This window comes from Achromobacter sp. E1 (assembly GCF_037039475.1).
GTDB classification, from domain to species: Bacteria; Pseudomonadota; Gammaproteobacteria; order Burkholderiales; family Burkholderiaceae_B; genus Achromobacter; species Achromobacter mucicolens.
The window spans coordinates 4,359,406-4,472,880 of the sequence record NZ_CP146253.1; the positions used below are offsets into that span (position 1 = coordinate 4,359,406).

Genomic DNA, 113,475 nt, shown 5'->3' on the forward strand with positions numbered 1-113,475 from the left:
ACAATCGCCCGGCCAAACTCGAACGGCGTGCCGTCTTCATAGACCTGCGGATCGCGTCCGCGTCCGATACGGAAGTAGATGGGCTCGGGCCAGTCCGCGGACGCCTTGATGGCGGACGCAAGTTGCGGCCCGTCGGCAGGCGACACCACCGTCAGTCCCGCGAGCGCGCGCATGGTGGAGATGTCTTCGGTGGCATGGTGGGACGTGCCATAGAAGCCCAGGCTGATTCCGGTGTGATGGCCTATCAGGCGCACCGGCAGCCGCGTGTAGGCGACATCCATCCGGATCTGCTCGCAGCACAACAGGCCGAGGAACGAGGCAAAGGTGGCGACGAACGGCATCATGCCGGTCGTCGCAAGCCCGGCCGCCGCCGACACCATGTTCTGCTCGGAGATGCCGAACTGCACATAGCGATCGGGGTAGGCCTGGGCGAAACGGTTCAAGCCGTTCGAGTACTGCAGGTCGGCCGACCCGGCCACGACCGGATGCCCCGCCTTCGCCAGATCGATCAGCGCATCAGAGAGATAAGACAGCCCGGGGTTCACCGCATTGAGGGCGCGGTACTGCCAGGAATCGGGAGAGAGGACTTGTGCCTGTGCCATTCAGATCTCGCGGGAGAGGATTTCTTCGACAGCGCTTTGCGCATCTTGAGGAGCCAGGTAGCCCAGGTGCCAGCCCGGTTCGGTTTCCATGTAGGACACGCCCTTGCCCTTGACGGTGCGGGCGATCACGCAGGCCGGCCGGGCGCGCGAGTCGTCGTCGCGCAGACGGCGCAGCAACGCCGTCAGTTCGGCAAGATTGTGGCCGTCGACCTCGTGGACCTCCCAGCCGAATGCCTGCCATTTCTCCTTTAGCGATTCCACGCCCATGACGTCGTCGACCTTGCCGTCGAGCTGGTAGCCGTTGCGATCGACGATGGCGATCAGGCGGGACAAGCGATTGTGCGCCGCGAAGAGCGCGGCTTCCCAGACCTGCCCTTCCTGCATTTCGCCATCCCCGAGCATCACGAACACGTTGAAGTCGCGTGCGTTCATGCGCCCGCCCACCGCCATGCCCACGCCGTTGGACAGGGCGTGGCCGATGGAACCGGAGCTGAAGTCCACGCCGGGCACCTTGCTCATGTCGGGGTGATCGCCCAGGGGACTGCCCAGCCGCGTGTAGCCGTCGAGCAGCTCACGGTCGATGAAGCCCAGATCGGCCAGTACCGGGAACAAGCCCACCGCGGCGTGGCCCTTGCCCATGAGGAAACGATCACGATCCGGCCATTGCGGCTCGCCATGCCGCAGGCGCATCACATCGTAGTAAAGCGCCGCGAATATCTCGGCGCACGAGAACACGGAGCTGTAATGACCGACCTTGGCAATTTCAATGAGGCGGATCGTCTCAAGCCTGATATGGCGGGCCTTTTCCCGCAGCATCGCGATTTCCCCCGCGGTAGGGGTCCCCTGCTCCTTGCGCATCGCGCCTCCTCGTGTTGTACGGATATATGATATATAATATACTCATTGCGCTCGAATTGGCTACGCCGGGCTAGAATCGCTCCTGGGTTCGTCCCGCATCCCCTATACAGCAAGCCAGAAACGCCATGCCCAGCCTCAAACCGGTAAAAAAAGAGAACCTTTCCGTCAGGGTCTACAACGAAATCCGCAATGCCCTGATCAATGGGCAGTACGAACCTGGCGAGCGCCTGATCATTGGCGAACTGGCGCAGGAAATGGGCGTGTCCATCACGCCGGTTCGCGAAGCCATCTTCCGGCTCATCAGCGAGCAAGGCCTGGAGATGCAGGCGGCCACCGCGGTGTATGTTCCGTACGTCAACTCGGAAAAGCTGCGCGAGATCCAGCAGATCCGCTTTCACCTGGAAGGCATGGGCGCCGCCGAAGCCGCGCAGCACATCACGCGCAAGCAGCTCGACAACCTGATCGCGCTGCAGCGCGATTTCATCTCGTGCACCTCCACCGATCCCAAACGCGCCAGCTACCTGAACCGCAAGTTCCACTTCGCCATCCTGGAAGCCAGCAACAAGCCCATCCTGCGCAACACGGTCGAGTCGTTCTGGGTCATCACCGGCCCCATCCTCAAGGTGTTTCACGTCAAGACGGCGGGGCTGGATTACTCGCAGAACGAACACCGCCACGAGGCCGTGATCGAGGCCCTTGAGGCGCGCGATTCGGAAGCGGCGCGGGAAGCGATTCAGGCCGACCTGGTATGGGGCGGAAAGATCATGATCGACTGGCTGGTCGAACGGGAAAAAGAACTCGACTACCGCCCCCCCGGGGCCCGCAAATAGGAAGACGCCATGCTGAAGATTTTTGGAGCGCCCAGCCGCTACATCCAGGGATCGGGCGCCCTGGAAACGTTGGGACAATATGCGGCGCTGTTCGGAAGACGCGCCGCGCTCGTCATCGACAGCTATGTCCATGGCGTGCTGGGTCCAAGAATCGAGGCGTTGTGCGCCGGGCACGGCGTGACGCTTGTGCCGCTGATCGTGGAAGGCGACCTGACGCCCGAGGTCATTGACGGCTTGCGCGCCCAGGCCGCGCCCGCGGGCATCGACATGGTCATTGCGGTGGGCGGCGGCAAGTCGCTGGATGCGGGCAAGGCCGTTGCGAAGTCGTCCCACTGTCACCTGATCACCGTTCCCACGGTGGCGTCCAACGACGCGCCCACCAGCAAGAACTACGTGCTTTACGACGCGCATCACAATCTCCTTGCCGTCGAGCACATGCTGTTCAATCCCACCATCGTGCTGGTCGACACCGCGATCATCGCGACCGCGCCGGTGCATTTCTTTCGCGCCGGATTGGGCGATGCGATTTCCAAGAAGTTCGAAGCCGAGCAATGCCAGCGCAATGGCGGCAAGAACATGTATGACGCGGCGCCGCTGCTCACGGCCCAGCTCATTGCGGATGGCTGCCTGCGCACGCTGATGGCGGACGGCGCTGACGCCGTGGCCGTGGCGGGAACCGGCCAGCCCACGCCCGCGTTCGAGCGCGTGGTGGAAGCGATGATCCTCATGAGCGGTCTCGGTTTTGAAAGCGGCGGCCTGTCCATTGCCCACGCCCTGACGCGCGGACTGCCTAAGATCAACGGCATCGCGACGGCGCTGCATGGCCTGCAGGTCGCGGTGGGCCTGCTGGTGCAGCTGGACCTGGAAAACCGCGGCGATGGCATGCTGGCCGATCTGCAACAGTGGTACGCCCAGGTCGGCCTGCCGACCACGCTGCGCGAACTCGGCGCGCCCGGCCAGCCGACCGACGCGGAATTGACGTTGGCCGCGGACCTCAGCCTGAAAGCCAGGCATGCCGCCAACTTCGATCGCACGCTGGATGTGAGCACGCTGGCTGAGGCCTTGCGGCGCCACGCCTGATCGGGCTTAGCGCAAAAAGCGGGCGGCGCCGACCGCCGACCCGCGCCGCTTGCCCGGTCAGAACGCGACGTTGTCCTTTCCTTTCAATCCCAGCTTGGCCCGCGCCTCGTCCGGCGTGGCGACATCGAGGTTCAAGGCTTCGAGAATGCCGCGGATGCGTTCGACCTGAACGCGGTTGGATTCGGCCAGCTGACCCGGCCCGATCCACAGCGAATCCTCCAGCCCCACCCGCACGTTCGAGCCCATGGCCGCGCCGATGGTCGCCAGCGGCATCTGGTTGCGTCCGGCGCCCAGGATCGACCACTCGTAGTCGTTGCCAAACAGGCGGTCCGCCGTGCGCTTCATGTGCATCAGGTCTTCCGGATGCGGACCGATCCCGCCCAGAATGCCGAACACGGACTGGATGAAGGGCGGCGACTTGACCAGACCTCGGTCCACGAAATGGGCCAGGTTGTAGAGATGGCTGATGTCATAGCACTCGAATTCGAACCGCGTGCCGTTGGCATTGCCCAGCGTCAGAATGGATTCGATGTCCTGGTACGTGTTGCGAAAGATCAGCGAGCGGCTGTTTTCCAGATGCTCGCGCTCCCAGTCGTGTTTGAACTCCGAGAAGCGGTCCAGCATGGGAAAGAGACCGAAGTTCATGGAACCCATGTTCAACGACGCCAGTTCCGGCTGGAACGTGGTGGCGGGCCGCATGCGCTCTTCTACCGTCATGTGCGGGCTGCCGCCCGTGGTGATGTTGATGATGGCGTCGGTCTCGCGCTTGATGCGTTCCAGGAAGGGCTTGAACAGCGCCGGGTCCTGCGAAGGCTTGCCGGTCTGGGGATCGCGCGCATGCAGGTGCAGCACTGCAGCGCCGGCCTTGGCGGCGCCAATGGCGGCCTCGGCGATCTCGTCGGCCGTGACCGGCAGGTGCGGCGACATGCTGGGCGTGTGGATGGCGCCCGTCACAGCGCAGGTGATGACGACTTTCGATTTGGGCTTAGCCATTGTTGTCTCCGTTGCATTGTTTGTGACGCATGAGGCGCATCAGCTTTTCGTCACGCCAGAAGCGGCGTGCGGCAAGATCCTTTTCGGGCAGCAAGGCGCGCCGCTCGTCGGACAGTGAGTCGACCAGCGCGCCTTCCCAGGCCACGCAATCGCCTTGCGTGGCGCCGATGGACTGGTACAGGCCGCCGTAACGCCGGCAGTAATCCGCGATGCCGCCCGGCGCATTCAGATCGATGGTTTCAAAGGGGCCCATGAAGGACCAGCGCAGGCCAAGTCCGTCCTTGACCGTGGTGTCGATGTCTTGCGCGCTGGCGATGCCCTGGCTTGCAAGACGGAAGGCCTCTTGCAGCAACGCGCCTTGCAGGCGGTTCAGAATGAAACCTTCGATTTCGCGCCGCACAAGCACGGGCTTCTGGCCGATGCCCGTCATGATTTCGCGCGCACCCGCCAGCGCTTCAGGACTGGTCCAGGGCGCCGGACACAGTTCGACGACAGGGATCAGGTAAGGCGGATTGACCGGATGCGCCACGAGACACCGGCGCCTGCCCGCAAGATGCTCGGTGAACTGGCTTGCCGGGATGCTGGACGTGGAACTGCCGATGATGGCGTGCGGTTCGGCCAAGGCATCCAGTTCGGAAAAGAGCGCACGCTTGATCTCCACTTTTTCCGGTGAGTTCTCCTGGACGTAGCTGGCGCCGGCCAGGGCTTCCTGCAGGCTGGAAGACACCTGCACACGATCGACGATGGCGTCGGCGTCGTCCAGCAAGCCCTGCGCTTGCAGCACGCGCAGCTGCTGCAGGATCAGGGTGCGCGCCTCGGCGAGCATGGCGGCATTGACGTCGTGAAGCCGCACTTCCCAACCCATGCGCGCAAAGACAATGGCCCACCCCTGCCCGATCAATCCCGTTCCAATGATGGCGGCGCGCCGCACTGCGTTTTCCGTGCCCATCAGTAGAGCTTCTGCGTGAAGCCGTCCACCACGATGGCCTGCCCGGTGACGCTGCGGGCGGCTTCGCTGGCGTTGAACAGGACCATGTTGGCGATATCGCGCGCGGTGACCATGCGGCCAAGCACGGCCTGGTTTTCGTATTGGGCCGCGATCTCTTCGACGGGCCGGCCCAGTGTGCCGGCCTTGGCGGCGATCACCGCGCGAATGCGGGGGCCTTCGACCGCGCCGGGCAGAATGGCGTTGACGCGGATGTTATGGGGACCCAGTTCGATGGCGAGCGACTTGGTGAAACCGATCACCGCCCACTTGGACGCCGAATACACCGACCGGCCGGCGAACCCAAGATGCCCCGCCGCCGACGACAGATTGATCATCACGCCCGCCTTCGATTCCTTGAGCAGCGCAATGGCCTGGCGCGCGCACAGGAACTGGCCCGTGATGTTGACGGCAAGTGTGCGATCCCAGTCCGCCTTGGAAAGCGTTTCCACAAAGCCGGTGGGACCTGCGACGCCGGCGTTGTTGATCAGGATGTCCAGGCCGCCCAGCGTCTGGCGGACCGCCGCGAAGAGCTTTTCGACGCTGGCCTCGTCCGACACATCGGCATGGGCCACATGCACGCCAGGCAATTCGGCCGGCAAGGCTGCCAGCCGCGCTTCATTGACGTCGCACACGAACACGGTGGCGCCGGCATGATGAAAGACCTTGGCCATTTCCAGACCCAGTCCATCGGCGCCGGCCGTGATAAGCACTTTCTTGCCGTTGAAATCGACTTCCTCGAACATGCTCTTGTCTCCTCGGATCGTTCTTATGAGCGCGAATCATCATATACGATATATGATAAAACCGGCTATGCTGTGATCCGCCAAGCGACCCTCACCTCGTGCAAAAGGCGTGGTCCGCCAGGCGGAATCAAGTGTGGTTTTTTCTTGTATATCGGCCGCTGAGGCTTTATTCATGCGGTTTCAGGGAATTCCCTGATTCGGCATGCAGCGACCGCCACTAGAATCCAAGGCGAGGGTTTCACGCCCCGCCGGCACATATATCATATATAGCAAAAGACGGACGGACCTCAGGATCCAGTCCGCATCCCATACCGACAAAGGAGCGTAGACAGTGTTCAAGTTCAACAAAATTGTTTTGGCGCTGGGTGTGTGCGGCGCGCTGGCAAGCGGCACCGCAGCAGCCGACATGAAGGTAGGTGCCCTGTTCCCGTTCAGCGGCGCGCTTGCGCTGCTTGGACAGGAAAGCTATCGCGGACTGGAACTGGCCGTGAACGAGATCAACGCCGCGGGGGGAGTGAACGGCGAAAAGATCGAAATCATCAAGGCCGACGCCGTGGATCCCACGCAGGCCGTGTCGGAAACCAAGCGTCTGATCTCGGCCAACGTGGTCGGCGTCTTCGGCAGCTACGCGTCGGGCATTTCGTACGCCGCCTCGCCGGTGACCGAGCTGGCCGGCGTGCCTTACTTCGAGTTGGGTGCCACCGCGCACAAGATCACCACGCGCGGCTACAAGTACCTGTTCCGGAGCAATCCCAACACCGCGCTGTACGGCGTGTCGGTCGTGAATGCGCTGCACGAGACCATCGCGCCCGGCATGGGCCTGAACCCCAAGGACATCAAGATCGGCATCATCCACGAAGACGGCCCGTACGGGACCGACGTGGCGGCCACCGAAAAGAAGCGCGCGCAGGAACTTGGCTACAACGTCGTCGAAGTTCTGCCCTACTCGGCCAAAACCGTTGACCTGTCTTCGTTGATCTTGCGCCTGAAGGGCGCCAAGGCCGACGTGGTGCTGCAGACGGCCTACCAGAACGACGCCATCCTGTTCTTCAGCCAGGCGCGCGCGGCGGGCTTCAAGCCCAAAGTCGTGATCGGCGCGGGCGGCGGCTATTCGCTTGCCGACACCGCCAAGGCCGTGGGCGCCGACATGAACGGCGTGTTCGACCTGGACTTCCCGCAAGCGTCCATCAACCCGGCCGGCGCGCCGGGGCTGGACAAGTTCCTGAAGGCCTACAAGGACACGTACAAGAGCGATCCGCAATCCGGCCACAGCCTGACCAACTACGTCGGCGCCAAGGCCTTCTTTGAAGCGATCGGCAACGCCAAGTCCACGGACAAGGACAAGATCCGCGCCGCGGTGCTGGCCTACAAGAAGCCCGCGGGCCAGACGGCCAATGGCTGGGGGTTCGACTTCGGAGAAGACGGACAGAACAACGCGTCCACCTTCTACGTGATGCAGTGGCAGGACGGCAAGCTCGTCACCATCGGTCCTGACAACCTCGCTCTCGGCAAGCCCATCTTCAAGAAATAAAGCGCGATGCCAGCGGCCGGACGCCGGGGGCTTGCAGCCCCGGCGCGCGTCCGGCATTACCCGGGGTTCAAGCGCCCCGTCCCTGGACGCTGCGGGACGGGGACGGGGCGCCTCCCGCACTTAGAGGTTGCACAATGGAATTATTCATTCAACTGGTCATCAATGGCCTGTTGCTGGGCGGCGCATACACGATCATCAGCCTGGGGCTGACACTCATCTTCGGCGTCGTGCGCGTCGTGAACTTCGCGCACGGCGAGTTCCTGATGATCGGCATGTACATGGTCTATCTGATCGCGGCGCAGTTCGGCATTCACCCTTACGCCGGCCTGATTCCTGTCGCCGTGATCCTGTTCGCGCTGGGCGCGCTGACGCAGAAGGGCATCATCCAGCCGCTGCTGCACGCGGACCAGCACATCCAGATCTTCGCCACGGTGGGGGTATCCACCATCCTGCTGAACCTGGCGCTCGTGATTTTCGGGGCCAACGTCTACCGCGCGCCGGTGGAGCTGGGCACCAACGCGATCGAAGTCGGGCCGTTCTCGATGGTCACCGGCCAACTCGTCACCTTCGTCATCGGCCTGACCCTGGCCGTGCTGCTGCACCTGTTCATGCACCGAACCTATCTTGGCCGCGCGCTGCGCGCCGTGGCGCAGCACCGCTATGCCGCCACGCTGATGGGCGTGAACGTCAACAACGTGTACGCCATCGCCTTTGGCCTGGGCACCGCATTCGTAGGCATTGCTGCGGGCCTGCTGGCGCCGCAATATCCTGTGTTCCCGACGGTGGGCACGTACTTCGTTTTGACCGCGTTCGTCATCGTGGTGCTGGGCGGCCTGGGCAGCCTGTACGGCGCGGTCGCCGGCTCCATGATCATCGGCATCGTCGACACGCTGGCGGGCTTCTACATCGCGCCCGACCTGAAGGAAGTCGTCTATTTCGGGATCTTCCTCTTGATCCTTGTCCTGAAGCCGAACGGTCTGTTCGGTATCGGCACAGAGTGACCAGAACAACAAGGAGCAAGACGTGTTTCCCGACTTTCGACATCCCAAAGCCTACGTCAGCCTCATTCTGCTGATCACGATGTTCCTCGTGCCCGTCGTCATGGGCACACCCTTCTGGACCAACCTCTTTGTCCTGCTGTTCGTGTTTTCCGCGTTGTCGGTCGCCTGGAACATCGTGGGCGGCTATGCCGGCCAGTTGTCCCTTGGCCACGCGGTGTTCTATGGCATCGGCGGCTACACGGCCACCCTGCTGACGCAGAACTTCGGCATATCGCCGTGGATCGGCATGTTTGCGGGCGCGGCCATTTCCGCCGCCGTCGCCATCCTGATCAGCTATCCCACGCTGCGCCTGCGGGGTCCCTTCTTTGCGCTGGCGACCATCGCCATCCTGGAAGTGGTGCGCCTCCTGGTCATCCACGAGGAAAGCTGGACGGGCGGTTCCAGCGGCATCAGCCTGCCCTTGAACATCGGCTGGGCCTGGATCGTGTTCCGCGAGAAGATCAACTACGTCATCATCGCGTTCGGCCTGTTCGTGCTGGTGACCTGGGTCTCGTGGTACATCCGCAAGTCACGCATCGGGCATTACCTGATCGCAATCCGCGAACGCGAGGATGCGGCGCTGGCGGTTGGCATCCACACCGTGCGCGTCAAGATCATCGCCGCCGTCGTGTCGGCCGTGCTGACCAGCATCATCGGCACTTTCCACATCACCTATCTGACCTTCGTCGACCCCAGCTCCGCGTTCTCGCTTGAGCTGTCCATCCAGGTCGCGATGTTTGCGCTGATCGGCGGACTGGGAACCGTGTCCGGCCCCATTGCGGGCACCTTCCTGGTGCTGCCCATCGCGGAACTGGCGCGCGGCTGGCTCAGCAGCGTGGGCAACGGCATGCACGGGTTGATCTACGGCCTGATCCTGGTGGCGGTGGTGCTGACGATACCGCGCGGTCTGGCCGGCGCGTTCGGGCCCTTCATCGAGCGCATACTGGCGCGCCTGCCGTACCTGGGCACGCCCCCGGCCAAGCGCAAGCTCGCCGACGAGATCCGCATCCGCAACGCCACGCGCAGCGAGCAGCCCGTGCTGAAAGCGGAGGGCCTGTTCAAGAGCTTTGGCGGCCTGCGCGCCACCAACGACGTGTCGCTGACGCTCAACCAGCACGAGATCCTGGGCATGATCGGCCCCAACGGCGCCGGCAAGACCACGGTGTTCAACCTGCTGTCGGGCTTTCTGTCGCCGGACAAGGGCGACATCACGATGCGCGACGAGCAAGGCAACTGGGTCAGCTGCAAGACGCCCGACGCCTTTGCGCACAAGGGCTTGGGCCGCACGTTCCAGATCGCCAAACCGTTCACGGGTTTGACGGTGCTGGAGAACATCATGCTGGGCGCCTTCATTCACACGTCCGACCGCGACGAAGCCGAACAGATCGCGCTGAAGGTGGCCGAGCAGACCGACCTGGTGAAGTACTTGAACACCGAGGCGCGCAGCCTCACGGTGGGCGGCATGAAGCGGCTGGAGGTGGCGCGCGCGCTGGCGATCAAGCCGCGCATCCTGCTGCTGGATGAAGTGATGGCGGGCCTGAATCCCACGGACATCGAGAAATCGATCCAGATGATCCGGCGCATCCGCGATTCCGGCGTCTCCGTGCTGCTGATCGAGCACATGATGCAGGCGACGATGGCGCTGTCCGACCGCATCATCGTCCTGAACGAAGGCGGCGTCCTGGTCAGCGGCGCCCCGAAGGACGTGGTCGAGAATCCAGCCGTCATCGAAGCCTATCTGGGCAAGGAGTATCAGGATGCTTAAGGTGTCGAATCTGACGTCGGGCTATGGCAAGAGCCAGGTGCTCAACGGCCTGAATTTCGAGGTGCACGCGGGCGAGATCGTCACGCTGATTGGCGCCAATGGCGCGGGCAAGACCACCACGCTCAAAACGCTGTGCGGGGTAATCGCCGCCACGCAGGGCAAGGTGGAATTCGAAGGCCGGGATCTGACCAACCTCCAGCCCTACGACATCGTGGATGCCGGGATAACGATGATTCCCGAAGGGCGCCAGCTCTTTCCGCACTTTACGGTGCGCGACAACCTGCTGATGGGCTCGTACAAGCGGGCGGCCCGCCCGATCGTCGAGCGCAAGCTGGAGGAAGTGCTGCGCATCTTCCCGCGCGTGAAGGAACGGCTGAGCCAGTACGCCGGATCGCTGTCGGGCGGCGAACAGCAGATGGTCGCCATCGCGCGCGGCATGATGGCCGATCCGAAACTGCTGGTGTTCGACGAGCCGTCGCTGGGCCTGTCGCCGCTGCTGGTGCAGCAGATGTTCGACATCATCCGCGATGTCACCTCGCATGGCGTCACGGTGCTGCTGGTGGAGCAGAACGTGTTTCGCACGCTGCGCCTGGCCGATCGCGGCTACGTGCTTGAGAACGGCGCGATCGTGCGCACGGGCTCCGGCGCCGAGCTGCTCAGCGATCCCCACGTCAAGAAGGCCTATCTGGGCCACTGAAATCCAAGGACCATCGTCTCATGTCACAACGCTGCACATTCATCGACCATGGCAAGGGCGGCGCGCCCGATTGCATGCGCGTCGCCGAACGCGACATGGAAGCGCCCACGGGACGCCAGGTGCTGATCGAAGTCGCCTACGCGGGCGTGAACCGCCCCGACGTGTTGCAACGCTCCGGATCCTATCCCCCGCCTCCGGGCGCTTCTCCGTATCTTGGCCTGGAAGTGTCCGGCACCATCGTCGCGACCGGGCCCCAGGCGCGTGACTGGAAGGTGGGCGACCAGGTCTGCGCACTGACGCCGGGCGGCGGCTATGCGCAGTTCTGCCTGGCCGACGAGCGGCACTGCCTGCCGGTGCCGCGCGGCATGGACCTGCTGACAGCCGCGGCCATTCCGGAGAACTATTTCACCGTCTGGACCAACGTGTTCGACCGAGCGCGCCTGGCGCAGGGCGAGAAATTCCTGGTTCACGGCGGCTCCAGCGGCATCGGCCTGACCGCCATCCAGCTCGCGCGTGCGTTCGGCGCCGAAGTCTGGACCACCGTGGGCAACGCGCAAAAGGCGCAGGCGTGCGTCAAGGCCGGGGCGCATCATGCCGTGCTGTACCGCGACGCGGACTTCGAGTCCGCCGTGCGCGAGGGCACCAGCAACGCCGGCGTCGATGTGATCCTGGACATGGTGGGCGGCGCCTACATCAACAAGAATCTGCGGCTGCTGGCGCTGAACGGCCGGCTGGTGCAGATCGCCTTCCTGGAAGGCAGCAAGGCCGAGATCGACGCGCTGCCCATCATGACCAAGCGCCTGCAGTTCACAGGGTCCACGCTGCGCCCGCGCTCGGACGAGGACAAGGCCGCCATCGCGCAATCGCTGATACAGAAGGTGCTGCCGCTCATGGAGGCCGGACAGTGCCTGCCGCTCATCCACGAAGTCTTCCAGCTGGCGGAGGCCGCGCGCGCGCACGAACTGATGGAAAGCAGCAAGCACATTGGCAAGATCATGCTGCAGGTGAAGCCATGAGCGCACGCTTTGCGGACCAGACCGTCATCGTCACGGGTGCCGTGGGAGGCATCGGCTCGGCCATCGTCGAGGCGTTCCTGGCCGAAGGCGGTCGCGTCGGTCTTGTCGACTTCAACGCGCAGGCGGGCCGGGCTTACGAGCAGGAACTCAAGTCGCGCGGCCACGACGTGTGCTTCGTGCCGGCCGATGTCGCGCATTTCGATCAGTGCCAGGCGGCCTATGATCGCATCACGCGCGATCTGGGCCCCGCGACCATCCTGGTCAACAACGTCGGCATCTCGCCCAAAACCAACGGCCGCGCGCTGAAGGTCTGGGAAATGCCGCCGGCAGAGTGGAACAACGTCGTCTCCGTGAACCTGAACAGCGTGTTCTACATGACGCATCTGGCCACGCCGCACATGGTGCAGGCGCAGCAGGGGCGCGTCATCAACATGTCGTCGGTGGCCGGCAAGGCGTATTGCGATATCGTGGCGGCGCATTATGCGGCCACCAAGGCCGGTCTGATCGGGCTGACGCGCCACTGGGCGGCGGAGCTTGGCGAGCACCAGGTGACGGTGAATGCGCTGGCGCCGGGACGCATCAGCACGCCCTTGCTGAAAAGCGTGCCGCAGGAAATCAACGACGCCGTGGCGTCCGTGACCGCGCTGCGGCGGCTGGGCACGCCCGAGGAAGTGGCGGACGCGTGCCTGTTCTTCGCGTCAGATCAGGCCCGTTTCGTGACCGGTCAGGTGCTGGACGTGGCAGGCGGCTGGCTCATGACCTAGCAAAAGGCCCGTTCGAATCGAACGGGCCTTTTGCCGGGGCGCACTGGCTCAGGCCTGCACGCCCAGCCGGTAGACCACGGTGTCCAGGCGGCTTACGCCCGCCGACTGGAACTTGGGTTCCTTGTCGAGGATGTCGCGGCGGTCGATGATGACCGCGGGCGAAACGCCGGAGAAGATCGCCTGCACCTCGCTGTCCACCACGGAAAACGGGGGGCCGGCCATCTCTTCTTGCGGATAGTCCAGCGTGATGAGCAGGCCCCGGTAAGACGGCGACAGCTGACCGTAGACGTGCCGCACGTAGTCGGCACGCATCGCGACGGGCAGCGCAACGAGCGCCGCGCGGTCATAGACGCCCACGCAATGCGACAGCACCTGGGCATCCAGCTTGAAAATGTCGCCGCAGACGATCTCGATGTTGCCGGCCACGTAATGGGTCCCGTACACCGAATCGTGAATCACCGGCCGCAGCTCGTTCTCGTCAAAGAATTGCTCGACGGCAAGCTTGGACAATTCGGCGCCCAGCACCTGATGGCCTTGGGCAGCCAGCCACACCATGTCCAGCGACTTGCCGCAAAGCGGCACGAGCACCTTGCCGCCCTTGGGCACGTCCAGCGACGGCCAATATTTCTGCAATAACGGCGTGACCCGCGTCTGATGAAAATGCGTGCGCCCTTCGCGCCACCGTTCCAGCCAGAATTCCGCGTCCATGACTTGTCTGCTCCTCCAAAGGATCCGTGTCGCACACGTTGTGCGCAGGACGATCGCTGGATTGTATTCCCGGGCCGCCACCAGCGCGCTTTTCCCCGCGCGCCGCGCTTTTCGGTATCTTATGTCCCCTCGCGTTCACTTCTCTGAGCCTCATGCAACGCCGCCCCCTGCTCCTGACCTTGGCCAGCCTGATCGCCACACCGTTGCGCGCCCTGGCATCGCCCAGCCGAGACGCCATCATCCGCGGCGTGTTTTCGGCGCCGGCAGACGGTTTGCCCTACACCGCGCAGCACGCCGCGCTGATGCGCCTGTTGCGGGTGCAGTGGATGCCGGTCGAGTCCGGGGCGCCCGCCATCGATTTCGAGCAGCCCCTGCTGGGCGGCGACGATACGCTGGCCATCGTCCGCCGCACGCTCGATACCGCCGACGATGCCCTGGCGGTGCGCAGGATGGCCGAAGTCTGCAGGCTGGTGCCGCGCTATGTGCGCGCGATCGGCAAGCTGTCGCCGGGCCGTTATGACGTGCCGGCCGAAATGCGCGAGGCCTTCGACTTTCCGGAAAGCGGCGTGGGCGCGGACGGCACGTTTGCGCTGCGCGATGCGCACCTGATCCTGTTGCGCGCCGCCGACTGGCGCGAAGCCGAGGGGCCGGCGTTACGGGCCGTGCTGCGCGAAGGCGATCGCTTCTGGCCCATGCCCTACATCGATGGCAAGCGGCCGTACGGCGGCGCGAGCTTCTATCAGATCGACATGGCGCGGTTGCTCAAAGAGTCTTATCCGCTGGATGCCAGGGGCTATGCGGTCACCGAACCCGCCAAGGACGCCCGCCTGGCACGGCTGCATACCGAAACGCTTGCCGCGCTGCAGGTGTTCCTGCGCCATTCCACTGCCGCCAAGCCGAAGCGGCAGCGTTAGGCGCCCTTTGCGCGGTGCATGAAGCTGCGGATGTCGTCCAGGATCGGCACCGCGGCCAGCAGCATCAGCAACAGCGCCAGCGGCCAGGTCGATCCAAAACCGAAGTTGTAGAACGAATACGCGCCGGTCACGCCGCCCACGAAGAACAGGGTCACCATCAGGCTCAGGACGGTGAGTTTGCCGCGGTCGGCCAGCACCCGCGGCATCGTCTGCGGATCGCCTTTGGCGACGTTCCAGTAGAACAGCTTGCCAAGCTCGATGCCGATGTCGGTCACCATGCCCGTGACATGCGTCGTGCGGATCTCGGACCGCGACACCTTGGTGATCATCGCGTTTTGCAGGCCCATGATGTAGCACAGCAGCATCACCGTGCCGGGCACGTAGAACCAGCGCAGCGTTTCGAGATTGGCGCCCAACAGGCCGAAGACGAGCAGCAGCACGGCCTCGAGCAGCAGCGGCAACGCATATTCGCTGGCCAGCCGGGACCTGCGGCCAAAGTTGATCAGAAAGGCCGAGCTGGCGGCGCCGGCCATGAACGACAAGAGCGCCGCCAAGCCTTGCAGCACCACGATCACTCCGCCGAGCGCCATGTGATCCGCCATCATGGACACGATGCCGGACATGTGCGAGGTGTATTGCTGGACCGCCAGGAAACCGCCCGCGTTGACGGCGCCGGCGGTGAAGGTCAGCAGATAGGCGAGATGGCGGTTGGCTTGCGGGCTTCGGCTGACGGCGGTCAGCCGGCGCAGATACGGGATGGTCACGCCGGTCCTTTCAACAGAAGAGCGTATTCACTGCGATGCGGAAAACATTCTAGACGCGCCGGGGTGGGGTCGATCAAGGCCTGGATACGGGATAGTAAACGCCGCCCAGCGCGCCGTTCAGACCGCAGTACGGCCGGCCCGCGGCATCGGCCGCCCCCGCCGGCGGGTTTTCCGACACTACAAGGCCGTACCCCTTGCGCGACAACGTCAGCGTCCAGCCCTCGGCATCGACGGTCTCGACGACCAGCACCTTGTTCTTGATGGCGCCCGTGCCCCGGACATCGCACACCCAACGGCCGTTTTCCGGATGCGCCGCGGAGCCGTCGAACGACAGGCTGCCATCGGGCTGCCGCTTGATCGAGACGCCGCCCGCGAGGTTCTCCCAGTCTCCCTCGAAGCCCTGCCGCCGCTTGAGCACCAGCGACGCAAGAAAGGCATCGCGGTACTTCAGGCGGTCGGCAAGTTCCTTTTGCGGCGGATCGTTGCCGGGCGGCGACGCAAACGCCTCGTCGCGCACCTGAACGAACCAGCGCTGATCTTGCGTCAGCGCCTTGCCCGTCGCGGCATCGAAGGTCATCCTGGCCTTGCCGAAGTGTTTGGCAATGCTGGCATCCTGCCCGGCCAGCGCGCCGTCGGCGCAGATCGCCTTTTCGACCTCGGTGCGCGCCTTGGCGCAATCGAAGGAGGCCGTGCCGGCCGCCCACGCCGCCGCCCACGCCGCCGCATTGCCCAGCGAGAGGCACAGCGCCAGCGCGGCCAGGCGGCGGTTCATAGCGAAAATTCCCGCAGGTTGGCGACCCGCTCGGCCAGGCCTTCCGCGCCCAGGTAGTGCCCCAGCGTGCCCGCGCGCACGCGCTTGAGGTCTTCCTGGTAGCGGCTGGCCATCGAATCGCGGACCTGGGCATAGGCGTCGGCAAGCCCATCCCCGCACGCCTGCGCGATCAGACGCGCGGCCTCCGGGGATCCGCAGGCGGCGCAACGCGCGAGCCCCAGCGCATCGGCCACGGCGCCGTGGGCCAGCAGCGCGGCGACCAGCGCGACGGGCGGCTGCCGGTCGAACCGGTGCAGGGCCGTCGGGCTGACCGGCGCGCCCGCGTCCAGCAGCGCCTGGGCCGCGGCGTACGCATGCTGCATCAGGGCCACGTCCAGCGGTTGGGCGCTGCCGCGCAGCGGCGCATCGAAGCGCATGCCCTGCGCCGCCAGGCGACGCACGAGCCCGGCGTCGTCGTGCGACAACGCGTGCTGCAAGGCCAGCGTGGCGAGACTGGGGGTGCCGGCCAGCGTGCCGGCCTCAAGCGGGCCGCGCCAGTCCACCAGCGCCCGCCGGTGGAAGGCGGCCACGCGGTCGGCAAGCGCCTGCGGCATCCCATGGTCCGACACGCGTTCATCCAGATACTCCAGCACGCGCAGGCCGGTGCTGTTCTCGTCTTCGCCGGGGTCGGTTTCCAGGCGGAGCGCGGCAAAGGCCGCGTACAGGTCCGGGGCGATCGTGGCGATGCCGTCCTGCTGCAACGCGTGCGTCCAGCCCGGCAGGCCCTGCTTCCACGCGACCACACTGCCGGCTTGCGGGCCTGGCTCCACGGTGACGTAGATGCGGTCGCAGTATTCGAAACCGCCAATAGGCAGATAGCGCAACTTCCCGTTCCAGGTAGCGCCGTCCTCGGCGGCGGCGTCCTGGGCGCACTCCTGTTCGTGCTCGATCCAGCCTTGCAGGTCGCGATAGTGATCGCTGCCGTCATAGAAGAGTTCGGACCAGCTCAGGGCCTCTTCATTGCCATCCATCTGGGCGCGCAGGTCGTACGCCAGTTCGCCCCCGGCGGTGAGCCGCCACAGGTCGAGCAGCGCGGGCGGGAGCGGCCCTTCGCACAGCGCCTGGATCTCGGCGATACGGGCGTCGGGCAATGGCGGCTGCACATCGATCAGCAGGCGGTCCGCGAACACCGCGATGCCGTGCTCGCGCAAGGCCTGCAGTTCGGCCGACGTGAAAAACTCGCTCATGGTGATGCTTCAAGGAAAAAGGGACTGGTCCGATTCTACTAGCGAGCGGTGAATCGTTGCCGGGCCAAGATGGCCGACCGCCGTTGATTTACGGCGTTTGTCCTGGGCCTTCTCCATGAGGCTGCACGGCATCCCTCCGGCGCGGACCGGCGGCCGGACGCCGGTCCGCGAGGATTGCCTTAGCGCGGCGCGGGTCAGGCCTCGCCCGATTCGCGCAACTGCTGGCGCCGGTATTCGCCCTGCCGCACATGCATCCAGCCCGGGTATTCCGGCGGCAGCGCGCTGACCTTGTCCAGCGCGGCCAGTTCCTCCCCGGTCAGCCGGATGTCCGTGGCCGCCAGGTTGTCCTCGAGCTGATCCACGCGCTTGGCGCCGATGATGACGCTGGTGACCACCGGCTGGTGCAGCAGCCAGGCCAGCGCAACCTGCGCCACCGACACGCCGCGCGCATCCGCAATCAGCCGCAGCGCGTCGATGCTGTCGTAGGCGCGTTCGCGGTTCACGGGCGGGAAATCGAACGCCACGCGGCGGCTGCCCGCCTCGGCTTCGCCGTCCCGGCCGTACTTGCCGCTGAGCAGGCCCCCGGCCAGCGGGCTCCACACCATCAGCCCGACGCCCTCGCTTTGCAGCATGGGGACGAGCTCGCGTTCCAGATCACGCCCGGCAACCGTGTAATAGGCCTGCAGCGACTCGAAGCGCGCCAGCCCCAGGCGTTCGGAAATGCCAAGCGCCTTCATGATCTGCCAGGCGGCCCAGTTCGACACGCCGATATAGCGCACATGGCCATGCTGCACCAGCGTGTCCAGCGCGCGCAGGGTTTCCTCGATGGGCGTGGCCGGGTCAAAGCCGTGGATCTGATAGAGGTCGATATGGTCGAGCTGCAAGCGCGACAGGCTTTTCTTCACGCCGTCCAGGATGTGCACGCGCGAATTGCCCCGCGCGTTCACGCCCGCGCCGGTCGGTCCGAAGACCTTGGTGGCAATCACGACATCTTCGCGCGGGATGTTCAGATCGCGCAGGGCCTGGCCCGTGATGATCTCCGAACGTCCTTCGGAGTAGACGTCCGCCGTGTCGATGAAATTGATGCCTGCGTCGAGCGCGCGTCCCACCAGGCGGTTGGCGTCCTCCTGCTGCAGGCTGCCGATCTTGCTCCAGAGCTCGCCTTCGCCGCCAAAGGTCATGGTGCCCAGGCACAGCTCCGAGACGAACAGGCCCGTGCTGCCGAATTTCTTGTATCGCATGTTTGCTCCTTCAGGGGCTGGCGGGCGCGCCGGGTTCCGGGACGGAACGCCGCTGCGACAGCCTGCCGGGGTGCGGACAGTATGCGACGGGCGGGCCCGGCACGCGCTGCTTGATCCTGCCCTTTTTTTGCCTGATTCTCCGGCACGGCAGCCAGGCCGGACCGACCCGTCGTTTTCTCCGGAATTCCTGCCTGATTCTCCATTCCCCCACGTGGACCCGGCGCCTGAGGCCCGAGTTGGCAATACACTGGCGGACACCCAATCCTCCGCCGCCGTCGCCTCTCAAGGTGACGAACGGTGCGCCTGCGAGAGCCCGTCAATGTCCCTGAATCCTGCCCGATCCCTCGCCCCCACCGGCGCCGGTCACGACGCCGCCTGCGAACTGGCGCGGTCCGAGCTGCTGTGCATGCTGGAACGCATGACCGGCAACCTGGAAGGGGCGCTGGATACGCCGATCGAAGGCTTGTACCTGCACCGGCTGTCGCAGCCGTCCGGGGCGAAGCCGGTCCTGCAGAAGGCGGCGCTGGCGGTCATTGCCCAGGGGTCGAAACGCCTGCTCATCGGCGAGGAGACCTATGAATACGATCCCTTCCATTTCCTGATCTCGTCGGTGGACCTGCCCGTGGTGGCCAAGGTGTCCGTCGCCAGTCCCACCCTGCCCTATCTGGGCTTGCGGGTGGACCTGAACCCCGAGGAGATCACCGCGCTCATCAGCGATGAAAACCTGCCGCCGCTGGTTTCTTTGGAAGCCTCGCGCGCGCTGTGCGTCAACCCGCTGGGCAGCACCCTGCTGGACGTCGTGCTGCGTCTGCTGCGGCTGCTGGACACCCCCCGCGACATTCCGATCCTGGCGCCGATGATCAAGCGCGAACTGCTGTACCGCCTGCTCATGAACGGCCAGGGTGTCGTGCTGCGCCAGACGGTGCTGCAAGACAGCCAGCTCAACCGCGTGGCAAAGGCGATCCGCATCCTGCGCGACAATTTCGCGCAACCGTTGCGGGTGGAAGAGATTGCGCGCGACGTGCACATGAGCGTGTCGTCGCTGCATCATCATTTCAAGCAGGCCACCGCCATGAGCCCGTTGCAATATCAGAAGCACCTGCGGCTGCAGGAAGCGCGGCGGCTGATGCTGACGGACGATGCCGGGGTGGCGCTGGCCGCGCATGCCGTGGGCTACGAGAGTTCCTCGCAGTTCAGCCGCGAGTACAGCCGCCTTTTCGGCGCGCCGCCGCTGCGCGACAAGCAGCGCTGGAAGGACGAGACCGCGCTGGCCGCCTGAGCGCTGCCCCGACCCGCGGGTCCCAAGCCGATCTCCCCCCAAGCCTCGAAGACGACCCGGATTTGTCCGCGTAATGCCGCATTTCTAGGGAATCGGCGCCGCGCGCCTTAATATGCTCGGCGGCCCACCGACGACCTGAGAGGATTTTGCATGCACGACCTGAATGACCTTTATTTCTTCGTGGAGGTCGTCAAGCATGGCGGATTCGCGCCGGCCGGCCGGGCGCTGAACATCCCGAAATCGCGCCTGAGCCGGCGCATTGCCCAACTGGAAGAGCGCCTTGGCGTGCGCCTGATCCAGCGGTCCACGCGGACGTTCGCCGTGACCGAACTTGGACAGGAATACTACGACCAGTGCCTGGCAATGCTGGCGGGCGCCGAAGCGGCGCAGGATGTCATCGACCGCACCCACGCTGAACCGCAAGGCACCATCCGCATCGCCGCGCCGCCCGCGCTCATCTACTACTTCCTGGGCAACGTGGTGGCGCGTTACATGGAAAAGTGCCCGAAGGTGAACGTCTACCTGAAGAGCTTCAGCCGGCCCGTGGATGTGCTGCGTGAAGGCTTTGACCTAGCCGTGCGGGTGCGCTTTGGCGCCATCGAAAGCAGCGACCTCGTGATGAAGAACCTGGGCATGAGCTGCCAGAGCCTGGTCGCCAGCCCCGCGCTGGCCCGCTCGTTGCCCGACCCCGCCGACTTGCAGACGATCAGCCGGCAACCCACCCTGGCGCTTGGGACCGAGCAGCGCGAATGCCAATGGCGCCTGCTGGGCCCCGGCAACGCGCGCCTTGCCGTTCCCTTCATGCCCAGGCTGGTCACGGACGACATGCTGGCGCTCAAGCAGGCCGCGCTGCGCGGTGTGGGCGTCGTGGCCCTGCCCCTTCTGATGATCCGCGAGGAACTTGACGCGGGCACGCTCGTGACCGTGGGCGCCCCCTGGCAACCCGAGCCGGGCAGCGTGCATGCCGTTTTTCCGTCGCGCCGCGGCCTGCTGCCGGCCGTGCGCGAACTGTTGGATTTCATGGGCGCGGAGTATCGTGAAAACGCGCGCCGAGAGGCTGAAACCCAGGCGCGCCACGGCATTCCCACGCTGAACGCGCTATCGCCGGCGTTCAATTTATAGAACGCTGAGGTGCAAATTACCGGACTACCGGCTGTATCGTCCCGAAATTAGTATTCCTTCTACGCACTCAGCGTTGTTCTCAACACCGCGCACCACTGCGCAAAACTGAATCGACCAAAGGAATCAGCCATGACCAAGCCCTACGTTAAGCTCGACAAGTCCCAAGCCGCCGTTCTGCTGGTGGATCACCAGGCGGGCCTGCTGTCCCTGGTGCGCGATTTCCAACCCGATCAATTCAAGAACAACGTGCTGGCCTTGGCCGACCTGGCCGAATACTTCAAGCTCCCCACCATCCTGACGACCAGTTTCGAAGACGGCCCCAACGGCCCGCTGGTCCAGGAGCTGAAGGACAAATTTCCCGACGCGCCGTACATCGCCCGCCCCGGCAACATCAATGCCTGGGACAACGAAGACTTCGTCAAGGCGGTCAAGGCAACCGGCAAGAAGCAACTGATCATCGCCGGCGTCGTGACCGAAGTCTGCGTTGCCTTCCCCGTGCTGTCGGCCATCGAAGAGGGTTTTGACGTGTTTGTCGTGACCGATGCGTCGGGCACCTTCAACGAAGTCACCCGCGACGCGGCGTGGCGACGCATGGAACAGGCCGGCGCACAGCTGATGTCCTGGTTCGGCGTGGCGTGCGAACTGCATCGCGACTGGCGCAACGACGTGGAAGGCCTGGGCACCCTGTTCGCCAACCACATCCCCGACTACCGCAACCTGATGGCTTCGTATTCGGCCTTCAAGTCGGCCAAGTAAGGCGCGCGGCCGGACTGCCGGCCGTAACCCGCTGAGACGGCAATGAAAAAGGCCCAGGCGATATGCCTGGGCCTTCGTCATTTGGCCTTGCGGGCAAAGGGATATGCCTGTTGCGCCAGGAAGGTTCCTGGCATGTCGTTGTCCAGAATGCCGTAGTGCTGCGGCAACCGGTTGCCCACCCCGCGCACCGCGGTACCAAACAGGTAGTCGATGAAGGAAAAGTGCGCCGCGTAGTTCTTGTCGATCGCCTCGGTATCGGACGAATGGTGCCAGTGGTGAAAGTCCGGCGTGACGATGATGTAGCGCAGCCAACCCCATGGCAGCTTCACGTTGGAATGGATCAGCACCGCCTGGAAACCCACGATGATGATGTAGGCGTCGAGCACCGCCTTGGAAAACCCCAGCACGAACAACACGCCCAGCACGGCCACGCGCGTGATCAGCAGTTCCACGATGTGCAGCCGCGAGCCGGCCAGCCAATCCAGCGTGCGCGTGCTGTGGTGCACCGCATGGAAGCGCCACATGAACGGCACTTCGTGATAGATACGGTGCGCCGCGTACTGCGCCAGGTCCGCCACCAGCACCGCCACGAAAAGCTCGAGCAGATACGGCATGGACTGGATGGCCTGCTGCAGCGGTTCATAAGCCGCCCAGGAGAACAGGCGGTGAATGAAGAAGTTGATGCACAGCAGCACGGCCCCCACCGACAGGTGATTGAAGAGGAAGTGCTTCATGTCCACCTGCCACTCGCCCCGGAATACGGGCTGGCCAGGATAGAGCGGTGTCAGCTTTTCGAAAATGATGAAGACGGTGCTGGAGGCCAAGAGGTCCAGGATGAACCAATCGAGTCCCAGATAGGGGTGGCCGCCTGCGTTCGATGCCGTGACGGCAACCTGGCTGCCGCCCGCGGCCACCGCGCAGCAGACCAGAACGAAGGCCGAGATATTCAGCCAGCGCTGGCGGCCAAGCACGGTATTGGCCAGCGCGATCGAGCCCGACACCAGCAGTGCGCTGAACAGCAGCGTGCGCATTGCCTCCACCGAATAGAAGCTGCGCAGCTCCGGCGTTGTGAGGTAGGCGGGAAAGTGGAACGCCAGCACGCCCAGCACCGAAAGGATCGCCAGGAAAAGCGCGATCACGCCGCTCATCATGCCGGTGCCGGGGTGGATCCGGCCATCCTGTTTGAAAAGGTCCATCACTCTGCGGTAGACCGGGGCACGCTCTTTCATGGGTGTTCTGGGACAGTCCAAAGGGAAGCGAGTGTATCGCCGGGGACAGGGCGTTCTGTAATGAAAGGTGAACGTACGCGACAGAATGACTCATTTCAAGGGAGCCCTTGCGCCCCATCAACGGGCGGGACGCACGCCGCGGTCCCTGAGGTTGACAAGCCGTTGGCGTTGGCGTGTCATGGACTTGACGCTGATGAAGGCGTCGAGCCAGGCGCATCGTCGGTCCCGTCAACCGGTTCCTCAAGAGGCCTTTATGTTCCCTGAATACCGCGAGCTCATTACCCAACTGAAATCCGAAAACGCTCACTTTTCGGCGCTGTTCCAGCGGCACAACGATCTGGACCAGGAAATCCAGAACATGGAGGACGGCATCACGCCGTCCTCCGGCACCGCGATCGAGGTGCTAAAAAAAGAAAAACTGCACCTCAAGGACAAGCTCTACGGACTGCTCCGCGCAGCCGATCAGAACGGTCACGACAAGCGAAACGGCAGCTGACCTGCCGCCCCATGCGGGCTACATCAATTCCAGGCCCGCGCCCTTGACGACGGCGGCGTACTTCGCCATTTCGGACCGAAAGTACGCCACCGTCTGTTCAGGCGGCATCAGGACGATACGGTTGTTCTGAGTCGCCATCGACTGCTTGACCTCCGGCGAGTTGAAAGCGCGCGCGAGCGCATCAAATCCCTCATCCTTCTGGCGGACGGCGAAGGCGGCGGTGCGCTGCTACGCTGCCCTACCCTCGTCCATCAAGGAACGTCCGCCATGAGAACCGCAGTTGGCGTCGCGTGCGCATCGGCCATGCTGCTGTGCGGCGGTCCGGCCTTTGCCCAGTATGTGGTGCGCACCCAGGACATGAGCGGCAAGTGGAGCGTGCCCAACCCGCAATACGAAGGCGTGCCCGAGCTCTTTCGCGCCAGTTCCGGCGCGAAGCGGGCGTGCCTGGATCGCGGCCCGCCCAGCAACCTTTACCGAGCGACCAAGGTCATCGACCTGCGCACAGGCGAAGAGGTGCTGGTCGTCGATTGCATCCCGATTCGCGCCGAGCAGCGCCAGCGGTCGGAACAGATTCGGGCGAACGCCTCGAAGCCGGCGCCGGCGCAATGAGGCATTGCCCTGCGGCGCGACGCCTGGTGAAACTACGTGCTATTGCGTCCGGGCGCCGTCCTTCTCGCCAGCGGACGAATTCACGTATTCCTTGACCGTGCCGTCCTTGTTGTAAGTCACGGTCAGCGTGCGCTGATCCTGCATGGCGCCGAACTCGCTGTTGTTGAAGTAGAACCACGACGCCGTGCGCAGCCCCTGCTTGTTGACGCTCTGCGTGCGGGGCGGGCCAAAATCGCGAACCATCTCATCGAACGTCGTGACGTTGATCTTGATGGCTTGCACCTTCGATTGCGTGACAAGGTCTCCCGGCGCGGGCGAGGCGCAACCCGCCACGAGCGCGGCCACGAAAAGCACGGACGATCTCATTGAATTTCCCCAATCCTGGCGGCCGGCATGTGCGGCCGTTGTGGTTATGACGTTGTGGTTATGAATTTGGAACGAGCATAAGAATACCCCGGCCAGCGCCCTTGACGCGGTTCGGCGTCGGCCCGCTTGCCCGGTCTGCGCCTGTCATGTTGCGGTCATCTACAATGCCGCCAGTTGCCGAGCGCGAAGTGGCGCCGGCCCGCAACAAACAGGCAGCATGACCCGCGCGAAGAAATCAGCACCCAGAAAGAAAGCCCCAGCCAGCAGAAGCAAGGCCGCAAGCGGCGGCCGCATCTTCCGGTTCCTGCGCACATTCGCGCTGACCTCGGTGGCCGCCTTCGGCGCAGCCACGTATGCGCTGAATCCGCAGTGGCGCCCTCAGTTTTCGCTTGACGACATTCTTGCGCGCGTCGGCTGGCCGACCCACGAAAAATTCGCGCCCGCGGCGGTGCCGGCAGGCGGCATGGCGCACACGCGCTTTGCCGAATGTCCGCAGTTCTTCCCGCAGCAACGCCCGCCGGTCGTCCCGGCCAGCCAAGCCCTGCGCGAGCTGTGCTTTTCCAACTTCGCCATCTTGCACAACGGCCAGACCAAGACGCCGGTATTCGTGGCCGAGCGCCTGAACCGAAAGATATTGACGCAGGCGCAGGACATGCAGCGGTCCGACAAGTTCTATGCCGAAGCGCGCGTGCCCCGCGCCGAACGTGCCGAACTGACGGATTACCGCGGCTCGGGCTATTCCCGCGGCCACATGGCTCCGGCTGGCGACATGTCCACGCCCGAAGCGATGGCGCAGAGCTTTTCGCTGGCCAACATGGTGCCTCAAGACCAGCGTCACAACGGCGGCCCATGGAGCCAGATCGAACAGGACACGCGCAAGTACGTCATGCGCGCCTCGGGCGACGTGTATGTCTTCACCGGCCCGTACTACGGCGACAAGCCCAAACAGATCGGCTCGGGCGTAGCCGTGCCAAGCCATCTGTTCAAGGTCGTCTACGACGCGTCCACCGGACGCTCGTGGGCGCATTGGCAGGCCAACAGCCCCAGCACCACGGCAGGCGCGCCCATCAGCTACGAGGAATTCGCACGGCGCACGGGTATGCAGCTGCTGCCAACGTCGAAGCCTTGACGATAGAGCAGGACAGCCACCGTCAGGTTATTGACTGGACGGTCCCGTTTCGACCTCGCATGGCAATTGCGATTGGCGGCTACTTCGGCCGAGGAGATGACAGCCCCTGATCGACGGCTGGCCACTCTCCTGCCCGCAGGCGCGGCAGGCACAGGATCATCGCCTTGGCCACATTGCGAACCTCTTCCTGAACCGCCGTGTCCGCATCCAGATCCGCATGGCTGGTGGCATACGGCTCGTAGTAGCCGATGTAGCGATCGAGCCGCGACGACGCGCCCGCATCCACCATTCCCATCCAGTCCAGCCAATCGCACAACGCCCGCCGTTGCCCCTCGATGCCGGCCACGTCGCCATGGACCACCACACCATAGGCCCGACCGGCAAGATGCTTGGGATACGGCCAGCCGTCCATTTCGATCTGCTTGGCCTTCATTGCGTCCTTGCCCGACGTTGTCGTCGGATCGGGGTTGCCGCCGTCTGCACAGACCAGCCGGTCGATCATCAGCTTCAACACGCTGGGCGACTGATACCAATAGGTGGGCGCCAGCAGGATCACGCCATGCGCCGCCACCCACTGCTCGTAGATATCGTTCATCGCATCGTTGTCCTGCCCGAGCGAATGATTGGGATAGCAGCTACAGGGCCAGTGGCAGAGCGGCATCGCCGTGGACACGCAGCCTTTGCAGGGATGGATGAGGTATTGATATTCCGACGTGAGCCGGCTGAGATCGAGCATGTCGGCGTGTACGCCCGCAAACTCCAGTTCTTCACGCACGATCCGAGACAGCCGCCACGTCTTGGAAACCTCGCCCGGACAGGTACCGTCATTGCGCGCCGCGCCGACGACCACCAGGACGCGCGACCGTGTGGCCGGATCGCGCTGCACCTGGGCAGAACGCGCAAGCCGGTCGTGCGCATCCTTCCACTCCACCGACAAGTCGTAATCGGGATCGGCGTAGCCTTGCCCGGCTTTGACGGTGACGGGCGCCTTCCGTCCATTTTCGTATGCGTCCCATGCAATGGCTTCCAGCCGCTTCAAGGCTTGCGCTTCCACCTTGAACGCGGGATCGTAGAAGCGGCGCATGAAACGCAAGCGGAAGGTGTCTCGCGGCAGCTTGCCCGCGTATTGACCCGTTCGGACTTCAAGCTTCGGTTTGGACATGGCGTTGAGTCTGCGAGGATGAGCCATTGCGCGCAGCAACTCCCATGCCCGCGGGAAACGCCATCGTTTGCACCGGCCGGGTGGCACCGCGCAGGACGTCAGTGCTTTCAACGGCGCAACGAGTGCAGTAGGATGCACCGACCGACTGGAGGAAATTATGCAGACCGCAAAATGGGACTTTCAGATCGCGCAGCCGGAGCAGGACGGCGATGATTGGCGCATTGGCTATACGCTGATCTCTCCCATCGCCGGCGTGCCGTCCGAGCGCATCGCCATCGATGAACGGTTTCATTCCGCCCACGGCGCAATTGCCGAGGCCACCCGCCTCGCGCAGATTCACGTCGCGGATCTGAATGGCGAAGCGCCGACGTTCGAAGCGCCTAGCGATTCCGAGGTGCCGTTCGACAAGGATCAGCGGTTTTAGGCAGCGTCGCCCATTGGACAAACGCTGCTGCCACGCAAGCATGTGCCGCATGACAGCGAAACACCGCGTTTCATACGTGCGAAAACGACCCGTTCAACGCGCGGGAGCCGGTGCACTGCCGGCCGGCGTGGCGGGATTGGCCGGGGTGGCCGGGGTAGCGGGCACCTGGATCTCTTTCTTGCGCAGAACTCCGCCCCCCTGCACGCTGCCTTGCACACTGGTGGGCGAGTTCATCTTCGCCACGCAGGTCTGCCGCTGGGATTCCGGCAGACGGTTGCAGCGCGCCAGCTCGTTCTGGCGGAGCTGTTCCGGGCTCTGCGCATTCAGGTTCTGACGATCACGCTCTTGCCGTGCCGCAGCCGCTTCGCGCAGGCACGTCTCCAGCGGTTGGTCAGAGGCGCCACTCTTGCAGGTCGCGACATCCTGCTGATGCTGCGCTTGCGAGGTAGGGCTGGTGTCGGCGGCATGGGCCGCGCCGGCCGTCCACGCCAGACCCGCCAGGCAAAGGATCGCGGAGACGCTTTTCAGCGACACTTGAACAGCATTCATCTTGTGAGCAGCATTCATGGTCGGCTCCTTGGACAAGGGGGATGCGCCCGGCGACGCGCCGCGCGGCCACTCCCGCCGATATATCTACCACGCGGTAATCATCGGCCGCCACGAATGCAGTAACGCGATGTGTCAGGACCCGTGCCCGTCAAGGTGGGCAAGGACGGATGCGGCGACACATTCCAGCGGGCGTTGCGCATCGACATGCGTCCAGCCTTTGACGTCGCGTTGCCGCGCCAATTGGGCGCGCACCACATCCTCAGTGGCGTCCGAAGGGTCGTTCGTACGCTGATTCACGCGTGCCGACATCGCGGCCGGTGACGCATCGAGCCAAAATCCGCTGAAGGGAACCCCTGCGCGCGCCGCGCTCTGTTCAATACGCTGACGGCAGGCCTCCCGCTCAAACACTGCATCGGCGATCACTGCGCAACCGGCCTGGACCAGCTTCTGCGCGCAATCAGCCTGTGCCGCGTAGACGTTTTCGGAGAAGTCGGTTTGATAAGCCATTTCGGGCAGCTTCGATGAGGCGGGCACTCCCCACATCTGCTTGCGAATACGGTCGCTGGACAGTATCCGAGCCCCCGGCATCGGACCAAGCGCATGCGCGATCGCGACGGCCAACGATGATTTTCCCGAGCCGCTGAGCCCGCCAATGGCAACCAGACGCCCGACGCGCGGCGACAGGAAGGCGAACGCGGTATCGATATAGCGCTGGGCCTCTCCCAGCAGAGACGTTCGGGTGGTGTCGATGGCTTCTTTGGCCTGCGCCACCAGGACGTGGGCACGGATGACGGCTCTGATGGCCAGGAACAACGGCATCAGCGCCATGCCCGCGTCATCGTGGCGGAGATCCAGGTATCGGTTCAGCACGACGTTGGCCTGCCGCGAAAACCCCTGCGAGCAAAGATCCATGATCAGAAATGCCAGGTCGTAGAGCACATCGATGGTGGCAAGGGCATCATCGAACTCGAGGCAGTCGAACAGCATCGGCGCGCCATCGATCACACAGATGTTGCGCAAGTGCAGGTCCCCGTGACAATGGCGCACATGCCCCGCCGCCGCCCGCGCGGCCAGCAGCGGCGCCTGCTTGTCCAACTCGTCACGAATCGCGGCGCAGAGCACCTTGATCTTCGGTCCGGGCAGCACGCCGGCCGCGGCAAGAAGGTTCTCGGCCGCGGCCAGCACGTGGGCCAGCCTGGAAGGCACATCCACGCCGCCCACGACCGGCGCGTTGTCATGTGACTTGGCAATCTCTCCCGCAATGCGCTCGGCCAGCGCGTCGGTCAGCCCTTCCCGCTGCGCGACGGCTTCCAGCAGCGCATCGTCCGGGAAGCGACGCATTTCCAGGACGGCGTCGATCAATTCTCCGGGGCCGTCGAAATTCAGATTGCCCTTGTCGTCCCGCCTGATTTCCCGCACCGCCACATACAGATCGGGCGCGGTTCGCCGGTTGAGCTCAAGTTCACGCAAGCAGGCCGCCAAGCGCAGCGCAGCAGTGGAAAAATCGGCATAGGGAAAACGCACCGCCCTTTTCAGCTTGAAGGCGCGAATCCCGGCAAGGACAATAACGGAAATATGGGTGCGTATCGTGACGATGTCGCCCGCAGGCACGCCGTGAACATCAGGACGGGTCAAGAATTCCAGCGTTGCGGCCTGGCACCGCGCGTCCGGGTCCACGTGTTCATCTGTCCGGTTCATGCTGGTCCGTCTCGCATCGCAATGCCGCTCCGTCTGGCGTGCCGGCGCCGCTAGACGCCTGCCGGGAAGGTTTCTGGCGCCTCATCCAATTTCCAGGTGTCGCCCCATTCCAGAGGTTCAACCGCTCGCGTCTCGTCAAGATGCAGCACGCAGTCGAACTGCCGTGGCAGGCAGGCGTAAAAGTAATGGCTGCCTCGTTCCGTTTCCGGACGGTAGACGACCCCAATGGCGCGCTCCAGGCGGGACGTCGACAGCGCCCGCATCACCTCTCGATCGCTGTTGAGCGGCAACATGAAGCGGCTAAGGCCCGTCTCATGGAACAGCGATTCGTAGCTTCCCCGCAGGCCAGGGCGCACCCGCATGCGCTCGGCGGGCAAGTCCCAATCGGCCGCCGCCGTCACGCTGCCCTGGTAGGTCGTCAGTCCGATCAGAAACGCCTGGTCGCCATAGGACTCACGCGCCAACTGTCCAACGGTCAACTCGCCGGACTGGCCCACTTGCGTGGCGCGCGCGTCGCCCACATGAGAATTGTGCTCCCACACCACGATCTTTGGTGGCAGGCCGTCTTCTGTCCGAGGCAAATGTTTGGCTAGCGCATCAAGCGTTTCCATCATGTGCCGATCCCGCAGATTCCAGGAAGAAACGCGCTGGTCGAACATGGTTCGGTAATACTGCTCGGCGTTTGCGATCAGGCGCGCGTTCTGCTGCACGTAAAAAAGCGCATCGCTTGCCGCTTGGCCGTCGCGCCGCATGTATTCGGCCGCATGGGCATTGAGATCCTGCATTTGCGCAATCACGGCGTCTCTGCACGACGCCGACAGGCCATGGTGCGCCAAGTAGCCATAGCGCTCGCTACTGCTGCCGAAATGATCGAAGCAGGCGTAACGCTGACGCGCATCACGCGCAGCATCCGGGTCGACCTCATCCAGGTACTTCAGCACTTCTGCAATGGACGTGAACAGGCTGTATAGATCGAGCCCATAAAAGCCGACGGGCGCAGCGTTTGCGGGCAACGATTGGTTGAACGACCGAAGCCACTCCACGAACCGGACGACCTCGGTATTGCGCCACATCCACGTTGGAAATCGCTTGAACCCCGCCAAGGCCTGCTCGCCGGCATTGTCGTCGCCCTGGCCGCGCAGGTATCGGTTGACGCGATAGGCATCGGGCCAATCCGCCTCGACCGCCACCGCAGAGAATCGCCTTTCGGCGATCAGCCGCTGCGTAATGCGAGCCCGTTCTTCGTAGAATTCGTGCGTGCCATGACTCGCTTCGCCGATCAGCACGAAGCGCGCGCCGCCGATATGTTCAAGAAGCGCGTCATAGTCCGTCATTGCTCCCGTAAGCGGCCGCGCTGCCGCAGACAGTCGGGCAAGCGTGGCGGGATGAGCATCGATGGGGGTTTCCATGTGCACTCCAAAGGCTGGACCAGGGGGCATCAGCCGTTGCGCGACGAAGAAGTCGCCGTCGACGCGGCGGGCGGATGCCGGCGCTGCGCTTCGTGCAGCAGATGCAAGACCTCGTCGTCCGCAGTCTGTTCAAAATCCGCATACCATTGCCCGACGCCATAGAACGGCGTCGGCGTATGCAGGCACGCGACTTCGTCCGCTTCGCCCTCAAGCGCTTGCCTGATTTCGGCTGCGGCAACGGGCACGGCGGCAACAACCCACGCGGGATTATTCTTGCGTACGGACTGAAGCGCCACGCGCATGGTCGAACCCGTCGCAAGGCCGTCATCCACCACGATGACGACCTTTCCCTGCAATGGAAGCGGTGGCCGCCCCGCGCGATAGACCGATTCACGGCGCTCGATTTCTTTCCGTTCACGCGACACGATGGACTCGATCGCTTTTGGATCGACGCCGTAGGCCTCAATTTCCCTGGTCTGGAACAGAGATTGATCGCTGCTGATCGCGCCGATGGCGTATTCGGGATGCCCCGGCATGCCGATCTTTCGCACCACCTTGATGTCCAGGGGGGCATCCAGCTCGGCCGCGACTTCGAATCCCACCGGCACGCCGCCTCGCGGCAACGCCAACACGATCACATCCTGCCGCCCCGCATATCGGGCCAATTGCCGCGCGAGCAACAGCCCGGCCTCGCGCCGGTTTCTGAAGAGAATGTTCATGATCTCTTGCGTCCCCAGCCAGTTGTGTTGCCAGGCCGTGACCCGCACGGATATCAACGCGCGCCCTTGTGATCTTTCTGGCCAGTATTTTTGTGCCGTCCCAGCGACTCGGCCATTTCGGCCTTCTGCCGCTGTGCCACGGCGTCTTCCTTCTGGCGCGCCTCTTCTTTTCTGGCTTTCGGCGGGGGAGTTTTGGCGGGTTGCTGCATGATGGCCTCCTGGACATTCGCCGCCCGACGCGGCGGGATAGCCCATCATGAACCGGCGCCACGGCGCCTTGTTGACGAAAATCACGAATTTTCCAACCACCCGTTCATCGAATCGTTGGCTGGGGCACAGACGAGCCCCGCTTGGCGGGCGTACACGCGTCGCCCCCGAACGCCCGGCACAAAACGCACCCCATTTTTCCATTGACGATCGTCAATACTGACTCGCCCTGCCCCGGGAAAATCGATGCGAAGAGCGCCGAATCCGGGTGCGCCACGCGGAACACGCGTACCCCTTAACTCGTCCCTTATTCCGACAGGAGAGCCATCATGAAAGACGAAGAACTTCGCCGTCACGTGCTGGACGCCTTGGAGTTCGATCCCCGCGTCGATGCGACCGGCATCGGGGTCGCGGCTTCCCAAGGGGTCGTAACGCTGACGGGGCATGTCAGCACGTTCAGCGAAAAGTACGACGCAGAGAAGATTGCCGCACACGTGAAAGGCGTCAAAGGCATCGCGCAGGAGCTCGAAGTCCGAACCGGCTACGAGCAAGGAAACTCGGACGAAGAGCTGGCCAAACGCGCGATCACCAGTATCGGCTGGAATGTGTCCATCCCCGACAACAAGGTGCAGGTCAAGGTGCAACACGGCTGGGTGACCTTGACCGGAGAGGTCAGTTGGAACTTCCAACGCGTGGCGGCCGAAAGCGCCATTCGCCGCCTATCCGGCGTCAAGGGCGTCGCAAACCAGATCAAGTTGTCGAACAACGCGCAGATCAGCGATGTGAAACAGCGAATTCAGGACGCGTTGAAACGAAGCGCCGCGCTTGAAGCACACGATATTCAAGTCGCCGTGCACGACAGGCACGTCACGCTGATGGGAAAAGTGAATAGCCTGGCCGACAGGCGCGTCGCCGAGCAGGCCGCATGGAGCGCGCCAAGCGTCATCAGCGTGGAAGACAAGCTCACCGTGGGCTGATGGCGGCGCTTGCGCTGCAGCTTGCCGGCAGGCAACCGCCGAATCAATTGGCGTGACTCAACGCGCAAGGTAGGCGCGCACGAGTTCCATCAGATACTGGCCTTGGGGCGTCGGCGTGCTGTCACGCCGGCGCACGATGTAAACATCCCGCGTAATGTCGGGATCCAGCACCGGAATCGACTTCAGGCCATAACCATGCGCCTCGAACAATGCCGGCATGATGGTCACGAAATTGCCCGACTGCACCAGCCCGATCATGGTGGCCAGCTGATCCACTTCGATGGTCCAGGGCAACTCCAGCCCGCGAGCATTGAGGACGCTGTCGATCTGCAGGCGGGTGGAACTGACCGGATTCAGTCCCACCACCGGCAGGCCGGGCAACTTTTTCCACGACAGCTTGCGGCTGCGTGGCGCCAGCGCAGAACGCTCGGCGTACACCAGGTTAAAGCCATAGGTGGCGATGCGCTCGGCCTCCAGGGTGGGGCCGAATGACACCGGCGTGGTGATGCCGAATTCCACCTCGCGTTCTTCAACCAGGCCCGTCGTGACGGTGGCGTTGCCGTCGCGGATCGACAGGTACACCTGCGGATGCCGTGCATAGAACTCGGGCAGCACCTTCGGCAGCACCGAATAACCTACCGAAGCCACCGTGCTCACCATCAGCGTGCCTTCGTGCCCCCGCGCGCGGCGGGCTGCCTCGGTCAGGCTGGCATCCATCTGCGTCACGATAGGCAGCACGCGCTCGTAGAGCGCGCGGCCCACCGACGTCAGCACCACGCTGCGCGTCGTGCGTTCGAACAAACGCCCGCCAATTTCCGATTCCAGCTTCGCGATTCGCCGGCTCAAGGCCGACGTCGTGACGCACAGCAACGCGGCGGCCGACGTGTACTGACCCATGCGCGCCACGCAGCAGAACGCGCGGATATCTTCCAGATCGTAATTGATTCGCATAGATCAATAATCGTTGAAATTTTTTCGATAGACGTAACTATACGCGCTGGCCGAACATGCCGGCATCACTTCGACGAGCCATCATGAATCCACAAGGCAAGGGCATTTTCCTGAAATCGATGAGCAGCTTCTTCGTGGGCGGCGCAACCGCCGTGCTGGAAGGCCTGCCGGTCGAATATCGCAGCATGGTCCTGAACGGATTGCCGCGCGAGGTCAACCCGAACGGAGAACAGGTCTATGGGCAGATGTATGTCCAGGAGTACCGCCTGGCGCAACCCCGCCATCCGGATCCGGTGCTGCTGTGGCATGGCGGGGGCATGACCGGCTGCACCTGGGAAACGACCCCCGATGGCCGCAACGGCTGGCTGTGGAAATTCCTGGAGGCCGGTTACGACGTGCTGGTCAGCGATGCGGTGGAACGGGGCCGTTCGTCATGGGCACGGTTCCCGCAGGTGTATCGCGAGGCGCCCGTCTTTCGCACCAAGCGCGAGGCCTGGACGACGTTTCGCATCGGGCCTGTCTACGACCCGGACCCTGCGCGGCGCGAAGCCTATGCAGGGCAACAGTTTCCCACCGAGGCGTTCGACGCGTTCGCCAATCAATGGGTGCCGCGCTGGCCGGGCCACGAGTCCATGATCCTCGCGGCCTATGAAGCGTTGATCGACCGGGTGGGACATTGCCATATCGTGGCCCACAGCCAAGGCGCGGGCTTTGCAGCCGAAATTGCGCGCCGCCGGCCAAGCGCGGTGCGCCGGGTGGTGGGCGTGGAGCCCGGCGGCATGCCGCAAGCGGCGCCGATTGAAGCGCTGCCGCCGCATCTTGTTGTGTGGGGCGACTTCATCGAACCGTCGGGATCGCACTGGGTCGGCTACCGCCAACAAGCCGAGCGTTACCTGGATTCCATACGGGGGTGCGCCGACGTAACGGTGCTGGACCTGCCCGCCAGCGGCATCGCGGGCAATTCGCACCTGCCGATGATGGACCGTAATAGCGACGAGGTATTCCAACGCGTCCTGAACTGGCTGCAAAGCTGAAACAACACAAACGACAACAACGGGAGACAACCATGAACATCCGAACCCTTTCCAGCGCGGCGCTGCTGGGAGCCCTTGTGTTGGGAGGAACGAGCGCGGCGCATGCGCAGGCCTACCCCGCCCATCCCATCAAGCTCATCGTGGGCTACGCGCCGGCAGGCTCGGTGGACACGTTCGCTCGCATCATCGCCCCCGAACTGGGCCGCGAGCTGGGCCAGACCGTCGTCATCGAGAACGTCGCGGGAGCCGGCGGCATCATCGGCGTCACGCGCGCCGTCAACGCCAAGCCCGACGGGTACACGGTACTGATGGGCATCGTGTCCGACGTCGTGATCGCACCCATTCTGCAATCGTCGGCCAAGTACACCTATCGCGACCTGGCCGCCGTCGCGCCGCTGGGCACAAGCGGCGTCGGCGTGGTGGCGAATCCGAACCTGGGCGTGAAATCGTTCGGCGACCTGATTGCGCGCGCCAAGGCCAACCCGGGCAAGCTGACCTACGGCGCCACGGGCGTCGGCTCGCTGCCCGCCATCGCCATGGAGAGTTTCAAGCTCACCACCGGTACGGACATCACCTTCATTCCCTATGCAAGCGCCTCGAAGATCGCGACCGATGTCATCGGCGGCAATGTGGATATCGCGGTCTCTGGGCTGCCCGCCCTGCTTGAACTGATCAAAAGCGGGCGCGTGACGGGCGTGGGCGTCATGAGCCGCGACCGCGATATCGGCAACCCGGACTTGGCGTCGGCGGGTGAAACGCCGGAACTCAACGGGATGGACTATTACTTCTGGACCGGAATTTTTGCACCGTCGAATACGCCGGAACCCATCGTCCAGACATTGAACGCCGCGTTCAGCCGCGTCATGGCCAAGCCGGAGATCCAGGCACGGTTCAAGGAATTGGGCGTAAAGGTCAGCCCGCCCACCTCGCCCACGGCGTTTGGGCAGTTCGTGGCGAGCAGCGATGCGCAATGGCAAAAGCTGATCGAAGACGCGAAGATCCCGCGGCAGTAGGAGGAAGGGACGGAACAAAATGGCCCCAAGCTTTGTGAGCTTGGGGCCATTTTTTTTGTCCTACCGATTGGTGGTCCATAGGATGGGCCACCAATCGTCTTTTCTTGCACTGCGGAAATCCGGAGACCCGCATGAATATTGGTCGGGGCGGTGGGATTCGAACTCACGACCCTCTGCTCCCAAAGCAGATGCGCTACCAGGCTGCGCTACGCCCCGAAGGGTGGAGACTATACCAGAAACTGGTGTCTGGCGTGCGCTGCGCCCGACCCTGCGGTCAGCCGAAGCGGCCCGTGATGTAGTCCTCGGTTTCCTTGCGCGAGGGCTTAACAAAGATCTGGTCGGTTTGACCGAATTCCATCAGTTCGCCCAGGTACATATACGCGGTGTAGTCCGAACACCGCGCGGCCTGTTGCATGTTGTGCGTCACGATCACGACGGTGTAATCGTTCTTCAGTTCGGCGATCAGCTCTTCGATCTTGGCAGTGGAGATGGGATCCAGCGCCGAGCACGGCTCGTCGAGCAGCAGGACTTCAGGCTTGATCGCGACGCCGCGGGCGATGCACAGGCGCTGCTGCTGGCCGCCGGACAGGCTGTTGCCGCTTTGGTGCAACTTGTCCTTCACTTCGTTCCACAGCGCGGCCTTGCTCAGCGCCCATTCCACGCGCTCGTCCATCTCGCCCTTGGAGAGGCGTTCGAACAGACGCACGCCGAAGGCGATGTTGTCGTAGATGCTCATGGGGAACGGCGTGGGCTTTTGGAAGACCATGCCGACCTTGGCGCGGATCAGCGAGATGTCGGTCTTGGCCGTCAGCAGGTTTTCGCCATCCAGAAGGATTTCGCCCTCGGCGCGCTGGCCGGGGTAGAGCTCGAACATGCGGTTGAACGTGCGCAGCAGGGTCGATTTGCCGCAGCCCGACGGGCCGATGAAGGCGGTGACCTTCTTCTCCTGGATCGACATGTTCACGTTGCGAATCGCGTGGAACTTGCCGTAGTAGAAGTTCAGGTCCTTGACCTCGAGCTTGTTCTTGACTGCGGTAGCGGTGTTTTCCATTGCATTTCCCTTGGCTCCGGCGCGGCTGGCGCGCCGGGATAGCGATCTTTACTTGCGGAACAAGTTGCGGGCGATGATGTTGATGCCCAACACCAGCAGCGTGATCAGCGTCGCGCCGGCCCAGGCCAGGTTGTTCCAGTCCTTGAAGGGGCTGGCGGCGTATTGGTAGATGACGACCGGCAGGTTGGCCATCGGCCCGTTCATGTTCAGCGACATGAATTGGTTCGACAGCGCGGTGAACAGCAGCGGCGCGGTTTCGCCGGAGATGCGGGCGATGGCGAGCAGCACGCCGGTGATGATGCCGGACTTGGCGGCGCGATAGCACACCATGGTGATCATGCGCCACTTCGGGCAGCCCAGCGCGGCGGTGGCTTCGCGCAGGCTGTTGGGCACCAGCAGCAGCATGTTGTCGGTGGTGCGGACCACGACGGGAATCACCAGGATGGACAGCGCAATCGCGCCGGCCCAGCCGGAGTAATGCCCCACCTGCGCCACGTACACGGCGTAGATGAACAGACCGATGATGATCGACGGCGCGGACAGCAGCACGTCGTTCAGGAATCGCGTGGCGGGCGCCAGCCAGCCGCGCTGGCCGTATTCAGCCAGGTAGGTGCCGGCCAGGATGCCCACCGGCGTGCCGATCAGCGTGCCGACGCCAGCCATCATCACGCTGCCGAGAATGGCGTTGAGCAAGCCCCCCGCCTGGCCCGGCGGCGGCGTGATTTCGGTGAAGAGCGTGTACGACAGCGCGGGCGCGCCCTTCATCAGCAACGTGATAATGATCCAGAACAGCCAGAACAGGCCGAAAATCAGCGTCGTCATCGACACGGCGAGCATGATGCGATTGACCACGCGGCGCCGGCGATAGATGCCGTTCTGCATGTTGAGTACGGATTCAGCCATGGTTTTTCCTTGTGCTTCCGGGCGTCAGGTCTTCTTGCCTTCGCCAGCGGACAGGCGGACCAGCAGCGCCTTGGCCAGGGCCAGCACGATGGTCGTGATGAGGAACAGGATCAGGCCCAGTTCCAGCAACGCCGCCTTCTGGATGCCGCCCGCTTCGTTGAATTCGTTGGCGAGCGCCGAGGCGATGGAGTTGCCGGGCGAGAATAGCGAGCCGGACCACTTGAACGCATTGCCGATGACGAAGGTCACGGCCATGGTTTCGCCGAGCGCGCGGCCCAGGCCGAGCATGATGCCGCCGATGACGCCCGACTTGGTGAAGGGCAGGACCACGCGCCACATCACTTCCCAGGTCGTGCTGCCCAGGCCGTACGCCGATTCCTTGAGCATCGCGGGGACCAGCTCGAACACGTCGCGCATCACGGCGGCGATGAACGGGATGATCATGATCGAGAGGATCAGGCCGGCGGTGAAGATGCCGATGCCGAACGGCGGACCCGCGAACAGTCCGCCAATGATGGGAAGATTGCCCAACGTCGCGATCAGGAACGGCTGCACGTACTGCTGGAACACGGGCACGAAGACGAACAGGCCCCACATGCCGTAGATGATGGACGGGATGGCCGCCAGCATTTCGATGGCGGTGCCCAGCGGGCGGCGCAGCCAGGTCGGCGACAGTTCGGTCAGGAAGATGGCGATGCCGAACGACACCGGCACGGCGATGATCAGCGCGATCGCGGACGTCAGCAACGTACCGATGATCGGCACGACCGCACCGTAATTGGAATTGACCGGATCCCAGTCATTGAGCCACAGGAACGACAGGCCGTATTTGGCCAGCGATTCGCGGCTGCCATAGATGAGGGAGATAAGAATTGCCGCCAGCAGAATGAACACCAGGAAGGCGAACAGGCGGGTCAGATTCTTGAACAGCGCATCCATCAGCGCGTTTTTTGTTTGCTTCATAGGCGAAGGCGTGCCGGTAGTCACGGAATCCGCCACGCTGGGCGGAAGCGGCACACTATTATCCATTACCGCGCTCATGGATGGACTTTCCTTAGGAAACCTGGGGGGAAAAGCAGGTAGGTCGAATTACAGGCGGCGGCCCCGCCCGCCAGGTGGCGTCGGGGCCGCGCGTTACTGATTTACTTCCAGACAGCCTGGCCGTCGGCGGACTTCACTTCGCCCCAGGCGGCGCGGATTTCCTTGGTCACGGCTTCCGGCAGCGGCACGTAGTCCATGGCTTCAGCCGACTTGGCGCCGTTCTTGAAGGCCCAGTCGAAGAATTCCAGCACCGCCTTGCCCTGAGCCGGCTTGTCTTGCGACTTGTGGATCAGGATGAAGGTAGCGGCGGTGACGGGCCACGAATCGGCGCCCGGCTCGTCGGTCAGGACCACGCCCATGCCCGGCGCGCTCTTCCAGTCGGCGTTGGCGGCCGCGGCGGCGAACGCCTTTTGCTCGGGCTGGACGAACTTGCCGTCCTTGTTCTGCAGTTGCGTCCAGGCCAGCTTGTTCTGCTTGGCGTAGGCGTATTCGACGTAGCCGATCGAGTTCTTCAGCTGGCCGACGTAGGCGGCGACGCCTTCGTTGCCCTTGCCGCCCTGGCCGGTGGGCCACTTGACGGCCTTGCCTTCACCGACTTGCGACTTCCACTCCGGCGACACCTTGGACAGGTAGTTCGTCCAGCCGAAGGTGGTGCCCGAGCCGTCCGAACGGTGCACGACGATGATGTCGGCCGACGGCAGCTTCAGGTCAGGGTTCAGCGCCTTGATGGCGGCGTCGTCCCACTTCTTGACCTTGCCCAGGAAGATGTCGGCCAGGACCTTGCCCGACAGCTTCAGCTTGCCCGGCTCGACGCCGTCGACGTTCACGACGGCAACGGTGCCGCCGATCACGGCGGGGAATTGCAGCAGGCCGTGCTTTTCCAGGTCGGCAGCCTTCATCGGGTCATCCGAGGCGCCGAAGTCGACGGTCTTTGCAATGATCTGCTGCTGGCCGCCGCCCGAACCGATGGACTGGTAGTTGACCGCGTTGTTGGTCGCAGCCTTGTAGTCGGACGCCCACTTGGCGTAGACCGGGTACGGGAACGATGCGCCGGCGCCGGTCACGTTGGCGGCCTGGACAGCGAAAACGGCGGCGCTCAGCGCGACGCCCACGGAAACTTGCTTGAAGACACGTTTGAACATCTGGGTTCCTTCTGTGCTCGTTAAAGGAGTCTTGGCAGGCTTTTTAGCTGCCTGTCTTTCAGCGACCCTCGCATCTTAGGAGCCCAACGTGACAAGACCATGACAGTCATGATCCCCAGTGACCGACCGGCAAGCCAGATTCGTTCAGCTGCATTGGCAAGCCCGTCCCCGAATGAAAAAGCCCATTTCCACTGCGGAAATGGGCTGGCCGGGGCCATGCTCAAGCTCGGGGACCGGCATGGCGCGGCGGTCGGCACCTGGTGAAATATCAGGGACGGTTTGCCGCCGTGCCGGTGTTACACGCCCAGCTTCTGCATCAGGAACTGGTGCAGGTTGAAGGGCTCGCGGCGGCTTTTGACGCGCGCGTAGTCGCCGCTGGGTTGCTGCTGCCAGGCGAGCTGGTTGTCGCGCAGCGCATAGGTGAATGCTTCGTCGATGACGCGCTTCTTGAGCGTCTTGTCATAGATCGGGAAAGCGATTTCCACGCGCCGGAAGAAATTGCGGTCCATCCAGTCGGCCGACGACAGGTACACCGTCTCTTCGCCCTCGGCATAGAAATAGAAGACGCGGGAGTGCTCCAGGAAGCGGCCCACGATGGAACGCACACGGATGTTCTCCGACAAGCCCGGCACCCCGGCGCGCAGGGCGCAGACGCCGCGCACGATCAGGTCGATCTTCACGCCCGCCTGACTGGCCTTGTAGAGCTCGGCGATGATCTGCTCTTCGAGCAGCGAATTCATCTTGGCCATGATGCGCGACCGCTTGCCCGCCTTGGCGGCGCGCGCCTCGGCGCGGATCAGCGACACCATGCCCTCGTGCAGGGTGAACGGCGACTGCATCAGCGACTTCAATGCCCGCCGCGCGCCCAGGCCGGTCAGCTGGGCGAACACCTTGTCCATGTCCTCGCACAGCTTGGGATCGGCGGTCAGCAGTCCGAAATCGGTGTACAGCCGCGCCGTGCGGGGATGGTAGTTGCCGGTGCCCAGGTGGGCGTAGCGGCGCAGACGCCCTTTTTCCCGGCGCAGCACGACCGCCATCTTGGCGTGCGTCTTGTGCGCCACCACGCCGTAGACGACATGCGCCCCCACCTCTTCGAGCTTTGAGGCCCAGTTGATGTTGGTCTGTTCGTCGAATCGCGCCATCAGCTCCACGACCACCGTCACTTCCTTGCCGGCGCGCGCGGCCGCCAGCAGGATCTTCATCAGCTCGGAGTCCTCGCCGGTACGGTAGATGGTCTGCTTGATGGCCATCACGTCGGGATCCAGCGCGGCCGCGGTCAGGAAATCGATGACGGGCTGGAACGACTGGTAGGGGTGGTGCAGCAGGCGGTCGCACTCGGCCACCGCTTCGAAGAGATCGGCCGGCTTGTCGCCGACCCGGTCAAAGGGCGCGGGCACCGGGGCGCGATAGTCGGGAAACAGCAGATCCGGGCGCGCCGCGGAATTGCACAGCTGCATGAGGCGCGACAGGTTCACCGGGCCGGGCACACGATAGGTGTCGTCCGCCTTGAGCGAGAACTCGCGCTGCAGGAACGTTTCGAGCTCAACCGGCGTCAGCTTGTCGATCTCCAGCCGGACGGCCGCCCCGAAGTTGCGCTGCGACAACTCGCCTTGCAACGCATGGCGCAGGTTGGTGACTTCTTCCTCGTCCACGAAGAGATCGCTGTTGCGCGTGACGCGCCACTGATAGCAGCCCAGCATTTCCAGGCCCGGAAACAGCTCGCCCACGAAGGCGCGCAGCAGCGAGGTCAGCAGGATGTAGCCTTCGGGCTGCCCCGACAGTTCCTGGGGCATCTTGATCAGACGCGGCAGGGCCCGGGGCGCCTGGACGATGGCGATCGATGCCTGACGGCCGAAGGCATCGGCGCCCGCCAGCGACACGATGAAATTCAGGCTCTTGTTGTAGACGCGCGGAAACGGATGCGCGGGATCCAGCCCGATGGGCGTCAAGAGCGGCATCACGTCGCGATGGAACACGTCGCGCGCCCATTCCTGCTGCGCGGCGTTCCATTCGGAAGCGTGATGCAGCGCGATGCCCTCGGCGTGCATCGCCGGCAGGATGTCGTCGTTGAGCAGGTTGTACTGGCGGCCCACCAATTCATGCACGGCCTGCTGAACGCAGTCGAAAGCCTCGTCCGGCGTCATGCCGTCCGGTCCGACCAGGTTGGGCGACTGGCGCTGCTGCTCTTTCAAACTGGAAATCCGGATCTCGAAGAACTCGTCCAGGTTGGAACTGACGATGCACACGTAGCGCAGCCGCTCGAGCAGCGGCGTCTTGGGGTTCTCCGCCATCGCCAGCACCCGTTCATTGAACTTGAGCAGCGACAATTCGCGATTCATGAGCAGAGGCTCGCCTGGCGGACGTGTGGGCATACCGGATTCCATACGAAAAGAGAGCGTGAAGTTTTACTGCAAAAGAGTGACGGTTCTATGACAGCGCCCATTCGCTAAGGGTACGTCAAATACGGGACGTATGGCGCATCGGCCTGACGCTTGCAAGCGCCTGTTCCATAAGCAAAAACCCGAAGCCGAAGGCGTTGTCACATGGGGTCTCTATAATCGGTCCACCTCACAGCCAATATCACGAGCCGCATGGATCAACTTCTGGCCGCGGTGGACCTCGGGTCCAACAGCTTTCGCCTCTCCATCGGACGCATCGTTCAGCAGGACGGTACGCCCCAGATTTACCAGATCGACCGCCTCAAGGAAACCGTCCGGCTGGCCGCCGGCCTGGATGCCGATAAACGGCTTAGCGACGACGCCATCGACCGCGCCATCGCCGTGCTGGAACGCTTTGGCGAACGGCTACGCAGCTTTCACCCCAATCGGGTGCGCGCGGTGGCCACCAACACTTTTCGCGTCGCCCGCAACACGCGGGACTTCCTGCCCCGGGCCGAAGCCGCGCTGGGGTTTCCGATCGAAGTCATCGCCGGCCGCGAAGAGGCCCGCCTGATCTTCACGGGCGTGGTCAACACCCTGCCCCCCTCCCCCAACAAGCGCCTGATCATCGACATCGGCGGCGGTTCCACCGAAGTCATCATCGGCAAGGGGCTCGAGCCCGGTCTGATGTCCTCGCTTTACATGGGGTGCGTCAGTTACAGCCGCCAGTTCTTCTCGGACGGCGTGGTGGACGCCCACCAGATGAAACAGGCCGAACTGGCCGCGCGCCGCGAGATCGAAGTCATCGCCAAGCAGTACCGCAAGACGGGCTGGAAAGAAGTGTATGGCTCTTCCGGCACGGCCAAGGCGCTCTTTGCCATCCTGACCGAAGGCGGCTATTCCAACCGCGGCATCACGCGCGTGGGGCTGAACAAGCTGAAAGACCGCCTCGTGCGCTCGGGCCGCGTCATTCCGTCCGAGCTGCCCGGCATCAAGATCGAGCGCGCCGACGTGCTACCGGGCGGCCTGGCCATCATGAGCGCGTTGTTCGACGAACTGGGCATCGACGTCATGCACACCGGCGACGGCGCGCTGAGGCTGGGCGTGCTGTACGACCTGCTGGGCCGCGACGACGAGCACGACAAGCGCGATGAATCGGTGCGCCAGTTCATGAAGCGCTATCACGTCGATGTGAACCAGGCGCGCCGCGTGCGCCACGCCGCCCTCACCCTGTTCGATGCGATGTTCCCGGAAGGCCAGGAACGCGCCGAACTGCGGCCCGCGCTCGGCTGGGCGGCAGACCTGCACGAAGTGGGCCTGTCGATCGCGCACAACGCGTATCACAAGCACACCGCCTACGTGCTCGAAAACGCAGACATGCCCGGCTTCTCGCGCGCGGACCAGCAACTGCTGGCCCTGCTGGCGCTGGGTCACCAGGGCAAGCTGGTCAAGCTGGAACCCCTGGTGCGGTCGCGCCCGCAGTGGAAAGCCATTCTGGCTCTGCGTCTGGCCGTGCTTTTGTTCCGCCGCCGCGGCGAGATCGAGCCCCTGCCGCTGACCGCCTCGGTCCGCGACAACTCCATCGTGGTGCGCGTCAATCGCGAATGGCTGGCCGAACATCCGCTCAGCGACTTCACGCTGCGCGCGGAAGAAGCCGAGTGGAACAAGGTCGGGTTTTCGTTCGAGTTGCTGGAGTTCTGAAGCGGCCGCGCGGGGCGGCCTGGCCGCCCCGGCGCTTCAAAATGGCGACAGATCGGTTTCGCGATCGAGCCGCCTGAGTTCCATGCGCAGCGGCCGGGTGGCCCGCCGTATCAGTCTGATAGTCATTCGGCGGAGCAGGCGGCGCATGGTAGTGGCGTCTAGCGCTGAGTATTGAGGACGGCCGGCTGATCCAGGCCGAAGTGGCGGCGGTAGCGCTCGTCCATGCGCTCCATCTTCAAGAGGACCGGAAAGTCGGCGGCGTTGAAATCCGGATCCCAGGCGGGTTCGCCGCAAACCTTGGCGCCCAGCTTCAGGTAACCCTTGATCAGCGGCGGCACGCGGGCCGGCAGGGTGCTGTTGAGCTTTTCGACCGGGTAGCGGTGCAGCGGCGTGACACGCGGCTCAGTACCCTGGGGCATCTGCTTGGCAACCGTGCGCCAGACTTCGGCTGCGGTGACGCCGTCGTCGCGCAGGCTGACGCTGGCGCAACCCAGCACGTATTCGTAACCGCCGCGGCGCAGGTATTCGGCCAGGCCGGACCACAGCAGCATGATGACCGCCCCGCCCCGGTAATCCGCGTGGGTGCACGAGCGGCCGACCTCGACGACTTCGTCGCGGATGGCGCCCAGACCCGACAGGTCGAACTCCGATTGCGAGTAATAGCCGCCGGCTTCGAGGGCTTTTTCGGGGGTCAGGATCCGATAGGTGCCGACGACGCGGTCCGTGTCGAGCTCGCGCACCATCAGGTGTTCGCAGAACGGATCGAAGCGGTCTTGTTCGATGCCATCCTGCGCATCTGGAAAGACGGCGCCCATGTCTTCCGTGAAGACGTCATAGCGCAGGCGTTGAATCTGCTCTATTTCTTCGGCGGTACGCGCCAGGCCGACCGCCAGGACTTTGGGGGCGGCACCCGTCCAGGGTTCTGCGGTACTGCGGCTCGGGTTGATGCGTGCTAATTCCAGCATTGCGCGAAGCTCCTAGAGAGTCCAGCCAGTGTGGACGCCCTGTATGTCAATGACTTGACCAATATGTTACGTGACTATGAAGATTAGGCCGGTACAGAAAACGCATATAAACAAAGGCCACGCGGCGAATTTCGACGCGTGGCCCACATATTAAAACGAAAACTCAGGGTTTACCCCAGGCTTTGCGCAAGCTTCTCGGCGGAATTGGTCGCCAGCGCCTCGTCTTCGGCCTCGACCATCAGACGCAGCTTGGGTTCCGTCCCCGAAGCGCGGATCAGGATCCGGCCGCGGCCGTCCAGTTCGGCTTCGACCGCCTGGCGCGCCGCCGTCAGACCGGGGTGCGTCTTCCAGTCCATGCCGGGCGTGAGCGGCACATTGATCATCTTCTGCGGATACATGCGCAGATCGCTGACCCAATCGCCCAGCGCAGCCGAATTGCGGCGCAGCGCCGTCAGGACCTGCAAGGCCGCCACGATGCCATCGCCGGTGGAGTGGCAGTCCAGGCACAGCAGGTGACCGGAGCTTTCGCCGCCGTACAGCCAGCCGCGCGACTGCATCTGTTCCAGAACGTAGCGGTCGCCGACGTTGGCGCGGTCAAAGCCCACGCCCAGTCGCTTCATTTCGCGCTCGAAGCCGAAATTGGTCATCAGCGTGCCCACGACGCCTTCGACCTTGCCGCGCTGCATGCGCTCGCGCACGATGGCGTACATCAGCTCGTCGCCGTTGTAGATGCGGCCCTCGCCGTCGACCATCTGCAGGCGGTCGGCGTCGCCGTCCAGCGCAATGCCAAGCTGGGCACCGCGCGCCTTGACTTCCTTGGCCAGCAGCTCGGGGTGCAGCGCGCCCACGCCCTTGTTGATGTTGAAGCCGTCCGGGTTCACGCCGATCGCGTGGACTTCGGCGCCCAGCTCACGGAAGACGTGCGGGGCGATGTTGTAGGCGGCGCCGTGCGCGGCGTCGACCACGATGGTCATGCCGTTCAGGTCCAGATCGTTGGGGAAAGTGCTCTTGCAGAACTCGATATAGCGGCCCTGGGCATCGCCCATGCGACGCGCGCGCCCCAGGCCTTCGGAGCTGACGCAGCCCAGCGGCTCGTCCAGCGCGGCCTCGATATCGGCTTCGATGTCGTCGGGCAGCTTCATGCCCTGCGCCGAGAAGAACTTGATGCCGTTGTCCTGGTAGGGATTGTGCGATGCGCTGATGACGATGCCGGCGACCAGGCGCAGTGCGCGGGTCAGGTAGGCCACGGCGGGCGTGGGGATCGGGCCGGCCAGCAGCACGTCGATGCCGGCGGCGGACAGCCCCGCCTCCAGCGCGGATTCCAGCATGTAGCCGGAAATCCGGGTGTCCTTGCCGATGACGACCTGCGGGCGCGTCGCGCCGCGCACCGCGTGCTCGCGCGCCAGCACGCGGCCAGCCGCGTAGCCCAGCCGCAGCGCGAATTCGGCGTTGATCACCGGACCGCCGACTTCACCGCGTACGCCATCGGTACCGAAATATTTGCGTCGAATCATGAACTGATAGCTCCTTGTTCAGCCGCCTGCCATACCTTAAGCGCATCCACGGTGGCCGCAACATCGTGCACGCGCACGATGGAGGCGCCACGCGCGACGCAGGCAAGCGCGGCGGCAATGCTGCCGGGCAGCCGGTCGCCGACCGGCCGGCCGGTGGCCTGGCCGATCATGTTCTTGCGCGACAGGCCGATCAGCAATGGATAACCGGTGCTGCGCAGGCTGGACAGCCGGCGCAGCAGTTGAAAGTTCTGGTCGGCCGTCTTGCCGAACCCGAAACCCGGGTCCAGCACGATGCGCCGAGGATCGATCCAGGCCGCGCGCAGCTTTTGCGCGCGTGCCCCCAGGAAGAGGCCAATTTCACCGATCAGGTCGGTGTACTCGGGCGGCGCCGCCTGCATGGTGCGCGGCTCGCCTTTCATGTGCATGACGCACAGGCCGCAGCGCGATTGCGAGACGGCCTCGATCGCGCCCGGCTGCCTGAACCCATAGATGTCGTTGATCATGTCCGCACCCGCGTCCAGCGTGGCGCGCATGACTTCCGGCTTGAAGGTGTCGATGGACAGCGGCACGCCGCAGTCGCGCAGCGCCTCGACCACCGGCAGCAGCCGGTCCAGTTCGTCGGACACGGACACGGGGTCTGCGCCGGGCCGCGTGGACTCGCCGCCCAGATCCAGTATCTGCGCGCCTTCGTCGATCAGCCGGCGCGCATGCGCCACCGCGGAATCGGTATCGTCGTGCTGGCCGCCGTCGGAAAACGAGTCGGGCGTGACATTGACGATGCCCATGACAAGCGGGCGCTCGAGATCAAACTCGAAGCGCCCGCAAAGGAAGTTATTTGCCATAACCCAGAACGAAGGACCTCAGACCGCAGCTGCCGTGTTGCCGCCTGCAGCCAGGCCGGTCGGCGGCGTATCGGACGTATCCGACGGGCCTTGCGGCGTCTTCGGGGGACGCGGGGGGCGGCCCTCCATGATGTCGTTGATCTGGTCGGCGTCGATGGTTTCCCATTCGAGCAGCGCGGCGGTCATCACTTCGACCTTGTCGCGGTTGTCTTCCAGGATCTTGCGCGCAACGCCGTACTGCTCGTCGATGATGCGGCGGATCTCGGTGTCCACCTTCTGCATGGTGGCTTCGGACATGTGCGTGGTCTTGGTGACGCTGCGGCCCAGGAAGACTTCGCCTTCGTTCTCGGCGTAGACCATGGGGCCCAGTTCGTCGGTCATGCCGTAGCGCGTGACGATGTCGCGGGCGATGGCGGTGGCGCGTTCGAAGTCGTTCGAGGCGCCCGTCGTCATCTGGTCCATGAAGATCTCTTCCGCGATACGGCCGCCGAACAGCACGGCGATCGTGGACAGCAGGCGGCCCTTGTCCATGCTGTAGCGGTCCGTCTCCGGAAGCTGCATGGTCACGCCCAGCGCACGGCCGCGCGGGATGATGGTGACCTTGTGGACGGGGTCGGTCTTGGGCAGCATGCGCGCGACGATCGCGTGGCCGGACTCGTGGTACGCGGTGTTCTTGCGTTCCTCTTCGGGCATCACGATGGAGCGGCGCTCGGCGCCCATGATGATCTTGTCCTTGGCCTTCTCAAAGTCGGACATATCCACCGTGCGGCCATTGCGGCGGGCGGCGAACAGCGCGGCTTCGTTGACCAGGTTGGCCAGGTCGGCGCCGGAGAAGCCCGGGCAGCCGCGCGCCAGGATGGTCGCGTCGACGTTGGGCGACAGCGGAACCTTGCGCATGTGAACCTTCAGGATCTGCTCGCGGCCACGGATATCTGGCAGCGGCACGACAACCTGGCGGTCGAAACGGCCCGGACGCAGCAGCGCCGGATCCAGCACGTCGGGACGGTTGGTCGCGGCGATCACGATGACGCCCTGGCCGGATTCGAAGCCGTCCATTTCAACCAGCATCTGGTTCAGCGTCTGTTCGCGCTCGTCGTTGCCGCCACCCAGACCGGCGCCACGCTGGCGGCCGACCGCATCGATTTCGTCGATGAAGATGATGCAAGGCGCGTGCTTCTTGGCGTTTTCGAACATGTCGCGGACACGGGCCGCGCCCACGCCGACGAACATTTCAACGAAGTCCGAGCCGGAGATGCTGAAGAACGGCACCTTGGCTTCGCCGGCGATGGCCTTGGCCAGCAGCGTCTTGCCGGTACCGGGCGAGCCCACCATCAGCACACCGCGCGGAATGCGGCCGCCCAGCTTCTGGAACTTGCTGGGGTCGCGCAGGAAGTCGACCAGTTCCTGGACGTCTTCCTTGGCTTCGTCGCAGCCGGCGACGTCGGCGAAGGTGATCTGGTTGGTGTTCTCGTCGAGCATCCGGGCGCGCGATTTGCCGAAGCTGAACGCGCCGCCCCTGCCACCGCCCTGCATCTGGCGCATGAAGAACACCCAGACGCCGATCAGCAGCAGCATGGGGAACCACGACACGAAGATGCTCATCAGGAGCGACTGCTCTTCACGCGGCTTGCCCGACACCTGCACGCCGTACTTCAGCAGGTCGGAGACCATCCAGAGATCGCCGGGCGAAGTCAGCGTGTAGGCGCGGCCCGCGTCCGGGGTGACGTACAGCACGTCGCCTTGAACGTCGACCTTGCGGATGCGTCCCGCCTTGGCGTCGTCCATGAACTGCGTGTAGGTCACGCCGTCCTGGGTCTGAGCGCGTCCGTCGAACTGTTTGAAGACGGTGAACAGCACCAGGGCTATCACCATCCAGACAGCGACTTTGGAAAATGAATTGTTCAAGGTCGATCTCCTGCTTTCGATTCCGACCGGCGACTGTGCACCCGCGTATGGCACAGTCACAAGTATGTCAATAGCCCATTCTAACCTGTAGGACGGAGTTGCGTCCTGGCAGCCGTGGGGCCCATTTAATTACATTTGATTCTTGAGTTTTCTGGTCGTTGTCTCGGCGGGACGGGGATTTCTTGGCCAGGGCACTTTGCCCCGGATGGATACGGAAGGGTTACTTCAGATCGCGCGCCACCAGAAAGGTTTCAGAGGACTTGTCCCGTGACGCCTTCGGTTTGCGTTCAACCACCCGGCGAAAGCGCTTTTTGAAGGATTCGACGATCTGCGAAAAGCCAGTGCCGTGGAATGCCTTGACGATCAGCGCCCCGTTGGGCTTGAGGTGGGCGCAGGAAAATTCCATTGCCAATTCGCACACATGCTGGATGCGCGCGGCATCGGCAATACCCACCCCGGACAAGTTGGGGGCCATGTCGGAAATAACAAGGTCCACCGCACGGGTTCCGACCATGTCTTCCAATTGTTTCAAGACTTCGTCTTCGCGGAAGTCGCCCTGGATGAATTCCACGCCTGCCACGGGTTCCATGGGCAGGATGTCCAGCGCGATAATGCGGCCGTCCACGACGCCGCCCGGCCCCGCGAGCCGTTCGCGCGCCACCTGTGACCAGCTGCCGGGCGCGGAGCCCAGGTCGACGACCAGATCGCCGCGGCGCAGCAGCTTTTCGGTGTCGAGAATCTCGATCAGCTTGAAGGCGGCGCGGGCGCGATAGCCCTTCTGTTGCGCCAGCTTCACATAGGGATCGTTGATGTGCTGGTGAATCCAGTCTTTAGAGAATTTATTCTTGGCCATTACCGTACAATTCCACGCATGCCTATATTAGAACTTACCTCTCGTGAGCGCAGCGACCTGCGGTCCGCCGCTCACCCTCTGCGCCCTGTCGTCCTGATTGGCGACAACGGCCTGACCGACGCCGTGCTGAAGGAAATCGACCGGGCGCTGACGTCGCATGGCCTCATCAAGGTTCGCGCCGGCGGCGACGACCGCGAGGCCCGTGACGCCATGCTTGCCACGATCTGCGACACGCTATCGTGCGCGCCCGTGCATCACCTGGGCAAGACCTTGATCCTGTTCCGCCCGCTGCCCGGCAATATCAAGCCCGCCGCGCTGGCCGCCCAGGAGCCCGAAGCCCCCGCCAAGCGCCGCGCCTCGGAGCCGTACACGCCCAAGAAGCTGGCCGCCGAAGGCCGGACCCTTGCCAAGCGCCCGCGCCGCAGCGAGTCCGAAGAGCCCGCGCCCGCCAAGAAGCGTTACGTCCCCCAGGACGAACTCAACAAGAAGGGCAAGCCCATGCGGCCGTCCAACAAACGCGCCACCACCAGCGGCCACGGCATTCCGCGCCGCGCCGGCAGCGCGCTGAGCCTGCGCGCCGGAGCCCGCAGCGGCACCAGCCGCAAGACTGCAAAACGGTAAGTCCAGGCACAAAAACGGGCGCTTTACGCGCCCGGTCCACCATAGCGATCCGCAATGTACCGCGGAATTCAGACGAACGTTGCGTCAGGGCCAGGGTGGTTTGACATTTTTACTGCTTGACGGGTTTGCGTCAGATGTAACGCACACCCAGGACTTCATACTCGCGAACGCCAGCCGGGGCCATGACCTCGACCACGTCGCCTTCACTCTTGCCGATCAGCGCGCGAGCCACGGGGCTGGACACGGAAATCAGGTTGGACTTGATATCAGCTTCGACGTCGCCGACGATCTGATAGGTGACGCGATCGCCCGAATCCAGGTCTTCGATGTCGACGGTGGCGCCAAACACGGCGCGGCCTTCGGCCTCGAGCGAGGACGGATCGATGATGTGGGCATTGGAAAGCGTGCCTTCAAGCTCGGCAATCCGGCCCTCGATGAAACCCTGGCGCTCGCGAGCGGCATCGTACTCGGCATTTTCCGACAGATCACCCTGCGCGCGAGCCTCGGCGATCGCGTTGATCACAGCAGGACGTTCGACGGTTTTCAGCCGTTGGAGCTCTTCTTGCAAGCGCTCGGCCCCGCGCACGGTCAAAGGAATGGCAGACATGTCGTTTCCCAAACAAAAAGTAGAAAAACGCCCCGAAGGAGCGTTCTCGGTGAAGGCCGCTGGACCGGCGCGCTTGCCATCTGATGCTTGAAAAAACCTGGCGAGCGGCGCGGGCGACCAAAACAAAACCCCGGCTCGGGTCGGAACCGGGGCAATCAAGTTCATATTGTGGTCAAACTTGCTGGGAAATGCAAGCCGCCGGAGAAAACGGCCTTTTCGGCGCATTTCGCCGCTGTAACCCGCTAAAAACGGCGATTTCGCGCCAAAAACACTGGCGATGCCGACCGTAGCGGCGAACCGGGATGTGGACCGCGGGTTTTCCGGGATCGGCTACCGCTGAAAAACACCTGAAAGATTGCTTGTGCGGCTTGAAACGGGGGCGCCAGGGCGCCCCGGCCCGCCGCGTTTACTTCGTGCGTCGCAACAGCGCATACAGGATGATGGCGCCGAAGGTGGCAGTACCGATGCCGCCCAGCGTGAAGTCGCCCAGCTTGATGGTGAAGTCGCCCGCGCCCAACACCAGCGTGACAGCTGCCACGATGAGATTGCGGTTGTCGGTGAAATCCACCTGATTGACGACCCAGATGCGGGCGCCGGCAATGGCGATCAGACCGAAGACGACCACCGACATCCCGCCCAGCACGGGCCCCGGGATCGTCTGGATGAGCGCGCCGAACTTGGGCGAGAAGCCCAGGACGATCGCAATCAAGGCAGCAATCACGAACACCAGCGTGGAATAGATGCGCGTGACCGCCATGACGCCGATGTTCTCGGCGTAGGTGGTGACGCCCGTGCCGCCGACCGCGCCCGACACCATCGTCGCCACGCCGTCGCCCACGAATGCCCTGCCCAGGTAGCGGTCCAGGTCGCGCCCCGTCATGGCGCTGACGGCCTTCACGTGCCCCAGGTTTTCGGCCACCAGGATGATGGCGACCGGAACGATCAGGCCCATGGCCTCGGCCTTGAACACCGGCGCCGAGAACTGCGGCAGGCCGAACCACGCCGCGGCGGACACCGCGGAGAAATCGATGGGCTTGCCCAGGCCCAGGCCGTTGGCCAGCACCGCGTACACCACGCAGGCAAGGATCAGGCCGACCAGGATGAGCAGGCGCTGCACCATGCCGCGCGTGTAGACGGCGATGCCGCCGACGCAGACGATCGTGACGATGGCCATGGCGCTATCGAAGCCCGACGCGCCCATCGCGCCCTTGGCGGCGATGGGCGCGAGATTCAAGCCGATCACCGCCACCACCGCACCCGTGACGACCGGCGGCATGAGGGTATCGATCCAGTTGGCGCCGCCGCCTGCCCGGGCATTGACGATCCAGACGATGACGCCGATCAGCGTGTAAGCCAGACCGCAGGCAATGATGGCGCCCAGCGCGACACCGATGTTGGCGTTGGCCCCGCCGCCGGCATAGCCGGTCACCGCGATGACGCCGCCGATGAACGCGAAGCTGGAACCCAGGTAGCTGGGCACCCGGCCGCCCACGAACAGAAAGAAGATCAGCGTGCCGATGCCCGACATCAGGATGGCGACGTTGGGATCGAACCCCATGAGCAACGGCGCCAGGACAGTCGAGCCGAACATCGCGACGACGTGCTGTGCGCCCATGGCGACGTTCTTGGGCCAGGACAGCCGTTCGTCAGGCGCGATGATGACGCCGGGCTCGGCGTCGTCCGCCAGGCGCCAGCGCGGAAAGTAGGAGTTGGACATGGATTCCCCGGGGTGGTACGAGAGGGTTTCAAACTGCGAGCGGGCGCCAGTGTAAAGGGGGCCATCAAGCGGGGGCAACGTTTAAGTTTTGCCGGCCGATTGCCGTATTAGTGGAAACCCCGAAATCCCAGACAAAGGAACAGTCATGGCGATCAACAGCATCAGCGGCACCTCCCGGATCAGCAGCCTTGCAGATCTGTGGGCCGAGAAGATCCAGGCCAACAAGGAAGCGAAGAACGCTTCGGGGCAGGATGCGGTGTCGGTGACCGCGGAAGGCAAGATCCGCGTCAACAATCCGGGCGCCACCAAGGTCGGCAACGCGCAGGCCACCGAAGAAACCGACAACGAAGACGAATACACCCGTCAGATCAAGGAGTTGCAAAAGCAGCTCAAGCGCATCATGGATCAGATCGCCAAAGTGAAGGCGAGCGGCATGTCGGCCGAAATGAAGGCGCAGCAGATCATGGCGCTCAATGCCCAGGCGGTGCAGATCCAAGGCCAGATCTCGCAGCTCCTGGCGAAACAGGCGCAGGCGGCAAAACAGGCCGGCGTGTCGGCCCAAGCCTGATTCGGGCAAGCGATGTGGCGCCGTCACTGATGGCGCGCATCAAAATTTCTGATTGGACGCTCATCGGGCGTGCCGGTACTGTCTCCAGACAAATCTAAAACCACGGAGACAAACCATGCACGCTATGCGCACAGCCCTGGCCGGGGCGTTGCTGGCCGTTTGCGCGGCGCCGGCCCTGGCCGGCACCGTTACGGTGATCACGTCGTTCCCCAAGGACCTGACCCAGGCCTACAAGACCGCGTTCGAAAAAGCGAACCCAGGCATCACCCTGGAAATCCTGAACAAGAACACCGTGTCGGGCATCGCCTTCGTGCGCGAGACGCCGGCAGGCCAACGCCCCGAGGTCTTCTGGGCGAGTGCGCCCGATGCGTTCGAGGTGCTGGGGCGAGACAAGCTGCTGGCCAAGTCGGCCGACATCGCCAACAAGGATGTGCCCGACAAGATCGGCAGCTACCCCATCAACGATCCGGGCGGCATGTATCTAGGTCAGGCGCTGGCGGGCTACGGCATCATCTACAACACCCGGTACATCGCGGCGCACAAGATCCCGGCTCCCGTGGAATGGAAGGACCTGCTGTCGCCCAAGTGGTTCGGCCATGTGGGCATCACCTCGCCGTCGCGCTCGGGCACGATGCACCTGACGGTGGAGACCATCCTGCAGGGCGAAGGCTGGGATGACGGCTGGAGCACGCTGCTTCGCATGTCGGGCAACAGCAGCGCCGTGACCGAGCGCTCGTTTGGCGTGCCGGACGGCGTGAACAACGGCCAGTTCGGCGCAGGCCCGGTCATCGACTTCTTCGGACTGTCGAGCAAGTATTCCAAGTTTCCGGTCGAGTTCGTCTATCCCTCCGAGACGGCCATCGTCCCGGCCAACATCGCGCTGATCGAGGGCGCAAAGAACACCGAGGAAGGCAAGAAGTTCATCGCCTTCACGCTGAGCCAGGCAGGCCAGGAGCTGCTGCTGGAGCCGAAGATCTCGCGGTTGCCGGTGCTGCCCTACTCCGCGCTGGCCGGCAAGATTCCGCCGGGCTATCCCGACCCAGCGGAAATCGCCAAGCGCAGCAAGGTGCATTTCGATGCGGACCTGTCGCAGACGCGCTACTACGTCGTGCAATCCCTGTACGACCAGACCGTCACGTTCCGGCTGAAAGAGCTGCAAGCGGCCACCAGGGCCATCTACGACGCTGAAGCCAAGCTGGGCGACAAGGCCAAGAGCGGCAAGGCGGCGGAACTGCTGGACCAGGCGCGCAAGCTGGCCTGGGCGCCGTTGGTGGACAGCAAGAAGGCGGCCGATCCTGCCTTCCTGGCGATCTTCGCGGGCAACAAGAAGGACGCGGCCGTCAATCAGCAGATCACGCAGCTCGAAGGCGAGTGGAACGGCCGCGCGCGCGCCAACTACGAAGAAGCCGTCAAGCTGGCGCGGCAAGCCGCCGCGCTCTGATACGCAGGACGCACTGAACGCGGCGAGCGGGCCTGACCTGCCCGCCGCGGGCAGCGCTTGTCTTCTGGCAACGATTTTCGGGAATCTCGATGAATCATTCGGGCCATTTGCGCCTGCCCCCCGGCCCCGTCCTGGCGGCGCTGCTGGTGTTGGGCTTTCTGCTGCTGTTCCTGATCGTGCCGGTGGGCACGGTCTTTCACAGCGCCTTCGTCAACGCCGACGGCAGCTTCACGACCGGGCACTTCGGCGCCTTCTTCAACCAGCCGTTGATGCGGGAGGCGTTCTTCAACAGCCTGTACGTGGCGGGCTGGTCGGCGCTGCTGGCCTCGCTGATCGCGGTGCCGCTGGCGTACTTCACGGTGCGCTTCGATTTCCGGGGCGCCCTGCTGATCCAGACCCTGGGCGTGCTGCCGCTCATCATGCCGCCCTTCGTGGGCGCGGTGGCCATGCAGCTGATCTTTGGCCGCTCGGGCAGCGTGAACCTGCTGCTGAACGACTGGTTCGGCTTCACGATTCCGTTCATGGAGGGGCTGAACGGCGTGATCTTCGTGGAGGCCATCCATTATTTCCCCTTCATCCTGATGAACCTGGTCGTGGCGCTGCGCAACATCGACGGGGCCATGGAGGAAGCGGCCTTCAACCTGGGCTCGCGGGGCTTCCGGCTGTTTCGCCGCGTGATCTTTCCGCTTGCCCTGCCCGGCTACGTGGCCGGCGCGTCGCTGGTGTTCGTAAAGGTGTTCGACGACCTGGGCACGCCGCTGGTGCTGGGCACCACCAACATGCTGGCGCCGCAGGCTTACTTGCGCATCACGCAGGTCGGATTGGAAGACCCGCTGGGCTACGTGATCAGCGTCATCATGGTGGGCTTCTCGATCCTGGCGCTGTGGCTGTCGGCGCGGGTGCTCAAGGGGCGCGACTACTCCACGCTGCAGAAGGGCGGCAATTCGATCCAGAAGCGCAAGCTGGGTCCGGTGGAAAGCGTGTTGGCGTATGGCTGGATCGTGCTGGTGCTGCTGCTGGTGCTGTCGCCGCACATCGGCGTGTTGCTGCTGTCGCTGGCCAGTGTCTGGAGCTACGCGCCGCTGCCGGACGGGTACACGCTGGCGCATTATTCCGCGGTGTTTTCCGAGTCGCAGGGCATGATCGCCAACACGTTGCTGTACTGCGGACTGGCCGCCGGGATCGACGTGATCCTGGGCACCGCAATCGCGTACCTGATGCTGCGCACCCGGTTGCCCGCGCGCCAATGGCTGGATTTTCTTGCCTCCGCGGCACTGGCAATTCCGGGCATCGTGCTGGCGATCGGCTTTCTGCGCACTTTCCGCGGCATAGAGCTGCCGGGCACGGGCACGCTGCTGACCTCGTCCTGGATCATCATCATGCTGGCGTATTCCGTGCGGCGGTTGCCGTATGCGCTGCGCTCGTGCGTGGCGGCGTTGCAGCAGATCCACGTGTCGCTGGAAGAAGCCGCCCAGTCCCTGGGCGCCACGCGCATGAGCACGATCCGCCGCGTGGTGGTTCCGCTGATGGCGGGCGGCATGCTGGCGGGCTTTGTGACCAGCTTCGTCACCGCGGCCGTGGAACTGTCGGCCACCATCATGCTGGTGACCAAGGACAGCCAGGCGCCCATGAGCTATGGCATCTATCTCTACATGCAAAGCGCGGCGGGCCGGGGCCCGGGCGCCGCGCTGGGCGTCCTGGCGGTGGTCGCCGTGGGCATCGGCACATACATCTCGCACCTGCTGGTGGACCGCGCGTCCAAACGCCAGCAGCCGGCGCGCAATGAAGGGGAATCCGCATGAAGAAAGTCAGCGTCGAATGCCGCAACATTCAGCTTTCCTACGGCAACACCGAAGTGCTAAAGGACGTCAGCATCAGCATCGAGCCAGGCGAATTCTTCGCGCTGCTCGGGCCGTCGGGGTCCGGCAAGTCCACGTTGCTGCGGCTGATTGCGGGGTTCAACCGGCATAGCGCCGGCCAGTTGCTGGTGGACGGCAAGGACATCAGCGGCACCCCGCCCTGGCACCGCAACATCGGCATGGTGTTCCAGAACTACGCGCTGTGGCCGCACATGACGGTGTGGGACAACGTGGCGTTCGGGCTGGTCGAGCGCAAGCTGCCGCGCGCCGAGATCCGCACCAAGGTCGAAGCCGCGCTCGATCTGGTCGGCCTGTCCCAATATGCCAAGCGGCGTCCAAACCAACTGTCCGGCGGCCAGCAGCAGCGGGTGGCGCTGGCGCGCACCATCGTGATCGAACCGCAGGTGCTGCTGCTGGATGAACCTCTGTCCAACCTGGACAAGAAGCTGCGCGTGCAGATGCGCCAGGACCTCCTGAGCCTGCAGCGCCGCCTGGGGATCACGACGATCTTCGTCACGCACGACCAGGAAGAAGCGATGACGACCGCCGACCGCATGGCGGTGCTGGACCACGGCGTGGTGCAGCAGATCGGCGCGCCCAGCACGCTGTTTGACTATCCGGTGAACCGCTTCGTGGCGAACTTCGTTGGCACGATGAATGTGCTTGAAGGCAACGTGCGCGAACGCACCAGCAGCAGCGTGACGCTGGCGGTGGACGGCGTGGGCGACCTGCATCTGCCGCTGGCGGGCGACGCGCCCGCGGCCACGCGGCTGGCGGCAAGTTTCCGGCCCCACACGGTGCAGATCGAGATGGCGGACGGCCTGGGCGACGCGCGTTACGTCTGGCTGCCCGGCATTGTGGAAAGCAGCGAATTCCTGGGCGAATTCACGCGCTATCAGGTGCAGGTCGGCGAACAGCGCCTGACCGCGGACCAGGCGCATCTGGCCGGGCTATCGCCGTTTCCGGCGGGCGCGCCGGTGTCCGTGGGGCTGGAGCCGACACAGGTGCGGTTGCTTGCGGCCTGACCTACACTCGCGGCCATGGAAATCTACCAGATCCGCGCCTTCGTCACGGTCGCCCGGCTGGGCAACCTGACGAAGGCGGCCGAGGCGCTGTCGCTGACGCAGCCCGCTGTGACGGCACAGATCAAGGCGCTGGAGCAGAGCCTGGGCGTGGCGCTGTTCGATCGCAGCGGCGGCCGCCTGGCCCTGGCCAAGGCAGGCGAAGTATTGCTGCCAACGGCGGAATCGCTGCTGGTGCTGGGCGCGCAGTTCAAGTCCGAGGCGCAGCAGCTGCAGGGCAATCTGCACGGCATCGTCGAGCTGGGCGTACCCAGCGAAAAGCCCGATTTCCTGCGCCTGGGCGAGCTGGCGTCGGCCGTCACGCAGCGCTTGCCGCTGGTCGAACTGAAGACGCAGACGCAGCCCGCGGCGATGCTGGCCGAACAGGTGAGCACGGGCCGTCTGCCTGCCGCATTGACTATCGCGGCCAACGCGCCGCGCGGCGTGCTGTGGCAACCGCTGCGCAGTGTGCGGTACCGCATCGCCATGCCCAGCGAGCACGCGGCGGTGCTCAAACGCGGCGGCTGGCGCGAAGTGGCGCAACTGCCGTGGCTGGACGGGCAGTCCGGCAGCCACACGCATCTGCTGCTGCGCGATATGTTCGAACGGCACGGTCTATCGCCGCGCATCGTGATGCAGAACGACGACCAGGCGAACATGGACGCGCTGGTGCGGGCGGGTGCGGGCTGCGCGCTGCTGCGCGAGGAAACTGCGCTGGCGGGCGCGGCGTCCAACGACTTCATCGTTTGGGGCCAGGCGCGCGTGGACGCCGTACTGGGCTTCATGCTGCCTTACGAACGCGCTAGCGAGCCCGCGCTGGTCGCGTTAAGCTCGATCATTCAAGCCATCTGGAAACCGCGCGCGCCCATCGCGCCCGCCCAGGCTTAAGGCTCAATTCCCGCAACAAGACTGCAATGACTGAAATCTGGTTCATCCGCCACGGCGAAACCGACTGGAATCGCCAGCGGCGCCTGCAAGGCTGGCAAGACATCCCCCTGAACGAATTTGGCGTCAACCAGGCCAGCCTGCTGGCCTCGCGCCTGCACGACGAGGCCAAGCACACGCCCATCCACGCGATCTACAGCAGCGATCTGCAGCGCGCGCACGCGACCGCCGTGCCGGTCTCCGAGCAGCTAGGTCTGCGCGTGCGCGTGGAGCCCGGCATCCGCGAACGGGGTTTCGGTGTGCTGGAAGGCCTGGACCATGAGCGCATCGACGTGCTGGCGCCCGAGGCCGCGGCCGCCTGGAAGAGCCGCGATCCGCTGCGCCCGCTGGACGGCGGCGAAACGCTGGGCCAGTTCCAGTCGCGCGTCATCAGCACGGTCGACGATATCGCCAGCCGCCATGAAGGCGAGCGCATCCTGCTGTTCACCCACGGCGGCGTGCTGGACATCATCTGGCGCCATGCCTCGGGCGTGCCCCTGAACGCGCCGCGCGACGCCGCGCTGCTCAATGTCAGCATCAACCGCGTCGGCGTTGATGGCCGCAAATGGGAAGTGTTGGACTGGGGCGATGTCAGCCACGTGGCCGCCGAGGTGGGCGACGACGTGGTGCCTTGAAATTGTTGTCGGGTGTCAGACACTGTTCTCAGGTGTCTGACACCCCACGGAAGCACTCTACAGCCGACGCATCTGCTCCAAGGGTGTCAGACACCTGAGAACAACGCCGCTTGCGTCAGGACGTCTTGCGTGGCTTGCGCGGGGCGTTGCGGGCGAGCCTGTCGTACACGGCGTTGGGCAGCAGGCGCATCAGCTTGGCCACCACGCCCATCTGCCACGGAATCACCGTGTAGCTCGTGCCCTTGTCGATTGCCGCGCGGGCGCGCGATGCGAAGGCGTCGGCTTCCATCAGGAAGGGCATCGAGTACGGATTGTGCGCCGTCATGGCGGTTTTGATGTAGCCGGGCGCGATCGTCACCACGCCAATGCCCTGGGCGGCCAGTTCAAGCCGCAGGCTCTCGCAATACGTCACCACCGCCGACTTGGACGCGCTGTAGGCGCCCGCCCCGGGCAGGCCGCGCACACCGGCCACGCTGGCGATGCCGACCAGCCGCCCCGCCCCCGCCGCGCGCATTGGTCCGATGAAGGGCTCGAAGGTGGAGACCGTGGCCAGCAGGTTGGTGTCGACGATGGCCTTGAATACGTCGAAATCCTCGCCATGGTCGGTCAGCGTGCCGGCACTGATGCCCGCGCTGGCGATGACCACGTCCACCCTGCCCTGGCAGAACGCGATGAAGTCCTGCGCCGCGGCGTGCAGCGCCTGGCGGTCGCGCACGTCGACGGCATAGCAGCGGTGGACGCCAGGCAGACTGCCGGCCAGTTCCTGCAGCGCGTCCTCGCGCCGGCCCAGCAGGCCCACCGTGGCGCCCGATGCGGCGTATTGCTGCGCCAGCGCGCGGCCCAGCCCGCTGCTGGCGCCGGTAATGAATACGTTGACCATCTGTGCCCGTCGCTGTGTTGGCGTTGCAAAGAATTAGGGCACGCTCTCGCGTGCCCTAACGTTGAGTACCGGCTTAGCCGTGCAGGGAAGCGTGAAGCTCTTGCAGCGGGTACACCTGCAGGCCGAGGCCCTGGCGCAGATACTGCATGCCTTCGACCGCGGCGCGGGCGCCGGCGATGGTCGTGAAGAAGGTCACGCGGGCGGCCAGCGCCTGGGTGCGGATGGTGCGCGAGTCGGCGATGGCGTTACGGCGTTCTTCGACGGTGTTGATGACCAGCGAGATTTCGCCGTTCTTGACCATGTCGACGATGTGCGGACGGCCTTCGTTGACCTTATTCACCACTTGCACCGGAATGCCGGCGGCTTCGATCTCGGCGGCCGTGCCGCGCGTGGCGACCAGCTTGAAGCCCAGGGTGTGCAGGCCGCGCGCCACTTCGACGGCGCGGGGCTTGTCCTGGTTCTTCACGCTGATGAACACCGTGCCGGATTCCGGCAGGCGCACGCTGGCAGCCAGCTGCGACTTCACGAAGGCTTCGCCGAAGCTCATGCCCACGCCCATCACTTCGCCGGTCGACTTCATTTCCGGTCCGAGGATGGTGTCCACGCCCGGGAACTTCACGAACGGGAAGACGGCTTCCTTGACGGAGAAGTAAGGCGGCACGACTTCCTTCGTGATGCCTTGCGCGGCAAGGGTCTGGCCGGCCATGGCGCGCGCGGCGATCTTGGCAAGCTGCAGGCCCGTGGCCTTGGAGACGTAAGGCACCGTGCGCGAGGCGCGCGGGTTCACTTCCAGCACATAGACGTCGCCGCCCTGGATGGCGAACTGCACGTTCATCAGGCCGCTGACGTTCAGGGCCTTGGCCATCATCGTGGTCTGGCGCTTGATTTCGGCGATGACTTCCGCCGACAGCGAGTACGGCGGCAGGCTGCACGCCGAGTCGCCCGAGTGCACGCCGGCCTGCTCGATGTGTTCCATGACGCCGCCGATGAAGACGGTTTCGCCGTCGGCCAGGCAGTCCACGTCGACTTCGGTGGCGTTGTTCAGGAAGCGGTCCAGCAGCACGGGCGAGTCATTGCTGACCTTCACGGCTTCGCGCATGTAGCGCTCGAGGTCCTGCTGCTCGTGCACGATTTCCATCGCGCGGCCGCCCAGCACGTAGCTGGGACGCACGACGAGCGGATAGCCGATTTCGGCGGCGTGGGCCAGGGCCTCGCCTTCGGTGCGCGCGGTGCGGTTGGGCGGCTGACGCAGGCCAAGCTTGTTGAGCAGCTTCTGGAAGCGCTCGCGGTCTTCGGCGACGTCGATGGATTCGGGGCTGGTGCCGATGATGGGCACGCCGTTGGCTTCCAGGGCGCGCGCCAGCTTCAGCGGGGTCTGGCCGCCGTACTGGACGATCATGCCGACCGGATTTTCCTTGTGGACGATTTCCAGCACGTCTTCCAGCGTCAGCGGCTCGAAGTACAGACGGTCGGAGGTGTCGTAGTCGGTGGACACGGTTTCCGGGTTGCAGTTGACCATGATGGTCTCGTACCCGTCATCGCGCAGCGCCAGCGCGGCATGCACGCAGCAGTAGTCGAACTCGATGCCCTGGCCGATCCGGTTCGGGCCGCCGCCCAGCACCACGATCTTCTTGCGATCGGTGGGGGCGGATTCGCACTCTTCCTCGTACGTGGAGTACATGTAGGCGGTGCGGGTGGCGAATTCGGCGGCGCAGGTGTCGACACGCTTGTAGACCGGGCGCACGTTGAGCTGGTGGCGCAGCTTGCGCACTTCGGATTCCGAGGAATCCAGCAGGAACGCGAGGCGGCGGTCCGAGAAACCGCGGCGCTTCAGTTCGAACAGCGTGGCGTAATCCAGGTCGGCCAGCGTCTTTTGCTCGAGCGCGAGCTCGATGTCGACGATTTCCTTGATCTGCGAAAGGAACCACGGGTCGATGTGCGTGATGTTGTGCACTTCGTCCAGCGTGAAGCCTTGCGCGAAGGCGTCGCCCACGTACCAGATACGTTCCGGACCGGGTTCGCCCAGCTCGACCTGCAGCTTTTCGCGGTCGGTGGTCTTCTGGTTCAGGCCATCGACGCCCACTTCCAGGCCACGCAGCGCCTTCTGGAACGATTCCTGGAAGGTGCGGCCGATGGCCATGACTTCACCCACCGACTTCATCTGGGTCGTCAGGCGCGCGTCGGCGGTGGGGAATTTTTCGAAGGCGAAACGCGGCACCTTGGTGACCACGTAGTCGATCGTCGGTTCGAACGAAGCCGGCGTTGCGCCGCCAGTGATTTCGTTGCGCAGCTCGTCGAGCGTGTAGCCGACGGCCAGGCGCGCGGCGACCTTGGCGATGGGGAAACCCGTGGCCTTCGAGGCCAGCGCCGACGAACGCGACACGCGCGGGTTCATCTCGATGACGATCATGCGGCCGTTCTTGGGATTGACGGCGAACTGCACGTTCGAGCCGCCCGTATCCACGCCGATCTCGCGCAACACCGCGATCGATGCGTTACGCATGATCTGGTATTCCTTGTCGGTCAGCGTCTGGGCCGGCGCGACGGTGATGGAGTCGCCCGTGTGGACGCCCATCGGATCCAGGTTTTCGATGGAGCAGACGATGATGCAGTTGTCCGCCTTGTCGCGGACCACTTCCATCTCGAATTCCTTCCAGCCGAGCAGCGATTCTTCGATCAGGAGTTCGCTGGTGGGCGAGGCTTCCAGGCCGCGGCGGCAGATGGTTTCGAATTCTTCGGCGTTGTAGGCGATACCGCCGCCTGAGCCGCCCATCGTGAAGCTGGGGCGAATGACGGCGGGAAAGCCGGAGGTGCCGACTTCGGCCGCGATGCGGCGCTGCACTTCCCAGGCTTCGTCCATGCTGTGGGCCACGCCCGACTTGGCCGATTCCAGGCCGATGTCGGTCATGGCCTGCTTGAACTTCTGGCGGTCCTCGGCCTTTTCGATGGCGTGTTCGTTGGCGCCGATGAGCTCGACGTTGTGCTTCTTGAGCACGCCGTGGTGGGCCAGGTCCAGCGCGCAGTTCAGCGCGGTCTGGCCGCCCATCGTGGGCAGGAGCGCATCGGGCTTTTCACGCTCGATGATCTTTTCGACGGCTTGCCAGGTGATGGGCTCGATGTAGGTGACGTCGGCCGTTTCCGGGTCCGTCATGATCGTGGCCGGGTTGCTGTTCACCAGGATGGTGCGGTAGCCCTCGGCCTTGAGCGCCTTGCAAGCTTGCGCGCCGGAGTAGTCGAATTCGCAGGCCTGCCCGATGATGATGGGGCCGGCGCCGATGATGAGAATGCTTTTTAGGTCTGTACGCTTGGGCATGATGCAATCTTTACTTTTGGCCGGACATCAGGCTGATGAACTTGTCGAACAGCTCGAGGATGTCGTGCGGACCCGGGCTGGCTTCGGGGTGACCCTGGAAGCAGAAGGCCGGGCGGTCGGTGAGCTCGAAGCCTTGCAGCGTGCCGTCGAACAGCGACACGTGCGTCACGCGCGCGTTGGCGGGCAGGCTGGCTGCGTCGACGCCGAAACCGTGGTTCTGGCTGGTGATGAACACGCGTTTGGACGCCAGGTCCTGCACAGGGTGGTTGGCGCCGTGATGGCCCGTCTTCATCTTGACGGTCTTGCCGCCCACCGCCAGGCCCATGATCTGGTGGCCAAGGCAGATGCCGAACACGGGCAGCTTCTTGTCCAGGAAGGCACGCGTGGCTTCGATGGCGTAGTCGCAGGGCTCGGGGTCGCCGGGGCCGTTGGACAGGAACACGCCGTCGGGATTGAGCTTGAAGACCTCTTCGGCGGAGGTCTGGGCGGGCACCAGCGTGATGCGGCAGCCGCGGTCGGCCAGCAGGCGCAGGATGTTGCTCTTCACGCCGTAGTCATAGGCGACCACGTGGAACTTGGACTGTTCGGGCGACGTGTATCCGCCTTCGAGCTGCCAGGTGCCTTGCGTCCAGCCGGTGCTTTCCTTGATGGACACGACCTTGGCCAGATCCTGGCCGGCCATGCCGGGAAAGCCGCGGGCGAGTTCAACGGCGCGCTCGGCGTCGGAACCCACGAGGATGCACGCGCCCTGGGCGCCCTTTTCGCGCAGGATGCGCGTGAGCTTGCGGGTGTCGATGCCGGAAATGGCAACGATGCCCTGCTCGTTCAGGTAGTCAGGCAAGGATTGCGTGGAACGGAAGTTCGACACGCGCGCGGGGCAGTCGCGTACCACCAGGCCGGCGGCATAGACGCGATTGGATTCCACGTCTTCGGCGTTGACGCCGGTGTTGCCGATGTGCGGATAGGTCAGCGTGACGATCTGGCCGCTATAGCTGGGATCGGTGAGAATTTCCTGGTACCCGGTCATCGCGGTGTTGAACACCACTTCGGCGACGGTATGGCCAGGCGCACCGATCGACACGCCTCGAAAAATGGTACCGTCCGCCAGAGCCAGAATTGCAGGAGGGAAGCGGTTGATCCCCTCGGGAAAGAGTTGCGGCAGCACAGTAAACCCCGGTTTTAGAATCGATAATCAAACCTTCGGATTATACCTTGACCGGCCGTTTTTCCCGGAGAACCGCGCCAAATAAGGCCGAAACCGGTGTTTTCGGCTGTTTTGCCGCGCCGTTGCGCGGCATTCCATGACCGCCCTCGGCCTTGCGGCGGACAGCGGCGTGGCGGCGTCGGTGATACGCTAGCAGCACCTTCAACCCTAGCCTGCTGCGAGTCGTATAAGTCCATGCCCAGCCAACTTGACGCCCTGCGTGATCACACCACCGTTGTCGCCGATACCGGCGATTTCGAAGCCATGAAGGCGTTGCGTCCCACCGACGCGACCACCAACCCGTCCCTGATTCTGAAGGCCGTGCAGCAGGACGCCTACCGCCCGCTGCTGGAAAAGACCGCGCGCGAACACCGCGGCGCCTCAACTGCCGAGCTCATGGATCGCCTGCTGGTCGCCTTCGGCCGCGCGATTCTGGACATCGTGCCGGGCCGCGTCTCCACCGAAGTGGACGCCCGCCTGTCGTTCGACACCCGTGCCACCGTCGAGCGCGCGCGCGGCCTGATCGCCCTGTACGAGGCCGCCGGCATCCCGCGCGAGCGTGTGCTGATCAAGATTGCCTCCACCTGGGAAGGCATCCAGGCCGCCCGCGTCCTGCAGTCCGAAGGCATCCGCTGCAACCTGACCCTGCTGTTCTCGCTGCCGCAGGCCGTCGCCTGCGCCGATGCGCACGTGCAGCTCATCTCCCCGTTCGTGGGCCGCATCTACGACTGGCACAAGAAATCGGCCGGGGCGTCGTGGGTCGAAGAGGACAATACCGGCGCGCGCGATCCAGGCGTTCAATCCGTCACCAATATCTACCGTTACTACAAGCACTTCGGGATTCCCACGGAGATCATGGGCGCGAGCTTTCGCAACGTGGGGCAGATCCTTGCCTTGTCCGGCTGCGACCTGCTGACGATCAGCCCGGACCTGCTGAACAAGCTGGCCTCCACCGAAGGCGACGCCCCGGCGCAGCTTCGCGCCGGCGACGCGCGCGACGGCCTCGAACGCATCGGCGCGGATGAAGTCACGTTCCGCACCCAGCTCAATGAAGACGCGATGGCCAGCGAAAAACTGTCCGAGGGGATCCGCCTGTTTGTGGCCGATGCCATCAAGCTGGACGCTCTGATCGACGCGCAGCGAGGCTGAGCCAGCGTGGCGCGCGGCGCCCGTCCGCGCGCCCCTTTCCTACCGGTGATCGTGGGAGTGCACCTGCAGCGCTTCCAGGAACCGCGATACCATGTTGTACGCGGCGATTGTCGCCGTCAGCTCGACCACCAGTTTTTCCGACCCCATGGCCGCCCGGACGGCGTCGAACACCGCTTCGGGAACCTGCACGTGACGCGTCATGGCGTCCGTGTAGGCCAGCACCGCCCGTTCGCGTTCGCTGAACAGACCCGAGGTTTCCCACGCATCCAGCGCATCGAGCTGCGCCTGGGACACGCCTTCCTTCAATGCGATCGGCGCATGCTGGTCGGCCTCGTAGGGCGCACCGTTGATGGCCGCCACCCGCATGATGACGAGCTCGCGCAGATCGCCCGGCAACGTGCTGAGCTGCCGGATCGACGTCAGGTAGTTCAGCCAGCCGTCGGCCACGGCAGGACTGTGCAGCAGCATCTGATACAGATGCAGCACACTGCCTCGCTGCGCGACGATGCGTTCCACCAGGGGCCGTGCTTCGGGATGAGTCAAATCAGCGTAGGGCAAACGGGCCATGCGAACTCCGGAAGGTAGGGGGCAGCAAATGCACACATTCTCACAATATCTTTGACATAATGGCACTACATCCGCGCGTCCACGGTAACTCACTCGCATGAATGCGCCCACAGAATCCTACCCTCAACTCACTCTCGCCAATTGCGATAGCGAACCGATACATATTCCGGGCGCCATCCAGCCGCTGGGGGCGCTGCTCGCGTTCGACATGGACGGCACGCTGCGCTACGCCAGCGAAAATGCCGCCCAGTTGCTCGACACGTGTCTGACGCTGGACCAGCCCTGCGCGCCCGAGGCGCTGCCGCCCGGTCTGGCGTACTGCCTGTCCACGTGGATCGGCAACCCTGACCCCATTTTCGATCCGCTGACCATCACGCTGGATCGCGCCACGTATGACGTCATTGGACATCGCAATACCGATGGACTGACCATCGTCGAACTCGAGCGCCGCGCCGACGGCGTCGGCATTGCCGCCCCCGAGCGCATCTACCGCAGCATCGAGCGCGTGCGCCGGCAGCGCGACATTCCCTCGCTTCTGGACAGCATGGTGCGCGAAGTGCAGCGCGCCACGGGCTTTGACCGGGTGATGGCGTATCGCTTCCATCCCGACGACAGCGGCGAGATCGTGGCCGAACAGCGCCGCGCCGACCTGGACGACTGGGTGGGCCGCCGCTACCCCGCCGGCGACATCCCGGCGCAGGCGCGCCGGCTCTATACGGTAAACACCCTGCGCCTGATCGCCGACGCGACCTACCACCCCGTGCGCGTGCTGAGCGGCCCGTCGCCGGAGCCGCGCGCGCTGGACATGAGCTTTTCGGTCTTGCGCAGCGTGTCGCCCATCCATCTGGAATACATGGCGAACATGGGCGTGCGGGCGTCGATGAGCCTGTCGCTGGTGATCGGCGGCCGCCTGTGGGGCATGATCGCGTGCCACCACCACACGCCGCGGGCCTTGCCATACCCTGCCCGCCTGGCGTGCGAAGCCATGGCGCAGGTCGTTGCCGCCACCGTGTCTGGCATCGAAGCGAACGAGCGGGCTGAACAATCCCGCCAGAACGCCGCGCTGGTCAGCATGCTGGTCGAGCGCGTGTCGGCCTCTGAAAACGTGCATCAGGCGCTGTCGCAGGGCGGCGAAACGCCCGCCTCGCTGGTCCAGAACGACGCCGCGCTTTGCCTCTGGAGCAACAGTGTCACCGTGTTTGGCGGCATTGCGCCACGCGGCGAACTGGCGGGCATTCTGAACGCGCTGGACCAGAGCGGGCAGCGCGTGGTGCACACCACCAACATCGCGCGCGATTTCCCTGATTTGCAGACCGAAATCGTCCCGTACGCGGGGCTGCTTGCCTGCAAGTTCGACCCCATGAACAATGGCTGGCTGATCTGGCTGCGCAAGGAACAGATCGAGACCCTTGTATGGGGCGGCAAGCCGGAAAAGCAATACGCCGTCGGCAGCCTCGGCCCGCGCCTGACTCCGCGCGGTTCGTTCGAAGCCTGGCGCGAAGTCGTGCGCGGGGTCTGTCTGCCCTGGCTGCCTTCCGAACTGGAAGCCGTGGACAATCTGCGCGACGAGCTCTCGCACATTTCGACCAGCCGCGCCGCGGACGTCGACCGCGCCCGCACCGCGCTGCTGGCCATGCTGGGGCACGATCTGCGCGACCCGCTGCAATCGATCTCCATGGCTGCAACGCTCTTGTCGCGCACCGATACCGGGGCGCGCATGGGCGAGCGCATCCGCTATTCCAGCGGCCGGATGCAGCGCCTGATTTCGCAGGTGCTGGACCTGTCGCGCCTGCAGGGCGGGCTGGGATTGGGCATTGAAAAGCGGCTGTGCGACCTGTCGGCATTGGTCAACGGCCTCATCGAGGAAAAGCGCCAGGCCTACCCTGGCCTGCGCATTGAAACCGATGTGCCGGAGGGCCTGACGCTCATGGCCGATACCGACCGCATCGCGCAGGTGGTGACCAACCTGATGAGCAACGCGCGCCAGCACGGCGCGCCGCGTCAGCCCATTGTGGTGAACGCGGCGGCGTCCGGCGACGGCGTCACGCTCAGCGTCATCAACCATGGCGCACCGATCGCCGATGACGTGCTTGCGCATCTGTTCTCGCCTTTCAAGCCAGAGTCCGTGGGCCAGTCGCGCAACCGCACCGGCCTTGGCCTTGGCCTGTACATCGCCGAGCAGGTCGTGCGCGACCACGGCGGCGACATCTCGGTCCAATGCCGCGACGGGCTCGTCATCTTCACGGTCTCGTTGCCCCGCGCCTTGCCGGAATCAACCCCCTCTTGAACCTGGGAGACATAACTTGAACGAAGTGCGCGCCATGCGCGTCCTGCTGGTGGACGACAACGAAATGGGATCGGAACTGCTGGCCGAGTTCCTGGCGCTTTCAAACCTGGAGACGCGGTGCGCCGCCACCGGCGCCGAAGCCCTGGAGCTGGTCGGCACGTTTGCGCCGGATGCCGTGCTGCTGGATATCCTGCTGCCCGACATGGACGGCTACGAGCTCGCCAAGCGCCTGCGCGAGCGCGCCAATCCGCCGCGCATCTACGCGCTGAGCGGCCTGGCGCGGCACGAACGACGCGATGCCATCAATGGCATCTTCACCGGATGGATCGAAAAGCCGGCGGACCCCGACGCGCTCCTGGCCATTCTGCACGAGGCCACCTGACGGTTCTTTCATGATGCAATCCGACACCCTTGGCCGACTGGCCGTGAAGGGCGTGCAGCTCAAGGTGCTCAGCCAGATCTTTCCGGTGCTGCGCCACGAAGTCCTGGGCCCGCTGTCCAGCGCCTCTCTTGCGGCCGCCATGCTGCGCCAGGCCCCTGAAGGCGCCAGCGACGAAGCCGTGCAGCAACGCTGCGAGCGCCTCGCCGGCGACCTTTCCGACATGCTCGACGAAAGCGTGAACGTGGTGCGCGACCTGGAAGGATGGCTGAGCGACGGCGGCGCCAACGTGGCGTGCGGCGACCTGCTGCAGGACTGCCGCAAGCTGATGTTTTCGCACCTGCTGCTGTCGCACCACGGCATCCGCTGGCCGGAGCAAGTCGTCCACGCCGACGTGCCGCTGTTCAGCACCCGTTACCTGGTGCTGGCGTGGTTGTTGTGCCTGTTGCCGCTGGTGCCGGCCGACACCCACCTTGAACTGGATGCCTCCGAACCGGGCGTCTGGCGCGCCCGCGTCCCCGAGGGCGAAGCGGCCTCCGAACGGCCACCCGCGTTCGACGCCCAGGAAGTCGAGCTGCTTGCGACGGCGGCGGGCTGGCGGCTGGAACGCCAGGACCGCTGCTGGTCACTGCATCTGCCCGCTTAACCGATTCCATCGAGACTCGTCTCGTCAAGACCCTTCATTTCAAGAACGCCATGATTTCTCCCGTCCACCAGGTGCTGCGCGAAGGCACCCGCGACCGTCACGAAACGCTGGATCATGGCCTGGCGCTGGCCGACGGCGATGTGGACCGGGGCAACTATCTGGCTTACCTGCGTGCGCTTCTGGGATGGCTGGAACCGTTGGAAGAGCGGCTCTGGCAACTGGATTGGCCGCGGGAACTGCGTGCGCCGGAACGCGCCGGCAAGACCACCTGGCTGTACGAAGACCTGCAGGCGGCCGGCGATACCGCGCCCATCGTTCATTGCGCGCATCCGCCGCAGGTGGCGGCGCCCGACGCCTACGCTTTGGGCGTCGCGTACGTCGTGGAAGGCTCGCAGTTGGGCGGCCGGTTCCTGGCCAAGCGGCTGCAGGCGGCGGCGCCCGACCTGCCCCAGCGGTACCTGCGCGGCTATGAAGAAGAGGTGGGACCGCTGTGGAAGGCGTTCTTGCTGTATCTGGACAGCGAGGCTGGCGCGCGGGACCGCGAGGCGCAAGCGCTGCAAGGCGCCCGTGACGCGTTCGACAGCCTGACCGGCTGGCTGCGCAGCCAGGGTGCGCTGCGGGCCTGAGCCCGGCAGCGCACCGGCAAGGCATCTATAGCTTTTCAGTTTCGCCCGACTTGGGCTGCCACTTCATCAGGCGCTTTTCGCCGACCCCGACGATGGTGTCCAGGATCAGTGCAAAGGCCGTCAGCACGATGATGCCGGCAAACACGGTGTTCACGTCGAACGTGCCCTCGGCCTGCAGGATCAGGTAGCCCACGCCGCTTGCCGACCCGAGGTATTCGCCCACGACCGCGCCCACGAAAGCAAGCCCCACCGACGTATGCAGGCTGGAGAACACCCAGCTCGTGGCCGACGGCAGATACACATGGCGCAGCAACTGGCGCTTGCGCGCGCCCAGCATGCGGGCGTTGTCCAGCAAGGTGGGGCTGACTTCGCGCACGCCCTGGTAGACGTTGAAGAACACGATGAAGAACACCAGCGTCACGGCCAACGCCACCTTGGACCAGATGCCCAAGCCGAACCACATGCCGAAAATGGGTGCCAGGATGACGCGCGGCATCGAGTTGGCCGCCTTGATGTACGGGTCGAGGATGGCACTGGCGCGCGGCGACAGCCCCAGCCACAGACCAAAGCCCAGACCCGCGATCGTGCCGATGAAAAACGCCAGCACGGTCTCGGTCAGCGTGACGGCCAAGTGGCTGTAGATGTCGGCATTGGTGACGAACCACGCCCAGATCCGCCCCCAGACCTTCAGCGGCTCGCCAAAGAAGAAGGCGACCTTGGGATCGCGCGACGCGAAATGCCAGACGGCCAGGATGATGACGAGAAGCAGCAATTGCCAGATGCGCAGGCTGCCGGAACCGGATTTATTCAGTTTGGGCATGGTTCAGGCTCGCTTCTGTTGGGCATAGCCCTTGAGCACTTCCTCGCGCAGCACACCCCAGATGGCGGCATGCAGCTCAACGAAACGCGGGTCAATGCGCACTTCGGCCACATCGCGAGGACGCGGCAGATCGATGGCAAATTCTCCGATGGGATGGGTGCCCGGACCGGCCGACAGCACGATCACGCGATCGCTCATGGCGATGGCTTCGTCCAGGTCATGGGTGATGAACAGCACCGCCTTGCGCTTGGCCATCCACAGATCCAGGACCTCGTTCTCCATGAGCTGGCGCGTCTGGATGTCCAGCGCGGAGAACGGTTCGTCCATGAGGATGATGTCCGGGTCGCGGATCAGCGTCTGCGCCAGCATGGCGCGCTTGCGCATGCCGCCCGACATCTGGTGCGGGTAACGGCCCTCGAAGCCGCCCAGGCCGACGCGGCGCATCCATTCGCGTCCGCGATCCAGCGCTTCGGATCGGGCCACGCCGGCGAACTCCAGGCCGGCGATGACGTTGTCCAGCGCGCTGCGCCAGGGCAAGAGCGCCTCGCCCTGGAACATGTAGCCGGCGCGTTCGTTGATGCCGGCAAGGGGCTGGCCGAATACCTTCACCTGCCCCGACGACGGCGCCAACAAACCGGCGCTGACGTTGAGCAGCGTGGACTTGCCGCAACCGGTCGGGCCCACCACGGACACGAACTCACCTGGCGCAATGGCCAGGGTCGTGTCGCTGACCGCGGTGTAGCGCTGCGACCGGTCGTCACGCGAGACAAAGGTGCAACTTATGTTTTCCAGCGACAGTGCAGCTTCAGCCATTGGCATACTTCTCGTTGGCGCGGCGCGCGAAATCGTTGGTCCATACCTTCGACGGATCGACCTTCGCGCTGTCGAAGTCAGTCTGATAGGCGGCCAGCGCCTTGAGCGCGGTGGCCGCGCCGTCTTCCGGAATCATGCCGTCAGGCGACAGGCCTTCCATGCTCTTGCCCAGCGCGGCCTTGTACACGGCCGGATCGCCGAGCAGATAGGTTTCCGGCACGACCTTGGCGATTTCGTCGGGGCCGGCCTTCTGGATCCACTTGTCGGCGCGCACGATTGCGTTGGTCAGCGCCTGGACAGTGTTGGGGTTGGCGTCGATGAACGCCTGCGGCGCGTACAGGCAACCGGCCGGCATGTTGCCGCCAAAAATTTCCTGCGTGTCCTTGAGCGTGCGCGTGTCGACGATGATCTGGATCTCGCCGGGCATTTCCAGCATCGAGACCACCGGGTCCGTGTTGGAGATGGCGTCGATCTGGCCGCTGCGAACGGCGGTCACGGCGCCCGCGCCGGCGCCCACGCCGATGAAGGAAACGTCCGAGGCCTTAAGGCCATGCTTGGCCAGGAAGAAGCTGACGACCATGTTGGTGGACGAACCCGGCGCGGTCACGCCGATCTTCTTGCCCTTCAGGTCGGCCGGGCCCTTGTAGCCCGGGATGTTCTTCTTGGACACGCCCACGCCGATCATCGGCGCGCGGCCTTGCAGCACGAAGGCGCGATAGGCCTGGCCCTTGGAATGCATGGACAGCGTGTGCTCGAAGGCGCCCGAGACCACGTCGGCGCTGCCGCCCACCACGGCCTGCAAGGCCTTGGAGCCGCCGGCGAAGTCGGCGATGCTGACGTCCAGCCCTTCGTCCTTGAAGTAGCCGCGCACCTCGGCAATCGTCAGCGGGAGGTAGTAGATCAGCGGCTTGCCGCCGACTGCGATCTGAACCTTGGTCTTTTCGAGTTTCTGCGCGCGCACGATGGCAGGGGCCATGCCCATGACGCCGGCAGCGCCGGCCATCTTGAGCAGTTCACGGCGGGTGACTGTCATTGGTTTGTCTCCTGGTTGTCGGATTTTCCGATAGCGCCGGTCTTCGCCAGCTCGTCGATAGCCGCTGAATCATACCCCAGCGATTTCAGGACTTCCTCGGTATGTTCCCCTAATTTCGGGCCTACCCAGCGCGTCTGGCCGGGCGTTTCCGAGAGCTTGGGAACCACGCCGGGCAGCTTGACGGGGCTGCCGTCGGCGAGGCGATGCTGCTCGATCATGCGGCGCGCAAGGAACTGCGGGTCGCTGAACATATCGGCCACGCTGTAGATCTTGCCGACCGGCACGTCGGCGCGCTTGAGCGTCTCAAGTGCCGATTCGATGCCGCGTCCGTCGCACCATTGCTGGATGGCGCCGTCGATCTCCTGGACACGCCGCGCGCGGCCGTCGTTGCGCACCAGGTCCGGATCCTCGGCCAGATCGTCGCGGCCGATGGCCCGCATCAGGCGATGAAAGATCGCGTCGCCATTGCCGGCGATGACGATGTTCTGGCCGTCGCGGGTGGTGTAGGTGTTGGACGGCACGATGCCGGGCAGCGCGCCGCCCGTGCGCTCGCGCACCACGCCGGCCACGTCGTATTCGGGGACCAGGCTTTCCATCATGTTGAACACGGCTTCGTACAGGGCCACGTCAACCATCTGGCCCTGCCCTGCCCGGCATTCGTCGCCCGTCTTGCCGTTCCAGCGGCCGCCGGTGGCGTCGCGATGGCGCAGCGCCATCATCGCGCCGATCACGCCATGCAGTGCCGCGATGGAGTCGCCGATGGAGATGCCCACGCGCAGCGGCGGACGGTCCGGATGGCCGGACACGTAGCGCAAGCCGCCCATCGATTCGCCGATGGCGCCAAAGCCGGGCTGATCCTTCATGGGGCCGGTCTGCCCATAGCCGGACAGGCGGACCATGATGAGGGCGGGATTGATGGCTCGTAGCTGTTCGTAGCCCAGCCCCCACTTCTCCAGGACGCCAGGGCGGTAGTTTTCGACCACCACGTCAGCGTCCAGCGCCAGCTTGCGGGCGATCTCCTGGGCGCGGGGGTCTTTCAGGTTGAGCGCGATGGATTGCTTGTTGCGGGCCTGCACCGTCCACCACAAGGAATTGCCCTCGTGCAGATGGCGCCAGCTGCGGATGGGATCGCCGCCGCCCGTGCCGTCAGGCCCGTGCGGGGTTTCCACCTTGATGACGTCGGCGCCGAATTCGCCGAAGATGCGCGCGGCGAACGGGCCGGCGATAAGCGTGCCGAGTTCCAGGACTTTGAGTCCGGTCAGCGCTGACATGGTTTGTCTTCCTCACATTGGGTGCCCTGCCGATGCATTGCCGGCGGGCGTTCTGGTACCGCGAGCGTCAGGTGGTCTTGCGCTCCATCAGGGCCCAGGCGATGGTGCCGGCGTCGACGTATTCGAGTTCGCTGCCGGCCGGCACGCCACGCGCCAGGCGCGTGACCCGCAGGCCGCGCTCGCCAAGCGCCTCGCCCAGGAAGTGCGCAGTGGTCTCGCCTTCGGCCGTGAAGTTGGTGGCCAGGATGACCTCCTGCACCACGCCGTCGGTCGCGCGTTTGATCACGCGGTCGAAATCCAGCTCGCGCGGGCCGATGCCTTCCAGCGGCGCGACGCGGCCCATGAGCACGTAGTACAGGCCGCGATAGCCGTGACTGGACTCGATCATGTTCTGGTCGGCCGGCGTTTCCACGATGCACAGCAGCGAGGGATCACGCTTGGCGTTGGAGCAGGTCGCGCAGACCTCGTCTTCGGAAAAGCTATTGCAGCGCGCGCAGTGCTTCAGATCCCGCACCGCGCCGGCAAGCGCCCGCCCCAGCATGTCCGCGCCTTGCGGATCATGCTGCAACAGGTGGTAGGCCATGCGTCTGGCCGATCGCACGCCCACGCCGGGCAGGCGACGCAGCGCTTCGATCAGCGAGACCAGCGGCTCGGGTTCAGGCAGTAAGGGATCCATTGCAGCCTATGTCAGCGGCTATCAGAACGGCAGCTTCATGCCCGGAGGCAGCGGCATGCCGGCGGTCACCGACGCCATCTTCTCCTGGGAGGTGGCTTCGGCCTTGCGCAGGGCGTCGTTGAACGCGGCGGCGACCAGGTCTTCCAGCATGTCCTTGTCGTCGGCCAGCAGCGACGGATCGATCTCGACGCGCTTGACGTCGTGACGGCAGGTCATAGTGACCTTCACCAGACCGCCGCCCGAGGCGCCTTCGACCTGGATGTCGGCCAGCGCGTCCTGCGCCTTCTTCATGTTTTCCTGCATCTGCTGCGCTTGGCGCATCAGGCCGGCGAGTTGTCCTTTCATCATGATGGGAGCTTCCTTGAACGAGGGGAATGAGGTTGGCCGCCGTCAGGCGGCGGCCGATGAATCAACGTGGCGGATCGAGCCAGGCACGACATGGCCGCCGAAATCCGCCAACAGCGCTTGCACAAAGGGATCGTCGGCCACGGCGTTTTCGGCCGCCAGTTGGCGCGCCGCGCTCTCGGCCTGAGCCACGGCATACGCCGTGGCATCGCCGGTGACGCCGACCCGCACGTCCAGCCGGATGCCCTGCCCGAAATGTTCGCACAGGACGGTCTGCAGCCGCACGCGGCTTTCGCTTTCGGCCAGGGTCTTGACGGCCACGCGCAGGATGATGGCATCGCCCTGCACACCGGCCCATTCGCTCTGGCGCGCCAGTTCCGAGGCCAGGCCGGTCACGGGCAGCCGTGCGGCCAGTTCGGGCCAGGACGCCGCGTCCATGTCTGCCAGGCGCGGCGCGCGCGATTGGCGCTTGCGTGCGGGCGCGGGGCCATCGCGGCGGGCGGCGGGCGGTGCGGGTGCGGGCGACGGTGACGTGGCCAGCGTTTCAAAATCGTCGTCGGGGTCGGACGTGAAGCCGCTGTCGGGCATGAACCCGCCTTCGGCTTCGAAAGGAATTTCTTCGTCGACCCATGCCGGGGGACCGTCGGCGTCGTCCACGGCCGGGGCGATTGCCGCCGCGGCGGGCGTCACGGCCAGGGCGGCGGAATTTTGCGCTTTGGCGGAGACCGGGTTCGGCGAAGCGGCGTCGGCGGGGAGGTCTTCCCAAGGCGGGACACTGTCGGGATCCGCGGATTGAGGGGCGGACGCGGCGGACGATTGCGCCGGAGCCGCTGCGGCCGGCGGGGCCGGTTGCGCGGGGGCTGCCGCATCGTTTGCCGACGATATCGAGGGGGTATGGGCGGCGTCGGGCGAAGACGCGGAGCCGTCTGCCGGCGTGGCGGCGGCTGCGCCATCGAATGGCGCGCTGGCGTTGGCTGCCGGGGCGTCGGCAGTGCCGGCGTCGGATGTCGCTGCGATGGGCTGACCGGCGGCTGCCGACTGAGCCTCTGGCGACTGAGCCTCTGGCGACTGAGCCTCTGGCGACTGAGCCGCTGCCGAAGGAGCGTCTGCCGCCTGCGCGGATGCCGGCACAGCGGCGGTCGATACAGCGGCGGTCGAGACCGCGGCGGTCGATACCGCGGCAGTCGGCGCAGCCGCCGTCGACGAAGCGGCCGTTGACGCAGCAGCTGGGTTTGAAGCGCCGGCCTCGGCGCCCGTGGGCGCGGCGACGGCCGCAGCTGCGGCGGGCGCTGCCGTCTGGCGGGCGGGTGCGGCGGGCGCTTCCAGCGCCGTCTGCGGGCCAGCATCGCCATTGAGCGCCAGCATGCGCAGGCACGCCATGATGAAGCCTGCGTATTCGTCAGGCGCCAGCGTCAATTCGCCGCGGCTGTGCACCGCGACGGAATAGAAGAGTTGCACGGCGTCCGGATGGAGCGCCTGCGCCAGACGGGCGATGTCGGCGGCCAGCGGATCTTCGGCGGCGGTGACGCCAGTCACCCGCTGCTCGATCGCGACGCGCGACAGCAGCACGGCCAGGTCGGCCAGCGCGCCGGCATACGACAGCCCGCGGATCGCGAGTTCATCGGCCACGGCCAGCACGCCCTTGGCGTCGCCCGAGGACAAGGCGTCGAGCAGGCGGACGAGATGGCGCTGGTCGATGGTACCGAGCATGCCGCGCACGGCGTCCTCGGTCAGGTTGCCCGCGCTGTAGGCAATGGCCTGGTCGGTGAGCGACAAAGCGTCGCGCATCGAACCCGACGCGGCCTGCCCGATCAGCCGCAGGGCCGGGATCTCAAAGCCCACGTCTTCCTGGCCAAGCACGGCCTGCAAATGGCCGACGATGGAGTCGGCCGGCATCTGCTTTAGATTGAATTGCAGGCAGCGCGACAAAACCGTCACCGGGATCTTCTGCGGATCGGTGGTGGCCAGGATGAACTTGACGTGCGGGGGCGGCTCTTCCAGCGTCTTGAGCATGGCGTTGAACGCGTGCCCGGTCAGCATGTGGACTTCGTCGATCATGTAGACCTTGAAGCGTCCCGCGCCGGGCGCATAGACCGCCTGCTCCAGGAGCTGCGTCATTTCCTCGACGCCGCGGTTGGACGCGGCGTCCAGCTCAAGGTAGTCGACGAAGCGGCCGGCATCGATCTCGGTGCAGGCGCGGCAGACGCCACACGGCTTGGAGGTGATGCCGGTCTCGCAGTTGAGCGATTTGGCCAGGATGCGCGAGAGCGTGGTCTTGCCAACGCCCCGGGTTCCGGTGAACAGCCAGGCGTGATGCAGGCGTTGCGTGTCGAGCGCATGGGTGAGCGCGCGCACCACGTGATCCTGTCCCACCAGGGTATCGAACGATCGCGGCCGCCACTTGCGGGCCAATACCAGATAAGTCATGGCTGGATTGTAGAGCCTGATTGTTGAACCCGTTGATCGAGCGGGCTGGAATGCAAAGGGGACGGGCTTATTCCCGTGGAACGAATCCTTGGAAAATAACCCCGTCCCCTGTGAAAGCGATGTAGCAAACGCTACTGCCTTGAAGAATCCGGTTGGCGAGCCTTACTCCGGCACTGACCCTAAACGACTATGGCTGCTTCGTTCCCGACCTGACCAGGTTCACCGTCGAACCATGCGAAGGGGCCCGCCAGCCGAGATTCTAGCAGAGCTGCGCTTCGCGCGCTCGCTCGAATCTCGGCTGGCGGGCCCCGAGGGGCAATATGTGGGCCCCCTCCCCGGCCCTCCCCCCGAGGGGGAGGGGGTGGGGGCTTTGCTTCGCTTGCCCCTTCGGCTCGCTTCGCTTTGCCTTGCTTGGCTGCTTTGCATGGGGCAATTTCTTGGCGCGGGGGCGTTGCTTCGCTTGCCCTTTTTGGCTCGCTTCGCTTTGCCTTGCTCCTATCCGGCACTGCTTAGCGCGTGGGGCGTTGCTTCGCTTGCCCTTTTGGCTCGCTTCGCTTTGCCTGGCTCATATCCGGCACTGCTTAGCGCGCGGGGCGTTGCTTCGCTCGCCCTTTTGGCTCGCTTCGCTTTGCCTTGCTCATATCCGGCACTGCTTAGCGCGCGGGGCGTTGCTTCGCTCGCCCCTTTTTTCTCGCTTCGCGTGGTTGCCTCGATTGCCGCAGTTGCTTTTGCTTGGGGCGTTGCTTCGCTCGCCGTTGTGCTTGCCCTGTCGCGCGTTACTCCAGCAGATCTATCCACGCCTTTGCGCGCGGGAAGTACAACGCGGCTCGGGCGCTGCGGCCGTCCAGGGCGGTGACTTGGGTGCAGTAGCGCTGCAATTGTTCGCCGTGGCGTTGGCGCATGCGGATTGCGAAGGCGGCGGGGGATTCTCCCGGGTGGGGGCGGCCGGTTTTGTAGTCGACGATCAGCCAGCCGTCTTCGGTGCTGAGCGCCAGGTCGATGACCGAGACTTTTCCGGCCGCGTCGATGAGGGGCCATTCGCGGCGGGCGCCGGATTGGGATAGGAGCCAGAGGCCGCGTTCGTCTGCCAGGGTGGCTTGCAGCGTTTCCAGGACGGCCTCGGCGGCGGCGTCTGCCTGGCTGGCGGGGATGCCGGCTCGGGTGAGTTGGCGGCGCATGGCGGGTAGGCGCGGCGTGAGGGCTTCGGGGGGCCAGGCTTGTATGCCGTCCTGGCCGATGCGGGCCAGCCAGGCGTGGGCCAAGGTGCCGATGGCGGCGTCGTAGCTGGCTTCGAGTTGCCAGGCGGGATGTTCGGCGGCTTCGCCCCAGGCGCCTCGGGTGGCCGTGGCGAAGCCGGCGCTCATGGTGATGCTGGATTGGCGTTGCAGCTGCGCGAGGCCGGCGTTGTCGATGCGTCGCAGGGGTTCGCCTTGCCATTCGGGGGCGTCGGTTTCTTCTTGCACCGTTTCGCCATTCAGCGAAGGTGGAACGGGCGGGGTCAGGCACGGCCACAGGCGGCCCAGCAGGCTGGCTGCGGGCGGGGTCTTGATTTGGCCAGAGGCTTCGTCGATCGAGACGTGTCCGACCAGATGCAGACGTTTGCGGGCGCGGGTGGCGGCGACGTAGAGGAGACGGTCTATTTCGTAGGAGGCGCGGCGGGCCTCGCGGGCGCCCAGGTAGCGTGAGACCGGGTCTGCTTCTGTTTCGGCGCGTGGCTTGACCGGGCCGAAGAGGACGCGGCCGCCGCTTTGTTCGAAGCGCACCAGGGGAGCCTGATCGCCGCGCGGCGCGCGGTGCAGGCCGTACAGGATCACGGTTTCGAACTGCAGGCCCTTGGACTTGTGCATGGTCATGATCTCGACCGCGCCTTCGTCTTCGTCCAACGCGTCGGGCGCGGCGAAGAGGCGGGAGATGCCGGCGTCCAGGGCGGCCACGTCGATGTTGCCGTGCGGGGCAAGGCGTTCGACCAGTTGGAACAGGCTTTCGGCGTCGTTGGCGACAGACAGGCCGGCGTACAAGCCGGGGCCGCCCAGGCGGCGCCACAGCGATTCCACCCACGCGGCGAAGGGGATGGCGCCCGATGCGTTGCGTTTGTCCAGGAGGACCGACGCGACTTGGCGCAGGCGCGCGAATTCGTCGGGGCTGAGTATTGCTTGCGCGGACGGGGCTTGCGGTTCTGGGGCGGGTGCGTCAAAGAGCGAGCCTTGCGGGCCGGATGCCTCGGGCGCTGCCGTTGCAATGGGCTGCGGGGCGATGCGCAAGGCGCGTTCCAGCAGCACGGGCACCGGCGTGATGTGGTCGTCGCCAAAGAGCCGCTGCAACGAGGTGAGCGTCAAGCCGCAATAGGGCGCGCGCAGCACGGACAGCCAAGCGAGGCGGTCGGCCGGATGCGACACGGCGCGCACGAGTTGCACCAGGTCGGCCACCACCGGCCGCAGCGCCAGCGGCACCAGGTCGACGGCGCGCGAGCGTATGCCTTCCTGTGCGAGCCGGCGCGTGAGGTTGCCCAGGTGACTGCGGGCGCGCACGAGAATCGCGACGGGGTGCTTGGCGCCCTTGTGGTCGATCAGCGCCTGGCGCACCAGTCCCACGGCGATGTCTTCAGCCTGTTCTTCGGCGGGCGGCGCGCCCTCGCGCGACCACGCCGGATGAAAGCGCACCGCGGGGTCGGGCAGCGCCGGATGAAAGGCCGTGGACGGGCTGTACGCGATGGCGCCCGCGGCAGCGTCGCTACGCCGGGGCAGCAGGTCGACGAACGACTGGTTCACCCAGTCGACGATGCCTGCCTGCGAACGGAAGTTGTCCGTGAGGTTCAGGAAGTCGGGCTTGACCTCGCCCACGCCGATGTCGGCGACTTCGAGAAACAGGCCGACCTCTGCCTTGCGGAAGCGGTAGATCGACTGCATGGGATCGCCCACGAGGAACAGGCTGCGGCCATCGCCGGACTGCCAGCCTGCCGTGAGGGTACGCAGCAAGTCGAGCTGTGTCTGGCTGGTGTCCTGGAATTCGTCGATAAGCAGATGCCGGATCGAGGCGTCGAGTTTGAGCAGCAGTTCGCCCGGGTCGTCGGCGCTACCCAGCGCGGCCGCGGCCCGCTGGGCGATCTCGATAAAGTCGACCTCGCCTTTTTCGGCAAAGCGCAGCCGCAACTGCGCCACGGCCAGGGCAAGCGTCATGAGCTGCGCGCCCAGCACTTCCCATTGGGCATCGGTGAAATGCGGCGCCGGAATATCGCGCACGGCGTGCAAGCGGCGCACCCAGGCGGCTTGCGCGTCGGCGCCTTCCAGCCAGGCGACGAAGGGTTCTTTGTGCGCGCACTTGGCCGGGAACCCCAGGTTCTTGTTGACGGTCTTGCGCAGGGAGCCGGTGCTGGTCAGCAGCAGGTGCGCGACGGCGCGCCAGGCGTCCAGCAGTTCGGCGTCGGGTTGCAGTGCTTCGGTCCAGTCCAGCAACGCAGCCAGCTTGTTGTCGTCTTCGGCGTCCTGCAGGTGGGCGGCCGCCAGGCGCGCCGGGCCGCAAAGCGATTCGGACCAGCCGTAGGGCATGGCGGCGCACAAGGCATCGAGGTCTTCGCCGATGGCCTCGGCCAGCATGGCCTCCATGGCCTCGCGGTCGGAGCCGTGGCGAAGCAGCGGAAGCCATTGATCGCGCTGGCCCAGCATGTCGGCGATGGCGTCCTTGGCGGCCTGCACGTCGACGTCCAGGTGGCGCAGCAAAATGCGGACGGCCTCGTAGTCGTCCGCGAGATCAAGCGTGGCGCGCGCGGCGGCTTCGTAGTGCGAGCGCGCATCGTCCGTGATGTCCGGCATGCCGCCCAGCTCCGACAGCCACGGCATGCTGCGCACCAGCCCCGCGCAGAACGAGTCGATGGTGCGGATGGCGAGACGCGCGGGATGATCCAGCAGATGCCAGCCCTGTTCGGCATTGCGCGCCAGCGCCGCGCGGGCGAGGTCCCAGCTGCGGCGTTCGTGCGCGGCCTCGGGAGGCGCATCCAGCCCGCGCCGCAGCTTGCTCAGCACGCGGGCGTGCATCTCGGACGCGGCCTTGCGCGTGAACGTGATGGCGACGATTTCTTCGGGCCGGTTCACCGTGGCCAGCAAGGCCAGGATGCGGTCGGTGAGGAGTTCGGTCTTGCCTGAGCCTGCGGGCGCCTGGACGAGGAAGGACCGCGCGGGATCGAGCGCCGCCGCGCGAGCGGCGTGGTCATGCGGAAGGCGATCGGGTTCGGCCATGTTCATGCGTCCTCGTCGTCAAGATGCAAGCGCAGGAACGGCAAGGCATCGCAGTATTTCAGATCGTCGCGCCGGTAGGCGACGTTGGCCGCGTACCCCGCCACGTATTCGTCGGCCAGGGATTCGATCGCCACGCGCCAGCGTTGGCGGATCTCGGGCCAGGACAGGCCGTCGAAGTATTTGCTTTCGCTGGCGAGTGTGACGCCGGGCATGCCCAGGTCTTCGTCGGCCAATCCTTGCGCGGCAACCTGCCGCGCGTGGATCTGCGCCAGCACCAGCCCCGCGGCTTCGCCGCCAGCCGCGTCGGCCAGCACCGATGCATAGAACGGCAACTGCACGTTCACGGGACGGCTGCGGGACCAGTCGGGTTCGGGCTTGGCCGCCGCCACGCCGGTCTTGTAGTCGACGATGACGTTACGGCCGTCGGGAAGGCGATCGATGCGGTCCAACCGCAGCTTCAGGTTCAGCGCGCCACGCTGCCACTGATGGTTTTTTTCGACCTGTGCCACCGCGAACGGCAGGCGTTGCGCTTCGAGGTCCAGCCATGAGGCCAGCACGGCCTGGGCGCGCTGGCATTCCAGCGCGCGCAAGGCTGGCGCGTATTCCTTGAGTTCTTCGTCGGCGGCCTGCGCCACGGCCTGCTCCAGCAACGCCGGCAGACGGCCAGCCGCAAGCTGCTCGTGCAGCGCGTCCTGGTCGGGCATCATGCCCCACACCACTTCGAGCGCCTTGTGCAGGAACTGGCCTCGCACGTTGACGGTGGCGGCATCGGCATAGGGCGCGAGCTCCCGGCCGCCGAGGCGATGGCGCACGAACGCCCAAAGCGGATTGCGCGCCTGCGTGTCCAGCACATCCAGCCCGCCCCCGCCGCGATTGCCGGCCGCCAATGGAGGCCCCTGCGAATCGTCGAGCGATTCCTGCGGCAAGGCGGCCTGCGCCGCCGTAAGCGCGGGCGTCCAGTCAGTAAGCGAGAGCGCCGCGATCAGTGGCGAAGGACGCAGCTCGCGCTCGCCATCCATGTGGGCGTGGCTGACGGTGATGTCGGGCGCGCAGCGGCACAGCGCGGCAAACATGCCTTCGGCCCATTCGCGTTCGCGCTCGGGCGTGGCGCGCGGCGCCCGGGCCTGGCGCAGCACGGCAAGCGGCAGCAGCGGGTTCGGTTTGGGCGAAGCGGGCAGCACGTCGTCTGTCAGTCCCAGCAGCCAGACGCCATCCCAGTAACCGCCTTCGGCTTCCAGCAACCCAAGGACGTCCAGCCGCGCGAGCGGATCGCGCTGCGGCTGGAACGAGGAGGACCGCGCCACGCTTTCCAGCAGGTTCACGGCGGCCACGCCCCCCAGGCGGCCCGCGGCCGGCGCCAGCGCCGAAAAGCTGCCTAGCGCATCGCCCAGCGCGCCCATGACCTGATAACCCACGCTGTCGAGCGGGGCTTCGCCGGGAAAGCCCAGCGCCGTCAAGGCGGCCTTCATGCGCAGCATCCAGACGTCGCACGTGGCCTGGCGGCCGCCTTGCGTCCAGATTTCCGTGGCGTGGTTCCAGGCCTGCGCCAACGCCGGCAGATCCGCAAGCAACTTGCGCCATGCTTGCGGGGCGACATGCAATTGCCCCTGGCGCCGCCAGCGCGCGTCGATGGCGGCGAGCCGGGCGCGGTCGCGCACGTCGCCGGCGCAATGGCCTGCAAGCAACGCGGCGCCCAGGACGCCCACGCCGCAGCCCTTGCCCTGCGCGCATTCGGCCAGCGCCCGCAGCCAGGCCAGCGCGGCGCGGGCCATGGGCCATTCGTCGAGCGGCCGGCCCACGGCAACGTTGAAGGCAAACGCCGGCGCGCCGTCGCGCCCGGCCAGCGCCTGGCCGAGCACGCGGCGCGCGAAGGGGGATTCGGCTTCCAGTTGCGGCGACACGATGGCATAACGCCCGGCGGGATCGGCCTTCAAACGGCTGGCCGCCCAGTCGGCGGCGGCGCGCCATTCGGCGCCCTGATCCGCGGCCTCGAAGCGCTGCGCCACAGCCGCCACACGCTGGGTATCGCGCCATTGCGCCACGCGTGTGCCCTGGGCCTCGAATGCGTGCAGCAGGCGCTGAAAGCGGGGCGAGATGTCGGTGAACCCGGCAAGCACCAGTTGCCGCGGCGTGGCAAGGCGTCCGGCTTCGAGGGCGCGCAGCACGCGCGCGTAACCCTGGTTGGCGTCTTCGGCATCGATGCCGGCCAGCGTGTGGCGATAGCGCTCGCGCCAGCGCGCAAAGCCGCGGTATTCGTCGGTATCCGCGCCGGACGGCACCTGCAGCGCCCATTCGTCCATGAGCAGGTCCGCATCCATGGACAGCCGCGCCGCCTGACTGGCATCCAGCAGGAAGCGTTCGGCTTCTTCGAGGCGGATGGCTTCGGTCCAGACGAGCTGCGTGGCAAAACTGTCCAGCCGGTAGGCGGGGACGTCTTCGTCGGATTCGAAGGCGAGTTCGTTGGCGGATTCAGCGAGCCAGGCGGACAGCGGCAGGATGCGCGGCAGCTCGCTGACCTGGCGTTCCTGGCGCAGCAATCCGGCGAGCTCTAGCGTGAGGCGGCGCGACAGGCGGTTGTTCACCGTGAGCACGAGCGTGTCTGCCGCGGGCAGACTGGCGATGTCCGGCAACGAGAGATCGGAGTAGGAAGGCGCTGCGTCCTGCATGGTCATCCAAGGGCGCGCGCGGCGGGCGGCCGCGCGACGAAAAGCAATGAAAAAGGCGGAGAAAATCTCCGCCGTAGGATACCGCGAGGCGGCCGCCGCGACGCGCCGGTTGCGGTAAGCCGAGCCCTGTCAAAACCCGCAGAGTGCGGCCAGGTTTTCCCAGTGAATCTGCATCTCGGGCGTGGTGTAGCCCCAGAACGCCAGCCCCAGCACCGCGGCCAGCGCCAACACGCCCACCGCTCGCCAGCCTTTGCGGCGAGGGGTTTCGGGTTGCGGTCCGAGGGTCATGGCGGGGCTCCGGCAGGTCGCGGTCAGGCCGTGGCGGGCTGCGCCGGCGCGACCGGCTGCTCGCGCACGGGCAGGCAGAGCAGCGCCGCGATGATGGCCAGCGCAACGCCCAGCCACCAGACCAGATCGTAGCTGCCGGTCTTGGCATACGCGTAGCCGCCCAGCCACACGCCAATGAAGCTGCCCAACTGATGGCCGAGAAACACGATGCCCGAGAGCGTGGCCGCATAGCGCAAGCCGTAGATCTGGCCAATGAGCCCTTGCGTCAACGGCACCGTGCCCAGCCAGAATAATCCCATCCAAGCCGCGAAGGCATAGAGCACCCACGGCGTCAGCGGCACCGACAGCAGCAACAGGATGCCGAACGCGCGCATGAAGTACACCACCGCCAGCAGCCGCTTCTTGCTGTATTTGCCGCCCAGCTTACCGGCGTAGAACGAACCCAGAACGTTGAACAGGCCGATGAGCGCGATCGCGGTGGCGCCCTGCCCGGCCGTCAGCCCGCCGTCGGTCACATAGGCCGGCAAGTGCAGCGTGATGAACGCGGTGTGAAAGCCGCAGACGAAGTAGCTCCAGAACAGGAAGTGGAACGACGGATGGCGCACGGCCTGCTTGATGGCAGTGCCCAGCGACTGATGCGGACCGGCGTGCGCTTGGGGGCGGCCGCGCAGGAAATACGCCAAAGGCGCGCCGCAAGCCACGAACAGCGACAGCACCCAGAGCGCGCCCGTCCAGTCCAGCCCGCTGATGAGCAACTGCCCGGTCGGCACCACGGCAAACTGGCCGAGCGAGCCGCCCGCGCTGGCGATGCCCATTGCCGTGCTGCGGTAGGCGGGCGGCACGGCGCGCGCGACGACGGGCAGGATGACGGGGAACGTGGTGCCTGCCTGTCCCAGTCCGACCAGCACGCCCGCGGTCAGGTAAAGCGTGGCCTCGTCGGTGGCAAAGCGCGTGCCGATCAGGCCCAGCATGTACAGCACGGCGCCCAGCGCAATGGTGCGGCCAGAACCGTAACGGTCGGCCAGCATGCCCATGAAGATACAGGCCACGCCCCACACGAGGTTCTGTAGGGCAAACGCCATCGAAAATACTTCACGGCTCCAGCCGTGCGTCAGGCCCATCGGCTGCATGAACAGGCCGAAGGTGGCGCGCACCCCCATGGCAAGCAGCACGACCAGGGTGCCCAAGACAATGGTGCGTGCGGAAATCGTATCGGTTTGGCTAGACATGAAACCCGTGTCTGGTTGTTTTTTGGGTTTGCGCCCCCTCCTCGGGGCGGCCCCACGCAGCGGTGGGACGCGAACATCATATACAAGTCGGCATGCGGGTCCGTGAATACCCGCGTTGCCGCAACAAGCTTCACCCGCGAGGTCATCCCGGGCGAGCGCCCGGCGCGCGGTGATTTGGGCGTTGCCGCGCCTGCTGATAGACTTGCGTCCTGCTTCGAAGCCCGCGTCTGCAGTGCTAAACTTCGGCTCGCAAGTTCCGCAGCAATTTCAAGGCCTTAGTGCGAAGCGCCCCCAGTTTTGGCGGCCCTTTCCCGTCGTCAATGGCGGCACTGCTTTGCGCCCCCTCCTCGCTCGCCGTAGTTAAATGGATATAACCGGCCCCTCCTAAGGGTCAATTGGTGGTTCGATTCCACCCGGCGAGGCCAGCTTCGGCCTCGGCTCCGCGCGCAGATTCTTCTCAAAAAAGTCCACCTATTCAGCCAGATGAGGGTTAATCCGGGCTACGCTCTTGCGCGCCGCGCGGTTAGCTTTGCGGCTTCCGATTTGTGACTAATTGATGCGGCCACAATCGGTCACGGTGTTTTTTCTGAAAAACTCGCAAATCGCCTTGCGCACTACTTGAAATTGCTGTTTAAATTCGACGCGTAAGCCCATAATTCATCTGGACTTTTTCTGATCCGACGAAACGCCGGCTTAAGAAATATTTGCTCACAGACCACAAGCCTGCCCAACCATGGCCTTTTCCTGGAAACGTGCAATTGCGAACGCCATAGCGCCTGCCGCGCTGGCGGTGTGCGTGCTCCTGCCCCCTGCGGCACAAGCAGCCAAAAATTCCGACCCTTGCAAGACCAACGCCAAGTCGGCGGCCTGCAAGGCGCAACAAGCCAAAAAAGCGCCGGCGCCCAAGGCGGGCTCCGGCAAGAGCGCCGCCGCCAAGCAGGCGGCGCCGTCCGCCAAGAAGGCGCCGCCCAAATCCTCGTCGGCCAAGAAGGCACCACCCAAAAGCGGCAAGCAGGTGGCCGCGAAAGGCACGCCGCCCAAGAAATCGGGCGCTGCCGGCAAGGGCGGCAAGGGCGGCAAGGGCGGCAAGACGGACAAGGCCGCACGCGGCCGGCGCGTAGCCGCCGCCGGCGCAGCCAGCGCGGCCATGCCGCCGCCCGCCGCCTCGGCGCGCGCCGAAGCGGCCGCGCTGCGGTCCAGCACCGCTTACGTGCAAGACCTTGAAACCTCCACCGTCATCTTCGCCAAGAACGAAAACGTCGTGCGCCCCATCGCTTCCATCTCGAAGCTGATGACGGCCGTCGTCGTGGTGGACGCCAACCTGCCGATGGACGAAATGCTGGAGATCACCGACGAGGACGTCGACGAGCTCAAGCACACGACCTCGCGGCTGCGGGTGGGCACCAAGCTATCGCGCGGCGACATGCTGCATCTGGCGCTGATGTCTTCCGAGAACCGCGCCGCCAACGCGCTGGGCCGCCACTATCCGGGCGGGCTGCGCGCCTTCGTGGCCGCCATGAACGCCAAGGCGCAGTCGCTGGGCATGACCAGCACGCGGTTCATCGAGCCGACGGGCCTGTCCAGCAACAACGTGTCGTCGCCGCACGACCTGGCGCGCCTATTGCGCGCCGCGTCGCAGCGCCCGCTGATCCATCGCTACTCCACCGATACCGAGTACGAGGTCGAGATCAACAACCGCACGCAGACCTTCCGCAACACCAACCTGCTGGTGCGCAAGCCCGACTGGGACATCAAGGTGTCCAAAACGGGTTACATCAATGAAGCGGGCGAATGCCTGGTGATGCTGGCGCGCATCAACGGCCGCGATCTGGCCATCGTGCTGCTGGATTCGCAGGGCAAGCTTTCGCGCATCGGCGATGCCGTGCGCATCCGCCGCATCGTGCAAAGCGAAGTGGCCATGGCGTCGATTGCCTCGGGCGGCTGATGCCAGTCTGACCGCTCCACACCGCAAAACGAAGGGCCCGATCTTATCGGGCCCTTTTGCATGGTGCGGCAAAGCGGGTCACGCCGCGCGGCGCTTCGCGGGGACGGGCTGGGCGTCGCAGAGTGAAGGCGGCAGCCCTTCCAGGACGGCTTGCGCATTGAGCGATCGGATCGGCACGCTGGCATCGCGCGGGATCCGGCCCTCGGCCTGCAACAGCTGATACCGCAGGCAGCACACGCGCAGGAACGAGGTGAAGTTGGCGGCCTCGCCGCGGTACTCGACCAGTTCGTCGTACAGGCGTTCGATCAGTTGGGTGACCCGCAGGCCGTCTCGGCCGGCGATCTCTTCGAGGACCTGCCAGAACAGGTGCTCGAGCCGCAGGCTGGTCGCCACGCCGTGCAGGCGCAAGGACCGGGTTTCGCAGGCATACGAGTGCTCGGTGGCGCGGATGAAGATTTCACACATGGGAGCTCCTGGGCATCGGCGACACGCAGCCGGACCGGCGCGCCTGCGATCGACTTTACGACGATTGCCTCTCCCCCGGCAATAAGGCCCCGAACCTGTAACGATCTCGACCTTCCCGCGCCGATTGATGTACATCATGGATTTGAGCGCGCAAGCGTTCGAGCATAGTGAAACTGATCAGACTTCGGAGGTAGTGATGGACAAAACCATGAAGGCCGCAGTTGCACGCGCATTTGGTAAACCCCTGGCGATCGAGGAAGTCGCCGTGCCGCGCCCGGGCCCGGGCGAGCTCCTGGTGAAGATCGAAGCCTGCGGCGTCTGCCATACGGACCTGCACGCCGTGGAAGGCGACTGGCCCGTCAAACCCAATCCCCCCTTCATTCCCGGCCACGAAGGCGTTGGCCACGTCGTGGCCGTGGGTGCCGGCGTCACCCACGTCAAGGAAGGCGACCGGGTCGGGATCCCGTGGCTGTATTCCGCCTGCGGACATTGCGAACACTGCCTGGGCGGCTGGGAAACCCTTTGCGAGCAGCAGCAGAACACGGGTTACTCCGTCAACGGCGGCTTTGCCGAATACGCGCTGGCGGCAGCCGACTACGTGGGCCTGCTGCCCAAGAACGTCGGCTTTGTCGACGTGGCGCCGGTGCTGTGCGCCGGCGTCACGGTTTATAAGGGCCTGAAGATGACGGACACCCGGCCGGGCAACTGGGTGGTCATTTCGGGCATTGGCGGCCTGGGTCACATGGCGGTGCAGTACGCCAAGGCGATGGGCCTGAATGTGGCGGCCGTGGACATCGATGACGCCAAGCTCGACTTCGCGCGCCGGTTGGGCGCGGAAGTCACCGTCAACGCGATGAACACAGATCCGGCCGCCTACCTGAAGCGGGAAATCGGCGGCGCGCATGGCGCGCTGATCACGGCGGTGTCGCCGAAGGCCTTCGAGCAGGCGCTGGGAATGGTGCGCCGGGGCGGCACGATTTCGCTGAACGGCCTGCCGCCAGGAGACTTCCCGCTGTCGATCTTCGACATGGTGCTCAATGGCGTGACGGTGCGCGGTTCCATCGTGGGCTCCCGGCTGGATCTGCAGGAATCGCTGCAGTTTGCCGAGGAAGGCAAGGTCCACGCCACCGTCGCCACCGAAAGCCTGGACAACATCAACAGCGTGTTCGACCGCATGAAGAAGGGCCAGATCGAAGGCCGCATCGTGCTCGACTTCGCCTGATCGCTTTGCGCCCATACTCGCCACGGGGTGCGGCATTTGCCGCACCCCGTGGCTGATCGCAGCGAAACAGCGCTCTCACGCCCCCCGCGCGAGCGGTCAGGGCGTGATCTTCGTGCCCAACACCGCCAGAAACTGCGCCATCCACGCCGGATGGGCAGGCCAGGCGGGCGCCGACACCAGGTTGCCGTCGGTGTAGGCCTGGTCGACGGCGATCTCGGCATAGGTGCCGCCGGCCAGCCGGACCTCGGGCGCGCAGGCAGGGTACGCGGAGCAGGTGCGGCCCTTCAGCACGCCGGCCGCGGCCAGGATTTGCGCGCCGTGGCACACCGCGGCGATGGGCTTGTTGGCCTTGTCGAATTCACGCACGATATCCAGCACCTTTTCATTCAGGCGCAGGTATTCGGGGGCGCGTCCGCCGGGGATCACCAACCCGTCGTAGGACGAGGGCTCGACACGGTCGAAGTCGTAATTCAGCGTGAAGTTGTGGCCGCGCTTTTCCGTGTAGGTCTGCGCGCCCTCGAAGTCATGGATGGACGTGGCAACCGTGTCGCCGGCCTTCTTGTCCGGGCAGACCGCGTGCACCGTGTGCCCCACGGTCAGCAGCGTTTGGAACGGCACCATGGTTTCGTAGTCTTCGGCGTAGTCGCCGACCAGCATCAACAGTCGTTTGCTCATGATTGTCTCCTTGGGATGAGGGTGGGGGCCAGTTCCTGGTCTTCTCGTCCCATTGTGCGCGCCGCGCCGGCGGGGCGGGTGGTAATGGGATACCACCGGCGCGGGATACGACCGCCAAACGCCGCCCTACTCCAACGCCACCGTCACCGGCCGCGCGCCCAGCAGGTCCACCAGCACCTTGGGATCGATGCCTACCAGATATCCGCGCCGCCCGCCGTTGATGTAGACCGCCGGATACGTCAGCACCTCGGCCTCCACCCACACCGGCATCTTCTTGCGGGTGCCGAAGGGCGACGTGCCGCCCACCTGGTAGCCAGAGTGGCGCTGCGCGACCTCGGGCTTGCAGGGTTCGACCTTCTTCAGGCCGGCCTGGCGCGCCAGGTTCTTGGTGGAGACTTCGCGGTCCCCGTGCATGACCACGATCAGCGGCTTGGCCGATTCGTCCTCCATCACCAGCGTCTTGACCACCGCGTGCGGGTCCAGGCCAAGCTGGCGTGCGGCTTCGCCTGCGCCGCCGTGGTCGACGTAGTCGTAGGTGTGCTCGGTGTAGGCCACCTTGTGCTGCTTGAGGAACTGGGTGGCGGGTGTTTCGGAAACGTGGCGGGCTTTGCTCATGGGTGTGCCGGTTGAAAAAGGGAATGGTGGGCGGCGGCTAGCCGCGCGGGTGATGGGCCGCGTGCAATGCCTTCAGGCGTTCGCGCGCCACGTGGGTGTAGATCTGCGTGGTGGAGATGTCTGCGTGGCCCAGCAGCATCTGCACCACGCGCAGATCCGCGCCGTGATTCAGAAGGTGCGTGGCGAAGGCGTGGCGCAACACGTGGGGCGACAGGGGCGCATGCACGCCCGCGACCACGGCGTATTTCTTGACCAGTTGCCAGAACGCCTGCCGCGACATAGCCTCGGCGCGGCTGGTGATGAAAAGCGCATCGCTGACGCGGCCCGCCGCCAATTCCGGGCGGGCGGTATTCAGATACTGCGCAATCCAATGCGCGGCTTCGGCGCCCAGCGGCACCAGGCGATCCTTGCCGCCCTTGCCCAGCACCACCCGCACCACGCCTTCGTTCAGGCTGACGTCCAGCGAGCGCACGCCCACCAGCTCGGACACGCGCAGGCCGGTGGCATACAAGGTCTCGAGCATGGCGCGGTCGCGCAGGCCGCGCGGCTGGCCGAGGTCGGGCGCCCGCAGCAGGGCGTCCACCTGCTGCTCGGACAGCGTCTTGGGCATGCGCGGCGGTTGCTTGGCGGCCACCAGCGTCAGGCACGGATCGCGTTCGGCGCGGTGTTCGCGCAGCGCCCAGGCGTAGAAGCGGCGCAGCGCCGCCAGCCGGCGGTTGGCGGTGGTGGCGCGGGTTTCTTCGTGGCGGAACGCGAACCAGGCCTCGATGTCCGCCTTCTGCGCGTCGCGGATCGGCTTGGCCGGCCCGATGGGCATGGTCTGCGCACGCTCGGGTTCACCGTGCCGGTCGGCCAGCTCCCGGGCGTAGGCCTCGGGGTCTTCGAGCCAGCGGGCAAAACCGGTCAGATCGCGGCGGTAGGCGGCCAGGGTATTGGCGGAAAGGCCGTCCTCGAGCCAGACGGCGTCGATGAAGGCGTCGATATCGGCCTGGGAGGCCAGCGGCTGGCGGGCGGTGGACATGGCGGGATTCTACGGCGCGGCGCGGCTGGGCAGGCGCTCGCCCACGCCGGCGGCGGCGGACTTGAGCCAGGACTCGAACACCTTCAGCGCCTCCGACCGCTCGCTGCGCTGCGGATAGCCGAAGTAATAACCCTGGCTGACGGCCAGCGACTGCGGCACGGGCATGACGAGGGCGCCCTGGTCCAGCGCCGGTTGCGCCAGAAAGCGCGGCATCAGCCCGACGCCCAGCCCAGCCTGCACCGCCGCCATCACCATGGTGAAAAGCTCGTAGCGCGGACCGCCCGCTGCCTGCGGCCCGTACAGATGGCCATTGGCCGCGTACCACTGGCGCCAGGCGTCCGGCCGCGAGGCCAGATGCAGGTGCGTCATGCCGGTCAGCGCGGCGCCCCCCGCTTGCGCCACGCGTTCGGCCAATTCGGGCGCACAGACCGGCACCAGCTCGCGCTCGGGAAACAGCAGCCCGCCCTGCGTGCCGGGCCAGAGCCCGTCCCCGTGATACAGCGCGCCGTCGAACGGCTGGTCCTTGAACTGGAACGGCAGCGTGCGCACGGACAGGCTGACGGTGATGTCGCCGTGCTCGCGCTGGAAATCCGCGAGGCGCGGGATCAGCCAGGTGGTGGCCAGCGTGGGCACGACGGCAATGTGGATGCTGCGCCCCATGCCGGTCCGGCTGACAAGCCCGAAGGTGTCTTTTTCGATCTGGTCTAAATGGTGCCGGATGCGGCCGGCGTATTCGGCGCCGTGGTCGGTCAGCACGATGCGGCGGCGCACCCGGGTGAAAAGCTGCACGCCCAGCCGCGCCTCCAGGCTGGCCACCTGCCGGTAGACCGCGCTGTGGGTCAGCGACAGCTCCTCGGCGGCGCGCGAAAAACTGCCCAGCCGGGCCGAGGCCTCGAAAGCCTGCAGGGCGCTCAGATTGGGAATGCCGTTTCTCATGGAGGGAATGCCGCCTGAAATGCGGCCCGTCGCGGCGCGCGCGCATGTTGCGGCGCACCAGGCGGGACGTGCCGGGGGATCAACAGAATGTGCAATTTTATCAATTGCGTTGTGCGCTCAGGGAACATATGCTCGGCAGTTCTACCCTAGGCTAACCACGACACCACCATGCCTCAGCAAGATTCCCGCCTTGGCGGTCACATTCTGGTCGACCAACTGGTCGCCCAGGGCGTCAAACATGTATTTTGTGTCCCCGGCGAAAGCTATCTGGCGGTGCTGGACGGCCTGCACGATGCCGACATCAAGGTCACGGTGTGCCGCCAGGAAGGCGGCGCGGCCATGATGGCCGACGCGCACGGCAAGCTGACGGGCGAACCCGGCATCTGCATGGTGACGCGCGGCCCCGGCGCCGCCAATGCGCTGGCCGGCGTGCACATTTCCAAGCAGGACTCGACGCCGATGATCCTGTTTGTCGGCCAGATCGAACGCGGCATGCGCGAGCGCGAGGCCTTCCAGGAAATGGACTACCGCGCCGTGTTCGGCACGCAGGCCAAGTGGGTGACCGAGATCGATCAGGTCGAACGCATTCCCGAATTGATCTCGCGCGCGTTTCACATCGCGACCTCGGGCCGCCCCGGTCCGGTGGTGATCGCGCTGCCGGAAGACATGCTGGTCGAGGCCGCCAAAGTGGCCGACGCCCCGCGTTACGAAGTCATCGATGCGGCCCCCACGGCTGGCCAGCTGTCCGATCTGGAAAAGCTGCTGGCTGACGCGAAGAACCCTGTCGCCATCCTGGGCGGCACGCGTTGGGACGCCCGCGCCGTGCAGCAGTTCGCCGATTTCGCGCAGTTGCATTCGCTGCCGACCGCCGTGTCGTTCCGCCGCCAGATGCTGTTTCCCGCGGACCATCCTTGCTTCATCGGCGACGTGGGCCTGGGCATCAACCCGGCGCTGCTCAAGCGCGTGGCCGATGCCGACCTGATCCTGCTGGTGGGCGGGCGCATGTCGGAAAACCCCAGCCAGGCCTACACGCTGCTGGACATTCCCGTGCCCAAGCAAAAGCTGGTGCACGTGCATCCCGACGCCGCCGAACTGGGCCGGGTGTACCGCCCCACCCTCGCCATCAACACCTCGCCGTCCGCCTTCGCCGCGACGCTGGCCGGCCTGAAGGCGCCGGCCGCCCCCGTGTGGGCCGACGGCACGAAGGCGATGCGCGAGTCGTACCTGAAATGGAGCGATCCCGAAGCCATCACCACGCCGGGCGCGCTGCAACTGGGCCAGGTCATGGCGTATCTGGAAAAGACCCTGCCCGCCGATGCGATCATGACCAATGGCGCGGGCAACTACGCCACCTGGCTGCACCGCTTTCACCGCTTCACCCGCTTTGGCACGCAGCTTGCGCCGACTTCCGGATCGATGGGCTACGGCCTGCCGGCAGCGGTGGGCGCCAAGCGCGTATGGCCGGACAAGACCGTCGTCTGCTTTGCGGGCGACGGCTGCTTCCTGATGCACGGCCAGGAATTTGCGACGGCCGTGCAATACGACCTGCCCATCATCGTGGTGCTGGTGGACAACGGCATGTACGGCACGATCCGCATGCACCAGGAAAAGCACTATCCGGGCCGCATTTCCGCGACCCAGTTGAAGAACCCCGATTTCGCCGACTACGCGCGCGCCTTTGGCGGCCATGGCGAACGCGTGGAGACCACCGAACAGTTCGGTCCGGCATTTGAACGTGCATTGGCCAGCGGCAAGCCGGCGATCCTGCACTGCTTCATCGATCCGGAAACCATCAGCCCGTCCACGACCCTCGAAAAGATCCGCGAGGCGGCGCTGAAGGCCCAGCACTGAACCCTGCACGGGCGTCAGGACCGGCGGCGCGCCCAGGCGCACCGCCGTGCAAACCCCAACTTGCCGCCCGAATTATTTTAAGTTTAAACTTTCTAGATTCCGATCACGGAAATCCATAGCGGAGACCCAGCATGTCCTCGAACCCCTCCTTCCACTGGCAAGACCCCCTGTTGCTGGATCAGCAGCTGACTGAAGAAGAGCGTATGGTGCGCGACGCCGCCTACGCCTACTCGCAGGACAAGCTGGCGCCGCGCGTGCTCAACGCCTTCCGCAACGAGAAGACCGACCCCGAGATCTTCTCCGAAATGGGCGAGCTCGGCCTGCTGGGGGCCACCATCCCCGTCGAATACGGCGGCGCTGGCCTGAACTACGTCAGCTACGGCCTGATCGCCCGTGAAGTCGAACGCGTCGACTCCGGCTACCGTTCGATGATGAGCGTGCAGTCCTCGCTGGTCATGGTGCCGATCAACGAATTCGGCAGCGAAGAACAAAAGAAGAAGTATCTGCCCAAGCTGGCGCGCGGCGAATGGATCGGCTGCTTCGGCCTGACCGAACCCAATCACGGCTCCGACCCCAACGGCATGGAAACCCGCGCGGTCAAGACCGCCGACGGCTACAAGCTGAGCGGCAACAAGATGTGGATCACCAACTCGCCGATCGCGGACGTGTTCGTGGTGTGGGCCAAGTGCGTCGGCGGCGACTTCGACGGCAAGATCCGCGGCTTCATCCTGGAAAAGGGCATGAAGGGTCTGTCCGCCCCCGCCATCCACGGCAAGGTCGGCCTGCGCGCGTCGATCACCGGTGAAATCGTCATGGACGAGGTGGAAGTGTCCGCCGACCAGATGATGCCCGGCGTGTCCGGCCTGAAGGGTCCGTTCACCTGCCTGAACTCCGCCCGTTACGGCATCGCCTGGGGCGCTGTCGGCGCCGCCGAAGCCTGCTGGCACACCGCCCGCCAATACACCCTGGACCGCAAGCAGTTCGGCCGCCCGCTCGCCGCCAACCAGCTGATCCAGAAGAAGCTGGCCGACATGCAGACCGAGATCACGCTGGCGCTGCAAGGCTGCCTGCGCCTGGGCCGCATGAAGGACGAAGGCACCGCCGCCGTCGAAATCACCTCGATCATGAAGCGCAACTCGTGCGGCAAGGCGCTGGACATCGCCCGCCTGGCCCGCGACATGCTGGGCGGCAACGGCATCTCCGACGAATTCGGCGTGGCGCGCCACCTGGTGAACCTGGAAGTGGTCAACACCTACGAAGGCACCCACGACGTGCACGCCCTGATCCTGGGCCGCGCCCAGACCGGCATCCAGGCGTTCTATTGATCGCCTGCCTGATGTAGCGAAGGAGGCCGCCCATGGGGCGGCCTTTTTTTGGCGCGTTGCGGCAGCGCCAGGTGTCTGACACCCTCTGCGTCGCCGCTACAAGCTGACGATCATCTCCCCAGGGTGTCAGACACCGACCGACGACTTACTCGGTGTCTGACACCCTCTGCGTCGCCGCTACAAGCTGACGATCATCTCCCCAGGGTGTCAGACACCGACCGACGACTTACTCGGTGTCTGACACCCTCTGCGCCGTCGCTACAAGCTGACGGTCATCTCCCCAGGGTGTCAGACACCGACCGTATTGGAATACGCCATACGTCCGATCCCCCCCGCCTGCGCATTGCCGAAAGCCCGACTAGGCGTACGCCTGTATACCTCTTACGCTTCACGGGTCCCTACACGAGGAGTCGCGCATGCACGGCATCACCCCCCTGCGTCTGGCGGCAGTCGTCGCCATGGCGTTCATCGCCCAAGGCGCTCAGGCCGCCACGACGCTCACCATGACCACCGAGTACCCGGCCACCTCCATGCCGGGTCAAGGTGTGTCCACATTTGCCGAACTGGTGCGGGCCAAGTCGGCCGGCAATGTCGTCATCGACGCGAGCTTCGACGCCGCCAAGGGCATCAAGTCGGGCGACATGATCGAGGCCGTGCAGACGCGCAAGGTGGATGCGGGCGACGCCTTTGCCGGCGCGCTGGCCACGAAGTATCCGATCTTCGGCGTCTCGTCCCTGCCCTTCCTGGCCGACTCGCTGTCCAAGGCGCGCAATCTGAACAAGGCGGCGCGCCCGGCGTACGAGAAACTGCTGGCCGCGCATGGCCAGAAGCTGCTCTACACCACGCCGTGGCCCGCGTCGGGCATCTGGTCCAAGCAGAAGCTGGACAGCGTGGGGGCGCTCAAGCGGCTCTCCATCCGCACCTACGATGCGACCTCGCAGGACGTCATGCAGCGGGCCGGCGCAAAGGCGCAGAACATTTCGTTCGCGGACGCCATGCCGCGCATCGCATCGGGCGAGGTGAACGCGGTGCTGTCTTCCGGCGATGGCGGTGCGGGCCGCAAGCTGTGGGAATACCTGCCGAATTTTGCCGAGATCAACTACGCCATGCCGGTCTCGGTGGCGACGATGAACCTGAAGGCCTACGAGGCGCTGGATGCGCGCTCGCGCAAGGCCATCGACCAGGCAGCCGCGCAGACCGAGACCGAGCAGTGGAAGCGCATCGAGGGCCGCCTGCAGCAGAACTACGCGAATATGCGCAAGAACGGCGTCGCGATCAACACCGCCGTGCCCCCGGCGGTGAAGAAGGCGTTGAAGGACGCTTCCGCCGAATCGATCAATGCGTGGAAGGCGGCGGCCGGCCCGGAGGCGGCCGCCATTCTCAAGCAGGCGAGCAAGCGGTAGACGCTGCGCCTAGTTGTTGCCGGACAGGTCGAACAGGCTGGTCGCGTCCATTTCCAGCACGCTTTCGTCGTGCTGGTTCACGACCGTCCATGCCCAGTTGATGATGCCCAAATCGGGGCGCGAGGACGAGTGCCGCGCGCCCTGCACGCGCGCGTGCAGGCGCAGGGTGTCGCCGGGGCGTACCGGCGTGCGCCAGCGGACTTCGCCCAAGCCGGGCGAACCGAAGGATTCGGAATCATGCAGGGCGGCGTCGACCGCCATGCGCATGGCCATCGCGCAGGTGTGCCAGCCACTGGCAATCAGCCCGCCCCAGCGGCCTTCCGCGGCGCGCTGCGGATCGGTATGGAACCACTGGGGATCGTACTTGCGGGCGAACTCCAGGATCTCCGCTTCCGTCACGGTGACCGGCCCCGCCTTGATCACCATGCCGTCCTTGAATTCGGCGAACTTCATGTTGTGTTTTCCCCCTGCCAACGAAAACGGCGCGCCCAGGCGCGCCGTTCGTCACGCAACTGTTGTTGGAATCAGTACGTCTCGAAGTGCAGCCGGCCTTCACGGCGCAGCGCATCATGCAGGATAGACCAATCCTCGCCCGACTGCACCACTACATCGCGCAGGGCGTCCAGCACGCCGACTTCCATGCCTTTCAGCCCGCAGACATAGATGCAGGTATTGCGGTCGGCCAGCAGCCCGCGCACGTGCGCGGCCCGTTCGCGGATCAGGTCCTGCACGTAGCGCTTGGGCTGGCCGGGTTCGCGCGACAGCGCCAGGTTGATGTCGATGAAATCCCGCGGCAGCTTCATCAACGGGCCAAAGTACGGTAGCTCCCGTTCGGTGCGCGCGCCGAAGAAAAGCATGAGCTTGCCGATGTCCGCCGTGCCGATCAGGCGGCGGCTGCGCTCGGTCATCGCGCGCATCGGCGCAGAACCCGTGCCCGTGCAGATCATGATGAGATTGGCCTGCGGGTGGTTCGGCATCAGGAAGGTGTGGCCGAAGGGGCCGATCACCTGCACGGTGTCGTTCTTGGCCAGGTCGCACAGGTAGTTGGAACACACCCCATGCGCGGCCGCGCCGCCGTGGTCCTGGGTAACGCGTTTGACGGTCAGCGACAGGTTGTTGTATCCGGCCCGTTCACCGTCGCGCGGACTGGCCAGCGAATACTGGCGCGCATGATGCGGCCGGCCCTGCGCATCCACGCCCGGCGGCAGGATGCCGATGGACTGGCCCTCCAGCACCGGGAACGGCTGCTCGCCGAAGTCCAGCACGATGTGGTGAATGTCGCTTTCCGTGTCGACGCCAGTGACGCGATAGTTGCCCACCACGGTCGCGGTGATCGGCGTCTTGTGCGTGTAGAGATTCACGTAAGGGTGCGCGGCCGACCACGGCGGCACTGCGGCGCCGGGCGTGGCGGCTGTCACAGCCGCCGCCTGCGCGAGGCCCGATTCGGCCTGCGGCGCCGGCATGGGCTGACCTCCCTCGCCCCCCGCTGCCGCATCTACCGACAGCGGCTTTTCCTGCGGTAGCTCTTCCCAGCCCAACTGGTCCTGCACCGAATAGGCCTCGGCCCGCACGACCAGCCGCCAGTTGTCGATCGAGCCCGTCGGGCACGGCGGCACGCAGGCCATGCAGCCGTTGCAGATTTCGGGATCCACCACGTAGTTGTTCGAATCGTGGGTGATCGCATCGACCGGACAGGTCTCTTCGCAGGTGTTGCAGCGGATGCAGATCTCGGGATCGATCAGATGCTGCTTCAGGACTTCCACCGGTAATGGGGCGTTCATCGCCGTCCTCCCTACGCGCGGGCACGCGGCCCGCGCGGCCTTTAGTTGAAACGCACGTACTCGAAGTTCACCGGCTGGCGGTTGATGCCCATGACGGGCGGCGCGATCCAGTTGGCAAACTTGCCCGGCTCGGTGACGCGGCCCATCAGCGACGCGACGAACGCGCGGTCTTCCGGCGTGGGCAGCCACTTGTGCTGGTTGGCCTGCCATTGCGACTCGGACAGGATCTCGCCATCGGGCGACATGCGGATGCCGGCCAGGGTGCCGATCTGGCGGTTGAACGCCTTGTGCGGCACCTGCAGGCGGAACGCCAGGCCGCTCTTTTCGATCACCTTGTTCCAGCGGCCGATGCCGGCCACCGAATCGCGGATGAAGTCGTCGCGCAGCACTTCGTTCAGTGCATTGAGCATCGGCACTTCGGTCTCGGACAGCTTGCCGTTGCTGACGTTGAGCACCCGGTAGGTGTCGTTCTTCAGTTGATGGTCGTCGGTGCGCTTGCTCTCTTCGTACCGTCCCTTCAGGCCCGAACCATAGAAGATGGCGGCGTTGGACGACTGGTCCGCGCCGAACAGATCAATGGTCACGCTGTAGTGGAAGTTCAGGTAGCGCTGAATGGTGGGCAAGTCGATCACGCCCGCCGCGCGCACGGCTTGCGGGTCGTCGGTTTTCAGTTCCTTCATCACTTCGCAGGTGCGCTGGATGACGCGCGAAATGCCGGACTCGCCCACGAACATATGGTGCGCTTCCTCGGTCAGCATGAACTTGGTGGTGCGCGCCAGCGGGTCGAAGCTGGATTCGGCCAGCGCGCACAGTTGGAACTTGCCGTCGCGATCCGTGAAGTAGGTAAACATGTAGAACGCCAGCCAGTCCGGCGTCTTTTCGTTGAAGGCGCCCAGGATGCGGGGATTGTCCGAATCGCCCGAGCTGCGTTGCAGCAGCGCATCGGCTTCCTCGCGCCCGTCACGGCCGAAATAGCGGTGCAGCAGGTACACCATTGCCCACAGGTGCCGCCCTTCTTCAACGTTGATCTGGAACAGGTTGCGCAGGTCGTACTGCGATGGCGCGGTCAGGCCCAGGTGCCGCTGCTGCTCGATCGACGCCGGTTCCGTGTCGCCCTGCGTGACAATGATGCGGCGCAGGTTGGCGCGGTGCTCGCCCGGCACGTCCTGCCACACGTCGCGGCCGATGTTCTCGCCAAAATGGATCTTGCGCTGGCCGTCCTGCGGCGCCAGGAAGATGCCCCAGCGGTAGTCGGGCATGCGCACGTGATTGAAGTGCGCCCAGCCATCGGGCTCGACGCTGACCGCCGTGCGCAGGTAGACGTCAAAGCCGTGCGAACCGTCGGGGCCCATGTCCTGCCACCATTGCAGGTAGTTGGGCTGCCAGTGTTCCAGCGCGCGCTGCAACGCGCGGTCGCCGGACAGGTTGACGTTATTGGGAATCTTGTCGCTGTAGTTGATGCCGGACATGTCTCTCTCCTGATTTTTTTAAGATGGGCCGCCAGCCGCGCGGCGCTCAGACGCGGTTCCAGTCGAATGCCGCCTGCTCGCCCTTGCCGTACAGCTTGAGCGCGCCCTTGTCGCCCGCCGCATTGGGGCGGTTGAAGATCCAGTTCTGCCAGGCAGTCAGCCTGCCGAAGATGCGGGTTTCCATGGTTTCCTGCCCGCCAAAGCGCAGGTTCGCCTCCAGGCCCGTCAGTGCATCGGGCGACAGCGCGCGGCGCTCTTCCAGCGCCAGCCGCACCTCGTCGTCCCAGTCGATGCTGTCGGGCGCATAGGTGATGAGGCCCAGCGCCAGCGCGTCGGCGGCCGGCAGGCTGCGTCCGGCCTGCGCGCGCACCGCTTCCAGCGGACCGGTCTCGCCGTAGAAACGGCGCTGCAGGCGGCTTTGTCCATTCACCATCGGGTACGCGCCGAAGTTGCGCTCGCCCACCACGAGGCGCGGCGGCGCGGTGTCGATGTCTTCCTCGTCCTCGACGTCCAGCATGTAGCTGCGGTCGGCCGCCAGCGCCAGTTCCAGCAGCGTGCCGGCAAAGCAGGAGCCCGGCTCGATCAGCGCGAACAGGCTGCGGGACGTGACATCCAGCCGCGCCAGCGTGCGGCGCAGCATGCCTGCGGTCTCGCGCACGAACCAGTGGCCCGCGTGCTGTTCCAGCGCCGCATCCGCCGCCAGCACTTGCTGCGCGTCGCCCTCGGTCTTGAGGATCCAGGTGCCGATATCCAGTTCATTGGTACGCAATGTCAGGATGGCGTCGTCCAGCTCACGCGCCATCTGCAGCGGCCACCAGGCAGCCCCCGCGGCAACGATGTCCGCAAGGTCGGTTTCCACTTTCCCTTGCGGCGCGCGCACGGTCCAGGTGGCCTGACGCTTTTCGCGGTCGAGCTGCACGTCGACATAGCGATAGGACAGGCTGCTCTCCGTTTCGGTGCGTTGCAGCGGTGTCAGCGCCACGCCCTGCTCGCCTGCCGGACGGTCGCTGTCCTGCGCCAAGGCAAGCGCGCGAGTCCGGACTTCCTCCTCGAAGCGGGCGGGCTTGACGACGTCGTCCACCAGCCGCCAATCCTTGGCGCGCTGCCCCCGCACGCCCTCGACCAGCGTGCAGAAGATGTCCGCGTGGTCGTGGCGCACGCGGCGCTTGTCGGTCACGCGGGTCAGCCCGCCCGTGCCCGGCAGCACGCCCAGCAAGGGCACCTCGGGCAGCGCAACGGAAGACGAGCGGTCGTCGATCAAGAGGATCTCATCGCAGGCCAGGGCCAATTCATAGCCGCCGCCCGCGCACGCGCCGTTCAACGCCGCGATGAACTTCAGGCCGCCGTGGCGGCTGGAGTCTTCGATGCCGTTACGGGTTTCATTGGTGAACTTGCAGAAGTTGACCTTCCAGGCGTGGGTGGACAACCCCAGCATGAAAATGTTGGCGCCGGAACAGAAGATGCGGTCTTTCATGCTGGTGACGACCACGCTGCGCACTTCGGGGTGTTCGAAGCGGATGCGTTGCAGGGCGTCGTGCAGTTCGATGTCGACGCCCAGGTCGTACGAATTGAGCTTGAGCTTGTAGCCGGGGCGCAGGCCGCCGTCTTCGGCCACGTCCATGGCCAGGGTGGCGACCGCACCGTCGAAAGTCAGGCGCCAGTGCCGGTACTGAGCGGGATCGGTCCGGAAGTCGACCCGGTTGATGGGACTGCTCATCGTGTGTCTCCTCGTACGCCCTGTTCACTGACAGGAAAAATACTGCACTACATGAATTATTATGCAGATTAGTGCAGGCGTTTTGGAGCGTCAAGCAGAATATGCAGGAAAGTGCAGGTGCTTGGGTTCGGGGGGCGCTTGCTTGGGGCGGTGTCAGACACCCCGTTGAGAGGATCGTCAGCTTGTGACGGCGGTTAAGCGGGTGTCAGACACCTGGGCAATCTAGGCATGCTGCCACTTAAAAGGTGTCTGACACCCGGCAGAAGGGTTCGTCGCACTGATGAGGCGCCACGAGGGTGTCTGACACCTGGCCAATCGACACCTGGCCAGTCGCACCGCTACAGCGGCAACCCGCAGGCCTTGCGGACCTGCGTGCGCAGGCCGGCGAAGCTTTCCGCCACTTCCAGGTTGCTGGTCACCCAGGTCAGGTCGGCTTTGGCGTAGAACGCTTCGCGCCCGGCCAGGATGCGCTTCAAGTCGGACATGGCTTCGTTGTTGCCCGACATGGGGCGGAAGTCACCCTGCGCCATGACGCGTTCCATGTGCTCTTCGGGCGTGGCGCGCAGCCAGACCGTATAGCAATGGGTCAGCAGAAGGTTGAGCGTGGCGGGTTCGGACACCAGCCCGCCCGGCGTGGCCAGCACCATTTCCGGATAGATCTGCACCGCCTCTTCGAGCGCGCGCCGTTCGTAGCGGCGATAGGCGTTTGGACCATAGAGGTTATGGATTTCCAGGATGCCGCAGCCGGCCACCCGCTCGATCTCGCGGTTCAGTTCCACGAACGGATAGCCCAGGTCGTCGGCCAGCATCTGGCCCAGCGTCGACTTGCCCGCGCCGCGCAGGCCGATGAGCGCCACGCGCTGCGTGCGGTTGGGCCGCTGCGCGCCGGCCCCCACGCCAAAAAGCTGCGTCAGCGCTTCGCGCGCGCGCTGCAGATCGGATTCGGTGCGCCCGCTCAACAACTCCCGGATCAGCAGCCAGTCTGGCGACTCCGTGGTGACGTCGCCGACCAGCTCAGCCAGCGCGCAGTTGAACGCCCGGGCAATCTGCAGCAGCACCAGGATCGACGCATTGCCGACGCCGTGCTCCAGGTTGGCCAGGTGCCGTTCGGATACGCCGGTCGCCTGCGACAAGCCCTTGCGCGTCATGCCGCGGATGGCGCGCAGGCGGCGCACGCGCTCGCCCAAGGCGATCAGGAAGGGCTCGCGCCGGGGTTCGATGGGCGCCGTGTCTAGCGCTTGATTCATGGTTCGACTGACTCCGCAAAAACCCTGATTACCGCTCTTTTATGCACTATAGTGCTTGACCCACATCAACGGAAGCACTATTTTTCCATCCAACGAGTCCACAGCCGATCCGGTGCAAAAAAACAGCAGTCCAAATGCGGACTGCCTGAGCGCCGACAGTGTAAAGGAGCCGCTTGGTGAGTACGCCAGACCAATTCCACGCCCTGATGCGCGATGTGACGCGCCTGACGGCCGGCCAGCCGCTGGACGCGGCGCTGCAGGCCCGGCTCAACCAGGCGGCCGGCCCGGACAGCGCCCTGTTCCAGGACATCTTTGCCACCTGTAGGCAGGGCGTGGCCGACGGTTGGATGTGCAACCGCGAAGGCGGCGGCATCAAGTATGGACGGGTGATCAAGCCCGCCGACGACCTGGGCGGCTGCTCGGTGGACGTCGTCGACATGAATGACCTGGCTGGCCCGCACCACGCCCATCCCAACGGCGAGATCGACATGATCATGCCGCTTACCGGCGACGCGCGCTTTGACGGCCACGGCGCGGGCTGGCTGGTCTACGGACCGGGCTCGGCCCATAGCCCCACCGTCACGCACGGCCGGGCCCTCGTGCTGTATCTGCTGCCCGGCGGGGCCATCGAATTCACGCGCCCCGGCTGAAAACCGGCCCGGACGCCGCAACCGTGCCGCCAACAACAACCACAGGCACGGCGTCCACCCACCAGGACACCAGGAGACAACCGTGAATACCTGCCCCGCCGAATTGAATTTCGCCAGCTATCTTGCCGCGCTGAACGCCCCGCGCGCCGCCAAGCCGGCCTACATCGACGACACGCGCCAGCTCACCTATGGCGAGCTGGCCGAGCGGGTGGCCCGCATGGCCGGCGCGCTGCGCAACCTGGGACTGCGCCGCGAGGAACGCATCCTGGTGCTGATGCAGGACACGGCCGACTGGCCGGTGGCGTTTCTAGGGGCCCTGCACGCCGGCGTGGTGCCGGTTGCCGTCAATACCCTGCTCACCGCGGACGATTACGCCTACATCATTGCGCACAGCCGCGTGCGCGCCGTGTTCGTGTCCGGCGCCCTGCTGCCGGTGCTGCAGGCGGCGCTGGCTCAGGCTCCGGCGGATGTCGAACACCTGGTGGTGTCGCAGCCCGGCGCGGCCTTGCCCGATGGCGCCCACGCGTTCGACACGCTGCTGGCCGCCGCCCCGCTGGCTCCCGCCGCACGCACGCTGTCGGACGAAATCGCATTCTGGCTGTATTCATCCGGCTCGACGGGCAAGCCCAAGGGCGTGGTGCACACCCACGGCAACCTCTGGCACACGGCGGAACTCTACGCCAAGCCCGTGCTCGGCATCCGCGAAAGCGACGTGGTGTTCTCGGCCGCGAAGCTGTTCTTCGCGTACGGCCTGGGCAACGGCCTGACCTTTCCGCTGTCGGTGGGCGCCACGGTCGTGCTGATGGCCGAGCGCCCCACGCCGCAGGCCGTGTTCCAGCGCCTGGTGCGGCATCGCCCCACCGTGTTCTACGGCGTGCCGACGCTGTATGCCAGCATGCTGGCTTCGCCCGACCTGCCGCCCCGCGAGCAGGTGGCGATGCGCGTCTGCACATCCGCCGGCGAAGCCTTGCCGCGCGATATCGGCGAGCGTTTCACGCGGCATTTCGGCTGTGAAATCCTGGACGGCATCGGCTCGACCGAGATGCTGCACATCTTCATTTCCAACCGCTCGGGGCAATTGCGCTACGGCACGACGGGCAAGCCCGTGCCGGGATATGAAGTGCAACTGCGCGACGACAACGGCGCGCCCGTCGCGCCCGGGGCCATCGGCGATCTGTACATCAAGGGGCCCAGCGCCGCGCTGATGTACTGGAACAACCGCGACAAGACGCGCCAGTGCTTTCTGGGCGACTGGCTCAAGAGCGGCGACAAATACGTTTGCGATCCCGACGGCTACTACACCTATGCCGGACGCAGCGACGACATGATCAAGGTCAGCGGCCAGTATGTGTCGCCGGTCGAGGTCGAGAACATCCTGATCCAGCACGAGGCGGTGCTGGAGGCGGCCGTGATCGGGGTGCCGGACCACGACGGGCTGGTCAAGACCAAGGCCTATGTGGTGCTGCGCGACGGCTTCGAACCGGACGCGCAGACGGGCGCCGCCTTGCAGCATTACGTGAAGCAACACCTGGCGCCGTTCAAGTATCCGCGCCAGATCGATTTCCTGGAGGAACTGCCCAAGACCGCCACCGGCAAGATCCAGCGCTTTCGCCTGCGCGCGCTGGAAGAGGCATCGCTATGACGGCAGCCGCCGACTCGGATACGGTCTTTGCCGGCGTCCACGCGCGCGGCCGCGACCTGCTGCTGGAATGCCGATGGATCGCGCCGCAGCGCACCGATGCCCCGCTCATCGTCTTCCTGCATGAAGGGTTGGGATCGGTATCGATGTGGAAGGACTGGCCCGTGCAGGTGTGCGAGGCCGCCGGCTGCCGCGGGCTGGTGTATTCGCGCTACGGGTACGGCCGGTCCACCGCGCGCCCGCAGGACGATGCGTGGCCCGTGGACTTCATGCACCGCGAGGCGCACGACGTCCTGCCGGCCTTGCTTGAGGTGCTGGGCGTGAACGCGCGCCGAAACAAGCCGGTGCTGTTTGGCCACAGCGACGGCGGCTCGATCGCCCTACTTTACGCCGCCCGGTATCCGGACGCGGTCGCCGGTGTAATCGCGGCAGCCCCGCACATCCTCGTCGAAGACGTGTCCCTCACCAGCATCGCGGCCGCGCGCCGCGCCTATCTGGAATCGGATCTGCGCGCGCGGCTGGGCCGCCATCACCAGGATGTTGATTCCGCGTTCTGGGGCTGGAACGACATCTGGCTGAACCCGGAATTTCGCGCCTGGAACATCGAGGACGATCTGAGCCGCATCGCCTGTCCCGTGCTGGCCATTCAGGGCACCGGCGACGAATACGGCACGCTGGAACAGGTGCGCGGCATCCGCCGGCGCGCGCCGCAAACCGAACTGCTGGAGATTCCGGATTGCGGGCATTCGCCGCACCGGGATCAGCCCGCCACCGTTATCCAGGCCGTCGCACGCTTTGTCGGCGCGCTGGAAAAACCCGGTTGACACAGGCCGCGCATCAAGGCCCCGCGTCCGCCCATAACAAGCACGGAGACAAACCATGAACCACGTCCTGACCCGGGCCGCGCTGGCCGCCGCCCTGACGATCGCCGCAAGCGGCGCGCATGCCGACGACAAGCTCAAGGTCGGCTTCATGCTGCCCTACAGCGGCACGTTTGCCGCGCTGGGCAACGCCATCGAGAACGGCTTCAAGCTTTACGTTGCCGAGCAAGGCGGCAAGCTCGGCGGACGCGAGATCGAATACTTCAAGGTGGATGACGAATCCAATCCGGCCAAGGCCGCCGAAAACGCCAACCGCCTCATCAAGCGCGATCAGGTCGATGTGCTGGTCGGCACCGTGCATTCGGGCGTGGCGATGGCGCTGGCCAAGGCGGCCAAGGACGCCGACACCACGCTGATCGTCACCAACGCGGGCGCCAACGCGATCACCGGTCCGCTGTGCGGCCCGGGCATCTTCCGCACCTCGTTCACCAACTGGCAGCCGGCCTACGCCATGGGACCGGTGGCGTACGCCAAGGGCCACAAGACCGCCGTGACCATCACCTGGAAGTACGCGGCGGGCGACGAGGCCATCGGCGGCTTCAGGGAAGGTTTCGAGAAGGCCGGCGGCAAGGTTGTGCGCGAACTGAGCCTGCCGTTTCCCAACGTGGAATTCCAGTCGCTCCTGACCGAGATTGCCGCGCTCAAGCCCGACATGGTGTTCACCTTCTTTGCCGGCGGCGGCGCCGTGAAGTTCGTGCAGGACTATCACGCGGCAGGCCTGGACAAGACGATTCCGCTGTACGGCTCGGGCTTTTTGACCGACGGCACGCTGCAAGCGCAAGGCGCATCGGCGCAGGGGCTGCTGACCACGCTGCACTACGCCGACGGCCTGAACACGCCGCGCGACAACGCCTTCCGCGCCGATTATTCCAAGGCGTACAAGATGCAGCCGGACGTCTACGCGGTGCAGGGCTATGACGCCGCGCAGCTCATGCAGTCGGGCCTTGCCGCCGTGAAAGGCGACTTCACGAAGAAGAACGACTTCCGCAGCGCCATGCGCACGGCCACCGTGGACAGCCCGCGCGGCACATTCACGTTGTCCAAGGCCGGCAATCCCGTTCAGGACATCTACCTGCGCCGCGTCGACGGCCTGGAAAACAAGGTCGTCGAGGTCGCGGTGCAGAAGCTGGCCGACCCCGCCCGCGGCTGCAAGCTGTAGCCCGCCGAACGCGTCCGCCACGGGAGGCCCCATGGACATCAGCATCCTGCTCATCCAGAGCCTGAACGCATTCCAGTACGGCTTGCTGCTGTTCCTGGTGGCCAGCGGCCTGACGCTGATCTTCGGGATCATGGGCATCATCAACCTGGCGCACGGCAGCTTCTACATGATCGGCGCGTACATGGCGTTTGCGCTGGGCCCGCTGGTCGACCGCTGGCTGGGCGGCGGGTTTCTCACCACGTTGGCCGTCTGCGTGCTGGCGGCCGGCGTGATGGGATACCTGCTGGAAGCCGCGTTTTTCAGCTACCTGTACAAGCGCAATCACCTGCAGCAGGTGCTGATGACGTACGGCCTGATCCTGGTGTTCGAGGAACTGCGCAGCATTCTGGTGGGCAACGACGTGCATGGCGTGCCTCTGCCCGAATGGCTGCGCGGCAGCATTGCGCTGGGCGACGTGATGACCTATCCCGTCTACCGCCTTTTCATTTCCGCCGTGGGCATCGTCGTCGCGCTGCTGCTGTACTGGATGATCTCGCGCACGCGGCTGGGCATGATGCTGCGCGCCGGCGCCAGCAACCGCGAGATGATCAGCTCGCTGGGCATCGACATCAACAAGCTCTACCGCGTCGTGTTCGCCGCAGGCGTGGCGCTGGCGGCGCTGGCCGGCAGCATCGCCGCGCCCGTGTCATCGGTGTATCCCGGCATGGGCAACGGCGTGCTCATCATCTGTTTCGTGGTGGTGGTGATCGGCGGCATCGGGTCGATTCGCGGCGCCTTCCTGGCCGCGATGCTGGTGGGCTTTGCGGAAACCTTCGGCCAGGTGCTGTTCCCTTCCGCGGCGGGCGTGCTGGTCTATCTGCTGATGGCCCTCATTCTTCTCTGCAAGCCCGAAGGGCTGTTCAAACAGGGCTAGGTCCTGTCGACCTCAAAAGGACCCATGCATGCGCGCGCCTCTGCTTAACCGACTTCTGCCCATCGCCACGCTGCTGGCGCTGGCGGCCTTTTCCTTCAGCGGCAGCGATTACTACACCGGCCTGGCGGTGAAGATCATGATCTACGCGATCTTCGCGCTCAGCCTGCAACTGCTGGTGGGCGGCGCGGGGCTGGTGAGCCTGGGACACGCGGCGTTCTTCGGCATCGGCGCTTACGTGGCGGCGCTGTTGTCGCCCGAATCGGAAGCGGCCGGCCTGTGGTGGCTGCTGCCGCCCGCCCTTCTGGCGGCCGCCGCGTATGCCCTGGTGACCGGGGCGCTGGCGCTGCGCACGCGCGGCGTGTACTTCATCATGGTCACGCTGGCGTTTTCGCAGATGGCGTACTACGTGTTGCACGACACCAAGATCGGCGGCGGCAGCGACGGCATCTATCTGTATTTCCGGCCGGAACTCTCGCTGGGCGGCTGGATGCCGTTCGATCTGGGCAACGCCGGCACGTTCTATTTCTTTGTCCTGGCCTGCCTGGCGCTGACGTGGGGCTTTCTGGCGTTGCTGCGCCGCTCGCCATTCGGCGCGGCGCTTGCCGGCATCCGCATCAACGAACAGCGCATGCGCGCGGCAGGCTATTCGACTTATCCCTACAAGCTGGCCGCCTATGTCGTCGGCGCCACGCTGGCCGGCCTGGCGGGCTTTCTGTTCGCACTGAAAGATGGCTTCGTCACGCCGGAGCTGTTGGCCTGGGAACAGTCCGGGCTGGTGCTGCTGATGGTCATCCTGGGCGGCATGGGCAGCCTGGGCGGCGCCGTGCTGGGCACGGTGACGATGGTGCTGCTGCAAGAGCTGTTCCAGTCGCAGGACCTGTTTGGCGACTACGCGCGCCATTGGCACCTGCCGCTGGGCCTGGCGATCATCGCGCTGGTGGCGCTGTTGCCGAACGGGCTGGCAGGTCTGCCGGCCCAATGGCGCGAACGCCGCCAGGCGCGCGCCGCGGACGTTCGCAAAGACGCGGCGCCCCCGGCCCGCGCGGAAAGCAAACCGGCGGCCGCGCGCCTGCCCATCCAGGGAGAACGCCATGTCTGATGTCCTGCTCTCTGCTGCCGCGGTCACGCGCCGCTTTGGCGGTCTTACCGCGGTCAACGGTGTATCGCTCGATCTGCTGCGCGGCCAGGTGCATGCCGTGATCGGCACCAACGGCGCGGGCAAGTCCACGCTCATCAACATCCTGTCGGGTGAACTGGCGGCCAGCAGTGGAAAGGTCACGCTGGGCAGTCGCGACATCACCGCCTGGCCTCAGCCCGAACGGGCGCGCGCCGGGCTCGGCCGCAGCTACCAGCGATCCACGATCTTTCCGGAACTGACTGTGTTTGAAAACTGCCGGCTGGCCGCGCAGGCCAGCCGGCAGCGCTTCTGGCACTGGTGGCGCGATGCCGCCAGTTGCCGGCGCAGCGCCGAGCTGGCGGGCGCGGCGCTGGACCGCACGGGCCTGGCCGGCGACGCGCGGCAACCGGCCGGCCTGCTGCCGCACGGCCGCAAGCGCCAGCTCGAAATTGCGATGTGCCTGGCGGGCGAACCGCAGGTGCTGCTGCTGGATGAACCGCTGGCGGGCATGGGCCCCGAGGAAACCGACCGCATCTTGGATCTGCTGCAGACCCTGAAGGCGGGCCACGCGATCCTGCTGGTCGAGCACGACATGGACGCCGTGTTCCGCATTGCCGAAACCATCACCGTCATGGTCAACGGCAGCGCCATCGCCAGCGGCGCCCCCGCACAGATCCGCGCCAATCCGGAAGTGCGCACCGCCTATCTGGGCGAAGACGGACAAGGAGCGCATTGATGCACGCGCTGATCGAAGCAGGCGGACTGCACGTGTACTACGGCGCCAGCCATGTCCTGCGGGGCGTGGACATGCACATCGCGCCGGGCGAATCGGTGGGACTGGTGGGCCGCAATGGCATGGGCAAGACCACGCTCATCCGCAGCCTGATGGGCCACGTGAAAAGCGCGCAGGGCAACGTGCGCGTGCGCGGCAGCGACTGCACCCACGCGCAGCCCCATGCGATCGCCCGGATGGGGGTGGCCTATGTGCCCGAGGGCCGCGGCATCTTTCCCAACCTGAACGTGCGAGAGAACCTGCAGGTGGCGGCGCGCCCGGGCAAGCGCGCGGGCCAGGACTGGACCTATGCGCGTGTGCTGGACACGTTTCCCCGGCTGCACGAACGCCTCGCCCACGGCGGCCAGCAGTTGTCGGGCGGCGAGCAGCAGATGCTGGCCATCGGCCGTGCGCTGATGACCAACCCCGACCTCCTGATCCTGGACGAGGCCACCGAGGGCCTGGCGCCGCTGATCGTGGCGGAGATCTGGCGCATCATCCGCGAGATCCGCGCCACCGGCATGTCCACGCTGATCGTGGACCGCAACTACCGCGCGGTGCTGGAACACACCGACCGGTGCCTCGTGATGGAAAAGGGATTGATCGTGCAGGATGGCGACAGCGCGTCGCTGGCCCGGCAGCCCGAGCAGTTGACGCGCTATCTGGGGGTGTAGCGGCGCGGCGCGTGGGGAGAACGCCCGCGCCGCCGGGGCAACCGTCAGATCACGGCTTCGATCAGGAAGGGGCCGCGCCGCTTCAGGCCTTCGGCCAGCGCGCGCGCAAAGCCTTCGACCGTATCCACGCTGACTGCTTCCACGCCCATGCCGCGCGCAAGATGGGTCCATTCCAGATGCGGGTCCTGCAGGTCCAGCATGCGGCGCGCATTGCGGCCCGGTTCCTGCACGCCCACGTTTTTCATCTCGCCATGCAGCGTGGCGTACGAACGGTTGGCCAGGATAATGGTGAGGCAATCCAGGTTTTCGCGCGCCTGCGTCCACAAGGCCTGCAGCGTGTACATGCCGCTGCCGTCCGCCTGCAAGGTCACCACCTTGCGGTCGGGGCACGCCACTGCCGCGCCCGTCGCCAGCGGCAGGCCGATGCCGATCGCGCCACCCGTCAGCATCAGCCAGTCGTGCGGCGCGCTGCTGACGCTGTACAGCGGAAACTCGCGGCCCTGCGTGATGGACTCGTCGCAAACGATGGCCTGTTCGGGCAGATGATGCGCGACCAGGATGTTGACGGCGGCACCGGTCAGCTTGCCGGACGCGGGCACTTCATAACTGGCGGCGGGCGCCGTCAGGCGCGGCGCATCGGCGGCGATGCCCAGTTCGTCGGCAAGCCACTCCAGCGCGTGCGGCAGGTCCTGGTCGGCCGTGGCCAGCACCACCTGGTTGCTGTCCTGCGGCGCCAACAGGCTGGGCTTGCCCGGATAGGCAAAGAAACCGACCGGCGACTTGGCGCCCGCCAACACCAGGTGCTTGACGTCCTTGAGCTTGGCGACGGCCAGGTCGATCGGATACGGCAGGCGATCCACCGGGGTGCGCGAGCCGCCGCGCTCGATGCGGCGGTTCGACGTTTCCGATACCAGGCGCACGCCGGTCGCGCGTGCAATGCGCCCCGCCGCGTTCAATGCGCGCTCGCGCAGCGCGGCGCCGCCCAGCATCAGCACGGTGACTTCGCCCGAGCGGATGGCCGCGGCGGCGGCGCGCACGGCATCGGCGGTGGTCTGCGCCAGCGCGTCGTCCTTGGCCACGATGGGCGCGGGCGCGTTATCGGGCAATTCGGTCCAGGCCGTGTCGGCCGGCAGGATCAAGGTGGCGATATTGCCCGGCGCGCGGCGCGCCACGGCGACCGCCTCGGCGGCATCCGCGGACAGGGCCGACGCCGTCATCGTGCGCTTGACCCAATGCGACATCGGGCGCGCCACGCCTTCCACGTCGCTGGTCAGCGGCGCGTCGTACTGGACGTGATACGTGGCGTGGTCGCCCACGATGTTGACCATGGGGGTGCGGGCGCGTTTGGCGTTATGCAGGTTGGCAAGGCCATTGCCCAGGCCCGGGCCCAGATGCAGCAGCGTCGCGGCCGGCTTGTCGGCCATGCGGGCGTAGCCGTCGGCGGCGCCGGTCACCACGCCTTCGAACAGGCCCAGCACGCAGCGCATCTTGGGCTTGCGATCCAGGGCCGCCACAAAATGCATCTCGGATGTGCCCGGATTTGCAAAGCAAACGTCCACATCATTGGCAAGCAAGGTGTCGCAGAGGCTGTCGGCGCCGTTCATCGTTGTTTCCCTGGTAGTTATCAATGGCAGGCGGGTGGCATGGCCACCCGCGCAACGGACATCATAGGGAGCCTGGCGGATTCGCGATAGAGCCATTTACGATCGGGCGCATGGAACCATTCCTGCAAGGTTCCGTCAGCCGAAACAAGGCGGC

Annotated in this window: 101 protein-coding genes, 2 tRNA genes, 1 other RNA gene and 1 pseudogene (1 of these 105 only partly in view); 46 read left to right on the forward strand and 59 right to left on the reverse strand. The window is 65.3% G+C overall.

Going from position 1 to position 113,475, the window contains the following annotated elements; genetic code table 11:
- Together V6V88_RS20240 and V6V88_RS20245 are read right to left on the reverse strand one after the other, a co-directional pair.
- Positions 1-602 carry the 5' portion of a transketolase C-terminal domain-containing protein gene (locus tag V6V88_RS20240; protein WP_338616115.1) on the reverse strand. Its footprint begins 385 nt before the window's first position, so the window shows 602 of its 987 coding nt (coding positions 1-602); its start codon is at positions 600-602; its stop codon lies beyond the left edge, outside the window.
- Positions 603-1,418, reverse strand: coding sequence for a transketolase (locus V6V88_RS20245; RefSeq protein ID WP_338616116.1), 816 nt, complete (start codon positions 1,416-1,418; stop codon positions 603-605).
- A gap of 167 nt (positions 1,419-1,585) precedes the next feature.
- Between V6V88_RS20245 and V6V88_RS20250 the strand changes: the two genes are divergently transcribed.
- Both V6V88_RS20250 and V6V88_RS20255 read left to right on the forward strand, forming a co-directional pair.
- On the forward strand, positions 1,586-2,290 hold the full coding sequence (locus V6V88_RS20250) for a GntR family transcriptional regulator (RefSeq protein ID WP_063953167.1): 705 nt from the start codon (positions 1,586-1,588) through the stop codon (positions 2,288-2,290).
- A 9-nt stretch (positions 2,291-2,299) separates the two neighbouring features.
- On the forward strand, positions 2,300-3,370 hold the full coding sequence (locus V6V88_RS20255) for a glycerol dehydrogenase (protein ID WP_223576456.1): 1,071 nt from the start codon (positions 2,300-2,302) through the stop codon (positions 3,368-3,370).
- Between the two features lie 57 nt (positions 3,371-3,427).
- Here V6V88_RS20255 and V6V88_RS20260 read toward each other — a convergent pair whose 3' ends face one another.
- Genes V6V88_RS20260 through V6V88_RS20270 form a run of 3 tightly spaced genes read right to left on the reverse strand, consistent with a single transcriptional unit; the run spans position 3,428 to position 6,094 of the window.
- Complete coding sequence (locus V6V88_RS20260; protein WP_062841767.1) at positions 3,428-4,363, reverse strand: 3-keto-5-aminohexanoate cleavage protein; 936 nt, start codon at positions 4,361-4,363, stop codon at positions 3,428-3,430.
- Entirely contained in the window at positions 4,356-5,312 is a 957-nt protein-coding gene (locus tag V6V88_RS20265; RefSeq protein WP_223576457.1) for a 3-hydroxyacyl-CoA dehydrogenase, read from the reverse strand. The genes V6V88_RS20260 and V6V88_RS20265 overlap by 8 nt, the downstream gene beginning before the upstream one ends.
- Positions 5,312-6,094, reverse strand: coding sequence for an SDR family oxidoreductase (locus tag V6V88_RS20270; protein ID WP_223576458.1), 783 nt, complete (start codon positions 6,092-6,094; stop codon positions 5,312-5,314). Before V6V88_RS20270 ends, V6V88_RS20265 begins: the two co-directional genes overlap by 1 nt.
- 331 nt (positions 6,095-6,425) lie before the next feature.
- Here V6V88_RS20270 and V6V88_RS20275 point away from each other — a divergent pair, with 331 nt between their 5' ends.
- From V6V88_RS20275 to V6V88_RS20300, 6 genes are all read left to right on the forward strand, one after another.
- A complete protein-coding gene (locus V6V88_RS20275) occupies positions 6,426-7,625 on the forward strand; it encodes an ABC transporter substrate-binding protein (protein WP_056326909.1) in 1,200 nt (399 codons plus the stop codon).
- Between the two features lie 134 nt (positions 7,626-7,759).
- Positions 7,760-8,626: a branched-chain amino acid ABC transporter permease gene (locus V6V88_RS20280; protein WP_062841764.1), complete on the forward strand. Its 867-nt coding sequence runs from the start codon at positions 7,760-7,762 to the stop codon at positions 8,624-8,626.
- 22 nt (positions 8,627-8,648) lie between these two features.
- The gene (locus tag V6V88_RS20285) at positions 8,649-10,430 is read left to right on the forward strand and encodes a branched-chain amino acid ABC transporter ATP-binding protein/permease (RefSeq protein WP_338616117.1); all 1,782 of its coding nucleotides are present in this window, start codon (positions 8,649-8,651) and stop codon (positions 10,428-10,430) included.
- Positions 10,423-11,127, forward strand: a complete 705-nt coding sequence (locus V6V88_RS20290; RefSeq protein ID WP_223576459.1) for an ABC transporter ATP-binding protein — start codon at positions 10,423-10,425, stop codon at positions 11,125-11,127. The genes V6V88_RS20285 and V6V88_RS20290 overlap by 8 nt, the downstream gene beginning before the upstream one ends.
- A gap of 20 nt (positions 11,128-11,147) precedes the next feature.
- A complete protein-coding gene (locus tag V6V88_RS20295; protein WP_223576460.1) occupies positions 11,148-12,143 on the forward strand; it encodes an NAD(P)H-quinone oxidoreductase in 996 nt (331 codons plus the stop codon).
- Positions 12,140-12,907, forward strand: a complete 768-nt coding sequence (locus V6V88_RS20300) for an SDR family NAD(P)-dependent oxidoreductase (protein ID WP_062841761.1) — start codon at positions 12,140-12,142, stop codon at positions 12,905-12,907. The genes V6V88_RS20295 and V6V88_RS20300 overlap by 4 nt, the downstream gene beginning before the upstream one ends.
- Before the next feature lie 48 nt (positions 12,908-12,955).
- On the opposite strand, the gene V6V88_RS20305 is transcribed toward V6V88_RS20300, so the two are convergent.
- A complete protein-coding gene (locus V6V88_RS20305; protein WP_062841760.1) occupies positions 12,956-13,615 on the reverse strand; it encodes a thiopurine S-methyltransferase in 660 nt (219 codons plus the stop codon).
- Between the two features lie 152 nt (positions 13,616-13,767).
- Here V6V88_RS20305 and V6V88_RS20310 point away from each other — a divergent pair, with 152 nt between their 5' ends.
- The gene (locus V6V88_RS20310; protein WP_223576461.1) at positions 13,768-14,529 is read left to right on the forward strand and encodes a hypothetical protein; all 762 of its coding nucleotides are present in this window, start codon (positions 13,768-13,770) and stop codon (positions 14,527-14,529) included.
- 26 nt (positions 14,530-14,555) lie between these two features.
- Here V6V88_RS20310 and V6V88_RS20315 read toward each other — a convergent pair.
- The 4 genes and pseudogenes from V6V88_RS20315 to V6V88_RS20330 form a co-directional block, all read right to left on the reverse strand.
- Positions 14,556-15,293: pseudogene (locus V6V88_RS20315) on the reverse strand (YoaK family protein); the annotation flags it as partial.
- Between the two features lie 73 nt (positions 15,294-15,366).
- Positions 15,367-16,065, reverse strand: coding sequence for a hypothetical protein (locus V6V88_RS20320; protein ID WP_338616120.1), 699 nt, complete (start codon positions 16,063-16,065; stop codon positions 15,367-15,369).
- A complete protein-coding gene (locus V6V88_RS20325) occupies positions 16,062-17,291 on the reverse strand; it encodes an SMI1/KNR4 family protein (RefSeq protein WP_338616122.1) in 1,230 nt (409 codons plus the stop codon). Before V6V88_RS20325 ends, V6V88_RS20320 begins: the two co-directional genes overlap by 4 nt.
- Positions 17,292-17,485: 194 nt before the next feature.
- The gene (locus V6V88_RS20330; protein WP_152385187.1) at positions 17,486-18,532 is read right to left on the reverse strand and encodes an aldo/keto reductase; all 1,047 of its coding nucleotides are present in this window, start codon (positions 18,530-18,532) and stop codon (positions 17,486-17,488) included.
- Between the two features lie 319 nt (positions 18,533-18,851).
- Here V6V88_RS20330 and V6V88_RS20335 point away from each other — a divergent pair, with 319 nt between their 5' ends.
- The 3 genes from V6V88_RS20335 to ycaC all read left to right on the forward strand — a co-directional run bounded on the left by V6V88_RS20335 (position 18,852) and on the right by ycaC (position 21,689).
- On the forward strand, positions 18,852-19,811 hold the full coding sequence (locus V6V88_RS20335; RefSeq protein ID WP_338616125.1) for an AraC family transcriptional regulator: 960 nt from the start codon (positions 18,852-18,854) through the stop codon (positions 19,809-19,811).
- A 150-nt stretch (positions 19,812-19,961) separates the two neighbouring features.
- Complete coding sequence (locus V6V88_RS20340) at positions 19,962-20,933, forward strand: LysR substrate-binding domain-containing protein (protein WP_062841754.1); 972 nt, start codon at positions 19,962-19,964, stop codon at positions 20,931-20,933.
- 129 nt (positions 20,934-21,062) lie between these two features.
- Entirely contained in the window at positions 21,063-21,689 is a 627-nt protein-coding gene (gene ycaC / locus V6V88_RS20345; RefSeq protein WP_128827375.1) for an isochorismate family cysteine hydrolase YcaC, read from the forward strand.
- Positions 21,690-21,766: 77 nt separating this feature from the next.
- On the opposite strand, the gene V6V88_RS20350 is transcribed toward ycaC, so the two are convergent.
- Positions 21,767-22,918, reverse strand: coding sequence for a sterol desaturase family protein (locus tag V6V88_RS20350; RefSeq protein ID WP_056326880.1), 1,152 nt, complete (start codon positions 22,916-22,918; stop codon positions 21,767-21,769).
- A gap of 253 nt (positions 22,919-23,171) precedes the next feature.
- On the opposite strand from V6V88_RS20350, the gene V6V88_RS20355 reads away from it, so the two are divergent.
- Both V6V88_RS20355 and V6V88_RS20360 read left to right on the forward strand, forming a co-directional pair.
- Positions 23,172-23,414 (forward strand): YdcH family protein, encoded by a 243-nt coding sequence (locus V6V88_RS20355; RefSeq protein WP_056326879.1) that lies wholly within the window; start codon positions 23,172-23,174, stop codon positions 23,412-23,414.
- Between the two features lie 267 nt (positions 23,415-23,681).
- Positions 23,682-24,023 (forward strand): hypothetical protein, encoded by a 342-nt coding sequence (locus V6V88_RS20360; RefSeq protein ID WP_223576466.1) that lies wholly within the window; start codon positions 23,682-23,684, stop codon positions 24,021-24,023.
- A gap of 39 nt (positions 24,024-24,062) precedes the next feature.
- On the opposite strand, the gene V6V88_RS20365 is transcribed toward V6V88_RS20360, so the two are convergent.
- The gene (locus tag V6V88_RS20365) at positions 24,063-24,389 is read right to left on the reverse strand and encodes a hypothetical protein (RefSeq protein ID WP_223576467.1); all 327 of its coding nucleotides are present in this window, start codon (positions 24,387-24,389) and stop codon (positions 24,063-24,065) included.
- Positions 24,390-24,606: 217 nt separating this feature from the next.
- On the opposite strand from V6V88_RS20365, the gene V6V88_RS20370 reads away from it, so the two are divergent.
- The gene (locus V6V88_RS20370) at positions 24,607-25,518 is read left to right on the forward strand and encodes a DNA/RNA non-specific endonuclease (protein ID WP_338616127.1); all 912 of its coding nucleotides are present in this window, start codon (positions 24,607-24,609) and stop codon (positions 25,516-25,518) included.
- Between the two features lie 79 nt (positions 25,519-25,597).
- Here the strand turns inward: V6V88_RS20370 and V6V88_RS20375 are convergent, their stop codons facing one another.
- Positions 25,598-26,680 (reverse strand): flavodoxin family protein, encoded by a 1,083-nt coding sequence (locus V6V88_RS20375; protein ID WP_062841749.1) that lies wholly within the window; start codon positions 26,678-26,680, stop codon positions 25,598-25,600.
- Between the two features lie 157 nt (positions 26,681-26,837).
- On the opposite strand from V6V88_RS20375, the gene V6V88_RS20380 reads away from it, so the two are divergent.
- Entirely contained in the window at positions 26,838-27,104 is a 267-nt protein-coding gene (locus V6V88_RS20380; RefSeq protein ID WP_056326865.1) for a hypothetical protein, read from the forward strand.
- Positions 27,105-27,197: 93 nt separating this feature from the next.
- Here V6V88_RS20380 and V6V88_RS20385 read toward each other — a convergent pair whose 3' ends face one another.
- From V6V88_RS20385 to V6V88_RS20405, 5 genes are all read right to left on the reverse strand, one after another.
- Positions 27,198-27,671 carry a hypothetical protein gene (locus V6V88_RS20385; protein ID WP_338616128.1) on the reverse strand — a complete coding sequence of 158 codons (474 nt, stop codon included), beginning with the start codon at positions 27,669-27,671 and terminating at the stop codon, positions 27,198-27,200.
- Between the two features lie 114 nt (positions 27,672-27,785).
- Positions 27,786-29,351, reverse strand: coding sequence for an AAA family ATPase (locus tag V6V88_RS20390; protein WP_223576469.1), 1,566 nt, complete (start codon positions 29,349-29,351; stop codon positions 27,786-27,788).
- Between the two features lie 50 nt (positions 29,352-29,401).
- Positions 29,402-30,760, reverse strand: a complete 1,359-nt coding sequence (locus V6V88_RS20395; protein ID WP_338616130.1) for an erythromycin esterase family protein — start codon at positions 30,758-30,760, stop codon at positions 29,402-29,404.
- Positions 30,761-30,789: 29 nt separating this feature from the next.
- A complete protein-coding gene (locus V6V88_RS20400) occupies positions 30,790-31,479 on the reverse strand; it encodes a phosphoribosyltransferase family protein (RefSeq protein WP_223576471.1) in 690 nt (229 codons plus the stop codon).
- Positions 31,480-31,532: 53 nt separating this feature from the next.
- Positions 31,533-31,688, reverse strand: coding sequence for a hypothetical protein (locus tag V6V88_RS20405; protein WP_155739284.1), 156 nt, complete (start codon positions 31,686-31,688; stop codon positions 31,533-31,535).
- Positions 31,689-32,015: 327 nt separating this feature from the next.
- On the opposite strand from V6V88_RS20405, the gene V6V88_RS20410 reads away from it, so the two are divergent.
- Positions 32,016-32,663 (forward strand): BON domain-containing protein, encoded by a 648-nt coding sequence (locus tag V6V88_RS20410; RefSeq protein ID WP_056326861.1) that lies wholly within the window; start codon positions 32,016-32,018, stop codon positions 32,661-32,663.
- Between the two features lie 57 nt (positions 32,664-32,720).
- Here the strand turns inward: V6V88_RS20410 and V6V88_RS20415 are convergent, their stop codons facing one another.
- The gene (locus V6V88_RS20415) at positions 32,721-33,614 is read right to left on the reverse strand and encodes a LysR family transcriptional regulator (RefSeq protein WP_062841747.1); all 894 of its coding nucleotides are present in this window, start codon (positions 33,612-33,614) and stop codon (positions 32,721-32,723) included.
- Positions 33,615-33,697: 83 nt separating this feature from the next.
- On the opposite strand from V6V88_RS20415, the gene V6V88_RS20420 reads away from it, so the two are divergent.
- Both V6V88_RS20420 and V6V88_RS20425 read left to right on the forward strand, forming a co-directional pair.
- The gene (locus V6V88_RS20420) at positions 33,698-34,648 is read left to right on the forward strand and encodes an esterase (RefSeq protein ID WP_223576473.1); all 951 of its coding nucleotides are present in this window, start codon (positions 33,698-33,700) and stop codon (positions 34,646-34,648) included.
- 32 nt (positions 34,649-34,680) lie between these two features.
- Positions 34,681-35,661: a tripartite tricarboxylate transporter substrate binding protein gene (locus V6V88_RS20425; protein ID WP_056326855.1), complete on the forward strand. Its 981-nt coding sequence runs from the start codon at positions 34,681-34,683 to the stop codon at positions 35,659-35,661.
- A gap of 139 nt (positions 35,662-35,800) precedes the next feature.
- Here the strand turns inward: V6V88_RS20425 and V6V88_RS20430 are convergent.
- The 6 genes from V6V88_RS20430 to ppk1 all read right to left on the reverse strand — a co-directional run bounded on the left by V6V88_RS20430 (position 35,801) and on the right by ppk1 (position 42,170).
- Positions 35,801-35,877: transfer RNA gene (locus V6V88_RS20430), tRNA-Pro, on the reverse strand.
- A gap of 58 nt (positions 35,878-35,935) precedes the next feature.
- Positions 35,936-36,712, reverse strand: coding sequence for a phosphate ABC transporter ATP-binding protein PstB (gene pstB, locus V6V88_RS20435; protein WP_056326853.1), 777 nt, complete (start codon positions 36,710-36,712; stop codon positions 35,936-35,938).
- A gap of 48 nt (positions 36,713-36,760) precedes the next feature.
- On the reverse strand, positions 36,761-37,615 hold the full coding sequence (gene pstA, locus V6V88_RS20440) for a phosphate ABC transporter permease PstA (RefSeq protein ID WP_062841745.1): 855 nt from the start codon (positions 37,613-37,615) through the stop codon (positions 36,761-36,763).
- Positions 37,616-37,639: 24 nt separating this feature from the next.
- Positions 37,640-38,656 (reverse strand): phosphate ABC transporter permease subunit PstC, encoded by a 1,017-nt coding sequence (pstC, locus tag V6V88_RS20445; RefSeq protein ID WP_056326851.1) that lies wholly within the window; start codon positions 38,654-38,656, stop codon positions 37,640-37,642.
- 101 nt (positions 38,657-38,757) lie between these two features.
- Positions 38,758-39,798: a phosphate ABC transporter substrate-binding protein PstS gene (gene pstS / locus V6V88_RS20450; protein WP_062841744.1), complete on the reverse strand. Its 1,041-nt coding sequence runs from the start codon at positions 39,796-39,798 to the stop codon at positions 38,758-38,760.
- A gap of 296 nt (positions 39,799-40,094) precedes the next feature.
- Positions 40,095-42,170 carry a polyphosphate kinase 1 gene (gene ppk1 / locus V6V88_RS20455; RefSeq protein WP_056326848.1) on the reverse strand — a complete coding sequence of 692 codons (2,076 nt, stop codon included), beginning with the start codon at positions 42,168-42,170 and terminating at the stop codon, positions 40,095-40,097.
- 219 nt (positions 42,171-42,389) lie between these two features.
- Between ppk1 and ppx the strand changes: the two genes are divergently transcribed.
- Complete coding sequence (gene ppx / locus V6V88_RS20460; RefSeq protein WP_056326846.1) at positions 42,390-43,877, forward strand: exopolyphosphatase; 1,488 nt, start codon at positions 42,390-42,392, stop codon at positions 43,875-43,877.
- A gap of 158 nt (positions 43,878-44,035) precedes the next feature.
- On the opposite strand, the gene V6V88_RS20465 is transcribed toward ppx, so the two are convergent.
- The 5 genes from V6V88_RS20465 to V6V88_RS20485 form a co-directional block, all read right to left on the reverse strand.
- Complete coding sequence (locus V6V88_RS20465) at positions 44,036-44,842, reverse strand: GNAT family N-acyltransferase (RefSeq protein ID WP_056326843.1); 807 nt, start codon at positions 44,840-44,842, stop codon at positions 44,036-44,038.
- A 170-nt stretch (positions 44,843-45,012) separates the two neighbouring features.
- Entirely contained in the window at positions 45,013-46,356 is a 1,344-nt protein-coding gene (glmM, locus tag V6V88_RS20470) for a phosphoglucosamine mutase (RefSeq protein WP_056326842.1), read from the reverse strand.
- A complete protein-coding gene (gene folP, locus V6V88_RS20475) occupies positions 46,353-47,198 on the reverse strand; it encodes a dihydropteroate synthase (RefSeq protein WP_056326840.1) in 846 nt (281 codons plus the stop codon). The genes glmM and folP overlap by 4 nt, the downstream gene beginning before the upstream one ends.
- An 18-nt stretch (positions 47,199-47,216) precedes the next feature.
- Positions 47,217-49,103 carry an ATP-dependent zinc metalloprotease FtsH gene (ftsH, locus tag V6V88_RS20480; RefSeq protein ID WP_062841739.1) on the reverse strand — a complete coding sequence of 629 codons (1,887 nt, stop codon included), beginning with the start codon at positions 49,101-49,103 and terminating at the stop codon, positions 47,217-47,219.
- Between the two features lie 220 nt (positions 49,104-49,323).
- Complete coding sequence (locus V6V88_RS20485; RefSeq protein WP_056326836.1) at positions 49,324-49,956, reverse strand: RlmE family RNA methyltransferase; 633 nt, start codon at positions 49,954-49,956, stop codon at positions 49,324-49,326.
- A gap of 18 nt (positions 49,957-49,974) precedes the next feature.
- Between V6V88_RS20485 and V6V88_RS20490 the strand changes: the two genes are divergently transcribed.
- On the forward strand, positions 49,975-50,577 hold the full coding sequence (locus tag V6V88_RS20490; RefSeq protein WP_056326834.1) for a YhbY family RNA-binding protein: 603 nt from the start codon (positions 49,975-49,977) through the stop codon (positions 50,575-50,577).
- 130 nt (positions 50,578-50,707) lie between these two features.
- Here the strand turns inward: V6V88_RS20490 and greA are convergent, their stop codons facing one another.
- Both greA and V6V88_RS20500 read right to left on the reverse strand, forming a co-directional pair.
- Positions 50,708-51,184, reverse strand: coding sequence for a transcription elongation factor GreA (gene greA, locus V6V88_RS20495; protein WP_008158056.1), 477 nt, complete (start codon positions 51,182-51,184; stop codon positions 50,708-50,710).
- 406 nt (positions 51,185-51,590) lie between these two features.
- Positions 51,591-52,901, reverse strand: a complete 1,311-nt coding sequence (locus V6V88_RS20500) for a solute carrier family 23 protein (RefSeq protein WP_062841738.1) — start codon at positions 52,899-52,901, stop codon at positions 51,591-51,593.
- A gap of 145 nt (positions 52,902-53,046) precedes the next feature.
- On the opposite strand from V6V88_RS20500, the gene V6V88_RS20505 reads away from it, so the two are divergent.
- From V6V88_RS20505 to V6V88_RS20530, 6 genes are all read left to right on the forward strand, one after another.
- Complete coding sequence (locus V6V88_RS20505) at positions 53,047-53,469, forward strand: FlxA-like family protein (RefSeq protein ID WP_128827362.1); 423 nt, start codon at positions 53,047-53,049, stop codon at positions 53,467-53,469.
- Between the two features lie 115 nt (positions 53,470-53,584).
- Positions 53,585-54,910: an extracellular solute-binding protein gene (locus V6V88_RS20510; RefSeq protein ID WP_338616140.1), complete on the forward strand. Its 1,326-nt coding sequence runs from the start codon at positions 53,585-53,587 to the stop codon at positions 54,908-54,910.
- A gap of 89 nt (positions 54,911-54,999) precedes the next feature.
- Positions 55,000-56,712 (forward strand): iron ABC transporter permease, encoded by a 1,713-nt coding sequence (locus V6V88_RS20515; protein WP_056326828.1) that lies wholly within the window; start codon positions 55,000-55,002, stop codon positions 56,710-56,712.
- Positions 56,709-57,794, forward strand: a complete 1,086-nt coding sequence (locus V6V88_RS20520) for an ABC transporter ATP-binding protein (RefSeq protein ID WP_062841735.1) — start codon at positions 56,709-56,711, stop codon at positions 57,792-57,794. The genes V6V88_RS20515 and V6V88_RS20520 overlap by 4 nt, the downstream gene beginning before the upstream one ends.
- A 15-nt stretch (positions 57,795-57,809) precedes the next feature.
- A complete protein-coding gene (locus V6V88_RS20525) occupies positions 57,810-58,718 on the forward strand; it encodes a LysR family transcriptional regulator (RefSeq protein WP_280003161.1) in 909 nt (302 codons plus the stop codon).
- Between the two features lie 26 nt (positions 58,719-58,744).
- The gene (locus tag V6V88_RS20530; protein WP_056326821.1) at positions 58,745-59,389 is read left to right on the forward strand and encodes a histidine phosphatase family protein; all 645 of its coding nucleotides are present in this window, start codon (positions 58,745-58,747) and stop codon (positions 59,387-59,389) included.
- A 115-nt stretch (positions 59,390-59,504) separates the two neighbouring features.
- Here V6V88_RS20530 and V6V88_RS20535 read toward each other — a convergent pair whose 3' ends face one another.
- From V6V88_RS20535 to carA, 3 genes are all read right to left on the reverse strand, one after another.
- Positions 59,505-60,269: an SDR family oxidoreductase gene (locus V6V88_RS20535; protein ID WP_223572352.1), complete on the reverse strand. Its 765-nt coding sequence runs from the start codon at positions 60,267-60,269 to the stop codon at positions 59,505-59,507.
- Positions 60,270-60,342: 73 nt separating this feature from the next.
- Positions 60,343-63,582: a carbamoyl-phosphate synthase large subunit gene (carB, locus tag V6V88_RS20540; RefSeq protein ID WP_056326817.1), complete on the reverse strand. Its 3,240-nt coding sequence runs from the start codon at positions 63,580-63,582 to the stop codon at positions 60,343-60,345.
- Positions 63,583-63,592: 10 nt separating this feature from the next.
- A complete protein-coding gene (gene carA / locus V6V88_RS20545; protein WP_338616142.1) occupies positions 63,593-64,747 on the reverse strand; it encodes a glutamine-hydrolyzing carbamoyl-phosphate synthase small subunit in 1,155 nt (384 codons plus the stop codon).
- Between the two features lie 234 nt (positions 64,748-64,981).
- Here carA and tal point away from each other — a divergent pair, with 234 nt between their 5' ends.
- The gene (gene tal / locus V6V88_RS20550; RefSeq protein WP_338616143.1) at positions 64,982-65,935 is read left to right on the forward strand and encodes a transaldolase; all 954 of its coding nucleotides are present in this window, start codon (positions 64,982-64,984) and stop codon (positions 65,933-65,935) included.
- 39 nt (positions 65,936-65,974) lie between these two features.
- Here tal and V6V88_RS20555 read toward each other — a convergent pair whose 3' ends face one another.
- The gene (locus V6V88_RS20555) at positions 65,975-66,502 is read right to left on the reverse strand and encodes a carboxymuconolactone decarboxylase family protein (protein ID WP_056326810.1); all 528 of its coding nucleotides are present in this window, start codon (positions 66,500-66,502) and stop codon (positions 65,975-65,977) included.
- Between the two features lie 97 nt (positions 66,503-66,599).
- Between V6V88_RS20555 and V6V88_RS20560 the strand changes: the two genes are divergently transcribed.
- From V6V88_RS20560 to V6V88_RS20575, 4 genes are read left to right on the forward strand one after another with little or no spacing between them, the layout of a single operon-like run.
- Positions 66,600-68,789 carry an ATP-binding protein gene (locus V6V88_RS20560; RefSeq protein ID WP_338616144.1) on the forward strand — a complete coding sequence of 730 codons (2,190 nt, stop codon included), beginning with the start codon at positions 66,600-66,602 and terminating at the stop codon, positions 68,787-68,789.
- A gap of 25 nt (positions 68,790-68,814) precedes the next feature.
- On the forward strand, positions 68,815-69,171 hold the full coding sequence (locus tag V6V88_RS20565; RefSeq protein WP_223576540.1) for a response regulator: 357 nt from the start codon (positions 68,815-68,817) through the stop codon (positions 69,169-69,171).
- A gap of 10 nt (positions 69,172-69,181) precedes the next feature.
- A complete protein-coding gene (locus V6V88_RS20570; RefSeq protein ID WP_223572358.1) occupies positions 69,182-69,814 on the forward strand; it encodes a hypothetical protein in 633 nt (210 codons plus the stop codon).
- Positions 69,815-69,864: 50 nt separating this feature from the next.
- A complete protein-coding gene (locus V6V88_RS20575) occupies positions 69,865-70,440 on the forward strand; it encodes a biliverdin-producing heme oxygenase (RefSeq protein ID WP_056326802.1) in 576 nt (191 codons plus the stop codon).
- Positions 70,441-70,465: 25 nt separating this feature from the next.
- Here V6V88_RS20575 and V6V88_RS20580 read toward each other — a convergent pair whose 3' ends face one another.
- The 12 genes from V6V88_RS20580 to V6V88_RS20635 form a co-directional block, all read right to left on the reverse strand.
- Positions 70,466-71,260, reverse strand: a complete 795-nt coding sequence (locus tag V6V88_RS20580; RefSeq protein WP_062841727.1) for an ABC transporter permease — start codon at positions 71,258-71,260, stop codon at positions 70,466-70,468.
- A 3-nt stretch (positions 71,261-71,263) separates the two neighbouring features.
- Entirely contained in the window at positions 71,264-72,073 is an 810-nt protein-coding gene (locus V6V88_RS20585) for an ABC transporter ATP-binding protein (protein WP_056326799.1), read from the reverse strand.
- Positions 72,066-73,106, reverse strand: a complete 1,041-nt coding sequence (locus tag V6V88_RS20590; RefSeq protein WP_056326796.1) for an ABC transporter substrate-binding protein — start codon at positions 73,104-73,106, stop codon at positions 72,066-72,068. The genes V6V88_RS20585 and V6V88_RS20590 overlap by 8 nt, the downstream gene beginning before the upstream one ends.
- A complete protein-coding gene (locus V6V88_RS20595; protein ID WP_223572363.1) occupies positions 73,103-74,377 on the reverse strand; it encodes a CoA transferase in 1,275 nt (424 codons plus the stop codon). Before V6V88_RS20595 ends, V6V88_RS20590 begins: the two co-directional genes overlap by 4 nt.
- A 67-nt stretch (positions 74,378-74,444) precedes the next feature.
- A complete protein-coding gene (gene recR, locus V6V88_RS20600) occupies positions 74,445-75,053 on the reverse strand; it encodes a recombination mediator RecR (protein WP_056326792.1) in 609 nt (202 codons plus the stop codon).
- Between the two features lie 21 nt (positions 75,054-75,074).
- A complete protein-coding gene (locus tag V6V88_RS20605) occupies positions 75,075-75,401 on the reverse strand; it encodes a YbaB/EbfC family nucleoid-associated protein (RefSeq protein WP_056326789.1) in 327 nt (108 codons plus the stop codon).
- A 42-nt stretch (positions 75,402-75,443) separates the two neighbouring features.
- On the reverse strand, positions 75,444-77,825 hold the full coding sequence (dnaX, locus tag V6V88_RS20610) for a DNA polymerase III subunit gamma/tau (protein ID WP_223572364.1): 2,382 nt from the start codon (positions 77,823-77,825) through the stop codon (positions 75,444-75,446).
- A 151-nt stretch (positions 77,826-77,976) separates the two neighbouring features.
- An RNA gene (gene ffs, locus V6V88_RS20615) (signal recognition particle sRNA small type) lies at positions 77,977-78,074 on the reverse strand.
- 527 nt (positions 78,075-78,601) lie between these two features.
- Positions 78,602-82,057 carry a UvrD-helicase domain-containing protein gene (locus tag V6V88_RS20620; protein WP_338616146.1) on the reverse strand — a complete coding sequence of 1,152 codons (3,456 nt, stop codon included), beginning with the start codon at positions 82,055-82,057 and terminating at the stop codon, positions 78,602-78,604.
- 2 nt (positions 82,058-82,059) lie between these two features.
- Positions 82,060-84,723, reverse strand: coding sequence for a PD-(D/E)XK nuclease family protein (locus tag V6V88_RS20625; protein WP_338616147.1), 2,664 nt, complete (start codon positions 84,721-84,723; stop codon positions 82,060-82,062).
- Between the two features lie 129 nt (positions 84,724-84,852).
- Entirely contained in the window at positions 84,853-85,011 is a 159-nt protein-coding gene (locus V6V88_RS20630; RefSeq protein WP_174245426.1) for a hypothetical protein, read from the reverse strand.
- 23 nt (positions 85,012-85,034) lie between these two features.
- Positions 85,035-86,240, reverse strand: a complete 1,206-nt coding sequence (locus V6V88_RS20635) for an MFS transporter (protein ID WP_338616148.1) — start codon at positions 86,238-86,240, stop codon at positions 85,035-85,037.
- A gap of 350 nt (positions 86,241-86,590) precedes the next feature.
- Here V6V88_RS20635 and V6V88_RS20640 point away from each other — a divergent pair.
- A tRNA-Arg gene (locus V6V88_RS20640) sits at positions 86,591-86,665 on the forward strand.
- A 308-nt stretch (positions 86,666-86,973) separates the two neighbouring features.
- Positions 86,974-88,185 (forward strand): D-alanyl-D-alanine endopeptidase, encoded by a 1,212-nt coding sequence (gene pbpG / locus V6V88_RS20645; protein WP_338616149.1) that lies wholly within the window; start codon positions 86,974-86,976, stop codon positions 88,183-88,185.
- 78 nt (positions 88,186-88,263) lie between these two features.
- Here pbpG and V6V88_RS20650 read toward each other — a convergent pair whose 3' ends face one another.
- Positions 88,264-88,650 carry a ribbon-helix-helix domain-containing protein gene (locus tag V6V88_RS20650; RefSeq protein ID WP_128827346.1) on the reverse strand — a complete coding sequence of 129 codons (387 nt, stop codon included), beginning with the start codon at positions 88,648-88,650 and terminating at the stop codon, positions 88,264-88,266.
- 196 nt (positions 88,651-88,846) lie between these two features.
- Between V6V88_RS20650 and adhP the strand changes: the two genes are divergently transcribed.
- Positions 88,847-89,872: an alcohol dehydrogenase AdhP gene (adhP, locus tag V6V88_RS20655; RefSeq protein ID WP_338616150.1), complete on the forward strand. Its 1,026-nt coding sequence runs from the start codon at positions 88,847-88,849 to the stop codon at positions 89,870-89,872.
- Between the two features lie 96 nt (positions 89,873-89,968).
- Here adhP and V6V88_RS20660 read toward each other — a convergent pair whose 3' ends face one another.
- The 4 genes from V6V88_RS20660 to V6V88_RS20675 form a co-directional block, all read right to left on the reverse strand.
- Entirely contained in the window at positions 89,969-90,547 is a 579-nt protein-coding gene (locus V6V88_RS20660) for a DJ-1/PfpI family protein (protein ID WP_056326776.1), read from the reverse strand.
- A 126-nt stretch (positions 90,548-90,673) separates the two neighbouring features.
- Positions 90,674-91,162, reverse strand: coding sequence for a Cys-tRNA(Pro) deacylase (gene ybaK, locus V6V88_RS20665; RefSeq protein WP_056326773.1), 489 nt, complete (start codon positions 91,160-91,162; stop codon positions 90,674-90,676).
- Positions 91,163-91,199: 37 nt separating this feature from the next.
- On the reverse strand, positions 91,200-92,183 hold the full coding sequence (gene xerD / locus V6V88_RS20670) for a site-specific tyrosine recombinase XerD (protein WP_338616151.1): 984 nt from the start codon (positions 92,181-92,183) through the stop codon (positions 91,200-91,202).
- A 9-nt stretch (positions 92,184-92,192) separates the two neighbouring features.
- Positions 92,193-93,119: a LysR substrate-binding domain-containing protein gene (locus tag V6V88_RS20675; protein WP_062841718.1), complete on the reverse strand. Its 927-nt coding sequence runs from the start codon at positions 93,117-93,119 to the stop codon at positions 92,193-92,195.
- Positions 93,120-93,287: 168 nt separating this feature from the next.
- Here V6V88_RS20675 and V6V88_RS20680 point away from each other — a divergent pair, with 168 nt between their 5' ends.
- The 3 genes from V6V88_RS20680 (at position 93,288) to V6V88_RS20690 (ending at position 97,698) form a co-directional block, all read left to right on the forward strand.
- Positions 93,288-94,970, forward strand: a complete 1,683-nt coding sequence (locus V6V88_RS20680; RefSeq protein WP_128827342.1) for a thiamine pyrophosphate-binding protein — start codon at positions 93,288-93,290, stop codon at positions 94,968-94,970.
- A gap of 131 nt (positions 94,971-95,101) precedes the next feature.
- The gene (locus V6V88_RS20685) at positions 95,102-96,295 is read left to right on the forward strand and encodes an acyl-CoA dehydrogenase (RefSeq protein ID WP_056326766.1); all 1,194 of its coding nucleotides are present in this window, start codon (positions 95,102-95,104) and stop codon (positions 96,293-96,295) included.
- A 416-nt stretch (positions 96,296-96,711) separates the two neighbouring features.
- On the forward strand, positions 96,712-97,698 hold the full coding sequence (locus V6V88_RS20690) for a TRAP transporter substrate-binding protein (protein WP_062841716.1): 987 nt from the start codon (positions 96,712-96,714) through the stop codon (positions 97,696-97,698).
- A gap of 9 nt (positions 97,699-97,707) precedes the next feature.
- Here the strand turns inward: V6V88_RS20690 and V6V88_RS20695 are convergent, their stop codons facing one another.
- The 5 genes from V6V88_RS20695 to V6V88_RS20715 form a co-directional block, all read right to left on the reverse strand.
- A complete protein-coding gene (locus tag V6V88_RS20695) occupies positions 97,708-98,151 on the reverse strand; it encodes a MaoC family dehydratase (protein WP_056326762.1) in 444 nt (147 codons plus the stop codon).
- A 71-nt stretch (positions 98,152-98,222) separates the two neighbouring features.
- Positions 98,223-99,479 (reverse strand): benzoyl-CoA 2,3-epoxidase subunit BoxA, encoded by a 1,257-nt coding sequence (boxA, locus tag V6V88_RS20700; RefSeq protein WP_223572376.1) that lies wholly within the window; start codon positions 99,477-99,479, stop codon positions 98,223-98,225.
- 41 nt (positions 99,480-99,520) lie between these two features.
- On the reverse strand, positions 99,521-100,948 hold the full coding sequence (gene boxB, locus V6V88_RS20705) for a benzoyl-CoA 2,3-epoxidase subunit BoxB (RefSeq protein WP_223572380.1): 1,428 nt from the start codon (positions 100,946-100,948) through the stop codon (positions 99,521-99,523).
- Positions 100,949-100,994: 46 nt separating this feature from the next.
- Positions 100,995-102,665, reverse strand: a complete 1,671-nt coding sequence (boxC, locus tag V6V88_RS20710; protein WP_280001943.1) for a 2,3-epoxybenzoyl-CoA dihydrolase — start codon at positions 102,663-102,665, stop codon at positions 100,995-100,997.
- Positions 102,666-103,003: 338 nt separating this feature from the next.
- A complete protein-coding gene (locus tag V6V88_RS20715) occupies positions 103,004-103,912 on the reverse strand; it encodes a helix-turn-helix transcriptional regulator (RefSeq protein WP_062841711.1) in 909 nt (302 codons plus the stop codon).
- A 176-nt stretch (positions 103,913-104,088) separates the two neighbouring features.
- Between V6V88_RS20715 and V6V88_RS20720 the strand changes: the two genes are divergently transcribed.
- The 8 genes from V6V88_RS20720 to V6V88_RS20755 all read left to right on the forward strand — a co-directional run bounded on the left by V6V88_RS20720 (position 104,089) and on the right by V6V88_RS20755 (position 111,717).
- Entirely contained in the window at positions 104,089-104,562 is a 474-nt protein-coding gene (locus tag V6V88_RS20720) for a DUF4863 family protein (RefSeq protein WP_062841710.1), read from the forward strand.
- Between the two features lie 82 nt (positions 104,563-104,644).
- Positions 104,645-106,204: a benzoate-CoA ligase family protein gene (locus V6V88_RS20725; protein WP_223572384.1), complete on the forward strand. Its 1,560-nt coding sequence runs from the start codon at positions 104,645-104,647 to the stop codon at positions 106,202-106,204.
- The gene (locus V6V88_RS20730; protein WP_338616152.1) at positions 106,201-107,025 is read left to right on the forward strand and encodes an alpha/beta hydrolase; all 825 of its coding nucleotides are present in this window, start codon (positions 106,201-106,203) and stop codon (positions 107,023-107,025) included. Before V6V88_RS20725 ends, V6V88_RS20730 begins: the two co-directional genes overlap by 4 nt.
- Before the next feature lie 55 nt (positions 107,026-107,080).
- Positions 107,081-108,241 (forward strand): ABC transporter substrate-binding protein, encoded by a 1,161-nt coding sequence (locus tag V6V88_RS20735; protein ID WP_338616153.1) that lies wholly within the window; start codon positions 107,081-107,083, stop codon positions 108,239-108,241.
- Positions 108,242-108,272: 31 nt separating this feature from the next.
- Positions 108,273-109,154 carry a branched-chain amino acid ABC transporter permease gene (locus tag V6V88_RS20740; RefSeq protein WP_056326745.1) on the forward strand — a complete coding sequence of 294 codons (882 nt, stop codon included), beginning with the start codon at positions 108,273-108,275 and terminating at the stop codon, positions 109,152-109,154.
- Between the two features lie 28 nt (positions 109,155-109,182).
- Positions 109,183-110,253 (forward strand): branched-chain amino acid ABC transporter permease, encoded by a 1,071-nt coding sequence (locus V6V88_RS20745; protein ID WP_338616154.1) that lies wholly within the window; start codon positions 109,183-109,185, stop codon positions 110,251-110,253.
- Positions 110,246-111,007, forward strand: coding sequence for an ABC transporter ATP-binding protein (locus V6V88_RS20750; RefSeq protein ID WP_062841705.1), 762 nt, complete (start codon positions 110,246-110,248; stop codon positions 111,005-111,007). Before V6V88_RS20745 ends, V6V88_RS20750 begins: the two co-directional genes overlap by 8 nt.
- Positions 111,007-111,717, forward strand: a complete 711-nt coding sequence (locus tag V6V88_RS20755; RefSeq protein ID WP_062841704.1) for an ABC transporter ATP-binding protein — start codon at positions 111,007-111,009, stop codon at positions 111,715-111,717. The genes V6V88_RS20750 and V6V88_RS20755 overlap by 1 nt, the downstream gene beginning before the upstream one ends.
- Positions 111,718-111,761: 44 nt before the next feature.
- On the opposite strand, the gene V6V88_RS20760 is transcribed toward V6V88_RS20755, so the two are convergent.
- Entirely contained in the window at positions 111,762-113,321 is a 1,560-nt protein-coding gene (locus tag V6V88_RS20760) for an acetolactate synthase large subunit (protein ID WP_062841703.1), read from the reverse strand.
- Between the last annotated feature and the right edge of the window lie 154 nt (positions 113,322-113,475).

Bases quoted from the DNA above. Each gene is read 5' to 3' on its own strand.
- V6V88_RS20245 (WP_338616116.1), bottom strand. From the start codon at position 1,418: ATGCTGCGGGAAAAGGCCCGCCATATCAGGCTTGAGACGATCCGCCTC.
- V6V88_RS20250 (WP_063953167.1), top strand. From the start codon at position 1,586: ATGCCCAGCCTCAAACCGGTAAAAAAAGAGAACCTTTCCGTCAGGGTC.
- V6V88_RS20255 (WP_223576456.1), top strand. From the start codon at position 2,300: ATGCTGAAGATTTTTGGAGCGCCCAGCCGCTACATCCAGGGATCGGGC.
- V6V88_RS20260 (WP_062841767.1), bottom strand. From the start codon at position 4,363: ATGGCTAAGCCCAAATCGAAAGTCGTCATCACCTGCGCTGTGACGGGC.
- V6V88_RS20265 (WP_223576457.1), bottom strand. From the start codon at position 5,312: ATGGGCACGGAAAACGCAGTGCGGCGCGCCGCCATCATTGGAACGGGA.
- V6V88_RS20270 (WP_223576458.1), bottom strand. From the start codon at position 6,094: ATGTTCGAGGAAGTCGATTTCAACGGCAAGAAAGTGCTTATCACGGCC.
- V6V88_RS20280 (WP_062841764.1), top strand. From the start codon at position 7,760: ATGGAATTATTCATTCAACTGGTCATCAATGGCCTGTTGCTGGGCGGC.
- V6V88_RS20290 (WP_223576459.1), top strand. From the start codon at position 10,423: ATGCTTAAGGTGTCGAATCTGACGTCGGGCTATGGCAAGAGCCAGGTG.
- V6V88_RS20295 (WP_223576460.1), top strand. From the start codon at position 11,148: ATGTCACAACGCTGCACATTCATCGACCATGGCAAGGGCGGCGCGCCC.
- V6V88_RS20300 (WP_062841761.1), top strand. From the start codon at position 12,140: ATGAGCGCACGCTTTGCGGACCAGACCGTCATCGTCACGGGTGCCGTG.
- V6V88_RS20305 (WP_062841760.1), bottom strand. From the start codon at position 13,615: ATGGACGCGGAATTCTGGCTGGAACGGTGGCGCGAAGGGCGCACGCAT.
- V6V88_RS20310 (WP_223576461.1), top strand. From the start codon at position 13,768: ATGCAACGCCGCCCCCTGCTCCTGACCTTGGCCAGCCTGATCGCCACA.
- V6V88_RS20320 (WP_338616120.1), bottom strand. From the start codon at position 16,065: ATGAACCGCCGCCTGGCCGCGCTGGCGCTGTGCCTCTCGCTGGGCAAT.
- V6V88_RS20325 (WP_338616122.1), bottom strand. From the start codon at position 17,291: ATGAGCGAGTTTTTCACGTCGGCCGAACTGCAGGCCTTGCGCGAGCAC.
- V6V88_RS20330 (WP_152385187.1), bottom strand. From the start codon at position 18,532: ATGCGATACAAGAAATTCGGCAGCACGGGCCTGTTCGTCTCGGAGCTG.
- V6V88_RS20335 (WP_338616125.1), top strand. From the start codon at position 18,852: ATGTCCCTGAATCCTGCCCGATCCCTCGCCCCCACCGGCGCCGGTCAC.
- V6V88_RS20340 (WP_062841754.1), top strand. From the start codon at position 19,962: ATGCACGACCTGAATGACCTTTATTTCTTCGTGGAGGTCGTCAAGCAT.
- ycaC (WP_128827375.1), top strand. From the start codon at position 21,063: ATGACCAAGCCCTACGTTAAGCTCGACAAGTCCCAAGCCGCCGTTCTG.
- V6V88_RS20350 (WP_056326880.1), bottom strand. From the start codon at position 22,918: ATGAAAGAGCGTGCCCCGGTCTACCGCAGAGTGATGGACCTTTTCAAA.
- V6V88_RS20355 (WP_056326879.1), top strand. From the start codon at position 23,172: ATGTTCCCTGAATACCGCGAGCTCATTACCCAACTGAAATCCGAAAAC.
- V6V88_RS20360 (WP_223576466.1), top strand. From the start codon at position 23,682: ATGAGAACCGCAGTTGGCGTCGCGTGCGCATCGGCCATGCTGCTGTGC.
- V6V88_RS20365 (WP_223576467.1), bottom strand. From the start codon at position 24,389: ATGAGATCGTCCGTGCTTTTCGTGGCCGCGCTCGTGGCGGGTTGCGCC.
- V6V88_RS20370 (WP_338616127.1), top strand. From the start codon at position 24,607: ATGACCCGCGCGAAGAAATCAGCACCCAGAAAGAAAGCCCCAGCCAGC.
- V6V88_RS20375 (WP_062841749.1), bottom strand. From the start codon at position 26,680: ATGTCCAAACCGAAGCTTGAAGTCCGAACGGGTCAATACGCGGGCAAG.
- V6V88_RS20380 (WP_056326865.1), top strand. From the start codon at position 26,838: ATGCAGACCGCAAAATGGGACTTTCAGATCGCGCAGCCGGAGCAGGAC.
- V6V88_RS20385 (WP_338616128.1), bottom strand. From the start codon at position 27,671: ATGAATGCTGCTCACAAGATGAATGCTGTTCAAGTGTCGCTGAAAAGC.
- V6V88_RS20390 (WP_223576469.1), bottom strand. From the start codon at position 29,351: ATGAACCGGACAGATGAACACGTGGACCCGGACGCGCGGTGCCAGGCC.
- V6V88_RS20395 (WP_338616130.1), bottom strand. From the start codon at position 30,760: ATGGAAACCCCCATCGATGCTCATCCCGCCACGCTTGCCCGACTGTCT.
- V6V88_RS20400 (WP_223576471.1), bottom strand. From the start codon at position 31,479: ATGAACATTCTCTTCAGAAACCGGCGCGAGGCCGGGCTGTTGCTCGCG.
- V6V88_RS20405 (WP_155739284.1), bottom strand. From the start codon at position 31,688: ATGCAGCAACCCGCCAAAACTCCCCCGCCGAAAGCCAGAAAAGAAGAG.
- V6V88_RS20410 (WP_056326861.1), top strand. From the start codon at position 32,016: ATGAAAGACGAAGAACTTCGCCGTCACGTGCTGGACGCCTTGGAGTTC.
- V6V88_RS20415 (WP_062841747.1), bottom strand. From the start codon at position 33,614: ATGCGAATCAATTACGATCTGGAAGATATCCGCGCGTTCTGCTGCGTG.
- V6V88_RS20420 (WP_223576473.1), top strand. From the start codon at position 33,698: ATGAATCCACAAGGCAAGGGCATTTTCCTGAAATCGATGAGCAGCTTC.
- V6V88_RS20425 (WP_056326855.1), top strand. From the start codon at position 34,681: ATGAACATCCGAACCCTTTCCAGCGCGGCGCTGCTGGGAGCCCTTGTG.
- pstB (WP_056326853.1), bottom strand. From the start codon at position 36,712: ATGGAAAACACCGCTACCGCAGTCAAGAACAAGCTCGAGGTCAAGGAC.
- pstA (WP_062841745.1), bottom strand. From the start codon at position 37,615: ATGGCTGAATCCGTACTCAACATGCAGAACGGCATCTATCGCCGGCGC.
- pstC (WP_056326851.1), bottom strand. From the start codon at position 38,656: ATGAGCGCGGTAATGGATAATAGTGTGCCGCTTCCGCCCAGCGTGGCG.
- pstS (WP_062841744.1), bottom strand. From the start codon at position 39,798: ATGTTCAAACGTGTCTTCAAGCAAGTTTCCGTGGGCGTCGCGCTGAGC.
- ppk1 (WP_056326848.1), bottom strand. From the start codon at position 42,170: ATGCCCACACGTCCGCCAGGCGAGCCTCTGCTCATGAATCGCGAATTG.
- ppx (WP_056326846.1), top strand. From the start codon at position 42,390: ATGGATCAACTTCTGGCCGCGGTGGACCTCGGGTCCAACAGCTTTCGC.
- V6V88_RS20465 (WP_056326843.1), bottom strand. From the start codon at position 44,842: ATGCTGGAATTAGCACGCATCAACCCGAGCCGCAGTACCGCAGAACCC.
- glmM (WP_056326842.1), bottom strand. From the start codon at position 46,356: ATGATTCGACGCAAATATTTCGGTACCGATGGCGTACGCGGTGAAGTC.
- folP (WP_056326840.1), bottom strand. From the start codon at position 47,198: ATGGCAAATAACTTCCTTTGCGGGCGCTTCGAGTTTGATCTCGAGCGC.
- V6V88_RS20485 (WP_056326836.1), bottom strand. From the start codon at position 49,956: ATGGCCAAGAATAAATTCTCTAAAGACTGGATTCACCAGCACATCAAC.
- V6V88_RS20490 (WP_056326834.1), top strand. From the start codon at position 49,975: ATGCCTATATTAGAACTTACCTCTCGTGAGCGCAGCGACCTGCGGTCC.
- greA (WP_008158056.1), bottom strand. From the start codon at position 51,184: ATGTCTGCCATTCCTTTGACCGTGCGCGGGGCCGAGCGCTTGCAAGAA.
- V6V88_RS20500 (WP_062841738.1), bottom strand. From the start codon at position 52,901: ATGTCCAACTCCTACTTTCCGCGCTGGCGCCTGGCGGACGACGCCGAG.
- V6V88_RS20505 (WP_128827362.1), top strand. From the start codon at position 53,047: ATGGCGATCAACAGCATCAGCGGCACCTCCCGGATCAGCAGCCTTGCA.
- V6V88_RS20510 (WP_338616140.1), top strand. From the start codon at position 53,585: ATGCACGCTATGCGCACAGCCCTGGCCGGGGCGTTGCTGGCCGTTTGC.
- V6V88_RS20515 (WP_056326828.1), top strand. From the start codon at position 55,000: ATGAATCATTCGGGCCATTTGCGCCTGCCCCCCGGCCCCGTCCTGGCG.
- V6V88_RS20520 (WP_062841735.1), top strand. From the start codon at position 56,709: ATGAAGAAAGTCAGCGTCGAATGCCGCAACATTCAGCTTTCCTACGGC.
- V6V88_RS20525 (WP_280003161.1), top strand. From the start codon at position 57,810: ATGGAAATCTACCAGATCCGCGCCTTCGTCACGGTCGCCCGGCTGGGC.
- V6V88_RS20530 (WP_056326821.1), top strand. From the start codon at position 58,745: ATGACTGAAATCTGGTTCATCCGCCACGGCGAAACCGACTGGAATCGC.
- V6V88_RS20535 (WP_223572352.1), bottom strand. From the start codon at position 60,269: ATGGTCAACGTATTCATTACCGGCGCCAGCAGCGGGCTGGGCCGCGCG.
- carB (WP_056326817.1), bottom strand. From the start codon at position 63,582: ATGCCCAAGCGTACAGACCTAAAAAGCATTCTCATCATCGGCGCCGGC.
- tal (WP_338616143.1), top strand. From the start codon at position 64,982: ATGCCCAGCCAACTTGACGCCCTGCGTGATCACACCACCGTTGTCGCC.
- V6V88_RS20555 (WP_056326810.1), bottom strand. From the start codon at position 66,502: ATGGCCCGTTTGCCCTACGCTGATTTGACTCATCCCGAAGCACGGCCC.
- V6V88_RS20560 (WP_338616144.1), top strand. From the start codon at position 66,600: ATGAATGCGCCCACAGAATCCTACCCTCAACTCACTCTCGCCAATTGC.
- V6V88_RS20570 (WP_223572358.1), top strand. From the start codon at position 69,182: ATGATGCAATCCGACACCCTTGGCCGACTGGCCGTGAAGGGCGTGCAG.
- V6V88_RS20575 (WP_056326802.1), top strand. From the start codon at position 69,865: ATGATTTCTCCCGTCCACCAGGTGCTGCGCGAAGGCACCCGCGACCGT.
- V6V88_RS20580 (WP_062841727.1), bottom strand. From the start codon at position 71,260: ATGCCCAAACTGAATAAATCCGGTTCCGGCAGCCTGCGCATCTGGCAA.
- V6V88_RS20585 (WP_056326799.1), bottom strand. From the start codon at position 72,073: ATGGCTGAAGCTGCACTGTCGCTGGAAAACATAAGTTGCACCTTTGTC.
- V6V88_RS20590 (WP_056326796.1), bottom strand. From the start codon at position 73,106: ATGACAGTCACCCGCCGTGAACTGCTCAAGATGGCCGGCGCTGCCGGC.
- V6V88_RS20595 (WP_223572363.1), bottom strand. From the start codon at position 74,377: ATGTCAGCGCTGACCGGACTCAAAGTCCTGGAACTCGGCACGCTTATC.
- recR (WP_056326792.1), bottom strand. From the start codon at position 75,053: ATGGATCCCTTACTGCCTGAACCCGAGCCGCTGGTCTCGCTGATCGAA.
- V6V88_RS20605 (WP_056326789.1), bottom strand. From the start codon at position 75,401: ATGATGAAAGGACAACTCGCCGGCCTGATGCGCCAAGCGCAGCAGATG.
- dnaX (WP_223572364.1), bottom strand. From the start codon at position 77,825: ATGACTTATCTGGTATTGGCCCGCAAGTGGCGGCCGCGATCGTTCGAT.
- V6V88_RS20620 (WP_338616146.1), bottom strand. From the start codon at position 82,057: ATGGCCGAACCCGATCGCCTTCCGCATGACCACGCCGCTCGCGCGGCG.
- V6V88_RS20625 (WP_338616147.1), bottom strand. From the start codon at position 84,723: ATGCAGGACGCAGCGCCTTCCTACTCCGATCTCTCGTTGCCGGACATC.
- V6V88_RS20630 (WP_174245426.1), bottom strand. From the start codon at position 85,011: ATGACCCTCGGACCGCAACCCGAAACCCCTCGCCGCAAAGGCTGGCGA.
- V6V88_RS20635 (WP_338616148.1), bottom strand. From the start codon at position 86,240: ATGTCTAGCCAAACCGATACGATTTCCGCACGCACCATTGTCTTGGGC.
- pbpG (WP_338616149.1), top strand. From the start codon at position 86,974: ATGGCCTTTTCCTGGAAACGTGCAATTGCGAACGCCATAGCGCCTGCC.
- V6V88_RS20650 (WP_128827346.1), bottom strand. From the start codon at position 88,650: ATGTGTGAAATCTTCATCCGCGCCACCGAGCACTCGTATGCCTGCGAA.
- adhP (WP_338616150.1), top strand. From the start codon at position 88,847: ATGGACAAAACCATGAAGGCCGCAGTTGCACGCGCATTTGGTAAACCC.
- V6V88_RS20660 (WP_056326776.1), bottom strand. From the start codon at position 90,547: ATGAGCAAACGACTGTTGATGCTGGTCGGCGACTACGCCGAAGACTAC.
- ybaK (WP_056326773.1), bottom strand. From the start codon at position 91,162: ATGAGCAAAGCCCGCCACGTTTCCGAAACACCCGCCACCCAGTTCCTC.
- xerD (WP_338616151.1), bottom strand. From the start codon at position 92,183: ATGTCCACCGCCCGCCAGCCGCTGGCCTCCCAGGCCGATATCGACGCC.
- V6V88_RS20675 (WP_062841718.1), bottom strand. From the start codon at position 93,119: ATGAGAAACGGCATTCCCAATCTGAGCGCCCTGCAGGCTTTCGAGGCC.
- V6V88_RS20680 (WP_128827342.1), top strand. From the start codon at position 93,288: ATGCCTCAGCAAGATTCCCGCCTTGGCGGTCACATTCTGGTCGACCAA.
- V6V88_RS20685 (WP_056326766.1), top strand. From the start codon at position 95,102: ATGTCCTCGAACCCCTCCTTCCACTGGCAAGACCCCCTGTTGCTGGAT.
- V6V88_RS20690 (WP_062841716.1), top strand. From the start codon at position 96,712: ATGCACGGCATCACCCCCCTGCGTCTGGCGGCAGTCGTCGCCATGGCG.
- V6V88_RS20695 (WP_056326762.1), bottom strand. From the start codon at position 98,151: ATGAAGTTCGCCGAATTCAAGGACGGCATGGTGATCAAGGCGGGGCCG.
- boxA (WP_223572376.1), bottom strand. From the start codon at position 99,479: ATGAACGCCCCATTACCGGTGGAAGTCCTGAAGCAGCATCTGATCGAT.
- boxB (WP_223572380.1), bottom strand. From the start codon at position 100,948: ATGTCCGGCATCAACTACAGCGACAAGATTCCCAATAACGTCAACCTG.
- boxC (WP_280001943.1), bottom strand. From the start codon at position 102,665: ATGAGCAGTCCCATCAACCGGGTCGACTTCCGGACCGATCCCGCTCAG.
- V6V88_RS20715 (WP_062841711.1), bottom strand. From the start codon at position 103,912: ATGAATCAAGCGCTAGACACGGCGCCCATCGAACCCCGGCGCGAGCCC.
- V6V88_RS20730 (WP_338616152.1), top strand. From the start codon at position 106,201: ATGACGGCAGCCGCCGACTCGGATACGGTCTTTGCCGGCGTCCACGCG.
- V6V88_RS20735 (WP_338616153.1), top strand. From the start codon at position 107,081: ATGAACCACGTCCTGACCCGGGCCGCGCTGGCCGCCGCCCTGACGATC.
- V6V88_RS20740 (WP_056326745.1), top strand. From the start codon at position 108,273: ATGGACATCAGCATCCTGCTCATCCAGAGCCTGAACGCATTCCAGTAC.
- V6V88_RS20745 (WP_338616154.1), top strand. From the start codon at position 109,183: ATGCGCGCGCCTCTGCTTAACCGACTTCTGCCCATCGCCACGCTGCTG.
- V6V88_RS20750 (WP_062841705.1), top strand. From the start codon at position 110,246: ATGTCTGATGTCCTGCTCTCTGCTGCCGCGGTCACGCGCCGCTTTGGC.
- V6V88_RS20755 (WP_062841704.1), top strand. From the start codon at position 111,007: ATGCACGCGCTGATCGAAGCAGGCGGACTGCACGTGTACTACGGCGCC.
- V6V88_RS20760 (WP_062841703.1), bottom strand. From the start codon at position 113,321: ATGAACGGCGCCGACAGCCTCTGCGACACCTTGCTTGCCAATGATGTG.